This is a genomic window from Bradyrhizobium sp. USDA 4353 (assembly GCF_054063215.1).
Genome location: NZ_JBSSGB010000001.1, coordinates 5256002 through 5371344 on the forward strand (window position 1 = coordinate 5256002; position 115343 = coordinate 5371344).

At 65.3% G+C, this 115343-nt stretch carries 87 protein-coding genes, 3 tRNA genes and 2 pseudogenes (2 of these 92 running past the window's edge); 48 read left to right on the forward strand and 44 right to left on the reverse strand.

Translation table 11 applies throughout. The features are described from left to right. The 7 genes from ACVILH_RS23730 to ACVILH_RS23760 form a co-directional block, all read right to left on the reverse strand. Positions 1 to 135, reverse strand: partial view of a formyltransferase family protein gene (locus tag ACVILH_RS23730; protein ID WP_456715049.1) — the beginning only. Its footprint begins 459 nt before the window's first position; the window shows 135 of its 594 coding nt (coding positions 1-135); it begins with the start codon at positions 133 to 135; its stop codon lies off the left edge, out of view. 640 nt (positions 136 to 775) lie between these two features. Then, positions 776 to 5005, reverse strand: a complete 4230-nt coding sequence (locus tag ACVILH_RS23735) for a sulfotransferase (RefSeq protein WP_456715050.1) — start codon at positions 5003 to 5005, stop codon at positions 776 to 778. 244 nt (positions 5006 to 5249) lie between these two features. Continuing rightward, positions 5250 to 7091, reverse strand: coding sequence for a hypothetical protein (locus ACVILH_RS23740; protein ID WP_456715051.1), 1842 nt, complete (start codon positions 7089 to 7091; stop codon positions 5250 to 5252). Positions 7092 to 7661: 570 nt separating this feature from the next. After that, on the reverse strand, positions 7662 to 11012 hold the full coding sequence (locus tag ACVILH_RS23745) for a beta strand repeat-containing protein (protein ID WP_456715052.1): 3351 nt from the start codon (positions 11010 to 11012) through the stop codon (positions 7662 to 7664). A gap of 563 nt (positions 11013 to 11575) precedes the next feature. Continuing rightward, the gene (locus ACVILH_RS23750) at positions 11576 to 13666 is read right to left on the reverse strand and encodes an autotransporter strand-loop-strand O-heptosyltransferase (RefSeq protein WP_456715053.1); all 2091 of its coding nucleotides are present in this window, start codon (positions 13664 to 13666) and stop codon (positions 11576 to 11578) included. Between the two features lie 101 nt (positions 13667 to 13767). Then, complete coding sequence (locus ACVILH_RS23755; protein WP_456715054.1) at positions 13768 to 15705, reverse strand: HlyD family type I secretion periplasmic adaptor subunit; 1938 nt, start codon at positions 15703 to 15705, stop codon at positions 13768 to 13770. A 3-nt stretch (positions 15706 to 15708) separates the two neighbouring features. Next, positions 15709 to 17571 carry a type I secretion system permease/ATPase gene (locus ACVILH_RS23760; RefSeq protein ID WP_456715055.1) on the reverse strand — a complete coding sequence of 621 codons (1863 nt, stop codon included), beginning with the start codon at positions 17569 to 17571 and terminating at the stop codon, positions 15709 to 15711. Between the two features lie 466 nt (positions 17572 to 18037). Here ACVILH_RS23760 and ACVILH_RS23765 point away from each other — a divergent pair, with 466 nt between their 5' ends. From ACVILH_RS23765 to ACVILH_RS23780, 4 genes and pseudogenes are all read left to right on the forward strand, one after another. Beyond that, complete coding sequence (locus tag ACVILH_RS23765; RefSeq protein WP_456715056.1) at positions 18038 to 18271, forward strand: hypothetical protein; 234 nt, start codon at positions 18038 to 18040, stop codon at positions 18269 to 18271. Between the two features lie 72 nt (positions 18272 to 18343). Continuing rightward, complete coding sequence (locus ACVILH_RS23770) at positions 18344 to 18535, forward strand: hypothetical protein (protein WP_456715057.1); 192 nt, start codon at positions 18344 to 18346, stop codon at positions 18533 to 18535. Beyond that, positions 18532 to 20458, forward strand: a pseudogene (locus ACVILH_RS23775) (ethylbenzene dehydrogenase-related protein). Before ACVILH_RS23770 ends, ACVILH_RS23775 begins: the two are co-directional and overlap by 4 nt. Continuing rightward, positions 20458 to 21492 (forward strand): 2Fe-2S iron-sulfur cluster-binding protein, encoded by a 1035-nt coding sequence (locus tag ACVILH_RS23780; protein ID WP_006609318.1) that lies wholly within the window; start codon positions 20458 to 20460, stop codon positions 21490 to 21492. Before ACVILH_RS23775 ends, ACVILH_RS23780 begins: the two are co-directional and overlap by 1 nt. A gap of 41 nt (positions 21493 to 21533) precedes the next feature. On the opposite strand, the gene ACVILH_RS23785 is transcribed toward ACVILH_RS23780, so the two are convergent. Continuing rightward, positions 21534 to 22391: a VOC family protein gene (locus ACVILH_RS23785; RefSeq protein ID WP_456715058.1), complete on the reverse strand. Its 858-nt coding sequence runs from the start codon at positions 22389 to 22391 to the stop codon at positions 21534 to 21536. Positions 22392 to 22541: 150 nt separating this feature from the next. On the opposite strand from ACVILH_RS23785, the gene ACVILH_RS23790 reads away from it, so the two are divergent. After that, positions 22542 to 23852: an NAD(P)/FAD-dependent oxidoreductase gene (locus ACVILH_RS23790; protein WP_456715059.1), complete on the forward strand. Its 1311-nt coding sequence runs from the start codon at positions 22542 to 22544 to the stop codon at positions 23850 to 23852. A gap of 3 nt (positions 23853 to 23855) precedes the next feature. Here ACVILH_RS23790 and ACVILH_RS23795 read toward each other — a convergent pair whose 3' ends face one another. From ACVILH_RS23795 to ACVILH_RS23825, 7 genes are all read right to left on the reverse strand, one after another. Further along, positions 23856 to 25478: an ABC transporter ATP-binding protein gene (locus ACVILH_RS23795; RefSeq protein ID WP_456715060.1), complete on the reverse strand. Its 1623-nt coding sequence runs from the start codon at positions 25476 to 25478 to the stop codon at positions 23856 to 23858. After that, a complete protein-coding gene (locus ACVILH_RS23800; protein ID WP_456715061.1) occupies positions 25475 to 26305 on the reverse strand; it encodes an ABC transporter permease in 831 nt (276 codons plus the stop codon). The genes ACVILH_RS23795 and ACVILH_RS23800 overlap by 4 nt, the downstream gene beginning before the upstream one ends. A 3-nt stretch (positions 26306 to 26308) precedes the next feature. After that, on the reverse strand, positions 26309 to 27286 hold the full coding sequence (locus ACVILH_RS23805; protein WP_456715062.1) for an ABC transporter permease: 978 nt from the start codon (positions 27284 to 27286) through the stop codon (positions 26309 to 26311). Between the two features lie 3 nt (positions 27287 to 27289). After that, positions 27290 to 28927 (reverse strand): ABC transporter substrate-binding protein, encoded by a 1638-nt coding sequence (locus ACVILH_RS23810; protein WP_456715063.1) that lies wholly within the window; start codon positions 28925 to 28927, stop codon positions 27290 to 27292. 316 nt (positions 28928 to 29243) lie between these two features. Further along, positions 29244 to 30863: an ATP-binding protein gene (locus ACVILH_RS23815; RefSeq protein ID WP_456715064.1), complete on the reverse strand. Its 1620-nt coding sequence runs from the start codon at positions 30861 to 30863 to the stop codon at positions 29244 to 29246. Next, positions 30860 to 31561 (reverse strand): response regulator, encoded by a 702-nt coding sequence (locus ACVILH_RS23820; RefSeq protein ID WP_456715065.1) that lies wholly within the window; start codon positions 31559 to 31561, stop codon positions 30860 to 30862. Before ACVILH_RS23820 ends, ACVILH_RS23815 begins: the two co-directional genes overlap by 4 nt. A 23-nt stretch (positions 31562 to 31584) precedes the next feature. Next, the gene (locus ACVILH_RS23825) at positions 31585 to 33060 is read right to left on the reverse strand and encodes a DUF4153 domain-containing protein (protein ID WP_456715066.1); all 1476 of its coding nucleotides are present in this window, start codon (positions 33058 to 33060) and stop codon (positions 31585 to 31587) included. A 214-nt stretch (positions 33061 to 33274) separates the two neighbouring features. Between ACVILH_RS23825 and ACVILH_RS23830 the strand changes: the two genes are divergently transcribed. Continuing rightward, on the forward strand, positions 33275 to 34642 hold the full coding sequence (locus ACVILH_RS23830; protein ID WP_456715067.1) for a glycoside hydrolase family 3 N-terminal domain-containing protein: 1368 nt from the start codon (positions 33275 to 33277) through the stop codon (positions 34640 to 34642). A 17-nt stretch (positions 34643 to 34659) separates the two neighbouring features. Here ACVILH_RS23830 and ACVILH_RS23835 read toward each other — a convergent pair whose 3' ends face one another. The 3 genes from ACVILH_RS23835 to ACVILH_RS23845 all read right to left on the reverse strand — a co-directional run bounded on the left by ACVILH_RS23835 (position 34660) and on the right by ACVILH_RS23845 (position 35616). Beyond that, a complete protein-coding gene (locus ACVILH_RS23835) occupies positions 34660 to 34947 on the reverse strand; it encodes a hypothetical protein (RefSeq protein WP_456715068.1) in 288 nt (95 codons plus the stop codon). Between the two features lie 111 nt (positions 34948 to 35058). Continuing rightward, a complete protein-coding gene (locus ACVILH_RS23840) occupies positions 35059 to 35250 on the reverse strand; it encodes a DUF3072 domain-containing protein (protein ID WP_456715069.1) in 192 nt (63 codons plus the stop codon). 114 nt (positions 35251 to 35364) lie between these two features. Then, entirely contained in the window at positions 35365 to 35616 is a 252-nt protein-coding gene (locus ACVILH_RS23845) for a hypothetical protein (RefSeq protein WP_456715070.1), read from the reverse strand. A gap of 246 nt (positions 35617 to 35862) precedes the next feature. Between ACVILH_RS23845 and ACVILH_RS23850 the strand changes: the two genes are divergently transcribed. Further along, positions 35863 to 36429, forward strand: a complete 567-nt coding sequence (locus ACVILH_RS23850) for a type 1 glutamine amidotransferase domain-containing protein (RefSeq protein WP_456715071.1) — start codon at positions 35863 to 35865, stop codon at positions 36427 to 36429. Positions 36430 to 36733: 304 nt separating this feature from the next. Then, positions 36734 to 39019 carry an FdhF/YdeP family oxidoreductase gene (locus ACVILH_RS23855; RefSeq protein ID WP_456715072.1) on the forward strand — a complete coding sequence of 762 codons (2286 nt, stop codon included), beginning with the start codon at positions 36734 to 36736 and terminating at the stop codon, positions 39017 to 39019. Between the two features lie 8 nt (positions 39020 to 39027). Here the strand turns inward: ACVILH_RS23855 and ACVILH_RS23860 are convergent, their stop codons facing one another. The 3 genes and pseudogenes from ACVILH_RS23860 to ACVILH_RS23870 form a co-directional block, all read right to left on the reverse strand. Beyond that, positions 39028 to 40524: an HWE histidine kinase domain-containing protein gene (locus tag ACVILH_RS23860; RefSeq protein ID WP_456715073.1), complete on the reverse strand. Its 1497-nt coding sequence runs from the start codon at positions 40522 to 40524 to the stop codon at positions 39028 to 39030. Positions 40525 to 40537: 13 nt separating this feature from the next. Continuing rightward, on the reverse strand, positions 40538 to 41326 hold the full coding sequence (locus ACVILH_RS23865; RefSeq protein ID WP_456717054.1) for a response regulator: 789 nt from the start codon (positions 41324 to 41326) through the stop codon (positions 40538 to 40540). A gap of 89 nt (positions 41327 to 41415) precedes the next feature. Next, positions 41416 to 46756, reverse strand: a pseudogene (locus ACVILH_RS23870) (HAMP domain-containing protein); the annotation flags it as partial. 263 nt (positions 46757 to 47019) lie between these two features. Between ACVILH_RS23870 and ACVILH_RS23875 the strand changes: the two are divergent. From ACVILH_RS23875 to ACVILH_RS23885, 3 genes are all read left to right on the forward strand, one after another. Further along, complete coding sequence (locus tag ACVILH_RS23875; RefSeq protein WP_456715074.1) at positions 47020 to 47265, forward strand: hypothetical protein; 246 nt, start codon at positions 47020 to 47022, stop codon at positions 47263 to 47265. 227 nt (positions 47266 to 47492) lie between these two features. Next, positions 47493 to 47687, forward strand: a complete 195-nt coding sequence (locus ACVILH_RS23880; RefSeq protein ID WP_456717055.1) for a hypothetical protein — start codon at positions 47493 to 47495, stop codon at positions 47685 to 47687. A 35-nt stretch (positions 47688 to 47722) separates the two neighbouring features. Further along, positions 47723 to 47854, forward strand: a complete 132-nt coding sequence (locus ACVILH_RS23885; protein WP_277996588.1) for a hypothetical protein — start codon at positions 47723 to 47725, stop codon at positions 47852 to 47854. 14 nt (positions 47855 to 47868) lie between these two features. Here ACVILH_RS23885 and ACVILH_RS23890 read toward each other — a convergent pair whose 3' ends face one another. Next, positions 47869 to 48882, reverse strand: coding sequence for an SDR family oxidoreductase (locus ACVILH_RS23890; protein WP_456715075.1), 1014 nt, complete (start codon positions 48880 to 48882; stop codon positions 47869 to 47871). Between the two features lie 213 nt (positions 48883 to 49095). Between ACVILH_RS23890 and ACVILH_RS23895 the strand changes: the two genes are divergently transcribed. The 3 genes from ACVILH_RS23895 to ACVILH_RS23905 all read left to right on the forward strand — a co-directional run bounded on the left by ACVILH_RS23895 (position 49096) and on the right by ACVILH_RS23905 (position 49970). Further along, positions 49096 to 49326: a DUF6894 family protein gene (locus ACVILH_RS23895; protein ID WP_456715076.1), complete on the forward strand. Its 231-nt coding sequence runs from the start codon at positions 49096 to 49098 to the stop codon at positions 49324 to 49326. Between the two features lie 23 nt (positions 49327 to 49349). Then, on the forward strand, positions 49350 to 49517 hold the full coding sequence (locus tag ACVILH_RS23900; protein WP_456715077.1) for a hypothetical protein: 168 nt from the start codon (positions 49350 to 49352) through the stop codon (positions 49515 to 49517). 78 nt (positions 49518 to 49595) lie between these two features. Continuing rightward, positions 49596 to 49970: a PRC-barrel domain-containing protein gene (locus ACVILH_RS23905; RefSeq protein ID WP_456717056.1), complete on the forward strand. Its 375-nt coding sequence runs from the start codon at positions 49596 to 49598 to the stop codon at positions 49968 to 49970. Between the two features lie 14 nt (positions 49971 to 49984). Here ACVILH_RS23905 and ACVILH_RS23910 read toward each other — a convergent pair whose 3' ends face one another. Both ACVILH_RS23910 and ACVILH_RS23915 read right to left on the reverse strand, forming a co-directional pair. Continuing rightward, positions 49985 to 50257 (reverse strand): hypothetical protein, encoded by a 273-nt coding sequence (locus tag ACVILH_RS23910; RefSeq protein WP_456715078.1) that lies wholly within the window; start codon positions 50255 to 50257, stop codon positions 49985 to 49987. Between the two features lie 259 nt (positions 50258 to 50516). Continuing rightward, positions 50517 to 50672, reverse strand: coding sequence for a hypothetical protein (locus ACVILH_RS23915; protein WP_006613581.1), 156 nt, complete (start codon positions 50670 to 50672; stop codon positions 50517 to 50519). 1379 nt (positions 50673 to 52051) lie between these two features. On the opposite strand from ACVILH_RS23915, the gene ACVILH_RS23920 reads away from it, so the two are divergent. Both ACVILH_RS23920 and ACVILH_RS23925 read left to right on the forward strand, forming a co-directional pair. Further along, positions 52052 to 52525 (forward strand): hypothetical protein, encoded by a 474-nt coding sequence (locus ACVILH_RS23920; protein WP_456717057.1) that lies wholly within the window; start codon positions 52052 to 52054, stop codon positions 52523 to 52525. A 131-nt stretch (positions 52526 to 52656) separates the two neighbouring features. Then, a complete protein-coding gene (locus ACVILH_RS23925; protein ID WP_456715079.1) occupies positions 52657 to 52866 on the forward strand; it encodes a hypothetical protein in 210 nt (69 codons plus the stop codon). Between the two features lie 82 nt (positions 52867 to 52948). Here the strand turns inward: ACVILH_RS23925 and ACVILH_RS23930 are convergent, their stop codons facing one another. Together ACVILH_RS23930 and ACVILH_RS23935 are read right to left on the reverse strand one after the other, a co-directional pair. Further along, entirely contained in the window at positions 52949 to 53110 is a 162-nt protein-coding gene (locus ACVILH_RS23930; protein WP_456715080.1) for a hypothetical protein, read from the reverse strand. A gap of 687 nt (positions 53111 to 53797) precedes the next feature. Then, entirely contained in the window at positions 53798 to 54535 is a 738-nt protein-coding gene (locus ACVILH_RS23935) for an FkbM family methyltransferase (RefSeq protein WP_456715081.1), read from the reverse strand. Between the two features lie 714 nt (positions 54536 to 55249). Here ACVILH_RS23935 and ACVILH_RS23940 point away from each other — a divergent pair. The 4 genes from ACVILH_RS23940 to ACVILH_RS23955 all read left to right on the forward strand — a co-directional run bounded on the left by ACVILH_RS23940 (position 55250) and on the right by ACVILH_RS23955 (position 57703). After that, positions 55250 to 55624 carry a hypothetical protein gene (locus ACVILH_RS23940; RefSeq protein WP_456715082.1) on the forward strand — a complete coding sequence of 125 codons (375 nt, stop codon included), beginning with the start codon at positions 55250 to 55252 and terminating at the stop codon, positions 55622 to 55624. Positions 55625 to 55870: 246 nt separating this feature from the next. Beyond that, a complete protein-coding gene (locus tag ACVILH_RS23945; RefSeq protein ID WP_456715083.1) occupies positions 55871 to 56272 on the forward strand; it encodes a transposase in 402 nt (133 codons plus the stop codon). Further along, positions 56269 to 57159, forward strand: a complete 891-nt coding sequence (locus tag ACVILH_RS23950) for an IS3 family transposase (protein WP_456715084.1) — start codon at positions 56269 to 56271, stop codon at positions 57157 to 57159. The genes ACVILH_RS23945 and ACVILH_RS23950 overlap by 4 nt, the downstream gene beginning before the upstream one ends. 55 nt (positions 57160 to 57214) lie before the next feature. Further along, entirely contained in the window at positions 57215 to 57703 is a 489-nt protein-coding gene (locus tag ACVILH_RS23955; RefSeq protein WP_456715085.1) for a hypothetical protein, read from the forward strand. Here ACVILH_RS23955 and ACVILH_RS23960 read toward each other — a convergent pair. The 3 genes from ACVILH_RS23960 to ACVILH_RS23970 all read right to left on the reverse strand — a co-directional run bounded on the left by ACVILH_RS23960 (position 57700) and on the right by ACVILH_RS23970 (position 59061). Then, positions 57700 to 58122 carry a hypothetical protein gene (locus tag ACVILH_RS23960; protein ID WP_456715086.1) on the reverse strand — a complete coding sequence of 141 codons (423 nt, stop codon included), beginning with the start codon at positions 58120 to 58122 and terminating at the stop codon, positions 57700 to 57702. The two genes, ACVILH_RS23955 and ACVILH_RS23960, sit on opposite strands and share 4 nt — an antisense overlap. Before the next feature lie 222 nt (positions 58123 to 58344). Further along, on the reverse strand, positions 58345 to 58794 hold the full coding sequence (locus ACVILH_RS23965) for a hypothetical protein (protein ID WP_456715087.1): 450 nt from the start codon (positions 58792 to 58794) through the stop codon (positions 58345 to 58347). A 190-nt stretch (positions 58795 to 58984) separates the two neighbouring features. Further along, a tRNA-Arg gene (locus tag ACVILH_RS23970) sits at positions 58985 to 59061 on the reverse strand. 483 nt (positions 59062 to 59544) lie between these two features. Between ACVILH_RS23970 and ACVILH_RS23975 the strand changes: the two genes are divergently transcribed. From ACVILH_RS23975 to ACVILH_RS24000, 6 genes are all read left to right on the forward strand, one after another. Beyond that, a complete protein-coding gene (locus tag ACVILH_RS23975; protein WP_456715088.1) occupies positions 59545 to 64782 on the forward strand; it encodes an alpha-2-macroglobulin family protein in 5238 nt (1745 codons plus the stop codon). Between the two features lie 227 nt (positions 64783 to 65009). Then, complete coding sequence (gene pbpC, locus ACVILH_RS23980) at positions 65010 to 67052, forward strand: penicillin-binding protein 1C (protein WP_456715089.1); 2043 nt, start codon at positions 65010 to 65012, stop codon at positions 67050 to 67052. Between the two features lie 51 nt (positions 67053 to 67103). Continuing rightward, positions 67104 to 68846 (forward strand): ArnT family glycosyltransferase, encoded by a 1743-nt coding sequence (locus ACVILH_RS23985; RefSeq protein ID WP_456715090.1) that lies wholly within the window; start codon positions 67104 to 67106, stop codon positions 68844 to 68846. Continuing rightward, positions 68847 to 69635, forward strand: a complete 789-nt coding sequence (locus ACVILH_RS23990) for a phosphatase PAP2 family protein (RefSeq protein ID WP_456715091.1) — start codon at positions 68847 to 68849, stop codon at positions 69633 to 69635. It begins immediately after the preceding gene. 93 nt (positions 69636 to 69728) lie between these two features. After that, complete coding sequence (locus ACVILH_RS23995; protein ID WP_456715092.1) at positions 69729 to 70466, forward strand: glycosyltransferase family 2 protein; 738 nt, start codon at positions 69729 to 69731, stop codon at positions 70464 to 70466. Then, positions 70466 to 70804: a lipid-A-disaccharide synthase N-terminal domain-containing protein gene (locus tag ACVILH_RS24000; protein WP_035645206.1), complete on the forward strand. Its 339-nt coding sequence runs from the start codon at positions 70466 to 70468 to the stop codon at positions 70802 to 70804. Before ACVILH_RS23995 ends, ACVILH_RS24000 begins: the two co-directional genes overlap by 1 nt. Before the next feature lie 201 nt (positions 70805 to 71005). Here the strand turns inward: ACVILH_RS24000 and ACVILH_RS24005 are convergent, their stop codons facing one another. Then, entirely contained in the window at positions 71006 to 72700 is a 1695-nt protein-coding gene (locus tag ACVILH_RS24005; RefSeq protein ID WP_456715093.1) for a Na/Pi cotransporter family protein, read from the reverse strand. 122 nt (positions 72701 to 72822) lie between these two features. Beyond that, positions 72823 to 74016: a cystathionine beta-lyase gene (metC, locus tag ACVILH_RS24010; RefSeq protein ID WP_456715094.1), complete on the reverse strand. Its 1194-nt coding sequence runs from the start codon at positions 74014 to 74016 to the stop codon at positions 72823 to 72825. A 316-nt stretch (positions 74017 to 74332) separates the two neighbouring features. Between metC and ACVILH_RS24015 the strand changes: the two genes are divergently transcribed. The 4 genes from ACVILH_RS24015 to ACVILH_RS24030 all read left to right on the forward strand — a co-directional run bounded on the left by ACVILH_RS24015 (position 74333) and on the right by ACVILH_RS24030 (position 78940). Next, positions 74333 to 75349: an amino acid ABC transporter substrate-binding protein gene (locus ACVILH_RS24015; protein WP_456715095.1), complete on the forward strand. Its 1017-nt coding sequence runs from the start codon at positions 74333 to 74335 to the stop codon at positions 75347 to 75349. 28 nt (positions 75350 to 75377) lie between these two features. Next, positions 75378 to 76583: an amino acid ABC transporter permease gene (locus tag ACVILH_RS24020; RefSeq protein ID WP_456715096.1), complete on the forward strand. Its 1206-nt coding sequence runs from the start codon at positions 75378 to 75380 to the stop codon at positions 76581 to 76583. Positions 76584 to 76650: 67 nt separating this feature from the next. Then, a complete protein-coding gene (locus tag ACVILH_RS24025) occupies positions 76651 to 78171 on the forward strand; it encodes an amino acid ABC transporter permease (protein ID WP_456715097.1) in 1521 nt (506 codons plus the stop codon). A 25-nt stretch (positions 78172 to 78196) separates the two neighbouring features. Further along, positions 78197 to 78940: an amino acid ABC transporter ATP-binding protein gene (locus tag ACVILH_RS24030; protein WP_456715098.1), complete on the forward strand. Its 744-nt coding sequence runs from the start codon at positions 78197 to 78199 to the stop codon at positions 78938 to 78940. A 109-nt stretch (positions 78941 to 79049) separates the two neighbouring features. Here ACVILH_RS24030 and ACVILH_RS24035 read toward each other — a convergent pair whose 3' ends face one another. From ACVILH_RS24035 to ACVILH_RS24050, 4 genes are all read right to left on the reverse strand, one after another. After that, positions 79050 to 80084: a cysteine synthase A gene (locus ACVILH_RS24035; RefSeq protein ID WP_456715099.1), complete on the reverse strand. Its 1035-nt coding sequence runs from the start codon at positions 80082 to 80084 to the stop codon at positions 79050 to 79052. Between the two features lie 83 nt (positions 80085 to 80167). Next, the gene (locus tag ACVILH_RS24040; RefSeq protein ID WP_456715100.1) at positions 80168 to 81400 is read right to left on the reverse strand and encodes a class I SAM-dependent methyltransferase; all 1233 of its coding nucleotides are present in this window, start codon (positions 81398 to 81400) and stop codon (positions 80168 to 80170) included. A gap of 109 nt (positions 81401 to 81509) precedes the next feature. Next, entirely contained in the window at positions 81510 to 82352 is an 843-nt protein-coding gene (locus tag ACVILH_RS24045) for a DUF1365 domain-containing protein (protein WP_456715101.1), read from the reverse strand. A gap of 7 nt (positions 82353 to 82359) precedes the next feature. After that, the gene (locus tag ACVILH_RS24050) at positions 82360 to 83673 is read right to left on the reverse strand and encodes an NAD(P)/FAD-dependent oxidoreductase (protein ID WP_456715102.1); all 1314 of its coding nucleotides are present in this window, start codon (positions 83671 to 83673) and stop codon (positions 82360 to 82362) included. 299 nt (positions 83674 to 83972) lie between these two features. Between ACVILH_RS24050 and ACVILH_RS24055 the strand changes: the two genes are divergently transcribed. From ACVILH_RS24055 to ACVILH_RS24085, 7 genes are all read left to right on the forward strand, one after another. Next, positions 83973 to 85496: an efflux transporter outer membrane subunit gene (locus tag ACVILH_RS24055; protein ID WP_456715103.1), complete on the forward strand. Its 1524-nt coding sequence runs from the start codon at positions 83973 to 83975 to the stop codon at positions 85494 to 85496. Beyond that, positions 85486 to 86889, forward strand: coding sequence for an efflux RND transporter periplasmic adaptor subunit (locus ACVILH_RS24060; RefSeq protein WP_456715104.1), 1404 nt, complete (start codon positions 85486 to 85488; stop codon positions 86887 to 86889). The genes ACVILH_RS24055 and ACVILH_RS24060 overlap by 11 nt, the downstream gene beginning before the upstream one ends. A gap of 31 nt (positions 86890 to 86920) precedes the next feature. Further along, complete coding sequence (locus ACVILH_RS24065; RefSeq protein WP_456715105.1) at positions 86921 to 90049, forward strand: efflux RND transporter permease subunit; 3129 nt, start codon at positions 86921 to 86923, stop codon at positions 90047 to 90049. Beyond that, positions 90049 to 93153 carry an efflux RND transporter permease subunit gene (locus ACVILH_RS24070; protein WP_456715106.1) on the forward strand — a complete coding sequence of 1035 codons (3105 nt, stop codon included), beginning with the start codon at positions 90049 to 90051 and terminating at the stop codon, positions 93151 to 93153. The genes ACVILH_RS24065 and ACVILH_RS24070 overlap by 1 nt, the downstream gene beginning before the upstream one ends. A gap of 39 nt (positions 93154 to 93192) precedes the next feature. Then, a complete protein-coding gene (locus ACVILH_RS24075) occupies positions 93193 to 93936 on the forward strand; it encodes a tRNA-uridine aminocarboxypropyltransferase (RefSeq protein ID WP_456715107.1) in 744 nt (247 codons plus the stop codon). Between the two features lie 53 nt (positions 93937 to 93989). Beyond that, positions 93990 to 94169, forward strand: a complete 180-nt coding sequence (locus tag ACVILH_RS24080; protein WP_456715108.1) for a hypothetical protein — start codon at positions 93990 to 93992, stop codon at positions 94167 to 94169. Between the two features lie 71 nt (positions 94170 to 94240). Further along, positions 94241 to 94314: transfer RNA gene (locus ACVILH_RS24085), tRNA-Cys, on the forward strand. Positions 94315 to 94343: 29 nt separating this feature from the next. Here the strand turns inward: ACVILH_RS24085 and ACVILH_RS24090 are convergent. Beyond that, the gene (locus ACVILH_RS24090) at positions 94344 to 96017 is read right to left on the reverse strand and encodes a substrate-binding domain-containing protein (protein WP_456717058.1); all 1674 of its coding nucleotides are present in this window, start codon (positions 96015 to 96017) and stop codon (positions 94344 to 94346) included. Positions 96018 to 96838: 821 nt separating this feature from the next. Between ACVILH_RS24090 and ACVILH_RS24095 the strand changes: the two genes are divergently transcribed. Next, positions 96839 to 97414 (forward strand): QcrA and Rieske domain-containing protein, encoded by a 576-nt coding sequence (locus ACVILH_RS24095; RefSeq protein ID WP_456717059.1) that lies wholly within the window; start codon positions 96839 to 96841, stop codon positions 97412 to 97414. Between the two features lie 103 nt (positions 97415 to 97517). Beyond that, positions 97518 to 99260 carry a methanol/ethanol family PQQ-dependent dehydrogenase gene (locus ACVILH_RS24100; protein ID WP_456715109.1) on the forward strand — a complete coding sequence of 581 codons (1743 nt, stop codon included), beginning with the start codon at positions 97518 to 97520 and terminating at the stop codon, positions 99258 to 99260. A gap of 123 nt (positions 99261 to 99383) precedes the next feature. Here ACVILH_RS24100 and ACVILH_RS24105 read toward each other — a convergent pair whose 3' ends face one another. The 6 genes from ACVILH_RS24105 to ACVILH_RS24130 form a co-directional block, all read right to left on the reverse strand. Beyond that, positions 99384 to 99563: a hypothetical protein gene (locus ACVILH_RS24105; protein ID WP_456715110.1), complete on the reverse strand. Its 180-nt coding sequence runs from the start codon at positions 99561 to 99563 to the stop codon at positions 99384 to 99386. A gap of 469 nt (positions 99564 to 100032) precedes the next feature. Continuing rightward, positions 100033 to 100449: a response regulator gene (locus tag ACVILH_RS24110; protein ID WP_456715111.1), complete on the reverse strand. Its 417-nt coding sequence runs from the start codon at positions 100447 to 100449 to the stop codon at positions 100033 to 100035. Next, positions 100446 to 100892 carry a response regulator gene (locus ACVILH_RS24115; RefSeq protein WP_456715112.1) on the reverse strand — a complete coding sequence of 149 codons (447 nt, stop codon included), beginning with the start codon at positions 100890 to 100892 and terminating at the stop codon, positions 100446 to 100448. The genes ACVILH_RS24110 and ACVILH_RS24115 overlap by 4 nt, the downstream gene beginning before the upstream one ends. Before the next feature lie 210 nt (positions 100893 to 101102). Further along, entirely contained in the window at positions 101103 to 101948 is an 846-nt protein-coding gene (locus ACVILH_RS24120; RefSeq protein WP_456715113.1) for a GRP family sugar transporter, read from the reverse strand. Between the two features lie 33 nt (positions 101949 to 101981). Then, a complete protein-coding gene (locus ACVILH_RS24125; protein ID WP_456715114.1) occupies positions 101982 to 102485 on the reverse strand; it encodes an NUDIX domain-containing protein in 504 nt (167 codons plus the stop codon). Between the two features lie 198 nt (positions 102486 to 102683). Then, positions 102684 to 102758, reverse strand: a tRNA-Asn gene (locus ACVILH_RS24130). 257 nt (positions 102759 to 103015) lie between these two features. Between ACVILH_RS24130 and ACVILH_RS24135 the strand changes: the two genes are divergently transcribed. The 5 genes from ACVILH_RS24135 to ACVILH_RS24155 all read left to right on the forward strand — a co-directional run bounded on the left by ACVILH_RS24135 (position 103016) and on the right by ACVILH_RS24155 (position 110015). Further along, positions 103016 to 103201 (forward strand): hypothetical protein, encoded by a 186-nt coding sequence (locus tag ACVILH_RS24135; RefSeq protein ID WP_456715115.1) that lies wholly within the window; start codon positions 103016 to 103018, stop codon positions 103199 to 103201. A 157-nt stretch (positions 103202 to 103358) separates the two neighbouring features. After that, entirely contained in the window at positions 103359 to 104024 is a 666-nt protein-coding gene (locus ACVILH_RS24140) for a protein-L-isoaspartate O-methyltransferase family protein (RefSeq protein WP_456717060.1), read from the forward strand. A gap of 288 nt (positions 104025 to 104312) precedes the next feature. Further along, positions 104313 to 105698 (forward strand): TolC family outer membrane protein, encoded by a 1386-nt coding sequence (locus tag ACVILH_RS24145; protein WP_456715116.1) that lies wholly within the window; start codon positions 104313 to 104315, stop codon positions 105696 to 105698. A gap of 378 nt (positions 105699 to 106076) precedes the next feature. After that, entirely contained in the window at positions 106077 to 106826 is a 750-nt protein-coding gene (locus ACVILH_RS24150) for a PopZ family protein (protein ID WP_456715117.1), read from the forward strand. Positions 106827 to 107150: 324 nt separating this feature from the next. Next, positions 107151 to 110015 carry a valine--tRNA ligase gene (locus tag ACVILH_RS24155; protein WP_456715118.1) on the forward strand — a complete coding sequence of 955 codons (2865 nt, stop codon included), beginning with the start codon at positions 107151 to 107153 and terminating at the stop codon, positions 110013 to 110015. Between the two features lie 82 nt (positions 110016 to 110097). On the opposite strand, the gene ACVILH_RS24160 is transcribed toward ACVILH_RS24155, so the two are convergent. Beyond that, a complete protein-coding gene (locus ACVILH_RS24160; protein WP_456715119.1) occupies positions 110098 to 110736 on the reverse strand; it encodes a DNA-3-methyladenine glycosylase in 639 nt (212 codons plus the stop codon). Positions 110737 to 110873: 137 nt separating this feature from the next. Between ACVILH_RS24160 and lipA the strand changes: the two genes are divergently transcribed. Together lipA and ACVILH_RS24170 are read left to right on the forward strand one after the other, a co-directional pair. After that, positions 110874 to 111833 (forward strand): lipoyl synthase, encoded by a 960-nt coding sequence (lipA, locus tag ACVILH_RS24165; RefSeq protein ID WP_456715120.1) that lies wholly within the window; start codon positions 110874 to 110876, stop codon positions 111831 to 111833. Between the two features lie 10 nt (positions 111834 to 111843). Further along, positions 111844 to 112317 carry a type II toxin-antitoxin system RatA family toxin gene (locus tag ACVILH_RS24170; protein ID WP_456715121.1) on the forward strand — a complete coding sequence of 158 codons (474 nt, stop codon included), beginning with the start codon at positions 111844 to 111846 and terminating at the stop codon, positions 112315 to 112317. 356 nt (positions 112318 to 112673) lie between these two features. Here ACVILH_RS24170 and ACVILH_RS24175 read toward each other — a convergent pair whose 3' ends face one another. Continuing rightward, entirely contained in the window at positions 112674 to 113936 is a 1263-nt protein-coding gene (locus ACVILH_RS24175; protein ID WP_456715122.1) for a methyl-accepting chemotaxis protein, read from the reverse strand. Between the two features lie 362 nt (positions 113937 to 114298). On the opposite strand from ACVILH_RS24175, the gene ACVILH_RS24180 reads away from it, so the two are divergent. Together ACVILH_RS24180 and ACVILH_RS24185 are read left to right on the forward strand one after the other, a co-directional pair. Then, the gene (locus tag ACVILH_RS24180) at positions 114299 to 114703 is read left to right on the forward strand and encodes a hypothetical protein (protein ID WP_456715123.1); all 405 of its coding nucleotides are present in this window, start codon (positions 114299 to 114301) and stop codon (positions 114701 to 114703) included. A gap of 9 nt (positions 114704 to 114712) precedes the next feature. Continuing rightward, positions 114713 to 115343 carry the 5' portion of a serine hydrolase domain-containing protein gene (locus tag ACVILH_RS24185; RefSeq protein ID WP_456715124.1) on the forward strand. 377 nt of this gene lie beyond the right edge of the window, so 631 of the gene's 1008 nt are visible here — the first part of the coding sequence; it begins with the start codon at positions 114713 to 114715; its stop codon lies beyond the right edge, outside the window.

Sequence of the window (115343 nt, forward strand, 5' to 3'; positions counted from 1 at the left end):
GGCCGCGCGCGCCGCCGCGGCAAGCCGGTCCTCGCCGTCATGCACGACCACGCGTGCGATCTCGATGCCTCTCTCGCGCAGCATGTTCAGTGTGGCGACACCGAAATGGCGGGAGCCGACGAGGGTGATGCGCATGGTTCGGGATCTTCCATGGTTGGGGCGGGGACGTGCACCGGTACGGCTTTCCGCGCCGGTCCTCTGGGGTCAAACCAAGCCTTCGCGTTCAGGTCAAGCGCCTGCTGCAGCTTCACCACAATCCGGCTCCGCCCGCCCCACCGCCCGTGTCGCTCTTCCAGGGGACTGGACTGGCCGAGACCTCTTGCGTGGCAGCCGCCCCGGAGGCTTCGCTGCGGGCGCGGCTGGGAATCTCCTTTGGGTTCCCTGACCATTGATGGGCAGGCTGCCGGCTTGCTCAAATCAGATGCCGCGGAGCCGCTCCTGCTGGAGGCCGCAGCCGTCTGCCCCTCGAACGCCCGCAACTAACGAGTTGAACTATCAGTAGCTCATGAGCAGCGAGCATCCTAGCGTTCAGCTTCGATGGTCGCTGTACGAACGTCTTTCCCGCAGGAAAATCGTGTGCAACCGCGAATCAACCTTTGATTGTGTAATTAGTTACGCCCGTGCGTCGGAAAATCGACGCGCCGGCATATGACGATGATAATTTCTTAAAGCCCGGCGCGCACACTATGCATGCCGCTCCGCCGCGCGGCCGGATAGCCGGGTGCCGCGCCTGTCACCGATCCCTGGGCAACAGCACCCGGTTATTTGCCGGCGGTCAGTTCGGTTCTGCCGGCGGAGGCGGGTAGGCGATGCCGAGCGCCTCGCACAGCGGTCCGAGATGCGTCTCGTAGCGGCGCCAGCTTCCGATCGCGCGACGGTAGATCGGCTCGCGCACCTGCATCAGGCTCGCGGTGCGCACCATGCGCTCGGTGCGGTGGAAGTCGAGGCAGGCATCCTCCCAGTCCAGTCCGCAATGGTCGAGCACGCCGCGTGCGACGCCTTCGAGGTCGTCGACCATGTCCTCGTATTGCACGTCGATCAGGACGCCCGGCGGCAGCACCTTGTGCCAATGCTCCATCACGCCCTCATAGCCCCGGTAGTAGTGGCCGAGCTCGGTGAGGTCGTAGGCGAAGGGCTGGGCTCCGGTGAACAGCAGCTGATAGCAGGAGATGCAATTGTCCAGCGGGTCACGCCTGGTGTTGATGATCCTGGCGCGCGGAAACGCCGCATGGATCAGGCCGACGAACAGGAAATTGAGCGGCATCTTGTCGACGATGCGCTCGGCCTCCGGAGCCAGCACGCGGACGCGCGCGGTGTACTCCTGGCCGAGCCTGGTCATTTCCTCCGGCGGCAGCAGCATGATGAGATCCGGGTAGTTCGGGACCACCTTCTGCCGGTTGGCGCATTCGCCGACCAGCTCCTTGAAGGTCTCGAGCTCGCCCGCTCCGAACACCTTGGAGTGGCTCGCCAGCACCTGCTCCATCAGGGTCGTCCCGGAGCGCGGCATGCCGACGATGAAGATGGGAGCCCAGGACTCGTCACCATGTCCCGCCACCGAGCGGAAGAACTCGGGCGTGAAGCGGGCGGCGACGTTCTGCATCATGGCGAGCCGCTGCTCGGAATCGTAGTCGAAGGTCTGGCGCTTGAGGGTGTTGGCCTTGTGCAGATGCGAGAAGGCGGTGTCGTAGTCCTTCAGGTCCGACAGCGCCTTGCCATAAGCGAAATGGGCCGCGATCTGCTTCTCCTGGTCGAGCTGATCGACGCGTTCGATCAGATTTCGCAGGCCGGGCAGGCGGCTGTCATCCGGCTTGAACTTCGACATGTTCGCCAGATTGAGATGGATCGGCGCGTCGTCCGGCGCGAGCTCCAGCGCCTTCTGGAACGCGGCGGTCGCCTCGTCGAAGCGCCCGAGCGCCTGATAGGCGACGCCGAGATTATTGTAGGAGCCGAAGCGCTCCGGCTTGAGCTTGATGGCCAGCAGGTTCTGCTCGATCGACTCCTCGAGCCGGTTGAGCTCGAGAAACGCGTTGCCGAGATTGCCGTAGGCGTCGGCATAGTCTGGCCGGCTCGCGATCGCGCGCTTGTAGTGCTCGATCGCACGCTCGCGATGCCCCTGGCGCAGCAGCACGTTGGCGATGTTGTTGTGGGTCTCGGCGTGCTCCGGGCTGAAGTCGAGGACCTTGAGGTAGTGTTTCGCCGCCTCGATATCCTTGCCCGCCGTATACAGCATATTGCCGAGCGCAAAATGCGCATCGAGATGCTGCGGCTTGTTGTCGATGGCGCGGCGCAGCAGCACCATCGCCTCGTCGATCAGGCCCTGGTTCTGCCGGACCATCGCAAAGCCGTAGAGGATGCCGGGATGGCTCGGCGACAGCGACAAGGCGGTCTCGTAGTGCTGCACCGCCGCATCGTAGCGGCCCCAGGAGGCTTCGACTGCGCCGATGCTGCCATGGGCCTCGGCAGACTTGTCGTTCACCGCGACCGCGCGCTGGAAGTAGTCCTTGGCCTCGTCGAGGCGGTTGGCGGTGGTCGAGATCATGCCGAGGCCGACGAGAGCATCGAAATTGGTCGGCTGGCCGGCCAGGATCAGCTTGAAGATCTGCTCGGCATCATCGATCTCGCCACGGCCCTGCAGCTTCTTTGCGACGGCGACGACGCCGTCCGCCAGCGTCTGCAACGAGGCCAGCCGCGTGGCGTCGAACGGCCGCGAGTCGGTCGTCGGCGTGACCACCGGCGGCGCGACATTGACGGGCTGAGGCTGGGCCACGCCGGCGATCGCCTCGGCAATCGTCGGCCGGATGGCCTCGCTGCCGAGTGCGTCGAGCAGGGGCTTCAGCCGGTCGCCATACATCCGCCAGCGGCCGACCGATCCGCTGAACAGCGGCTTGCGCACCTGGACCAGGCTCGCCGTGTTCACCGGGCGCTGGTTCTCGTGGAAGGAGAGGCAGGCATCGTTCCAGTCGAGCCCGCAATGGGCGACGATCCTGCGGGCGTGCGGCTCGAAATCGCGCACCACGTCCTCGTAGGACACTTCCAGCATGACGCCCTGCGGCAGGACTGCGCGCCAGTGGCTCATCAGCCCCTCATAGGCCCTGAAATAGCGACCCAGCTCCGCGAGGTCGTAGGCGAACGGTTGCGGCTCGGCAAATAGCTGCGTGTAGCAGGACAGGCAGGTGTCGATCGGATTGCGCCGGACATGAATGATGCGGGCATTCGGCAGCGCGAGATGGATGAGCCCCGCGAACAGGAAGTTCGATGGCATCTTGTCGACGATGCACTTGGCATCCGGCGGCTGGTCGGCGAAGCGCTCCAGATACGCCTTGGCCAGGGTGGCGAAGTCGGCATCGGCCAGCTTGGCGAGCATCTCCGGAAACTCGCCGCGGGCGCGATCGGTGAACAGCGCGGCGGCGGCAGCGAAATAGTTCACCTCACCGGCGCCATGAACGGCGGGATGGCTGGCCAGGATCTGCTCGACCAGGCTGGTGCCGGATCGCGGCATGCCGATGATGAAAACCGGCGCCTCTGACGGATCGCCGTGCCCGGCGCGCGCCTGCAGCGTCTCCTTCGAGAACACCGCGCGGATGCGCTCGATCTGACGCAGCGTCTGGTTCTCGTCGTAGTTGATGCGGCGCCGCTCGAGACCGTTGCCGGCGTTGAGATGAAGCAGCGAGCGCTCGCCGTCCTTGATGTCGGCATAGGCGCGGCCAAGCGTGAAGTGCAGCGCAATGCGCGCGTCCTCGCTCAGCGTCTCGGAGTTCGCCGCCAGCTCCAGGAGCGGAGCCCAGCGCTGGTCGTCGACCGTGAACGGCTTGACGACGCTGTAATTCAGGTGAACGCCGACATTGCGCGGATTGATCGCAAGCGCCGACTCGTAGGCGCGCGCGGCCTCGTCGAGGCGGCCCAGGATCATCAGCACGCCCGCCAGATGGTTGATCGTGACCGCATCGCGCGGATCATGGGTGAGGGCGGTGCGGTAGCTCGCGATCGCCTCCTCGAAGCGCTTGATGTTGCGCAGCGTGTCGGCGCGGTTGCGATGGGCCGCAGCGTAGTCAGGACGGCGGCGCAGCGCCTCGCTGTAGCATGCGAGCGCCTCGTCCGATCTGCCACGCGATTGCAGAGCGTTGGCGAGATTGTTGTAGGCCTCGGGGAAATCAGGCCGCTCGGCGATGGCGCGCTCATAATGGAAGATGGCGACCGGCCAGCCGTTCATTTCGAGATGAAGATTTCCGAGATTGTAGTGCGCCTCGGCGAGATGCGGGCTCACGGCAAGCGCCTGCTGGTAGGTGCGAATGGCTGCATCGCGCTGGCCGAGCGCCTGCTGGCAGCCGCCGATGTTCAGCAGCACAACCGGCGCATTCGGCTGGATCGCGAGCGCCCGCTGATAATGGGCGATGGCCTCGGCCAGCCGACCGAGCATGCGGCAGGCGTCACCGAGACTGCCGGCCGCTGCTGCGAACTCCGGCCGCGCCGCCAGCGCGGCTTCGTGATGCGAAAGCGCGCGCTCATATTGCCCGAGTCGCTGCAAGGCGAAGCCCAGGGCCTGATGCGCATCGGCATCGTTGGGACGCTCCTCCAGCGCCAGCTCGAGATGACTTACAGCGCCGGTGGGATCGCCGAGACTCGTCAGGACGCTGCCGAGCAGAAGCCGCGCTTCGATCGACCGGGAGTCGAGCGCCACGGCGCGCTGCAGATGCGTGCTCGCCTTGGCGAGATCGCCCAGGCCTGCATAGGTCTTGCCGAGCGAGAGATGAAGATCCGCGGATTCGCCGGCTTGCTCTGCAGCCTGATCCAGCAGCGTCCGCGCCTCATGCGCATCCCCGAGCTGCAGGCGCACCATCGCGAGGCTGCAGAGGGTGCGGAAATGCCGTGGCTGAAGGGCCAGCACTTTGCGATAGGCCTCTTCGGCAACGCGCAGGGCTCGTTCGTCGAGCGCTTGCGTTGGTTGTCGGCCGTTGGCCGGCGCGGAGACGAGGCGAGGGCGGACGGCGACGGCGAGCTCGTTCATGGATCACAACTGACTGACTGTTCAACCGAAACTGTTGTCCGGGCGGAATGAAGCGAAACGGAGGCTAATGCAGGGCCGAACGGAAACCACGGTCTCGAACCGGTCGAGCGGGCGCTCGGTGCTATGTCGAGCCGATGGCTTTCCGGTCCGCGCGTGCTGGAGGAACGCTCTCTCCGGAAACGTAACAAGCCGGCACAGACGGTGTCTGTGCCGGCAAGCATTTGGGATCTCTGCGATGACGAGATCAGGCCCACATGTGGTGCATCGCGTGGTGGTGGGACATGTCCGGCGCGGCGGTGGTCGCCGCCGCAGTACCGGCTGCTGCCGCTGCCGCGGTGTGGTGGCTGTGATGATGGCCGTGGCAGTGATGCGTCGTGTTGGTCTGGTTGTTGCCGGTGTTGTTGCCGCCGCCGGCCGCGCCGCCGTTGTTGCCACCAGCCGCACCGCCGCCATTGCCCGTTCCAGCTCCGCCTCCGGTCGCGCCACCGCCTGCAGCGCCGCCACCCGCGGCGCCGCCGCCCGCAGCTCCTCCACCAGCCGCACCGCCGCCGGCCATCCCACCGCCACCCGGCGTGGTGGTGCTGGCCGGCGTGCCGCCGGTGCCGTTGGCAATATTCGGGGTGGCGCCGGCCGGCGCACCCGTGCCCATGGCGATGCCGTTGACCGCGGTGGCCTTCACGAAGGAGGTTGCCGACGCAACGTAGTCCGAACCGCCGATCGCGATGTTGTTGCCGGCGATGTCGCCGGCGTTGCCGATGTAGTTGGCTGCGGCCGCCTTCAGCATCGCCTGGTCTGTCGCGAGTGCCGCGCCGGTGTCGCCGTTCATGATGCCCATGAGCGCCTTGGTGGCCAGGGCCGAGTCGGACTGCAGCGCGCCTGCGGCGAGCTCGTTGTCGAAGCGGCCCTGGAAGACGGCGCCCTGGGCGTTGTTGAACTGCACGCCGAAGTTCTGATAGTTCGCGATCTGGGTGATGATGTCCTGGGTTGCCGCCGCGGTGCCGTTGGCAACCGCGATCAGCTTGTTGCCGAGCGTGTTGGCTTCAGCGAGGAACGATGCCCAGAAGTTGGTCTGCGCCTGGTTGTCCTGGAAACGCGTCACCGTGCCGGTCAGGCCGCCCGGCATCTCCGACCAGCCTCCTGAGTGGCCGGGCATGCCGGTGCCGCCCGCGGCCTTGTTGAGGGTCGCGTCGTTCTGGAAGACATCGATCATGTCGAGGATGTTGTCGGCGGTGCCGCGCAGGGCGGTCGGATTGGCCTGGGTTTCCGGGCTGTCGTACTTGTTGAGCTGCAGTCCGATCTGACCCGCCAGCGTCATCAGATGCAGCGTCGTGGTCTGCGCATCCACCGCGGTCAGGCCGGCTTCGAGCGCGGCGAGCTTGGCGGGGTCGTTGAGGATCGCATTCAGGCCCTGTTGGGCGGCCGTGAAGTCCGCCGTGGCCTGTCCGAGATTGTTGGCGCTGATGCCACCGAGCACGAGATCGCCCACCGCGTTCATCACCTGGCCGATCGCCGCCAGGTCGCCGCCGGCCGCCGCCGCGAGATTCGCGGCGCTGTCATTGCCGGCCGGCAGCGACTGGAAGGCGACGTCCATCGCGCCGGTGTTGGCGAGGAACTGAACGTTGTTCAGCGCCGACGACAGATGCGCGTCGCCCTGGATCTGCTGCAGGATCATCTGCTGCACGTTGTGGATGGTCTGGTCGGCCTCGGCCAGCGTGTTGGGATTGGTGGTGTTCGGCGCCGCATTGATCAGCGTGGTCAGCTCGTTGGAGACCTGCGTCAGCACCGCAGTGTCTGTCGCGTTGAGCGTGAACGCCTTGCCGCCGAGCGTGACCTGGCCGGGATTGGCCAGCATCGCGTTGATGTCGTTCTGCACGGCATGCAGGTCGGTGGTGTAGCTGCTGAGGAACGGGTTGGAGTTGCCGCTGTTCTGCGGCGTCGAGAACAGGCCGGTGGAAATACGAACCGCATCGTTGAACACGACGCCGGCCTGCACGAGGTCGGTCGACAGGTTGAGCGCCGAGGCGCGAACCAAGAGGTTGGACGTGCCATTCGCCAGCGCCGTCGGGTTGAAGGTATTGGCTGCCATCAGATTATCTCCCCAAGTTTCAACCCGGCGTCAGCTGCTTGGCGGTTCGGCAGCACGCGGGCGTTGATCGGGCTGCGACGTCTCGTTCACCCCTCGCAGAGCGGGCGAAATGTCGCAGCCTCAGAGCACTTGGGAATTATTTGCTCCAATGGGGCCAAAAGAAGCGCCGCCGAGTCCCCAAATATGATGTTGTTCGGGCATGCGCCTGGTGTCGCAGCCGGGGCACGGCAACGTGTAGAAACATTCTAACTCGTTGATTTCTGTCGTGGCATCCTTGCAACATTCGTTAGTGAGCGACGTCTCGACGCACGGTCTCGACAAGAAGTTGCCCTGATGTTGGAGCGCGGACCGATCCTCACCTTAGAAGACTTCCAGCGCTCCGGAGGCGTGTCGTGAGGAACGGAACATGCATCCCGAGAGAATCTCGAAGGTCCTTCTGCTTCACCTCACTCGACCGTCTGTGCTGACGGTCGCTTCGCTTGGCCCGGGAGGGAGGTGACACTCGAACGTCATCTCGGCCCCCGGGATATCTGATGGCAGTGTTTGCTACGGCTGCGTCATGCCGCCGTCTCAAGCCCACATGTGATACATCGCGTGGTGATGCGACATGTCGGGCGCGGCTGCTGCCGCCTGGCTCGTGTGCGTGGCCTGGCTCGTATGCGGGCCTTGGCTGTGGTCATGATGATGGTCGCTGTGGTGCATGTTGTTGCTGCCATTGTTGGCCGTGCTGGTGCCGGTCGACGTGCCGCCATTGGCCTGCCCGGCGGCTCCGCCCGCAGCCGCGCCTCCATTCGCAGCCGTTCCGCCGGCCGCAGCGCCGCCCGCCGCAGCACCGCCTGCCGCTGTCGTTCCCGCGGCCGCAGTACCGCCGGTGCCATTGGCGAGGTTCGGCGTGGCAGTGACCGGAATGGTGCCGTGCGCCGTGCCCTTGATCGAGGTCGCTGCCGACACCGTCGTAGCGGTGCCGACATAGGTGCCGCCATTGACCGGGATGTTGTTGCCGGACACGTCCATCGCGTCGGCCGCGAAGCCCTGGCCGGCCGCGGCGATCATCGCCTTGTCGGCGGCGAGCGCTGCGCCGGTGTCGCCGTTGAGGATGCCCTGCAGGCCCTTCACGGCCGCAGCCGTGTCGGCCTCGAGCGTGCCGCTGAGCAGCTCGTTGTCGAAGCGGCCCTGGAACACGGCACCCTGCGCGGCGTCGAAATTGGCGCCGAACTGCTGGTAGTTCTGGATCTGCGTGATCAGCGCGGCGCTGGCCTGTGCACCCCCGGTCGAGATCTTCTGCAGCGTCGCGTTGATCGTATTCGCCTCGGCGAGGAACGCCGCCCAGAAGTTCGTCTGCGCCTGGTTGTCCTGGAACTTGGTGACCGTGCCGGTCAACCCACCCGGATCCTCGGCGAAGCCGCCGGCATGGCCGGCAGCGCCGTTGCCGCCTGCCGCCTTGTTCAGGTTGGCGTCGTTCTGAATGATGTCGATGCTGTCGAGCAGGTTGTCGGCCGTGCCGCGCAGCGCGGCCTGATTTCCGGTGGTGGAGGCCTGATTATATTTGGTCAACTGCAGGTTGATCTGTCCGAGGACGGTCTGCAGGTGGATCGTGGTCAGCGCGGCTGCGTTCGCGGTCTCGCCAGCCTCGATCTGCGCGAGCTGAGTCTTGTTGTTGAGGATCGCCGTCAGCCCTTGCGACACCGCGGTGAAGTCTGCCTGGACCTCGGCCAGATTGCCGGTGTTGATGCCGCCCGAGGCGACCTCGACCGCCTTGTTGAAGACGAGACCGACATCCTTGAGGCTGGCGCCTGCGGTGGCCGCAGCAAGGCTCGCCGGATCGTCCGCGCCGGCAGGAGACGTCTGGAACGCGACGTCCTGACCGCCGGTGTTGGCGAGGAAGGGAACGTTGTTCAGCGCGTTCGCCAGATGCGCGTCGTTGTGGATCTCGCCGAGGATCTCCTGCTGCAGCGCATGGATCGTCTGGCTGGCCGCTGCCGACGTGCTCGCATTGGCGAACTGGCCTGCGGCCTGCAGCAGCGTGCCGAGCTGTCCCTCGACATTGGTCAGCACGGCTGTGTCGGTGGCGTTCAGCGCGAACGTCTTGCCGCCGAGCGTGACCTGGCCGGGATTGGCCAGCATCGCCGCGATATCGGTCTGCACGGCGGTGATGTCGGCTTGGTAGCTCGTCAGGAAGGCCGGCGAGTTGCCGCTGTTGGCAAGGCTGAACAGGCCGAGCGAGGCGCGCACCGCATCGTTGAACACGACGCCGGCCTGAACCAGATCGGTCGAATGCTGGATGGCGGTCGCGCGGGTCAACAGGTTCGACGTGCCGTTGGCGAGCGCGGTCGGGCTGAAATTCACCGGCGTCGTGTGCATTCCGCCGGTCCCCATGCCGGTGCCCGCGCCCGTTCCGCCGCCGCCGGTGGAGGGCGGTGTGGTGGTCGTGCCGCCGGTGCCGTTCGCGATGTTGGGCGTTGCGGTCACAGGGATGGTGCCTTGCGCGAGGCCGTGCACCGAGGTGGCCGTCGAAACCGTCGTCGCCGTGCCGACATAGGTCGCGCCGCCGATCGCGATGTTGTTGCCGGACACGTCCATGGCATCGGCTGCGAAGCCCTGGCCGGCCGCTGCGACCATCGCCTTGTCGGCGGCGAGCGCCGCGCCGGTGTCGCCGTTGAGAATGCCCTGCAGGCCCTTCACGGCAGCCGCGGTGTCGGCCTCCAGCGTGCCGCTCAGCAACTCATTGTCGAAGCGGCCGCGGAAGACGTTGCCTTGGGCAGCGTCGAAATTGGCGCCGAACTGCTGATAGTTCTGGATCTGCGTGACCAGGGCTGCGCTGGCCTGCGCGCCACCGGTCGAGATCTTCTGCAGCGTCGCGTTGATGGTGTTGCCCTCGGCCAGGAAGGCGGCCCAGAAATTGGTCTGCGCCTGGTTGTCCTGGAACTTGGTGACCGTGCCGGTCAAGCCGCCCGGGTCCTCGGCGAAGCCGCCGGCGTGACCGGGCATGCCGTTGCCGCCGGCTGCCGTGTTGAGGTTGGCGTCGTTCTGGATGATGTCGATGCTGTCGAGCAGATTGTCGGCTGTGCCACGCAGTGCCGCCTGATTGCCGGTCGTTTCCGCCTTGGCATACTGATTCAACTCGAGGTTGATCTGGCCGAGCACGGTTTGCAGATGGATCGTGGTCAGCGCCGCTGCATTCGCCGTCTCGCCGGCTTCGATCTTTGCGAGTTGGGTCTTGTTGTTCAGGATGTTGGTGAGGCCTTGCGAGATGGCCGTGAGGTCGGTCGTGACCTCCTGCAGATTGCCGGTGTGGATGCCGCCGGAGGCGAGGTCGACCACCTTGTTGAAGACCATGCCGACATCTTTGAGGGAATTGCCCGCAGTGGCTGCCGCCAGCGTGGCCGCATCGTCAGCGCCGGCCGGCGTATTCTGGAAGGCGACGTCCTGACCGCCGGTGTTGGCGAGGAAGTTCACCTTGTTGAGCGCGCCGGAGAGATGTGCATCGCCGTTGATCTCCTGCAGGATCTCCTGCTGGACGGCGTGGATCGTCTGGTCCGCGGCCGTGATCGTTGCCGCGTTGGCGGTCTGCGGCGCGGCCGTCAGCAGGGTCGAGATCTGCGCCTGCACGTTGGTGAGGACCGCAGTATCAGTGGCATTCAGCGTGAACGTCTGCCCGCCGAGCGTCACCTGTCCGGGATTGGCGAGCATCGCGGCGATGTCGTTCTGCACGGCGTGGAGGTCGGTCGTGTAGCTGCCCAGGAACGGGTTCGAATTGCCGCTACCAGCCTGCGTGAACAGGCCGAGCGACGCGCGGACCGCGTCGTTGAACACCACGCCTGCCTGGACGAGGTCCGTCGACATGTTGAGCGCAGAGGCGCGCACCAGCAGGTTCGACGTGCCGTTGGCGAGGGCCGTCGGGTTGAAGGTGTTGTTCGCCATGAATCATCTCTCCCCAAGTTCATCCGACGCCCGGCAGGGCCCCGTACCGAAACTGGCCAGACGATGCGGACTGCATCGACCCTGCCGCAGGAGGCGACGCGTTCGAGCTGCGCCTCCGGATGTGCGATGGTTGGTCGCGCGCTAAACCGCCGCGCGCTACTTTGTCGCACCGGGCTATATGGTCGAAGCAATCGGGCCAAAACAGGCGTGGGGGAGTCCGCAAATATGTTGTTGTTCGGGCATCGCGGAGCTGTGATCGATTTGCCGAACACGCCGCCAAGTCCTTGATTTCAGGAGGCCGGTGTCGAAGGCGGTGAGCATCGATGCGATGCGGTGGGCACGTTCTCGTCAAGATCCTGCCCGCATCGTGCCGGTGACGGTATGGCCATGGCGGCTGTCGCAGGGAGGTGTCGCAGCGTCAGCCTGTTCTTAAAAACGCCCGACTGGCGCGAATCCCGGAATGCCGACGCGCGTGACGCGACGACCGTTCACCGCTGCCGGTGTCGCGCGATGCCTTGCGTGGAATTGAATGTCAGGCGCGGCTGAGTTCGTCGAGCGGCCGCTCAGGATTGCGGCACGACCTGGCGCTGCGCCAGCAGTGCGGCGCGAATCTTCTGGAGCAAGGTGGTGTAGATCTGATTCCAGGTCGGATCCTGCCCGTTCGCATCAAGCCCACGCTTGGTCAGGCCAAGGCCTATTCGGTAGACGGTCAGCGCGCCGTCGATATTGCCGAGAGGAACGAAGGCGTCGCCCAGGCTCTGGTAGGATGTCGCCAGCGATTGCTGGAGCGCCGAATCGTTAGGCGCAGCGTTGGCGAGGCGCGTGATCAACGCGGCATTGGAGCGTCGCTGCTCGAACGATTCGGCATGGCGGCCCTGGGCCGCGAGCACGTCGGCCAACAGCGCATGGCACCAGGCGAGGTCGCGCTGAAAGCTGGTATTGGCGAGATTGGCTGCCGCCAGCTTCTGCACGATGGCGAGACTGGCGGAGTAGGCGGCATGTGCCCCCTGAAGATTTCGCTGAACGAACAGCACGGCGCCGATGCGGTTCAACGCGACCGAGAGGTTGCGCTGGAAGCCGGCATTGTCCGGCTCGGCCTGAGTGAGATACCTGATGATGTCGATCGTCTGCTTGTAGCGCTGCAATGCGCTGACCAGATCGCTGGCGTTCGCGGCGGTGTCGCCTTCGGCAAGCTGAGCTGCGGCTTGGTCCAGCAGCCGTCCCGCAGCGACCGTGACGCCGACAGCGAGACCGCCGTGGGGGACGTCGCCATGGGGCCGAGCCAGCAGGGCAGCCAGCGCGATCGGCTCCTCACCGCCCGACGGGGGCAGGGGCGGAGGTGCCGCGACAGCCTGGCCGTCCTGCGCGGGCCGAACGGTGCTTGCCTGTATGCCCGGCTGGGGACGCAATCCCTGTCCGAAGCCGGGAATCCGGCGTAGCGCGCCCTCGACCTGCTCGGCGGTGATCAAGCGGGTGCATTCGAACTGGCGGGGCGTGCCCTTCCAGCGCGGGCACCAGAGCGCATCCTCGTGATCGAAGCGATGATGGACGTCATGCCAACAGCCGTTGCAGGCGTGGTGGTTGATGACGCGATAGGGGGTCGCGAACTCGTTGCTCGGGTGGGTAAAGCCACTGATCAGCACGACAGGCGTCCCGACCGCCCAAGCGAGCCAGGACAGGCCTGAGGACAGCCCGACGAAGAACGCGGCGTGCTTCAGCCAGCGGGCCCGCTCGGTCAGCGGCCGGTCACCGGTCTGATCCTCGGCGTCGTGGGGGATCTGCGTCCGGAATGGACCGTGGCCCCGCTCCGGCTTCTGGTCGATGCAGATGACGCGGTAGCCGGTCGCCTTGAGGAAGCTGACGATCCGATCCCAGCCACCCGGATTGTTCCAATGCTTGCATTGCGTGGTGGCCTGCACGGCGATGCAGACATAGGGCTCGGCGATGGGGCGGCTGCCCTCGCTGAGCGCGACACGCGGCGGCTGTTCGGCGGGATCGACACCGAGAATGTGGGCTGCGGTCTTGTGCAAGCCCACCTGCCGGAAGTCGCAGGGCTGATGGACCAGCCCGGCGTCATCGAAGAACAGCGCGACGGAGTAGGTCGCGTAGTATCGTTCGGCCTCGATCCTCTCGTGAGTAACGAGCTCGATGTCGGGATAGGCGCTGCGAAACAGCGGGATCAACGCCTCTCCCATCGCGCAGGTCAGGCGGCACTGATGCAGCTCCTTGAACTTGATCGCATAGCTCATCCACCCGATGATGTCGCCGAGCGTGCCGACCGGAAACTGGATCAGGACGTCGCGCCCGGCGGCGTCGTAGTCGTGGCGGAGCAGGAGATCGTCTCCTGACCAGACCTCGATCCTGAACGGCACGAAGTAACGCTTGCTGCTGTTGACGTGCCCCGAGCGCAGCTCAATGTCGAACAGGATATTGGCGGTGTCGAGATCGCTCAGCCGCACGCGCCAAGGCTGCCCGTTGTCGGGCAGCATGACACGGCAGCCGTCGTTAAAGTCGAACCGAAGGCCCTGCGGTCCTTCCTGGGTGGGGACGCTCGACGGTGGCGGCAGGCGCCGCATGTTCGGACGATCGCCGACGCCGTCAGATCCCATGTTGGGCTGGGTGTCCGAGGACGGTCCGGCAATTGTCTGCACCATCGTCGAATCCGAGGTGCGGGGAAAGCTTGCAATGTTCATGCGGGGGCGCTGATGCGGTCCGCACTCCCGCGCGAGGCGAAAGCGGACCGCATCCTGTCAGGTCACTCCACGAAGGCGCGGCGCCACTGATCGAGAACCGGCTTCATCAAATAGCTGAGCATGGTGCGGCTGCCAGTCTGGACATAGACCTCGGCCTGCATGCCCGGCTTCAGATTGACGTCGCCGAGCCGCTTCCGCTCCTCGTCGGGCAGCGTGATCCTGACCGTGTAGAACGTGGAGCCCGTGCGCTGGTCGTTGGTGATGTCGGGCGAGACGAACGAGACTTGGCCGCTCAACTTCGGGGTCGTGTGCGAATTGAAGGCATTGAAGTGGACCATTGCGTCCTGTCCGGTATGGACATGGTCGATGTCCTTGGGCTGAACGTGGCCTTCGACCTGCAGCTCGTCCGAATCGGGCACCAGCTCCATGATGGTCTCGCCCGGCTTGATGACGCCGCCGATGGTGTGAACCGCGAGCTGGTGGATGGTGCCCGAATTCGGCGCGCGCATCTCGATGCGGTCCAGCTGGTCGCGAGCGGCCACGCTCTTCTCGACCAGATCGCCTTCCTTGGCCTGTGCCTCGCTGAGATCCTTGACCACCTCACTGCGGAAATCCTGGTCGATCTTGACCGTCTGCAGCTCGGCTTCGCTGATCTTGGACTTGGTCTCCGCCACGCTCGACACCAGCTGACCGCGCTCGCCGTCGATCCGCGCGGCCTCCCGCTGCAGCGTCGTCAGCCGCGTCAGCGGAACGAGGCGCTTGTCATAGAGATCCTGCACGCCGGCAAGCTCGCCCTTGATGAGATCGATCTGCTTGGTCTTGGAGTCGAGCTGGGACTCCATGCCGCTGATCTCGTTATTGAGCTGGACGATGCGGCCCTGCAGCAGCTCCTTCTGGCTCTTGCGGGTGATCGCGCGGGCCTTGAACAACGCATTTTCGGAGGCGATGACAGCGCGAACGTTCGGGTCGTCGGAGCGTGAGGTCAGCGTCGCCGGATAATCCGGCTGCTCCAGACCATCACGCTCCGCCGACAGGCGGGCGATTTTGGCGCGCTGCTCGTTCAACTGCTTGGTGATCGATTGCAGCTGGGCCTGGCTCTGCGTGGCGTCGAGGCGTACGAGCAGGTCGCCGGCGGCAACGCGCTTGCCGTTGTCCACCTTGATCTCGGCGATGATGCCGCCCGTCGGATGCTGAATCGCCTTCACGTTGGACTGCACGACGAGATTGCCGGGCACGACGACCGCGCCGGCCAGCGGCACCAGCGTCAGCCAGCCGCCACCGAACACGGCGGCCACGAGCAGCACACGCAAGCCCAGTCGCAGCTCGTTCTCGAACATGCGGCCGACGCGCGGCACGAGCGATTCGTCGGAGCCGTCGTCGAGATCCGCCGCCGTGCCCTGCGCGGCGATGAACGTCATGCCGGTCGTCAGGGCCGTTCCTGCCGTGCCGACCAGACGGCGGACGCCGGTCTGCGGAACAGCCGGCGCGTGCCCCAGGGTTGCAGGCAGGTTCTGCTGTCCCATCGGCCGCCGTACACCGTCGCCGAAATTGGCGTCGCGTCGGTTGTCCCTGAGATCCAGCACGTGTGCCTGGTTGGCCGGCAAGCGCGACGCCGCCTGGCGTGGCGGAGGAGAGAACTCCGGCTCGTAGCCGCGCATCTGCGCGGGCTGTTGCCAATCCATCTCGCGGATGCCCTCGGCGCGGCGGGCCTTTGGCGCCTGGCTGCCGAGGCCGAACAGCGAAAGCGCACGGCCCATCGTGCTGCCTTTCTTCTTGCGAGGCTTGGGCCGCACTTGCGATGGCGGCGGGCGCCGGCGCTTCTTGCCGTCGCGTTGGCCGCGGCGTGCGCGCGGATCATCCTCATCTGAGCCGTCGTCGAACGCGCCCTGCAATCTCTGCAGCTCCAGAATCAGGGCATCGCCCTGCGGGCCGACGGCGCGGGTCTTCGGGCGCACATAGTCCTGATCGTCGAACGGCCTGAAGTCATTGATGTGTTTCATGGCTCAAGCGCTTTCTGCTGGGGCGGCGCGACGAAGCGATCTCGCGTTCGGATTGGGTGCGGCGGCTGGCGCGGCGACCCGCGGCGCCGCGGCGGCGTGCGTGACCGCCGGCCCCGCCGGCGCCTTGGCGCCGGCGACGCGAGCGAAGATCTCCTGGCAGGGACCGAAGGCGATCGCCTTGCCCTCATAGAGCACCAGCGCCATGTTGAGCGCGTTCAGCGCGCTCGGACGGTGCGAGATGACGATGACGATGCTCTGATTCTGCTGCCGCATGATCTGAATGGCGCGGCTGAGCGCATTCTCACCGTCGGTATCGAGATTGGCATTCGGCTCGTCGAGGACGATCAGGAACGGATCGCCATACAGCGCGCGCGCAAGACCGACGCGTTGCCGCTGACCGGCCGACAGCGACATGCCGCCCTGACCGATCCGTGTCGAATAGCCTTCGGGCAGCCGCAGGATGATGTCGTGCACGCCGGCGATCTGCGCCGCCTTGAGGATCGAATCCGACGTCGCATTCTCGTCGAAGCGGCAGATGTTGTCGGCGATGCTGCCGTCGAACAGCGCGACGTCCTGCGGCAGGTAGCCGATGTGGCGGCCGAGATCCTCGTTGCTCCACTGATCGAGAGCCGCACCGTCGAGTCGGACGGTGCCGGTCAATGTCGGCCAGATGCCGACGAGCGCCTTCGACAGCGAGGTCTTGCCGGACGCGCTTGCACCGAGCAGCGCCAGACCCGTGCCGGCCTTGATCGAGAACGACACGTTCTGAACGATCGGACGATCGGTGCCCGGTGCGGCAACGCTGAGCTCCTGGACGGTAAGCTCGCGGAACGGGCGCGGCAACGCCACCGGAGGCGCTTCCGGCTTTGCGGTGGCCTTGCAGACGTCGCGCAGTCTGGCGATGCCTTGGCGCGCGGCAACCAGCTGCTTCCAGCTGCCGAGCGCGATCTCGATCGGCGCGAGCGCGCGGCCCATCAGGATCGACGACGCCATCATGACGCCGCCCGACGCCTGCTCGGACACGACCAGCGCCGCGCCGATGCCGAGCATGCCCGACTGCAGCACGTAGCGCAGCACTTTGGCGGCGGCACCGAGATTGGCGTAGACGTCGCTCGCGCGAATATTGTCCTTCAGATACTTCTCGTTGACGGCGTTCCAGCGCGCCGAGAACCGATCGAGCATGCCGAGCGCGCGAATCACCTCGGCGTTGCGCTGGGTGGCATCGGCAAGGACCTGGCGTGCGGCGCTGGTGTCGCTGGCGGATCTGCTGGCCTGCTTCGACAGCCGGTCGGTGACCAGCGTCATCGAGACGATGGCCGCCGTGCCGATGATCGCGGTGATCCCGATCAGCGGATGAAACAGGAACATGCCGATCAGGAAGATCGGAATCCAGGGCATGTCGAGAAACGCGGTCGGCCCCATGCTGGACATGAAGGCGCGCAGCTGATCGAGATCGCGCAACGGCTGCTGCATCATCATCGGCTTGGTGCCGCGCAGCGGCAGGGTGGCTAAAGCATGATGGATGGCATCCTGCAGACTCGCATCGAATACCGTGGCCACGCGGCACAGCATGCGCGAGCGCAGCGCGTCGAAATAGCCCTGGATCAGATAGGCCGCCAGGATCATCACCGACAGGCCGATCAGCGTCGCCAGATTCTTGCTCGGCACGACGCGGTCGTTGACCTGCATCATGTAGACGGAGCCGGAGAGCATCAGGATGTTGATCACGCCGCTGAACACGCCGATGCCGGCCATGCGCTTGACGGCCTGACGCAGGCCGCGCGTCACCGGATCATCGCTACCCGAGATCAGGTCGTTGAGGGCAGCCGCGGCTTTTGTTCGCGGGCGGTCTTGAGCCAGACTCATCCAGGCGCGTCTCCCAAATTCCAATGCGTCACTCAGCGCTCTTGCCAGTCGATGCCGACGAATTTCCGGCAACAATTGGACAGTTGGCCAATTCTGTCGCAGGCAGCGCGCCGTAGGACACGCGGAGAGGTAGAGGAGGGCATGGGTCACGGGCCGCTTCGCCAAGCCCCGTCGAGGCCGTCCGTCCGAATCGGATTCAGCCGCGATCTTCGATAGTTGCGTGTCGGTGATGAGGCGCGACGTGGATCTGGCGTCACACATTCGTCCGTCTATCACCTTGCTTCCGCACTCATTGGCCGCGGTCCGGGCCGATTGACGCCATGAACGCGAATAAATCTTCCTGCGGTGCAACGGACTCGCTTTGTCATCTCGATCAAGCGGCATCGGCGGATGTGGGGAACGACAGTGACACCAGCGAATACACGCGCAAACGTGATTCCCCGTGCGACTACGGTGGCGATGACACATGGCCACTTCGGTTGCTGGCTGTGCGTTCTCTCAGCGAACGCGTGAGCGCATCGCTCCAGCATCCGGCCTGGCAATCGGCAACAACAACATCAAGAGCAACATCAAGGAGGACAGTGGGGCGGACCAGTTCAATGGCAATCCGAGCAACCCGTCACCGGCTCTGGGTGCTTCAAACTGGTCTTCGGTGCGTGATCTTCGGGGGCGCGCCGAGCGTAGTGGGGCAACGCAATGAAGGGCGGCGCCGGCGGCGTCGGTGTCGGACAGGTGGTTGCCGAGTCATGAGTATCCTGGGGGACGAGAGTTGTTGAACTACATCACCACCGAAGCGCGTGATGCGGGAGTGCATTTGGGGCGAGGGCGGACCGTGAGTGGCATGGGGGCGATGAGCCATGTCGCAGTCCACGTCACGGTCGACGTGCTCAATCACAAGTCGGTCGCCGGAACGGCGTTGAATCGCGCCGATCGCGTGCGCGCATGTCGGGAGGCGCACGCATGAAGATTCGAAAGACCGATTACGGCACCATCATCCTGCACTGGACCCTTGTCGGGGCCACGGTGATTGCGTTCCTCACCGGCCTTCGCATGGCGACCGAGGCACCGAACCATGCGTGGATCGCCAACAATCTCGACTGGCTGCTTCCCCGACACCGGACCTGGACCTGGCACATGCCGGCGGGAGTCGTGCTCGCAAGCGTTGCGGTTGCCTACATGATCTATGTATCGAAGGCGGGCCTCGGCCGTCGCGTCAGCATCGACAAGATGCGCTTCAAGGGCCTGCTTGGCCGTCGGCCTGCGCGCCTCGGCTCGATCAGCGTGATGCTGCACTGGGTGCTGTTCATCTCGATGTTCACGTTGATCGTCACCGGCGGCCTGCTGTTCTTCGGCGTGGCCTCCGGCTACGTGACCATGATGATCCACTGGTACGCGACCTGGGTCATTCCGGTCTTCGTGGTGCTGCATATCCTGGTTCACTTCAGCATCGGTGGAAAGATGCAGCTCTATCGCGTGTTCCGTCCGGCCCCTCTGCCGCCCCCGCCGCCGAAGCTCGATCCGGTCGAGTTGCTCACGATGCTGGTCGAACAGTCCGAGAAGCTCGAGGAGGCCGAGGCGCCGCCGAAGAAGCCTGCGCCTGCTCAGCGGCCGCCGATGCGCGAGCCGATGCCGGCGCCGCGACGCATGGAGGAGCCGATGCGGGGACGACCCGAGTCGCGCATGCCGTCGGGGCGGATGCGTCCCCCGCCTTCGAAAGGCAACTCGCGCCGCCGTAACCCCACCTTCCAGTCCAACCCCTTCGTGGTTGCGACGGCAGCCGCCATCGTCATCGGCTCGGCGATGTTTGCCGCGGACTACTACGCCGAGGACACTGTGACGGTGTACCGGATCGCAAGCTCCGATGCCCCGACGCTCGACGGCGATTCATCGGACCGCGTCTGGCGCAATATCCAGCCGCACATGGTCACCACCAACCAGGGCGACAATTTCGACGGCACCGGAGAATCGCGGGTCTGGATCAAGGCGGCGCATGACGGCACCTGGGTCTACTTTCTCGTCATCTGGGAAGATCCGACGCGCTCGTTGAAGCAGCTGCCGCTGATCAAGAAGGCCGATGGCTGGCATCTGCTGACCAACGGCTTCGATAAGGGCGACGAGAACGACTACAACGAGGACAAGTTCTCGATGTTGTTCACGACGCTGCCGATCACGCTGGCGGCTGACCGGACCTTTCACATGAGCTCGCAGCCGATGCCGGACAAGCCGGCGACGCTGTCGGGCCCGCGGCATTCACTACACGCCAGCGCCGAACCTCTACGCCGACGCCTGGTTGTGGAAGGCCACGAGCGGCGGTCCGACCGGCTGGATGGACGACGATCATTTCGGCCCGCCGGCCGAGCCGACGCCGGACCAGGTCAAGGGCCTGACTCCCTACAAGGGCGGGTTCGCGCCCGATCCGGGGACGGCGAACTACACCGACAATTTCATCATCGACAGGGAGGCCGCCAGACTGGGCAATCGGGGCGTCAGACCGAAGCGCCTGCCGAAGGACGTCGCTGCGATGACGGCGGCGATGGGCGAGATCAATCTCGATCCGAACATCGGCGAGAGCGAGGGGGCGCGCTGGTTCATGACGGAGGCGGAGTCGGTGCCTTACTCGGCGGAGGCCGATGCGCAGACGCCGATCGGGACGGTGGTGCCGGGGGTTCTCATCAGCGGCGAATTCACCGGCGACCGCGCCGACATTCGTTGCGCCGCACGTTGGGCAGCCGGCCACTGGACGCTCGAAATTGCCCGCAAAATGGACACGAAAAGCAAGTACGACGTTCCGATCAAGAACGGTGTCTTCATGCGAGTCGCTGCGTTCGACCACACCCAGATCCGACATACGAGGCAGATCCGGCCGATGCGACTTGAGGTGCAGTGATGGGTAAGATTTGCAAAATCCAGTACAACAGGGAAACGTTCTACGCGAATGTGGGCGATATCCTGCTCGACGGTGCCATCAATAGTGGCGTGGATCTGCCCCATGACTGCCGCAGCGGAATCTGTGGCTCCTGCAAGGTCACTGTCGTCGACGGCAAGCTGTTCGGCGGCATGGAAGGCGACATGGCGCATGCCTGCCAGGCGCGCGTCGTGTCCGATCTGAAAATCATCACCGAGCCCGTCCCCGACACCGTGACGATGAACTGCGAGGTCGGTGATCTCGTGCGGCTGGCGCCCGATGTGGTCGGTGTCACCATCGAGATGCCCAAGCCGCTGCGGTTCTTCCCCGGACAATATGCCAAGGTCCAGTATCGCGGCTTCCCGACGCGCTGCTACAGCCCGACCTATCCGATGGTCGGCGCGCCCGACAGCCATCTGTTGTATCTGCACATCCGCATCCTGAAGGATGGATTGGTGTCGTCGGCGCTCGGCCGCGACATACAGGTCGGCCATCGCGTCAAGCTGACGGCGCCGCTCGGCACCGCGTTCTTCCGGCAGAAGCATCGTGGACGAATCATCCTCGTCGCCAGCGGCACCGGCTTTGCGCCGATGTGGGCGATCGCGGTTGCGGCGATCACCGAGAATCCGAAGCGCGAGATCGTGTTCATCGTGGTGTCGCGCACGCTGCAGTCGTTCTACATGCACCAGGCGCTGTGCCGTCTGGCGCGCTTCCCGAACGTCAAGATCATCCCGATCGTCTCAGAACCGCAGAACGTGTCGCCGGCGATTCGCAGCGGCCGTCCGACCGAGCACATGCCGGAGCTGACGCCGAACGACGTGGTCTACACCTGCGGCGCGCCGGCAATGACGGAAGCCGTCGCCAAGATGTCGCGCGCGGCTGGCGCCAAGTGCCATTGCGATCCGTTCGTTTCGTCGGCGCAGCCGTCGGAATCGAGTGGTGGATTGATGGATCGCTTGGTCGGCTGGCTGGATAGCCAGCGCGGCCGTCCGGCGATGTTCCAGCCGGCCGAATGATATTGAAGCGGCCACGATGCCGTGGCCGCCTCGCGCGGGATTTAGCCGGCCACGAAGGCGAGCAGGGCGCCAGTCGCGGCTGCAGGCGGCACCACGAGGCTCGCGCCGCTGCGCACCGCCGCCGCACCCAGCGTCTTTTCCGTCGCCGCCAGATCATGCGAGGCCAGCACGAGGCCGGCGCCGCCGCGCTCCGGCAGGCCGGCGAGTGAGACGCCGGGATAACGCGCGGCGAGCTGATCCCGCGTCAGGAACACGAAGTCGGCGCGATCGCCGCCTGAGGTGACGGTCACGGCGCCATCGGCCTCGCTGCGCCCCTCGCGGTCGATCAGTCGCGACAGATGCGCGGCGTCCTTTGCCGGATCCGGCGTGACGATCAGCGCCTGCTTCAGCTGCTTGGCGGCGTTGGCGTGCGTCATCAGTTCCGGAATCCACACCGTCTCGCGCGTCTTGTGCTGACAGGCGAAGATGCGCAGGCCGCCGGGCGCCTCCGCGACGGGCCATTGGAAGACGCGGAATTTGGCCGCCGAGATCGTGCCGTCGGGCAGCGGCACCGGGCGCTCGAAATCGATCGGGCCGATCGGCTCAAAACCATGGCTGCGAATTTCCTCCGCGCCGGCGGCGGAGTCGATGGCCGTGAAGGCGATGCGCTCGATGCCTTCGCCGCGCTGCGCGAGGAAATTGCGCGTCGGCACATTGTGGTCGGTCTCGGCGAGAATGCCGAGCAGCTCGATGTAATCGGGATCGAGCATGATGGTGTAATTGCCGGAGCCCATCTTGGCGCTGTGGGTGCCGCGCGGCGACAGCGTGAAGCCGAGCCGCTTCCAGGTCTCGGCGGCCGCGTCGAGCTCCTTCACCACGACGACAGCGTGATCGATACCGATGACATTCTTGAGGGCCACGCGTTTGTCTCCTTGCAGCGAAATTGGCATATTGGCGGCCGAACTATGCCCAATCGACCCATGCGCCGCAACCGGCGGCGCCGGGCGCCGGGTGCAAGGCAAGATCGATCTCCCCGAGGTCGGTCGATCAGCAGGGGTGAGCTGTCCACGATGAGCATGACGACACAAGACGTTCCATGGCCGCCATCGCTGTGGGCTGCGCAGACTCCGCCCGGTCCCGATCTCCCCGAGCTCGAGGGCAGCGCACAGGCCGATGTCGTCATCATCGGCGGCGGCTTTACCGGCCTGTCGACCGCGCTGCATCTGCGCGAGGCGGGCACGGACGTTGCGATCGTCGAGGCGATGGAGCCGGGCTGGGGCGCGTCGGGCCGCAACAACGGCCAGGTGATTCCGACGCTGTCGCGTCCTGATCCCGAGGATCTCATCAAGCGCCACGGCGCCGCGGGCGAGCGCTTCGTCACCATGCTCCGTGACAGCGCGTCCGCGCTATTCGATACGGTCAGGCGCTATGGCATCGACGCCGAGCACGAGCAGGCCGGCTGGGTGCAGCCGGTGCATTCGCCCGGCCGCATCAAGATCGCCGAGCGCAGGTTCAAGCAATGGTCGAAGTTCGGCGCCGACGTCGAGCTGCTGTCGCGTGATCAAGCGCGCGACATGCTCGGCTCCGATGCGTGGCATGGCGGCTTCTGGAACAAGACCGGCGGCCACATCAATCCGCTGGCGCTGGCGCGTGGCCTGGCGCGGACCGTGCTGAGCCTGGGAGGCCGCATCTATGCGCGCTCGACTGTGATCGACTTCGAGCGGCGCGGCGAGCGCTGGGTGGTGCGGACGGCGCGCGGCGAGCTCTCGGCTCGCGCTCTGGTGCTGGCGAGCAACGCCTATAGCGGCGAGTTCTCCAAGGCGCTCGCCCCCGATATCGCGCATGAGGTGATGCCGGTGCTGTCCTGGCAGATGGCGACGCAGCCGCTGTCGGACAACGTTCGCAAGACAATCATCCCTGCGCGGCAGGCGATGTCCGACACCCATGGCGAGCTGTATTTCGCGCGCTACGATGCGCGCAATCGTCTGGTGACGGGCGGCGCCGTGATCGGCCCCGGCAACAAGGCCGAGCGGTTGAAGGCGCGGGTCTCGGAACGTCTGCAGCGGCTGTGGCCACAGATCGGCGATGTCCGATTCGATTATGTGTGGAACGGCTATGTCGGCATGACCACCGACTACATGCCGCGTATTCATCGCATCGGTCCCGACGCCTATGGTTGGACCGGCTGCAATGGCCGCGCGGTTGCGCTGACCATTCCGCTCGGAGCGGAGCTGGCGAAAGCCGTCAGGGACGTGCCGGCCGGCGAGCTGGCGCTGCCGTTCACGGAGCCGGTCACGATCCCGGCGCACGCACTGCTGCGGCCATTCGCGCCGCTGATGCTGCTGCTGTATCGCTACCGCGACGCGCGCGAGATCGCCTAGCGCTCAGCCTTGTGCCGTCCGGGCGAAGTCGCCGCCCGGAATCGCGGCGAGCAGCGCCTTCGTGTAGGGATGCTGCGGGTGGCCGAATACGGTGCCCGTCAGCCCATGCTCGACGACCTCGCCGTCCTTCATGACGGCAACGAGGTCGCAGATCTGCGCCGCGACGCGCAGGTCGTGGGTGATGAAGATGATCGAGAGGCCCAGTCGCTCGCGCAGGCCGGTGAGCAGCTTCAAGACCTGCGCCTGCACGGAGACGTCGAGCGCCGAAACGGGCTCGTCCGCCACCAGCACGTCGGGCTTCAGCGCGAGTGCGCGGGCGAGGCCGATGCGCTGGCGCTGGCCGCCGGAGAATTCGTGCGGGAAGCGATCGGCTGCGGAAGGATCGAGACCTACCAGCGCGAACAGCTCGCGCGCCTCTGCGAGCGCCTGCGCGCGCGGTGTGCCGTGCACGATCGGTCCCTGCGCCACCAGCTCGGCCGCCTTGCGCCGCGGGTTGAGCGAGGCGAACGGATCCTGGAACACCATCTGCATCTGTTGGGTGCGCTGCCTGATGTCACGACGTGGCAGCCGGGCCCAATCCTCCCCGTTGAGCAGGATCGATCCCGCATCCGGATCGATCAGGCGAATGATGCAGCGGGCGAGGGTGGATTTGCCGGAGCCGGATTCACCGACAATGCCGAGCGTCGCGCCCTTCGGCAACGCGAGCGAGACGTCCTTGACTGCGTGAGTGACGCGCACGCCGCGACCGAGAAAGCCGCCGGTCCGATAGGTCTTGGCGACGCCGGTGAGGGTGAGAATGGTCTCGTCCGACAGCTTGCGTGCCGGCGGCGCCGCGACCGGCGGCACGGCAGCGATGAGCTGTTGCGTGTAGGCGTGCTGCGGCTTGCGGAGCACCTCCGCTGCGGGACCGTGCTCGACCACCACGCCGTGCTGCATCACCACGACGCGATCGGCAATTTCTGCGACGACGCCGAAATCGTGGGTGATGAATAGCACCGCGGTCTTGCGGCGCTGCTGCAGCTCGCGGATCAGCTTGAGGATCTGCGCCTGGGTGGTCACGTCGAGCGCGGTCGTCGGCTCGTCGGCGATCAAGAGCTTCGGGTCGAGCGCTAGCGCCATCGCGATCATCGCACGCTGGCGCTGCCCGCCGGAGAGCTCGTGAGGATAGGCCTTGGCGGCGCGCGGCGGATCGGGGATGTTGACGTCGGCGAGCAGCGCCAGCACGCGCGATCGGACCTCGGCTTTCGACAGATCGGTATGGATCTCCAGCACCTCGCCGATCTGGTCGCCGATCGTGCGCAGCGGATTGAGCGCCGTCATCGGCTCCTGGAACACCATCGCGATCTCGGCGCCGCGGATGCGGCGCATCTCGGGCGCAGAGGTCGTGCAGAGATCGCGCTCGCCGAACAGGATGCGACCGTTATCGGTGGACACGCCCTGCGGCAGCAGCCGCATGATCGCATTGGCCATCATCGACTTGCCGGAGCCGGACTCGCCGACGATGCAGACGATCTCGTTCTCGGCAATGGTGAGCGACACCTCGGAGATCGCGTGCGTCCGATCGGCGCCCTTGGGCAGGCGGACGCTGAGGCGGTCGACGGAGAGAACGGGGGCTGTCGAGCTCATCGCTGCTTCAGCCGCGGGTTCAGTGCATCGTTGAGGCCTTGGCCGACCAGCGAGACGGCGAGCACGGTGATGAGGATGGCGACACCGGGAATGGCCGAGACGTACCACTGCACGCGCAGCACGTCGCGGCCGAGCCCGATCAGATTGCCCCAGGAGGCGACGTTGGCATCCGATAGCCGCAGGAACGCAAGCGCGCTCTCCAGGAGAATGGCGACGGCCATCACGACGCCGGCATAGACGATCACCGGCGGCAGCGCGTTGGGCAGGATCTCGCGCAGGATCAGCTGCGTATCGCGGATGCCGAGCGTGCGGCCGGCCTGGACGAATTCGCGGCTCCGCAGCGACAGGAACTCGGCGCGCGTCAACCGTGCGGGCGCGGGCCACGAGACGATGCCGACGGCGATCGTCACTGTCGTCAAGGTCGAGCCGAACACGGCCACCAGCACCAGCAGCAGCACGAAGTTCGGCAGCGTCTGGAACGCCTCGGTGATGCGCATCAGAATGTTGTCGATCCAGCCGCCATAGTAGCCGGCGAGCGCGCCGACCAGGATGCCGATCGTCACCGCAATCAGCGTGGCGACGCCGCCGATCAGGAGCGAGATCCGCGCGCCATAGAAGATCTGGGCGGCGATGTCGCGGCCGGAATTGTCGGTGCCGAGCAGGAAACGCGGATTTGCGAACGGCCAGATCAAGGGCCGGCCGGCGAGGGCAAGGGGATCGCGCGGATAGAAATAGCCGGCGCTGATCGCCATGCCCAAGACGATGAGCAGCAGGACGAGGCCCAGCACCGCGGGGGGACTGCGAAAGTATCGTTTCACGGCGTCCATGCGCTAGCTCTCCGCCGCAATGCGCGGGTCGAGCCGCGCGTAGAGCAGGTCGGTGATGAAGTTGACCAGGATCACCAGCAGCGCAGACACGAACACGATGCCGAGCAGCGTATTGAGATCGCGCTGGACCACGGACTCATAGGCAAGGCGTCCGAGGCCGGGCAGCGAGAACACCGTCTCCACGACGACGGAGCCGCCGAGCATCGTGCCGGCCTGAAGCCCGATCAGCGTGACCATCGGCAGCAGCGCGTTGCGCAGCACGTGCCGGGTAATGATGCGGGTCTCATCGAGACCCTTGGCGCGCGCGGTGCGGACGAAGTCGAGATTGAGGACCTCCAGCATCGAGGCCCGCATGATGCGCAAGTAGATCGCCAGGAAGATCAGGCCGAGCGTCAGCGACGGCAGCACGAGATGGCTCGCGATGTCGAGCACGCGCCAGAGACCGGTGCTGACCGCGCCGATATCCTCGAAGCCGCCGGCCGGCAGCCATTGCAGATAGATCGAGAACACCACGATGGCCATCAGGCCGAACCAGAACGACGGCGTGGCGTAGAAGATCAGGCCGACGGTCGAGATCAGCGTATCCGGCCAGCGGTTGACGCCGCGCGCCGCGATCACGCCGAACACAAGACCGAAGAAGAACGCAAAGGAGAGCGCCGAGGTCATCAGCAGCAAAGTCGGCGGCAGCCGCTCCAGGATGACGGTCGCAACCGGCTTGCCGTAGATCGCGGAGAAGCCGAGATCGAGCCGGACCAGCCGCCACAGATAGTTGGCGAGCTGCATCGGGACCGAAAGATCGAGCCCATAGAAGCGGCGCAGCTCGCGCGCCGTCGCGGCATCGCCGCCGCCCATCTGCGCCATCATCGCGTCGACCGTGTCGCCCGGCGCGAGCTGCAGCAGAAGAAAGACGCCGATCAGGATCAGCAACAGGGTCGGGATCGAGGCGGCGAGCCGCCGCCCCGCAAGGCTCAGGATGCGCATGGCCTATTCTGACGTATCGGGGCTCAGGGCGGAAAGCCAGAGATCGTGCCAGCTCGTCGATCCCCAGCGCGGGGTGTTCGAGTGGTTGCGCGCCTTCGCCGTGATCACCGTGACGAAGATCTGCTCAATCGGCATCCACACCGGCAGCTCGGTATTGGCCTCGCGCACGAAATCGGCATAGAGCGCCTTGCGCTTGACCGGGTCGACCTCGGTGGCGGCGTCGTCGATGATCTTGTCGATCTTGGCGTCGTCCCAGCCCCACTGGTTGGTCCACGGCGCGCCCTTGGGCTGGCCGGACCGGTACCACACCGTGGTCGAGACTGCGGGGTCGTTGCGGTACTGATGCCAGCCCGTCGCCAGGTCGAAGGCGTGCTCGTCATAGACCTGCTTGAGGAAACCGCCGCCGTCATTGCGGACGATTTCGACCTGAATGCCGACCTCGCCCAGGGATTGCTGAATGAAGGTCGACCAGAGTGAGATGTCCTCGCCCCACGGCGCGGGCAGCAGCCTCAGCGAGAAGCGGTTGCCGCCGGCGGCCGGCTTGTAGCCGGCTTCGTCGAGCAGCGCGGCTGCCTTGGCCTTGTCGTACGGATATTGCGGCGTGTTCGCGCCGGGATAGAAGTCGGTCGAGGTCGAGGGGATCGGTCCGGTGCCGAGCTTGGCGAAGTCGCCGAGGAAGTTCTCGATGAAGAACGGCACGTTGATCGCATGCGCAATCGCGCGGCGGACTTTGATGTCGGACAGCTCCTTGCGGCGGACGTTGAACTCGAGCGTGTTGGTGCGCGCGTTGCCTTCGTTGCCCTTGGTCGACACGATGAAGCGCTTGTCCTTGCCGAGCCGGGCCATGTCCGAGATCGTCAGGCCCGAGAACGGACTGTAGTGCAGCTCGCCCGCTTCGAGCTGCGCAGCCGCGGCGGCGCGGTCGGTGATGACCTTCCAGACGATACGGTCGAGATAGGGCGCGTTCGGACGCCAGTAATCCGCGTTGCGGTCGGCGATGATGTATTGGCCGCGCTCGTATTTGACGAACTTGAAGGGGCCGGTGCCGACAGGCGCGAGATTGGCCGGGTTCTGACGGATGTCGCCGTTCTCATAGATGTGCTTGGCCGAGACATAGCCGAGATCGGGCAGCGCGCGCAGCAGCAAGTTGAGCGGCATCGGGCGCTCGTAGCGGAAGATCGCGGTTTGCGGATCAGGCGTATCGACCGCGGTCAGGAACAGCTGCAAGGTCGATCCGTAGTTGAGGATCTTCTTCCACATGTTCATCGCGGTGAAGGCGACGTCCTCCGACGTGAACGGCTTGCCGTCATGCCAGGTAACGCCCTTACGCAGCTTGAAGGTGACCGTCTTGCCATCGGGCGCGGCCTCCCAGCTTTCGGCGAGCACGCCGACCGGCTGTCCCTGCGCGTCGAGGTCGACGAGGTTCTCCTGGATCTTGCCGCCGATGATGTAGACGCCAGTCGAGGCTTGCAGGCTCGGATTGAGCTGGCGCTGCTCGGCGCCGTAATGCACGTTGAACACGCCGCCCTTGCGTGGGGTCTCCTGGGCAAAGGCCCGGAGTGGATTCACCACGTTGGCTGCAATCGCAGCCGAGGTCAGCAGTGCGGTACGGCGGGTGATGTCGAAACGGCTCGAATTCATCAAGGTCTCCCGAAGGCCATGTCGAGGCTGGCCGATGGTGCAATGCGCCGAAGCTTACGCGGATCGCAAGGCCAAGTCATTCCCAATCACGCGGGCCGACCGTCGCAGCCGAGCCGCCTCCGCGAATCCCTGGTGAAACAGATTGCTCGTATACGAACGATCGACGGAATGGCCGGGCTACTGCGGTAGCGGGTGGCGGAATAGCTTGCCATCGCGCCCGGCTCGGTGGATCGGTCGCTGGGGCCGGCGGCTTGCGACCCTCCACAGGAGATCTCGATCAGATCCGCAACTTCAAAGAAGAGGACATGTTCTCTTGCTATTTGAGGTGTGCCTGAGACGGCTCTTCGCCGGCAGGAAGACGCAGCTCGAAGCGCACCTCATGATCGGACGGCAGCAGATCGACCTGGCCGCCGTGGCTCATTAGGACGGCGCGCACGATAGCCAGGCCCATGCCGGTTCCGCCGCTGTCGCGCCGCGTGGTGAAGAACGCGTCGAAGATTCGCTCGCGGTTGGCGTGCGAGATCGGATTGCCGTCATTGCTCACGCTGAGGACCACTTGATCGGCTCGCTCGTCAAGCTCCAGGCGGATCGCCCGGGCGCCGTGACGGACGGCATTGTCGGCCAGATGGGTGAGGACGATCAGCAGCGTCTCGCCCGACAGCCTGATCGGACTCTGGAGCGCGCCGCCTGTTTCGATTTGCGCGGTGGGAAACCGCTCGCGCAATGGGCCGATCACCTCGGCCAGGCTGCTCGCCTCGCTCTGCTGGAGGGCTTCGGCGCGCGCAAGCTCGCGCAGCCGCTGCGCCATCCGGTCGAGCCGCTCGGCATCGCCAAGGATGTTGGTGAGAAATGTCTCCTGCTGGGTGTGCGTCAGCCGGCCTGAGGTAGCATGCAGGGAGTCCAGCATCAGCTCCGCCGCGCCCTTGATCGAGGTCAGCGGCGATTTGAGCTCGTGCGTGAGGTGCGCGGAGAAGTTTCGGATGTAGCTGGAGCGCCGCGCCAGCTGCTCGGCCATGGCGAAGAAATGCTCCGCGAGTTCAGCAAAGTCGCGCGTGCCGTAATGGGCGAGCGGGCGGAATCCAGCGGGATCATTGCGGCCGATCCGGCCGGCGCGGTCGACCAGCTCGCGCATCGGGCGGGTGATCGTCCGCGCCACGATGAAGCCGACCAGCAGCGTCGTGAGGATGATGGCGGAGCCCGCTGCAATGAACTTGCCACGCTCCACATAGAGGTGCTCGAAGATGTTGCGCGGCGTTCGCGAGGTGTAGATCACTCCGACGACATGATCATTGACGATGACGGGCATGGCCGAGAACACGTGAACGCCTACGCCGCGGCTGAACGAATAGATCGGCGGGGGCGCCTTGTCGGGAATGCGGATGCGGAGTGCCGCGCTGTATTTCCCCGTCAACGCGGCCGCGATCTCGTCGATATGAGCGAGCGATTTGCCCATCTCGTCGCGGCCAGCGATCACGACGCCCTGGGGATCCAGCACGCGAAAGCCGGCCAAGGTGACCTTCTGCGTCTCGCGGATGATCGGCCACAGCCGCGCGCCGATGGCGACATAAGCGGGGTCGGCAGGCTGCGGCGCCTCGCGCGCATCCGGGCGGCGGACGAAGAGATCATTGGCGAGCAGATCGAGCAAAGGCCGGATCGGCGTCACCTCGTCGGTGGCATCGGGCCGTGCCTCGGGCGGGATCTCCGCACCGAGCGGAATGCCGGCGGCGAGGCGCGCCGAGACCTCCTCGGCAAATACGGCCGCGAGCACGCGGCTCTGCGCGATCAGCTCGGCCTGGGTCTGGCGGATCAGTTGATTGTCGTAGATGCGGAAGAAGAACAGCCCGACGAGCGGCAGGGTGGCGACGAGCGCGAGCACGCCGAACACGATTTGTCCAAGCGACGGCCGCCATTTCTTCTTCGGCTTCGGTGCGATCATGGCGCGCCGCAGCGGCCGAGCCGGAAGCCGACGCCGTGCACCGTCTCGATGGCGTCATCGCAACCGGCGGCCGCGAGCTTCGCACGGATGTTGCGGATATGGCTGTCGATCGTCCGGTCGGAGACCTGGATGTTGAGGTGATAGGCCGCGCTCATGATCTGCTCGCGGCTGAACACGACCGCCGGCCGCGTCATCAAGGTGCGCAAGATGCTGAACTCGAGCGCGGTCAGCGTGAGCGGCGTCTCGCCGAAGCGAGCGAGATGCTGCTGCGGGTCGAGGCGAAGCCGGCCATGGACGAGCTCCTCCGGCTCCGCAGCACGATCGCTGCCGCCGGCGGCGGCACGCCGGAGGATGACGTTGACGCGCGCAACCAGCTCGCGCGGGCTGAACGGCTTGGTCACGTAGTCGTCGCCGCCGATCTCCAGCCCGAGGATGCGATCGATCTCCTCGTCGCGCGCCGACAGGAACAGGATCGGCACCTGCGAGGTCCGCCGGATGCGACGGCACACTTCGAGGCCGTCGAACTCGGGCATGCCGACGTCGAGCACGATCAGGTCCGGGCGGTCCTCGCCGAACCTGACCAGCGCCGCACGGCCGTCGGCGGCCTCCGTCACCGTCATGTCGGCCTTTCCCAAGGCGACCCGCAGGACTTCGCGGATGTGCGGATCGTCGTCGACGATCAGGATTCGGGGGGACACAATCGAGGCTCCGCGGCGGGACATCAGCTGGGGTTCTGGATCAGGGGATGTGTATCGAGATAGCGCTGCAAGCGCCAGCCGCGGAACGTCCAGGTGCGCAAGTTCGCCATGTCGTTTGCCTGCTGGTCCAACAGACGCTGGTTCATGGGGGAGAGTGCGGATTCCCCGGGCAGCAGCAGCATGGCTCGCCGGACTGCCGGCAGGGCCTGCGGACCTAGGCTCAGAAGATAGGGCATGTCGATGGCGGTCCCGCTTCGTCCGGCTTCGCGGCTATGAGCGACGTTGTAGTCGGCGATCACTGCGGAGAAATTGACGAGGGCGCAGCCATAGAGAGTCGCCGCAAGCGCGATCAGGTTCATGCGGACGAGCCACGCCGTGGGGCGGTCCAGGACGATCCGGACGACGATCAGGATCAGACCGATGGCAACCAACGCCATCCAGATCAGCGCCGCGATGCGCCAGTGAGTCAGCAGGTAGCTCTGGATGTAGATGTGGACCCGCTGGATCGAGGACAGCACCAGCAGCAGGTTTTGTCCGACCCAGAGGTAGACCAGCGGGCGGATCAGCCGCGGCTCGTCGTCGCGTTTGGAGCGGACGGCGATGATGACGAAGGCTGCGGCCAGCAGTGCCGTGACGATCAGCGGATAGGCGCCCCGATGGGCATAGGTGGCGTAGGTCATGCCGTCGGGAAGTGCCGCATGGCCCCACAGGTATACGCCATCGAGCGCGGTCTGAATCGCAAACAGCAGGTTGAACAGCAGCAACGAGCGAACGACGGTTTGCGGATTGAGCAGGGGGGCTGCGAGCGACGGTGCTTGCTCGGCCTCGGCGTCGATCGGCAGGCGCGGCGTCTTGGTCCGCTGCCGCCAACGCAGATGGATGAACGGCCAGATCAGAGACAGCATCAACAGCCAGAAGATCGGCCGGCCGACGCTCAGATTGGAGACGACGCGCTGAGGCCGGAGCTGATCGAGCCACTGCTCGATCACGGGGTTCGCTGCGGCGAATAGCAGGCTGAAGACGAGGCCGAGGGCGAGCGGGATGCTCCATGTCAGCAGCAGCCGCGTCAAGTCATGGGCGCGAAGCGTTGCGATGGCGTCGGGGATCAGCCTGAACGGTCCAACCAGGAGCAGCTGTCGTGCGGCCGTAACCGGCAAGCGAAGCCCTTCGGCTGCGGGATTGGTCGTCAGGGCGACCGCCGAGACCGTTGCGAGGATCAGAGTGGAGACCGACAGCACGGTCAGGTCCTCGATCGCAGGCAGCAGGCCCAGGATGAGCAGCACGGCCGCAAGCTTCATCCGCGATCGATCGATGCCGGCGTGATTGGCGAGCAGGCTGGCCGCGACCAGCGCGACGGTGAAGATCGGAAGCGAGAGCCCTGGCGCTTGATCGTAGAACAGGACATCGGCGAGCCCGAGAAGCGCGAAGGCGAGGGCGAATTTGTGCCACATGGAGAGCGGGGCGGCTGGAGCAGCCGTCAGCTCGGCGGAGCTGGTCATTTGCGGGAGTCCTCGATTGAGCAACGATACGGCCAGCAGTCGCCGGCCGATGATCGCAGCATGACCCCGCGGCGTGCAGCCGCTCACGAGCGGGCCTGCAGCATTTCAGGATTTGTTTGCAGATTTCGTGCAGACGCGATTCAGCTCCTGGCGCAGGCGGTTGAGCGTTGTTAGGCAGAGTCCGTCTTTCTCAAGGGAATGATCGGCTGCTCACATGCTCGGACGTATCAGGACCATCGTCCTCTGGATCCTTGCGCTGGCTTTCATTGTCATCACGCTCAACAGCAACGAGCCTTATCTGGTCCGGCTGCGCGGGACAGGGCACGCCGCGTTGCTCATCATCGGGCTGGCAGCTCCGCTGCTGCTTCTGCTAGGAGGGCGTTGGCGCGACGGCATGGCCGGACGCCTGCTGGTGGTGGCGTGGTGCATTCCGCTGCTCGCGCTCACCGCCACGCAGTTTACGTTCGCATGGCGCAAATACGAGACGTTTCAGACAGCGCCTGAGGTGGCGCGTCTGCTCGGACGGCATTTCATCGTGGGCTACACGTCTGTCGATGAGGCCGCGGCCTTGGCGGGGCAGGGCCTGATCGCTGGCGTGTATGTCACTCATCACAATGTGCGCGGACGGAGCGAGGCGCAGCTGAGCGCCGACATGGCACGGCTGCAGGCCGAACGCAGGGCAGCCGGGCTGCCGCCGTTGCTCGTGTCGGCCGACCAGGAAGGAGGCCGGGTCGCGCACCTCTCGCCGACGCTGCCGAACATGCCGGGGCTGGCGACCTTGGCCAATCTCCCGGCCTCGCGGCGCGCGCATGAGGCATACGAGATGGGGCGTGCCCAGGGTCAGGCGCTGGCGTCAGCGGGCATCACGTTCAACCTGGCGCCGGTGGTCGATCTGCGGCCGCGCTGGAGGCGCAACCGGCTCGATTTTCACACCTTGATCGGGCAGCGCGCCATCTCCGACGACCCGGCCGCGGTGGGCGACATCGCGCTCGGCTATGTCCGCGGCCTGGAGGCGAGCGGCGTCCGGGCGGCGGTCAAGCACTTCCCTGGTCTCGGGCGCGTGGAGGCTGATACGCATCACTTCTCCGCGCAGCTCGATACGTCAGCCGATGTGCTGGAGCAGTCGGATTGGCGGCCGTTCCGCCAGGTGCTGGACAACTCGCATGCAGCCATGATGGTCGGTCATGTCATGGTCGACGCGATCGATCGGGAGCGGCCGGCGTCGCACTCCAAGGCCGTGCTCGAAGGCCTCATCCGTGGCCGGTGGAACTATCAGGGCGTGATCATCACCGACGATCTCGTGATGGGCGCGATCTACGGCCGCGATCTCTGCAAGGCCGTGGTCGAAGCCCTCAATGGCGGCGCAGATCTGTTGCTCGTCGCTTACGACGGCACGCAGTTCCATCGGGTCTTCGCCTGCGCCAAAAAGGCTCTTGCGGAAGGGCGGCTCGATCTGGCTGCGCTACGCAGGAGCGACGAGCGGCTGACGCGCTGGCTGCAGCGGGACGACCGCCCGCAGGCGGCGAATGTCGTGACGAGTTCCGGACCTTCCGCGCGGATACGCTCGAATGCGGTCGATTAGGAGCGGGGAGGCGCGTGTCAGCGCGGGCCGTTGCCGGTCCAGTTGCGCCAGGACACGTTGGAGAGGCTGCGCAAGTCCGTCGCCAGCGGTCGCCGGGCCTGCTTGTCGTGCTGGCCGACGACCTGTTCGGATTCGCGGATCTTCAATTGAAGCTCCGCGACCTGCCGCTTGGTCCGCTCGATCGCCTTGGGATCGGCACTCTCGCCGACGGTGAAGCGCGCCGTCTCGATCTGCTTCAGCGCTGCGCGGTTCTTCTTGAGCTGTGCGCGATGCCAGGCAACCTTGCTGTCACTATCCGCAACCATGGTCCACTCCTGAGACAGGAAGCGAACACTAAACAACCGGGTGTTGATTCGCGACTGCCTCAGGCGTGGTGTGCAAGCATCGGAGTACCGATCTATCAAAGCCCAGGCGGCTCACTCCAACCCCGCGGCGTGCCGCATCTCGTCGATCAGCTCAGACGCTTCCGCCTTGGTTCGCACATTCTCAGTCGGATCCGGGCGCCCCGCCTGCTCGCTCAGCGTCCTCAAGTAGGACGCTTGAGCATCCGTCATCGGATCTTCGCCCGAAACCCAATCCTTCGGATCTTTTTCGATCTTCTCCGTCATCGCGGATCTCCCAGGGGCCACAATGGCCGAACTGTTGTCCAACCCAGCGGCTCGCAGAATGTTCCTGTTTTGTTCCAGGTGCCTGACCGCCTTATCCTCTCGCACCTGGAGGCCTCACCTCGGCGCTGCCTTCCGCGACGATCGCCGCGATTGCGGCGCTGATTTGGGTTCGGTCGCATCGGCGTCGTGAGGCTTGGGAAGCACGATGTCGTCGCGCGGACTTACGAGCTCATCCGCGGTCGCCTCGCACGGCTTGATCTCGAAATTGTTGTCGAGCACCTTTTCCCCGTGCGTATCCAAGGTCACGAGATCGGCCTGCTCGGCTGCCTCCCAGACCTCGCGCTCGGTCCGAAACGGGCGGGTCAATCTCTCGTCATTCTCAAACAGTGCGTAGGGCACGAGGAGCTCCAGATCGCGGTCCGTGGGAGCGTCCAGCTCGTCCGCGGCGCGCGGTCCGTCCGGGGCTGCTCTCCCACACAAACCTGCCCGAGGCTTGGCTGTTCCACAGCCTCGGCCCATCGATCGACCAGTTGTGACGATCGGTCCCGCATCGCCGCGGAACGATGATCCCTGGCGCAAGGTTGCCGGACATGTCGATCTGAACAGGAGAGAATGATGGACAACATCGATGGAAAGAAGATCGCGATTCTTGCGACCAACGGGTTCGAACAATCCGAGCTCGAAGTGCCGCGTGATCGCCTGAAGCAGGCAGGTGCGACAGTAGAGATCATCTCGCTCGCGCCGGGCGAGATCAAAGGCTGGGACCAGAAGGATTGGGGACGACCCGTCAAGGTCGACAAGACGCTCGACCAGGCATCGGCCTCCGACTACGACGCCATCGTGCTGCCGGGTGGCCAGATCAACCCGGACCTGCTGCGCCTGGAGCCGAAGGCGCTGGCCTTCATCAAGGACATCTTCGAGGCCAAGAAGATCGTCGCCGCGGTGTGCCACGCGCCTTGGCTCTTGATCGAGACGGGCATTGCGAAGGGACGCAAGATGACGTCCTACAAGTCGATCAAGACCGACGTCGCCAATGCCGGGGCGCAGTGGCAGGACGCGGAGGTCGTGGTGGACCAGGGCGTCATCACGTCCCGTAATCCCGGTGATCTCGAAGCCTTCAGCGCCAAGATCATCGAGGAGGTCCGGGAAGGCCGGCATCTCCAGCGCAGCGCCGCCTGAGCTTGGCCGTGAGGGCCGGGTCGATGAGGCCCGGCCTTCGCCGCACGAACAGGCCCAGCGCCCGAGGGGTCGAACGCTGGGCCGCAGTCCACACGGAGTGTCTCCGACGAGATGGGGGAACGCCGCCGGAGACAAATGGAATACGCGTGGCGCGGCGCGTCGTTCCTATTCGTCTTGGCCATCAGTCTTGCTGATCATCGTCTGCTCGGTCGCGGTCGGACCTGGCCCACGCAACCTGCCGTGAGTGCGCGGAACTTACCTCTTGATCACGGGTTGGCCGCTTTTCAGGCCGCGGAGATGTGCCGTGAGTGAGAAGGTGAAGATCCAGGACTATACGGCTCCGGCCGGCGGGTGGGGCTCGGTGCAGGCCGTGGCCAGCATCCTCACCCAGGAGGAGGTCACGCTGCTCGGCAGCGAGATCCTTCTGAAGCAGAACAAGCCTGATGGATTCATGTGCGTCAGCTGCTCCTGGGCCAAGCCGGCGCAGCCGCACCCGTTCGAATTCTGCGAGAACGGCGCCAAGGCGACCGCCTGGGAAATCACCAGCAAGACGGTCGGGCCGGAGTTCTTCGCTCAGCATACGCTGTCCGAATTGCGGACGTGGTCGGATCATCAGCTGGAGGAGCAGGGCCGGCTGACGCATCCGATGCGCTACGATGCGGCGAGCGACCGCTACGTTCCCGTGAGTTGGGACGAGGCGTTTCGCGCCGTGGGAGCCGAGCTGAAACGGCTCGATCCGCGTGAGGTCGTGATGTACACGTCGGGCCGCGCCTCGCTCGAGACCAGCTACATGTATCAGCTGTTCGGGCGCATGTACGGCACCAACAATTTTCCCGACAGCTCGAACATGTGCCACGAATCCACGTCGGTGGCGCTGCCCGAGGTGATCGGCGTACCTGTCGGCACCGTGCTGCTCGATGATTTCGACAAGTCCGATTGCATCCTGTTCTTCGGCCAGAACACCACGACCAACTCGCCGCGCATGCTGCATCCCCTGCAGAAGGCGGCGCAGCGCGGCGTTCCCATCATCACCTTCAATCCGCTGCGCGAGCGCGGGCTGGAGCGCTTCACCAATCCGCAGAACCCGATCCAGATGCTGCTCACCGGCGGCACCCGCATCAGCACCCAATATCATCAGCTCAGGGTCGGCGGCGATGGCGCGGCGCTGCTCGGGATGTGCAAGGCCGTGATCGAGGCCGATGACGCGGCGCTTGCGATGAAGCGGCCGCGCGTGCTCGATGTGGCCTTCATCGAGCAGCACACCTCGGGCTTCGAGGAATTCGCCGACTACTGCCGTCGGGCGTCGTGGAGCGATATCGAGCGGGCGTCCGGCCTACGCCGTGCCGACCTTCTGGATGCCGCGAAGGTCTATGCATCGGCGCATGCCGTGATCGCCAATTACGGGATGGGCATCACGCAGCATCGCCATGGTGTCGAGACCGCCAAGATGATCGTCAATTTGCTGCTGCTGCGCGGGAACATCGGCAAGCCCGGCGCCGGCATTTCCCCGGTCCGGGGTCATTCCAACGTCCAGGGACAACGCACGGTCGGCATCTCCGAGAAGACGAAGCTGGTGCCGCTCGACAAGCTGGCCGAGCTCTACGCGTTCGAGCCGCCGCGCTGGGACGGGCTCAGCACGGTCGATGCCTGCGAGGCCATCATCAAGGGCGAGGTGAAGGGCTTCGTCAGCCTCGGCGGCAACTTCCTGCGCGCAGTGCCGGAGCGGTCGCTGATGGAGCCGGCCTGGGCGAAGCTGCGGCTGTCGGTCCAGATCGCGACCAAGCTCAATCGCAGCCATCTCGTGCCCGGCGAAATCACCTACCTCCTGCCGTGCCTCGGTCGGATCGAGATCGACCGGCAGGCAACCGGCGAGCAGGCGGTCGCGATGGAGGACTCGACGACGTGCATCCACGGCTCGAAAGGCCAGCGTCAGCCGGTCGCCGAAGGTCTGCTGTCGGAGCCCGCGATTGTCGCAGGCCTCGCCAGGGCGACGCTTGGGCCCAATCCGCTGGTCGATTGGGACGCGTGGGTCGGCAATTACGCGCTCGTCCGCGAGGCGATCGAGCGCACCTATCCCGATCAGTTCAAGGACTTCAACAAGCGGCTGTTCGAGCCCGGCGGCTTTCCACGGCCGCTCGGAGCCCGCGAGCGCAAATGGAAGACGGCGACCGGCAAGGCCAATTTCACCGTGCCGAAAGCTGCGCTCAATCCGCCGGAAGAAGGCAACGGCATTTTCCAGCTGATGACCTTGCGGGCCGACGGCCAGTTCAACACCACGATCTACAATGAGGACGATCGGTTCCGCGGCGTGTCCGGCGGACGTCGGGTCGTGTTCATGAATGCGAGCGACATGGCGGAGCTGGGCATCGGGCAGGGCGACATCGTCAAGCTTTCGACCGTCGCCGATGACGGCGTCGAGCGCTCGCTCGGTGGACTCCAAGCGGTGACATTCGACATTCCAAGGTTCAGTGTCGGGGCTTATTACCCCGAGTGCAATGGATTGATCCCGCTGTGGCACTACGCTGAAGGGAGCAAAGTGCCGGCTGCCAAGTCGGTGCCGGTGCGGATCACCAGAGAGGCAGCCGGCTGAGCCGGCCGTTACCCCACCGCGCGCTGACGCACTTCGTTCGGCGGGGGAACGGTGAAGGACGTCGTCGTCTCCGGCGGTGTCGCGCCCGGCCGCAGGGGCACGAGCAGGCGGCAGACGAGACCTTCGGGACGCCAGTCGAACAAGGCGCGGCCGCCGAGCTGGCTCTCGACGCTCGCCATCAGGCTGCGCGTGCCGAAGCCGCGCGAGGTCGGCACATGGACCAGCGGCCCGCCGGTTTCGATCCAGGTGAGATCGAGCCGCTGATCGGGCTCGATCGTCCATTGCACCGAGAGATGGCCGGAGCGAACCGACAGCGCGCCATATTTGGCCGAGTTCGTCACCAGCTCGTGCAGCGCCAGCGCAAGGGTTTGCGCCGTCGCTGGCTCGAGCTGCAGCTCGGGCCCGCCGAAGGTGACCTGGCCGCCGGTCGCATAGGGCGCGAGCTCCTCGGCGACGAGCCGGCTGATCTCCGCGCCCTGCCAGCTCGACAGCGAGAGGATGGTGTGAACGCGGGCGAGCGCGCTGATGCGGCCCTCGACGGCGCTGACATAGGTCCTCACATTCTCGGCCTTGGTCAGGCGCACGATCGACTGCGCCAGCGTCAGTGCATTCTTGGCGCGGTGATCGACCTCGCGCGTCAGCAGGTTTTGTCGCTCCTCGGCGCGCTTGCGCTCGGTGATGTCGATCGTGACGCCGCTGACGCGGACGACGCGGCCGGACCTATCCGTGGTGGCGGCCGCGGTTCCGACGCACCAGCGCTCCTCGCCGTCCGGCCGCTGAATTCGGAATTCGGCCTCGTAGGACGTCACGCCGCGGCCGAACTCGGCCAGCACATGCCGCGCACGCTCGGCATCATCGGGATGCAGCAGGCCCATGATGTTGACGCTGTTGAGCTCGAAACCCTGCGGGGTCACGCCGAAGATGCGGTATTGGCCTTCGTCCCACATCCAGTCGCCGTTGATGCCGTCCCAATCCCACGAGCCCATCCTGCCGGCCGCGATGGCCATGCTGCGGCGTTCCTCGCTCTCGCGCAGGCGCGCGGTGGATTTCTCCAGCTCGGCGGTGCGGGCGCGAACGCGATTTTCCAGCTCGAGGTTCAGATGCTCGAGCTCGCGCGTCTTGCGATAGAGCTCGGTGAAGACCTTGATCTTCGCGCGCAGCACCTCCGGCACCACGGGAACCGGCACGTAGTCGACGGCGCCCATCTCATAGCCGCGCAGCCGGTCGAAATCGCTGACCTGGACGGCGGAGATGAAGATGATCGCGATCTTCTGGAACCGCGGATGCTCGCGGATCATCTGCGCGAGCTCGAAACCGTCGAGCTCGGGCATGCAGACGTCGACCAGGATGACAGAAATCTCGTTCTTCAACAGGATCTCGAGCGCCTCGCGGCCGGAGGTCGCGACCACGAGATTTTCATTGAGGTCCTTCAGGATGACTTCATAGGCCAGCAGCTTCGCGGGCTGGTCGTCAACCAGGAGGATGTTGACCTTCTCATGTTCCATGATGTTCAGCCGTTCAGCGGTGCAGCCACATGCGGATGGCAAGGAGCAGCTGCTCGGTGTTGACGGGTTTGGCGAGATAATCCGAGGCGCCGGCCTCGAGGCATTTTTCGCGGTCTCCCTTCATGGCTTTCGCGGTCAACGCGATGATGGGGAGGCGGGCGAAGGCGGGGGTCTGTCTGATCACCCCGATGGTCTGGTAGCCGTCCATCTGGGGCATCATGATGTCCATCAGCACGATCGCGATCTCCGGGTTGTGCTGCACCAATTCGATGGCTTCACTGCCGGTGGTCGCCGTCAGAACCTTCATGCCGCGCCGTTCCAGCACGCTCGAGAGAGCGAAGATGTTCCGCGCGTCATCGTCCACCAGCAGCACCGTCTTGCCGATCAGGTCCTCGTCGGAACTGTTCAGCTTCTCCAGCATGCGCTGCTTCTCGGTCGGCAGCTGCGTGATCACGCGATGCAGGAACAGCGAGGTCTCGTCGAGCAGCCGCTCCGGAGACTCCACCCCCTTGACGACGATGCTGCGTGCGATGGTGTGAAGCTCGGCATCCTCCTCCGCCGACAGTTCGCGGCCGGTGAAGACGACGACCGGCACCCCGGAGAGGGTCTCGTCGGAACGCAGCTGATCGAGCACGTCGAATCCGCTCATATCAGGCAGACGAAGATCCAGCACGACGCAGTCGAACGGCGCACTGCGCATGATGTCCAGCGCGCCAGCACCCGTTTCAGCCGCAATGATCTCGATATCGTCATGGCCGAGCAGCTCGCGGATGCTCATCTGTTCCGCGGCGTTGTCCTCCACGATCAATAGGCGCTTGCGGCGCGGCTTGGCGTACTCCTTGATCTGCGACAGCGCCGCGCTGACGCCTTCCGTCGTGGTCGGCTTGCTGACGAACGAGAAGGCCCCGCGCGCCAACGCGTGCTGCTTGTCTTCGTCGAGCGTGATGATCTGAACGGGAATATGCCGCGTCAGCGGATTGTGCTTGAGCTGGCTCAGCACGGTCCAGCCGAGCATGTCCGGCAGGAACACGTCGAGCGAGATCGCGGCGGGCTGATATTGCTTGGCGAGATCCAGCGCTTCGGCGCCGCGGCTGGCGACCAGGACCTTGAAGCCCTTGTCGCGGGCGAGATCGATGAGCACGCGCGCGTAATGCGGATCATCCTCGACGATGAGGAGGATCGTGTCACCGGCTGCCAGATTGAGGCGATCGTCCGCAAGCTGCTCGATGACGCGCTCCGGCGCGGCCGCCGACTGCAGCGCAGGGGTTTGGATATAGGGAATAGGCGTCGCCGGGCTGATACGCGGGGCAGTTGCCGGGCCGGAATATTTCAGCGGCAGATAGAGCGTGAAGGTGCTGCCCTTGCCGGGCGCGCTGCGGAGATGAATCTCGCCGCCGAGCAGGTTCGCCAGCTCACGGCTGATCGCGAGCCCAAGGCCCGTGCCGCCATATTTGCGGCTGGTGCCCGCATCGGCCTGCTGGAAGGCCTCGAAGATCAGCTTCTGTTTGTCCTGTGGAATGCCGATGCCGGTATCCGAGACTTCGAAGGCGATCACCGCCGGCGCATTGTTGAGGACGGGGTGCTCGGCGCTCCAGCCGCCGAGGGCGCCCGAGACTTTCAGCCGGACGCCGCCTTCGGCAGTGAACTTGAAGGCGTTCGACAACAGGTTCTTCAAGACCTGCTGCAGGCGCTTGGAGTCCGTGACGATGCTGCGCGCGAGCGTCGGATCGACATCGATGTTGAAGGAGAGCAGGCGGTTTTCCGCCTCGTGCCGGAACGGGCGTCCGACGGTGTCCAGCAGGTTGGCGGTGAGGATTTCCTCCGCATCGACCGTGACGGTGCCGGACTCGATCTTGGAAAGATCGAGGATATCGCTGATCAGGTTCAGAAGGTCGGTGCCTGCGCCGTGGATGGTGCGGGCGAATTCGACCTGCTTGAGCGTGAGATTGCCGTCAGGGTTCTCGGTGAGCTGCTGGCCGAGGATCAGGATGCTGTTGAGCGGCGTACGCAGCTCATGCGACATGTTCGCCAGGAACTCGGACTTGTATTTGGAGGTCAGGGCGAGCTCGGTCGCCTTCTCCTCGAGCGCGCGGCGGGCCTGCTCGATCTCCTGGTTCTTGCGCTCGACTTCGACGTTGCGCTCGGCGAGCTGCTGGGCCTTCTGCTCGAGCTGCTCGTTGGTCTGCTGCAGCTCGCGCTGCTGGGCCTGCAGCTCGGCGGCGAGCTGCTGGGATTGCTTGAGCAGGCCCTCGGTCTGCATCGTCGCCTCGATCGAGTTGAGCACGATGCCGATGGAGTCGGTGAGCTGCTCGAGGAATGTCATCTGCGAGGTCGTGAACGGGCTGAGGGATGCCAGCTCGATCACGGCCTTGACCTGGTTCTCGAACAGCACGGGAAGCACGACGAGGTTCTTCGGGACGGCGCGGAGCAGGGCGGATCCGACCGGGATGACGTCGGAGGGGATTTCGGCGATCAGCCGCTGGCGCTTGTCGATGGCGCATTGCCCGATCAGGCCCTCACCGAACTGGACCAGCTGGCGATGCGGGTAGACGCCGTCATTGGCGTAGGAGGCCAGCAGGCGGAGCTGCGGCGTATACTCGTTCTCGACCTGGTAGATCACGCCGCGATGCGCATTCACGAGAGGGGTCAGCTCAGTCAGCAGCAGACGCCCGACGGTGGTCAGGTCGCGCTGCCCCTGCAGCATGTTGGTGAACTTCGCGAGGTTCGTCTTCAGCCAGTCCTGCTCGGTATTGAGATCGGTCGTGAGCCGGAGGTTGGTGATCATCGTGTTGATGTTGTCTTTGAGCTCGGCGACCTCGCCCCGCGCATCGACCTGAATCGAGCGGGTGAGGTCGCCCTTTGTCACGGCGGTCGCGACCTCCGCGATCGCGCGCACCTGCGAAGTCAGATTGGCCGCGAGCAGGTTGACGTTGCCGGTGAGGTCCTTCCAGGTGCCGGCCGCGCCGGGCACGTTGGCCTGGCCGCCGAGCCGGCCCTCGACGCCGACCTCGCGCGCGACGCTGGTGACCTGGTCGGCGAAGGTCGCGAGCGTCTCGGTCATGTTGTTGATGGTCTCGGCGAGAGCCGCGACCTCGCCCTTCGACTTCACGGTCAGGTTCTGCTTGAGATCGCCGTTGGCGACCGCGGTCACGACCTTGACGATGCCGCGGACCTGCTCGGTCAGATTGGCCGCCATGAAGTTGACGGTGTCGGTGAGGTCCTTCCAGGTGCCGGCGACGCCGGGCACCTGCGCCTGGCCGCCGAGCTTGCCTTCCGTACCCACTTCACGGGCGACGCGCGTGACCTCGCCGGCAAAGGCGTTGAGCTGATCGACCATCGTGTTGATGGTGTTCTTCAGCTCGAGAATCTCGCCCTTCACGTCGACGGTGATCTTGCGCGAGAGATCGCCGCGCGCCACGGCAGTGGTCACCTCGGCGATGTTGCGGACCTGCGTGGTCAGGTTCGCCGCAAGCAGGTTGACGTTGTCTGTCAGATCCTTCCAGGTGCCGCCGACGCCGGGCACGACCGCCTGACCGCCAAGCCGGCCTTCTGTGCCGACCTCGCGCGCGACGCGCGTCACTTCGGCCGCGAACGAGCGGAGCTGCTCGACCATCGTGTTCAAGGTATCCTTGAGCAGCAGGATCTCGCCGCGGACGTCGACGGTGATCTTTTTCGACAGATCGCCGCCCGCGATGGCGGTCGCGACCTCGGCGATGTTGCGGACCTGCGCCGTCAGGTTCGACGCCATGAAGTTCACGCTGTCGGTGAGGTCCTTCCAGGTGCCGGCGACCTCCGGCACCTCGGCCTGGCCGCCGAGCTTGCCCTCGGTGCCGACCTCGCGGGCCACGCGCGTCACTTCGGAGGCAAAGGCATTGAGCTGATCGACCATCGTGTTGATGGTGTTCTTCAGCTCCAGGATCTCGCCCTTCACGTCGACCGTGATCTTGCGCGACAGGTCGCCGCGCGCCACGGCCGTCGTCACCTCGGCGATGTTGCGGACCTGGGCGGTCAGGTTGCCGGCCATCGAGTTGACGCTGTCGGTCAGATCCTTCCAGGTGCCTGCGACGCCGGGCACGTTGGCCTGGCCGCCGAGCCGTCCTTCGGTGCCGACCTCGCGCGCGACACGCGTCACCTCGCCCGCGAAGCGGTTGAGCTGATCGACCATCGTGTTCAGCGTTTCCTTCAGGCTCAGGATCTCGCCGCGCACGTCGACGGTGATCTTGCGCGAGAGATCGCCGCCGGCAATGGCGGTGGCCACCTCCGCGATATTGCGGACCTGCGCCGTCAGGTTGCCGGCCATGGAGTTGACGCTGTCGGTGAGGTCCTTCCAGGTGCCGGCGACGCCGGGAACCTCCGCCTGGCCGCCGAGCTTGCCGTCGGTGCCGACCTCGCGCGCCACGCGGGTGACCTCGCCGGCGAAGGCGTTGAGCTGGTCGACCATCGTGTTCAGCGTTTCCTTCAGCTGAAGGATCTCGCCTGACACGTTCACCGTGATCTTCTTGGACAGATCGCCCTTGGCCACGGCGGTCGCGACCTCCGCGATGTTGCGCACCTGACCGGTCAGGTTGGAGGCCATCGAGTTGACGCTGTCGGTGAGGTCCTTCCAGGTGCCGGCGACGCCGCGTACCATGGCCTGGCCGCCGAGCTTGCCTTCGGTGCCGACCTCGCGCGCCACGCGCGTCACCTCGCCCGCGAAGGCGTTGAGCTGATCGACCATCGTGTTGATGGTGTCCTTCAGCTCGAGGATCTCGCCGCGCACATCGACGGTGATCTTCTTCGACAAGTCACCGTTCGCCACCGCGGTCGTCACCTCGGCGATGTTGCGTACCTGGGCCGTCAGGTTCGACGCCATCGAGTTGACGCTCTCGGTCAGGTCCTTCCAGGTGCCGGCGACGCCGAGCACGTTGGCCTGTCCGCCCAGCCGCCCCTCGGTGCCGACCTCGCGGGCGACGCGCGTCACCTCGCCGGCGAAGGCGTTGAGCTGGTCGACCATCGTGTTCAGCGTTTCCTTCAGCTGAAGAATCTCGCCGGACACGTTGACCGTAATCTTCTTCGACAGGTCGCCGCTCGCGATCGCGGTTGCCACGTCGGCGATGTTGCGGACCTGTGCCGTCAGGTTGGACGCCATGAAGTTGACGTTGTCGGTGAGATCCTTCCAGGTGCCGGCGACGCCGGGCACCTGTGCCTGGCCACCCAGCTTGCCCTCGGTGCCGACCTCGCGCGCCACGCGCGTCACCTCGGAGGCGAAGGCATTGAGCTGATCGACCATCGTATTGATGGTGTCCTTCAGCTCGAGGATCTCGCCGCGGACGTCGACCGTGATCTTGCGCGAGAGGTCGCCGCGCGCCACGGCCGTGGTAACGTTGGCGATGTTGCGGACCTGCGCGGTGAGATTGCCGCACATCGCGTTGACGGAGTCCGTCAGATCCTTCCATGTGCCGGCGACCCCGGGAACGATGGCTTGACCACCGAGCTTGCCGTCGGTGCCGACCTCGCGAGCAACGCGCGTCACTTCAGATGCAAACGAGCGCAGTTGATCGACCATCGTGTTGATGGCCTCCTTCAGCTGCAGGATCTCGCCGCGGACGTCGACGGTGATCTTCTTCGACAGGTCGCCATTGGCCACCGCGATCGTCACCTCGGCGATATTGCGGACCTGGCCCGTCAGGTTGTTGGCCATCGAGTTGACGCTCTCGGTGAGGTCCTTCCAGACGCCGGTGACCTCGGGAACCTGCGCCTGACCGCCGAGCTTACCCTCGGTGCCGACCTCGCGTGCCACGCGGGTAACCTCGGAGGTGAAGACGCTGAGCTGCTTGATCATCGTATTGACGATGGTCGCCGACTGCAGGAACTCGCCGCCGAGCGGCCGGCCGTCCACGTCGAGCTTCACGGTCTGCAGCAGATCGCCTTGGGCCACCGCGGCGACTGCGCGTGTCACCTCGCGGGTCGGCCAGAGCAGATCGTCGATCAGCGTATTGATCGAGCTCTCCATGTCGGCCCACGAGCCGCTGGCAATGCCGAACCTCACACGCTGGCGCGTCTTGCCCTCGCGGCCGACGACCTGACCGACGCGTTCGAGCTGCTGCGCCATCCTTTCATTGGCGGCGATGATCTCGTTGAACGTGTCGGCGATCTTGCCGTCGATACCGAGATAGTCGCCGCTCATGCGGACGGAGAAATCGCCGGAGCGCATGGCCTGCAGGGCGCGGAGCAGATCCTGGCTGGCATCCGCCGGCCCAGCGCCGTTGCCGTGATGGCCGAACCCTTGACGCACGGACATCGGACCAGCAGCAGCTTCAATATCACTCATAAGTTCCCCCGTCGCAGGCGGTCCGGCAGCAATCGTCTGAGTCTCATAGGCAGCAGCATAGAAGCCGCCGCAACTACTCAAATCAAGATCGACGCCGTTTTCATCGGCAAATGGAACCCGCATCTGCTGGCACAAGCGGCTCAACTCCGATCCCGGCGTAACGTTCCAAAGATTCTGGAGGGGGAATGTCGAGCGTCGATCCGTTGGAACAGGGAAGGCCGGGGCCGCTTGTCAGCGGAGGAGGAATTCATGAAGAACATCTCGTGCGCCAGCTTTGCAGCCATGACCGTGCTGCTGACCGCGACGGCAATGTTTGCTCAATCGGGCCAGCCGAGCGGTCCTGGTTCCGTGACAGGCGATCCCGCGGCAAGTTCCGCCAACCCACGGTCCGCACCGGCCACCAGCACCGCGACGGGAAACCCGAGCGGTAGCGGTACCTCGTCATCGGGAGGGCGGGATGACAATGGTGACCAGGGCCGGGACAAAATGCCGGAGAGCAACAGCGGGGTGCGGCCTCGCGACCAGCAGAGGCAGGGTGGTCGCTGAAGAGCATATTAGTTGCCGTATAGTCGCGGCTGAGTGCCCGCCGGAACTCACCGCGACATTAAACTCACGTAAGGCCGTTGCAGCCGCGTGCCGCGATGACCACCTCATCTGGATGAAGCAATCAGATCTTTTCCGCGAGAACGCTGATAATTGTCTCCAGCTCGCCGAGCGCGCGCAGGGAGAGCCAGCTTTTCGTCGTTTCCAGCGCATGGCCCAGGGCTGGCGCGCACTCGCGCTTCAGCAGGACTGGCTCGACGGCGAGATCGCGCCGGTCGAGCGCAGTGGGATTGTGCGCCGCGATCAATGATCCCCGAGCAATGAACCCGAATGGAGGAGCGTCCAATGACCCCCCGTACCGTTCTCATTGCGCTGCTGACCGCCTTTAGCGTCGCCTCCGCGGTCGCGGCGTTCACGACCATCCGCCAGGTGCATACGGAAGCTTATTCGCTTCCGCAGCCTGTCACCCGCATCTGAGCAAGCGGGCAGCCTCAGGGCTGCCCGGACCCTCCCGAGGAGCCATAGACCTGGCCATTGGCGTAGCTCGCGTCGGCGGCAGCGAGCTGCACGTAGATCGAGCCCAGCTCCGCCGGCTGGCCCGGGCGTCCAAGCGGGGTCTGCCCGCCGAACTTCTCCAGCTTCTCCATCGTCGCTCCGCCGGAAACCTGCAGCGGCGTCCAGATCGGGCCGGGAGCCACCGCGTTGACGCGGATGCCCTTCGGCCCGAGCTGCTTGGCCAGCGACTTCACGTAGTTCATCGTGGCGGCTTTGGTCTGCGCGTAGTCATACAGGTCAGCCGATGGATCATAGGCCTGCTCCGACGAGGTGCCGATGATGGCCGAGCCGGGCTTGAGGTGGGGCAGGGCGGCCTTGATGATCCAGAACGGGGCGTAGATGTTCGTCTTCATCGTGGCGTCGAAATCCTCCGAGGAGACGTCGAGGATCGATGGACGCGCCTGTTGTCGTGCGGCGTTGTTGACGACGATGTCGAGACCGCCGAGGGCGTCGACCGCCTGCTGGACCAATTGCTGACAGAAGCGCTCGTCGCGCAGGTCGCCCGGAATCGCCACCGCCTTGCGTCCCTCGGCCTGGATCAGCGCGATGACCTCCTGGGCGTCCGGCTCCTCGGTCGGATAATAGTTGATGGCGACATCGGCGCCCTCGCGGGCATAGGCGATGGCGGCCGCCCGGCCCATGCCCGAGTCGCCGCCGGTGATCAGCGCCTTGCGCCCCGCCAGCCGTCCTGATCCCTTGTAGCTGGTCTCGCCGTGATCGGGACGCGGAGACATCTTGCTCGCAAGACCCGGCCAGGGCTGCGACTGTCGCTCGAACGGCGGCTTCGGGTATTTGTCGGTCGGGTCGACCAGCCGTTCGGCGGTCCTGGAATCTTCGGCCATCGTCTCACGTCCTTTCGCTGCGGCTGTCGTCAATGAAGCGGCCGCGAGGGTCGCAGTGCCGCCGACCATCTGGCGGCGGGATATCGAAGAACTGCGATCGTCTGCCATGCGTTTGCTCCTCTTGGGGTTGTCGACAACGAGCGTCGGCGGTGAACGTTCGTCCCGATTTGCAAAAGGGAGGCGGCTCTCGGCTGGCGGGGTTGTGACGGATTGGCTCAGGCGCTGCGGTCGGGGAACGAAAGCCGTCTGCCCGCGTCGTCTGCGAATGCGCAACGTCGGCGGTTGGCGCTGAAGCTTGCTTTTGGCCGCCGCGGAAGGAGCATGGGCAGGACGATGCCGTTCTATCACTTTGATTTGACGAACAGCGAGCCGATCGCCAACGAGCGCTATGTCGAGCTCCCCGGCGACGTCGAGGCGATGGACTCGGCCGACGTGATCGCGCGGCAGCTGGTCGCCGATCATCCGGAGCTGCGCAATCAGAACTACGCGGTGCTGGTGACCAATGAGGAGGGGGACGAGATCTGCCGCGTTCCGCTCGATGTCCTTCACTAGCTAAAATCGAACAGGAGACTCCGATGGCACAGCACGACCAGGGTATCGTCAGGACCGGACGCGGCGAGGAGCAGCCGGCGGACAAGGACCGGGCTCAACGCGCCCACCAGACCACATCGCCCCAATCGCCGACGCATGAGGCGACGCGTGATCCGGAAGAGCAGGGAAGCTCTTCGTCGGGATCGGAGTGATGCGACAACAACAGCGCGGAACGCCGCTTTGTGGAAACACGTTCTTCGTTTCAACCAAAGGAGGCTGACATGACGTCCATGCTCGACACATCCATGCTCGACCGTCGTGAATATGGCAATCTGATCGGCAGCGACAAGGTCGAGGGGACGGCGGTCTTTGGCGCCGACGACAACAAGATCGGCACGATCGAGCGGGTGATGATCGACAAGCTCAGCGGCCGGGTGTCTTATGCGGTGCTCGCCTTCGGCGGCTTTCTCGGGCTCGGCAACGAGCACTATCCGCTGCCATGGCAGTCGCTGAAATACGACACGCGGCTCGGCGGCTATGTCACCGGGGTCACCGAGGAGCAGCTGCGCGGCGCGCCGAAATATTCCGACGAGCGCGAGTGGGACTGGGGCGACCTCGCGACCGGCCGCAAGATCGACGACTATTACGGCGTGAGGCTGGCCTAGCGGTCCGCGCTGCCTCAGGCCGCCGGCGTCTGCACGGCGCTGTCGGACGCCGATGCCATCATGCTGCGCCGGCTCGACAGCCAGATCGGAATCTCGCGGTAGCAGGTGCCCTTCTCGTTCATCTCGGCAATGGTCCAGCGGCTCGGATGCCGCTCCTTGCCGACGAAGATCCAGTCATCAGCCGCGGGCGGCGGCTCGTTGGGCCGCGTCCGCAGCCACGCCGAGCGGGCGCCCTTCGGCAAGCGATCCTGCTTCATCTGGTAGAGATCATAGACTGGCGAACGCATCACGCTACTCGTCCTCAACCAAGCGAACTCTTTACACTGTCGAGCGTCGCGCGTGGTCGCGGCGAAATTGTGGGAGCGGCGCGGCCAGGCTGTGCAAAAACGCGATCAGGTCGGTGGTGGCGACACTCACTGTGATCTTCGCGCGACACTCGGGGAAGACGACGCGCGGGGCGGATCCATGACCCCGCGAGCCGGAAAGGACGATCATCGCGTCCTGCAATGAAGAGCCAGTGCCGGCAACACCGGCCCGCTGATCTAATCAGAAGAAGGCGTAGCTGAGATCGAGACCGTAGGTCGAGTGAAGGAAGAAGCCGAACGCCGTGGCGGCGCACAGCATCAGGATCGTCCGCAGCTTCTCGGAGTCGATGCGGGTCTCTTCGATGTGGGTCGGGAGAGCCTTTGTCAGGGTTGTCATTGTTGGACCTCTGTACGCGAAACGAAGACGGAGTGAGGGATGAAAGTATATCGGAGGCTATTAGACCCCGTTCTGGGACCGCCATTTTGTAGGGCCCGAGAAGAGTTCTAATTATGAAAGTGGAACCCAGCATCGTGCAAAATTTGGGGCGAAGTTGAGGAAAGTAAAAGATGAGTAAAATAAATCGGAGGTTGATGAAGTTGCGGTCAGTATTGTTGCACGTCATGGCTGTCGAATGAAATGGGCAGGTTGCTGCAACGGCGCGGCGCTCGTTTTATGCTTAATTCCAGGGTGGGACTGTGTTTCTGAGGGCGCGCACCGCGCGCTGATCTCGGGGACGGGGGCGCCAGCGGTCCGGTTGCAAAAGCAACTCGAAGTATTCGGCGCGGTCACCTCGTGCCCGTCCGATATGTGGCGAAAGCTTAACGCCTGTGGCAGATCCGCCGCTCGCGCGCCGGCATCGATGACATGACCGGTATCATATGGTCGACAGCCCCGGAAGCTCGCCGGCGCCATCGCGCTGTGGATGCCCCTGTCAAACAACGGCCGCACAATCATCGACGTCAAAGCCCGGCGCTGCCGCGACCACAGCCGATATCGGGCATCGGATATGACGGATATGTCACAGGCAACCATGATCGCTCCCGCGGCGCTCAAGGCCCGGGTCTTTGAAAGGAGAGACCCTCATCGAAGAGAGAGGGCGCAGGGAATGCCGGGCGCTGGCCGCAACCCATGGCCCGCCTGCAGAAAACAAAGCAGGCGGCAGTCACCACAGGTCGAGCCGGGCAATCCCGGAATTCCCTGCACGATGGTTTTCACGCTTATCTCGCGCTCTCCTCGGTGTCCGGCTGTTTAGCCACCGTCGCCTTGCGGGATCATCATCACCCAAAGGCTTAGCGCCAGCGTCGGGGCGCCAGGACCACGCGTCTTCACGTCCGCCACCTGCCGTTCGTCCGCGCGCATCGAAGCACGCTGCAACAGATGGCGGCCACCGCATCCCGCCCTCCACGTTCGTGACGATCGCGAAGCGCCCCTCTCATGAGGACGGGACGGCTGCATCATTTCCGAAATTCGGAAAAATAGCAAGCGAAATCTCTCAGCGATCCGCGTGAGGGCGGCGAGATGGCTGATCCTGCTGGCAAAACGGCGTTGACGGCGCATCCGTGTGGGGCGCGCCCGAGGCCGTCGACGACCGCGCGTCCGCTTGGACGCCCACCGCGCGGCCGAGTGAGTCGGGTGCGGTCGGCGGGAGGAATGTCGCCGATCATGAACCTCCCGGCGGTGCTGCGCGTTCTCCGCGCGAGACTGGCGGCTTGCCTTCGCAGGGCCGCGAAGACGGGCTAGCCTCGAGTCTTTCCATGCCGTTCGGGACGATGACCATGACCTCGATGATCAGGGCTTTCGCGCTTCTGACCCTTGCCGCCAGTTGGAGCGCCGCCGCGCAGGCCGAGCCGGTGCGCTGGACCACCTATCGCATTCCGGAGACCGGCACCTCGGTCGACATTCCCGCCTCGATCTTTAGCGACACCGCCGGCCGGCCCGACGGCTACGGCCAGCGCTTCCAGACCTCCGACGGCCGCGCCAATCTGACGGTGCAGTCGGCCGCCAACGACGCCGGCGATTCGCCGGCCCGGTTCCTCGCCAGGAAGAACCCGCCGCCGAACATCCAGTACAAGCGGGTGACCTCGCGCTTCTTCGCGGTGTCGAGCTACAAGGGCGACTATGTGTGGTACAATCGCTGCAACTTCGCCGGCGGCTACGTGCACTGCGTGCTGATCAACTATCCCCGCGCCTGGGAGCGCGACTGGGACGGCATCGTGACCCGCATCAGCCTGTCGCTGAATCGGGGCTGAGCCAGGAGCTGCGGCACGAGGTGGTGTCCGGCCGGCGGGGCGCAGGCCGTTTGATCCAGCTCAATGAGACCGTCCGAGCCCGCTGCATAAGCTTCGGCTTCACCCTGCCGATCGAAGCACACGGGCTCTTCATGGCTGCCGCGTCGTTCACCGTCCGTGCCGAGAACATCAACGCGATCGCCACCATCCGGTGCCGCAGCGCGCAGGACGCGCTGCTCACGGCCAACACCTATCTGCGGCTCGGCGCCGCCTGCGTCAGCATCCAGACGCCCGGCGGCCAGAGCATCAGCCCCGACCGGCTCGACGCGCTGATCAATGACGGGCACGGCCGCAGCCTGTGACGGCCGACGCGCGGCGATGCCTTGGCTGAGGCCGCGAGGGATCTCGTGCAGGCGCGGCCCTTCGCGGATGCGTGCCGTGGGATCAAGACGAGGAGGCTTCGATCCCCTCGTCGCGCAGCGCCGGGCTGCTGGCGATGTCCTCGATGTAGGGGCCGTACAGGACGTCCTGGCGACGCTGATAGAAGGTCACGACGGCAACGGCGGCAATGCAACAGGTGGCGGTCAAAACAACCAATTCAAACATGTCAAAGCTCCATCGCCACGACGTGGCGGATGAAGGGGGCCGGCGTCAAATGGAAGCCGACGTTAAGCTGAAGAGGAAAGCTTAATGGGGGGCCGGGGGCCCTTGCCGTTCTCGCGGCCGCGGGCGGCCGAAAGCGTTGATCATTCCGCCTGAGGCAAACGGCCGGCGTCGAGCTCGGGAAACATCGCGCGGCAGCTCAGGCAGTAGGATTCGAAGATGAAGCTCAGCAGCGCGGACATCGGCGATCCCCCAGTGGTCAATGCGATGAGGGAAGGATGCCGGCGCCGTGTTTCAGGACGTTTTCATGCCGAGAGGGAAATGGTTTCGACCGGCTGTTCCGGGCGTTTTGTGATGCAGATGGCTCGGTGATCCTCGCGGGGGCCTCATGGTTCGAGACGCGCCGAAGTCGGCGCCCCTCACCGTGAGGGTCTGACGCCGAGGGGCGACGCTGCACATCGGCCATGAGCATGTTGTTATTGGAGACCGGGACGAAGGTCGGCGCGGCGATGTCGGTGCGCTCCCTCTCCCCGTTCTCACGGGGAGAGGGCTGGGGTGAGGCGCAGCCACGGGCACCAGACCCGATAAGAGCCACCTCACGCGGACTGGCAGTGAGCGTTCGGGTTGGACTATTCGGACAATTGGCCATGACGGCGGCCGCGGCCTTTACTCACAGGCAACAGCCGTCGCTCACGAGGCGTGCGCGTCGACGCTCCTGAACACGAAGTTGTTGCAATAGTCCTTGCGCTTCCAGAACCACTCGCCGTCGGCGCGCTGGTGGATGTCGGGATTGAAGGCCGACAGCGGCAGCAGCCGGCCGCGATCCAGGAACTCGCCGCGATAGCCGAGGCCGAGCAGCAGCGCGAAGGTCTGCCTCACGCGGTCGAGCGTCGCGAGGCGGCGGTCGCATTCGACCACGAGCAGCGGCCGGCAGCGGCGCAAGGTGCGCTCGGCGCCGCGCAGCACGTCGAGCTCGGCGCCTTCGACGTCGATCTTGATCGCGGAGACATGTCCGGTCGCAGGCAAATAATCGTCGAGCGCGACGGTCTGCACGGCGATCGGCTTCGACCGCTCGGCGGGTTGCAGCAGCGATGCCCCGGGCTGATGGCCCTCGGGCACGAACAGCGTCTTGCGGCTGGTGCAGGAATAGGCGGCGCGCGGCTCGATCACGACGTTGTCGAGCGCGAACTGGCTGCACAGCCGCGTCAGGCCTTGCGCGAGATCCGGCTGCGGCTCGAAGGCGATCACCCGCCCAGGCGCCGACCACCGCGCCAGCCAATACAGAAAGCTGCCCTTGTTGGCGCCGACGTCGCAGACGATGTCGCCCGGCCGGATGTGGCGACGCAGTTCGGCCAGCTCGGTCCGATGGTCGCGCAAGCGCGAGCGCAGCAGCCTGACCAGAAACCGAGATGCTTCGTGCTTCGCCAAGGCTGCCCTCCGAGATTGGTTCTCAAGCCACGTTGGTCCAGGACGGCGAGAGGTGTTTGCACGTCCATCCCGCCGGAGCTGGACATAGTCAGACATGAACGCGGGGCGGGGCGGTACCGTGGCGTCACAATGGCAAGGCGTGGCGGGGACGAGGCGACGGCGAGGGCGAGCGGCAACCACCGCGTTCGCAGGGACAGCTCGTAGTGAGAGTGCCCGCTCAACAATCCTGCCCGTTAGTGACTCCGTCATGCCCGGGCTTGTCCCGGGCATCCACATCGTTCTCAGCATGCCGGACGACGTGGATGGCCGGGACGAGCCCGGCCACGACGACGTTGAGAGAGAGGCGCACAAAGCAGCGAACGTCACATGCGATCGCCTTGCGGCCGGTGCCATGGGGGCATGCAGCACCAACTCGTGATTGCGGGCGGCGAGCGACTTCGGACCCCCAGGCCCGAATGAACCGACCAGGGCGTTTCTGAAATCGCGAACTCGCCCTTGCGCCGTCGGGCAAATCAGGTGTCTTATGGCACCCTGCCTTTGATCGTCGCCCGTCCGTGACGGCGCGCATCAGGCTTCTTTCTCACATCCATCATCCGGGTTCGACGACGCTGGTGTCCGCGGTTGCGGCACGGCGTCGTCGGCGTTGCCGCGTCGGCCGGGAGCCGCGCCGTGGCCACGCGTCTGTGCCGGCTCCCATCTCGACTTGAGGACTTCATGGAAAAGATCGTCTATGACAACACCGTCTCGACCTTTGCGGATGACACCCTGATCGTCGCCGTCAACGCGGCGGGCACGTCGGCCGCGACCGCTGCCGGCGCGTACGTTCCCGACAACTTCCGGCGTGTGATCTTCGTGGTCCACCGGACCGATGACGACAACAACGCCGTCGCGTTCGCGGCGGTTGCCAAGCCCGGGCAGGAGATCGAGGTTCATCCGATCGGCGGCAGCATCGAGATCTTTCCGGCGAAGATCCCGACTTACAATCAGTTCTTCCTCGACGGCTCCACATCCTTCGTGACGGCCCAGGCCACCTCGCTGCGCGGGGTGCCGAACCCGACCGGGCTGAACGCCTGGTCGCGATTGGCGTGATGCGACGGCAGAGCGCCAGGGCGGCCCTGTCAATCTGAAAGCACTGGCTCGGCCTGCGGACACGCCCGTGCGCCGGGCTCTATCATGCATCTGACAAGGAGCCGAACCTACGGAGAGGACATCCTCACGCTGCGCGCGAAGAAAGTGCCTACGAATTGCGGTGACTGGAATTGTGGTGACAGTGCTGGACTGCACCCCTCAAGTGAGACACGATAATTTCAGTGACAGGCATTCCGAGGATGACCTGTGGCGATACGAGGAAAGACCCGTCAGTTCCCGACGGCTTACAAACTGAAGGCGATCAAGCGCGTCGAGCGGGGCGAAGGTGTTCTGCCGGTCGCCCGCGATCTGGGCATAGCGCGGAAGCTTCTGCATGACTGGATCAAGGCCTGGAAGGCGCATGGGCCGGAGGGGCTGAACCGCAAGCGCGGTCCCAAGCCCGGCTCGCGCAAGCTGAAGCCTGTGGCGACCTATGACGAGAAGCGCTCGGCGCTAACGCAGGCGAAGGCGCGGATCGCCGAGCTCGAACGGCTGGTCGGCCGGCAGCAGATGGACCTCGATTTTTTTCGGCAAGCCTTGCGCGCTCTGGAGCGGCCGGCCGCGCAAGGCAAACCCGTACCCGCATCATCGAAGTCATCCAAGGCATGACAGCGCAGGCATCCGACTCCCACGCCCACGTGCAGCACCTCTGCGCGCTCGCCGGCCTTCCTCGCGCGACCTACTATCGACATCTCAACAGACGCAGTCGCGAAGAGGCCGAGTGTGAGCTGCGTGACCAGCTCCAGCGCATTTGCCTCAAGCATCCATTCTACGGCTATCGACGGGTGACGGCCATGCTTCGCCGTCAGGGGATGGCCGTCAATGCCAAGAAGGTCCTGCGACTCATGCGTCAGGACAATCTCCTCGCCCAGCGCAAGACGCCGTTCCTGAAGCCGCCGACGGAACGGCCGACGAGCGTGATCGTCGTGCCGAATCTGATCCGCGGCCTGGCGCCGTCCGCACCCGATCAGATCTGGGTCGCGGACATCACCTATGTCCACCTCGCCAAGACATTCGCTTATCTCGCCGTCATTCTCGACGGCTTCTCCCGCAAGGCGGTCGGCTGGGCGTTTGAGAACACGCTCGACGCCTCGCTTGCCGTCGCCGCGCTCGACAACGCGCTCAAAGCCCGCAATCCGAAGCCCGGCAGCCTGATCCACCACTCCGACCGCGGCGTGCAATACGCCTCGATCGCCTACCGCCAACGCCTTGCCGATCGCGAGATCAAGATCAGCATGAGCAGCCCCGGCAATCCCTACGACAACGCCAAAGCCGAGAGCTTCATGAAGACGCTGAAGGCCGAGGAGATCAACGGCAAGACATTTGCCGACCTCAACGACGCGCGACGGCGGATCAAGCGCTTCATCGCCGAGATCTACAACAAGGAGCGGCTGCACTCGGCTATCGATCTCCCCTTGAATTCGAAGCCGCCTTCGCGCAAAACAACACACGATGAACTTCACCCTCTGTCACTGAAATTATCGTGTCTCACTTGAGGGGTGCAGTCCAGCACTGTCACCGTAATACCAGAAGCGGGCGGAGCGATTCGACGTGCGCCACCTGGAACGGCTCAAGCTCGGGATGTCCTATCCGCGGCAAATTCAGCACGTCGCCGATTTGCTCGCGCGACCGCCGCTGAACTTGCTCAATCCGCGACTGGTCATTGATGAGACAGGAGTCGGTCGACCGGTCGGCGACATGTTCGACGCCGCCGGTCTCTATCCCTCGCGGATCACGATCACGGCCGGGCTTGAGGCGACGCAGCACGGCGCCCGCACCTGGCACGTTCCGAAAGGAATGTTGATCTCGAATCTCGAGGCGCACTCACACAGCGGAGAATTGCGCATTGCAGCCGCCGCCAACGACGCCGCGGCGCTCAAAGACGAGCTGAAGGATTTCAAGCGGAAGATCTCGGAAGCCGGCCGCACGACCTATGCCGCACGGGTCGGCGCGCATGACGACTTGGTTTTGTCGGTCGCGATCGCGCTTTGGATGGCTACGAATTGGCCGACGTGGACCCGCGAAGAATTGCGAGTTTAATAGTTGATGTCATCTTCCATGGAAAAAGGATCCGCTAGACCTTGAGACTCGATCGGGCCGCTCCCAGCAACGGTCAGGGCTCGCCAGACCGCGTCGTCAAATCGCCGATCCAGAAAGGCAAGTCGACAAACCGTTATCAGTTCCCAACGGTCCAAGCCCGCGTTGTCTTCTCCCGGGAGGCCCTCAAGATCATAGAAACTAACTAGCTGGCCTGCGCGCCATCCAGCATCAATCCTTCGCCAGACATTTTCGCGTTCCTGCTCACCGATCTTGAAGTCAGCGGCGAATGTTTCCTCTAGCTCTGTGGAACGAGCCGGATGGATTCGATGAGTCCACGCAAAACCTCGGGCAGGATCGATTTCTCCCGCTTTGGCCGCCCGCACCATCGCCAATCGAGCGAGTTCAAATTCTTTCGACACGGCCTGAATCCTATGTTTCGCAGACGTGGGTGAGATTAGCGTTCAGATAATTGGAAATTCCCTGGGCATCTTCAAAGGATGTGCCCTCAGGCAGGTCGAATGCAATTGTCCATTTGAAGATATCTAGGGTATCGCCCGTCAGAGGCTCTAATACCAAAAAGGGTTTTCCGCTTGCGTATTCCTGGACCCTGAATCGCGTTCTGGCACGCTTTGTCATCTCTGCTAGCTCCGAGTTGAGTGCATGGTCTCATTCGATCCACCTTTTTTTGAAAGGACCTGTGCAATTCGATTGGTCGAATACATCACCACCGAGACGATGGCGCTCGTAAAGTAGATGATGCCTGCTAGCACCTGATCAATGACCGTACGGCTATTGATCAGCAGAGCAAAGCAAAGGACCAGTGCGACGACGCTCACCACGATGGTGAATATATCGCCCGATCTTGCTGCAAAGACGAACGGAGCCACGGCCGCCAAAACCGCGCAAACAGCAATTACCAGGACGAGAGCAACGGAAACACCGACCGCGAGTGAGGGTGCGATCTTTCTCCCGATAGCTTCGAGGTCCGGAGCCGGAATGTCTCCGTTCAGCACGAGATATGCGTAGAGGCTCGCGAGCGCGACCAACACGGCAATCGAAGCAAATTTGACCGCGAAACGGATGTATTCCATGCGGTGATGCTACCGCAGGTTTTGATCTTGTTGAAAGCGCTAGGCCGCGTTGGCTGTGGAGAAATGTCGCGCCTCATGTCGCGTCGAGTCGCCGGGAGTGCTTGGGAGTTGTTGGGATTACATGAGAATTTTGCGCAGCATGCGCGACACGAAGTCAATTAGCAGAATGCGCCTAAGTTATTGAAATATCTGGCGATCCCAGCAGGACTCGAACCTGCAACCCGCGGAGTAGAAATCCGCTACTCTATCCAGTTGAGCTATGGGACCGTCGTCGCGACGTGAACGGCCGTATGTGAATGGCCCTGGCGGCCGGTTCACGGGAATCGGCGCCGGCGGGCGAGCCCGTCCGGCGCGGATGTCCATAGCACGGGTCATATGAAAAATCTTTGGTTTCGCCAAGAGTGAGCGAACCGGGAACGGGGCGGCGGCGACCAAGCGGAGGCGGAGGAGGGCCATTAAGTCCCGTTCGCCCGCCGGACGCGTCCTGACCGGGGCGTCGCGGCCCCTTGCCGGTATGCCATGTGCTGTGAATTGCCGTTGATGAACAGAATTTTGAAGCCTGTGCCCCCCGCCGATGACCACGGCGGCGGCCGGCGGCCGTGGCGGCTGCAACCGCCGCCATCAGTCCGTCACCATTTCGCGTCCATTCTCGCCACGAATCGGCCAAACACGGACGGCGTCCCGGCGGGACGATCCGCCCCCAAAAGAGCCGTTCGACAACCTCTCGAGAACCGTCCAAGGAGCTGTCCCATGATCGGTCTGGTTCGCGCCGCCGTCGTCTGCGCCGTCATGGCGTTCGGTCTGGTCTCCGCAGGCTCGGCGGCGCTGGCCGCCGACAAGGCGTTCAAGCGCGATGATCTCGCGGACGCCGCGATCAAGCTGGAGGCGCAGATCAAGAGCGAGGCGGGGGCGGTGAACAAGCCGCTGGCGACCTTGCGCACCGATGCCGACGCGGCGCTGCGGCGCAACGATCTGCGCACCGGATTGCAGATCCTCGGCCAGATCGCGACCGCGGCGCCGGAGGATTCCGGCAACTGGCTGCGGCTGGCGCGCACCGTGCTCAACCAGATCAAGCCGATCAATACGTCCGAGCAGACCTTCCTGCTGGAGCGCGCCTCGACCGCGGCCTACATCGCCTATCAGCGCGCCGGCAATGCCGGCGAGGAGGCGGATGCGCTTGCCGTGCTCGGCAAGACCATGGCCGAGCGCAAGCTGTGGCGGCCGGCGCTGGACACGCTGCGCATGTCGCTCGAGCTGCGCGAGGTTGCGGATGTCCGCGGACAATATGAGCGGATGCGCGACGAGCACGGCTTCAAGCTGCTCGACTACACCGTTGATTCGGACTCGGCGAGTCCGCGCGCCTGCTTCCAGTTCTCCGAGGACCTCGCCAAGCGCACCGACTTCTCGCCGTTCGTGGCGCAGGCCGGCAATGACAAGCCGGCGCTGACTTCGGAGGACAAGCAGCTCTGCGTCGAGGGCCTCAAGCACGGCGAGCGCTACAACATCAATCTGCGCGCCGGCCTGCCGTCGGGCGTCAAGGAGAGCCTGCCGAAATCGGCCGAGTTCAACATCTATGTCCGCGACCGCAAGCCGTTCGTGCGCTTCACGGGGAAGGCCTATGTGCTGCCGCGCACCGGGCAGAAGGGCATTCCGCTGGTCAGCGTCAACACGCCCGCCGTCAACATCCAGGTGTTCCGGATCGGCGACCGCAACCTGATCAACACCGTCATCGACAGCGACTTCCAGCGGCCGCTGTCGAGCTACCAGCTCACCGATCTCGGCAATGAGCGCGGCATGAGGGTGTGGAGCGGCGAGCTTTCGACCGCGATGACCCTGAACCAGGATGTCACCACCGCCTTCCCGGTCGACCAGGCGATCAGCGACATGCAGCCGGGCGTCTATGTGATGACCGCCGCGCCCAAGGGCCCGGCCAGCGGCAACAGCAGCGACGAGGACGGCGGCGGCCAGCTCGCGACGCAATGGTTCATCGTCTCCGATCTCGGCCTCGCGGCGTTCTCCGGCAATGACGGCATCCACGTGTTCGTCAACTCGCTCGCCTCGACCGATCCGGTGGCCCGCGCCGAGGTGCGGCTGGTGGCGCGCAACAACGAGATCCTGGCGACGCGCAAGACCGACGAGGCCGGCCACGTGCTGTTCGAGACGGGGCTCGCGAAGGGCGAGGGCGGGCTGTCGCCGGCGATGCTGACGGTGTCGGGCGAGAAGGCCGACTACGCGTTCCTCAGCCTGAAGACGTCCGCGTTCGATTTGTCGGATCGCGGCGTCGCGGGCCGCGAGGCGCCGGCTGGGCCGGATGCGTTCGTCTATTCCGAGCGCGGCGTCTACCGCTCCAGCGAGACCGTCTATCTCACCGCGCTGCTGCGCGATGCGCGGGGCAACGCCATGACCGGCGTGCCGCTGACGCTCGTCGTCGAGCGTCCGGATGGCGTCGAGTTCCGCCGGGCCGTGCTGCCCGACCAGGGCGCCGGCGGGCGCTCGTTGAGCGTGGCGCTGAACTCGGCGGTGCCGACCGGCACCTATCGCGTGCGCGCCTTCACCGATCCGAAGGGCGCGGCGATCGGCGAGACCACCTTCATGGTCGAGGATTACGTCCCCGAGCGGCTGGAATTCGATCTGTCGTCCAAGGACAAGCAGATCAAGGCTGATGCTCCGGTGGAGGTGAAGGTCGACGGCCATTTCCTCTATGGCGCGCCGGCCTCCGGCCTGCAGCTCGAGGGCGACCTGCTGGTGACGACGGCCGCGGAGCGCGCTGGTTTTCCGGGCTATCAGTTCGGCGTCGCCGACGAGCCAAGCGCCTCCAACGAGCGCACGCCGATCGAGGGGCTGCCCGAGACTGACGACAAGGGCGCGGCGACCTTCCCGGTCAGCCTGCCGAAGCCGCCATCGTCCAGCCGGCCGCAGGAGGCGCAGATCTTCGTGCGCATGGCCGAGACCGGCGGCCGCGCGGTCGAGCGCAAGCTGACCTTGCCGGTGGCGCCGAATGGGGCGCAGATCGGCATCAAGCCGTCCTTCTCGGGCAAGAGCGTGGGCGAGGGCGAGAAGGCGGAGTTCGACATCGTGTTCGTCTCGCCGGAGGGCAAGACGCTGGCGCGCAATGGCCTGCGGTATGAGCTGTTGAAGATCGAGTCGCGCTATCAGTGGTATCGGCAGAACGCGTACTGGGAGTACGAGCCGGTGAAGTCGACGAAGCGCGTCGGCGACGGCGACGTCACGATCGCGGCGAACAGACCGGCGCGGCTGAGCTTCCAGCCGGAGCCCGGACGCTACCGGCTCGACGTCAAGTCGGCGGATGCGGATGGTCCGGTGACCTCGGTGCAGTTCGATGTCGGCTGGTACACCGAGGGCAGCGCCGATACGCCGGATCTCTTGGAGTCCTCGCTCGACAAGCCGCAATACCAGTCGGGCGATACCATGGTCGTCACGGTGAATGCGCGCACCGCCGGCAAGCTCACGGTCAACGTGCTCGGCGACCGGCTGCTGACGACGCAGACCACCGAGGTCAAGGAAGGCACCAATCAGGTCAGGCTTGCGGTCGGCAAGGACTGGGGCACCGGCGCCTATGTCGTGACGACCTTGCGCCGTCCGCTCGATGCGGCCGCGCAACGCATGCCGGGGCGGGCACTCGGCGTCGCCTGGTTCGGCATCGACAAATCGGCGCGCACGTTGAATGTCGCGCTGACGCCGCCGGCGCTGGTGCGGCCAGGCTCGACGCTGAAGATTCCGGTCAAGATCGGCGGGCTCGATCCGGGTGAGGACACCAAGATCGCCATCGCGGCGGTCGATGTCGGCATCCTCAATCTCACCAACTACAAGCCGCCGGCGCCGGACGATTATTATCTCGGCCAGCGCCAGCTCTCGGCCGAGATCCGCGATCTCTATGGCCAGCTGATCGACGGCATGCAGGGCACGCGCGGCCAGATCCGCTCCGGCGGTGACGGCGGTGGCGCCGAGCTGCAGGGCTCGCCGCCGACGCAGAAGCCGCTGGCGCTGTATTCGGGCATCGTGACCGTCGGGCCGGATGGCACGGCCGAGGTGAGCTTCGACATTCCGGAGTTCGCGGGCACCGCGCGCGTCATGGCGGTGGCGTGGAGCGCGACCAAGGTCGGCCGCGCGACTGTGGACGTGACCGTGCGCGATCCCGTGGTGCTGACCGCGACCCTGCCGCGCTTCCTGCTGTCGGGTGACCGCGGTACGCTGTCGTTCGATGTCGACAACGTCGAGGGCGCGCCCGGCGACTATGTCGTGGCCGTCAAGGCGAGCGGGCCGGTGAAAGTCTCGGGCAATGCCAATGTGACGCTTAAGCTCGCGGCCAAGCAGCGGGGGTCCTCGACCTTGCCGCTGGATGCGAGCGGCACCGGCACGGCGCAGCTCGATGTCGACATCAAGGGACCGAACGGGCTGTCGCTGGCGCGGCACTATCAGCTCGACGTCAAGCCGGCGACGCAGGTGCTGGCGCGGCGCTCGATCCGCACCTTGGCCAAGGGCGAGAGCCTGACGCTGACGTCGGACATGTTCAGCGATCTCGTCGCGGGCACCGGCACGGTGTCGCTGTCGGCGGGGCTGTCGACCGCGCTCGACGCGGCGACGATCCTGAAGGCGCTCGACCGCTATCCGCATGGCTGCTCCGAGCAGATCACCAGCCGCGCGATGCCGCTGCTCTATGTCAACGAGCTCGCCGCCGGCGCGCATCTCGCGATGGATACCGAGGTCGACCAGCGCATCCGCGACTCCATCGATCGACTCCTTGCTCGCCAGGGCTCGAACGGCTCGTTCGGGCTGTGGTCGGCCGGCGGCGACGATCCCTGGCTCGATGCCTACGTCACGGACTTCCTGACCCGCGCCCGCGAAAAGGGCTTTGCGGTGCCGGACGTGCTGTTCAAGAGCGCGCTCGACCGCGTCAGGAACTCGGTGGTCAATGCCGAGGAGCCGGAGAAGACCGGCGGCCGCGATCTCGCCTACGGCCTCTACGTGCTGGCGCGCAATGGCGCGGCGCCGATCGGCGACCTGCGCTATCTCGCCGACACCAAGCTCAATAATCTGGCAACTCCAATTGCCAAGGCCCAGCTCGCAGCTGCCTTGGCGCTGGTCGGCGACCGCGCCCGCGCCGAGCGGGTCTATGGCGCCGCCGCCGACAGCTTGGCGCCCAAGCCGGTGCTGGTGTTCGGCCGCACCGACTACGGCTCCGACCTACGCGATGCCGCCGCGCTGGTGTCGCTGGCGGGCGAGGGCAACGCGCCGCGCGCGACGTTGACGCAAGCCGTGGCCCGCGTCGAAGCGGCGCGTGGCCTGACGCCGTACACCTCGACGCAGGAGAATGCGTGGATGGTGCTGGCGGCGCGCGCGCTCGCCAAGGAGACCCTGGTGCTCGACGTCAATGGCCAGGCGGTGAAGCAGGCGCTGTACCGCAGCTACAAGGCGGCGGAGCTGTCCGGCCAGCCGCTGAAGATCACCAACACCGGCGAGGCACCGGTGCAGGCGGTGGTCTCGGTGTCCGGCTCGCCGCTGACGCCGGAGCCTGCGGCCTCGAACGGCTTCAAGATCGAGCGCAGCTACTACACGCTCGACGGCAAGCCGGCGGACATCAAGATCGCCAAGCAGAACGATCGCTTTGCGGTCGTGCTGAAGGTCACCGAGGCCAAGCCGGAATACGGGCACATCATGGTGTCGGACTATCTGCCGGCCGGGCTCGAGATCGACAATCCGCGCCTGGTGTCGTCAGGTGACAGCGGCACCTTGGACTGGATCGAGGACGGCCAGGAACCCGTCAACACCGAGTTCCGCGACGACCGCTTCACCGCCGCGCTCGACCGCGCCGCGGATTCCAAGGCGGTGTTCACGGTGGCCTATGTCGTCCGCGCGGTGTCGCCCGGCAAATACGTGCTGCCGCAAGCCTATGTCGAGGACATGTACAATCCCTCGCGCTATGGTCGCACCGGGACGGGCTCCGTGGAGGTCCGCGCGGCGAAATGAGCGAGGGTGGGACGAGCGATCGTGAGTTGGGTGGCACGGCCGAGCCACACACTCCGTCATGCCCGGGCTTGACCCGCCTGTGCGGCCGAAGCCGCTTCGGCGCGGCGGAGGCCCGGGCATCCACGCTGCCTCCGCACGCGCCGAACGACGTGGATGGCCGGGACAAGCCCGGCCATGACGGGAGGAGAGGGCAGGGCGTCAAACGGCTGCTTGCGGTCGCAGTCGCAATGGTCGTTGCTGTCGCCATCGCGCTCACCGCCTACGCCGTCTTCCTTGGCCCGCTGCCGCTGCAGGAAGCCAAGGCCGTCTCCACCACCGTGGTCGATCGCCACGGCAAGCTGCTGCGGGCCTATGCGATGGCCGACGGGCGGTGGCGGTTGCCGGTGAGCGCGAAGAAGGATGTCGATCCGACCTATCTGAAGCTGCTGTTCGCCTATGAGGACCAGCGCTTCTTCGAGCATCACGGCGTCGATCCGCGCGCACTGGCGCGGGCCGCGATCCAGTTCAGTTCGCACGGCCACATCGTCTCCGGTGGCTCGACGATCACGATGCAGCTGGCGCGGCTGCTTGAGCCCAGGCGGCAGCGCTCGCTGCATGCCAAGCTCAGACAGATCGTGCGCGCGCTCGAGCTCGAGCGGAAGCTGAGCAAGGACGAGGTCCTCGATCTCTATCTCACGCTCGCGCCTTACGGCGGCAATCTCGAGGGCATTCGCGCAGCCTCGATCGCCTATTTCGGCAAGGAGCCGAAGCGGCTGTCGCTGGCGGAAGCCGCGCTGCTGGTGGCGCTGCCGCAATCGCCGGAGACACGCCGGCTCGACCGTCATCCCGAAGCCGCGCGCCGCGGCCGTGACCGCGTGCTCGACCGCATGGTGTCGGAGAACGTGATCTCCGCCGACGAGGCCGCGCAGGCGAAGGCGCAACCGGTGCCGGTGTTCCGCAAGCCGATGCCGATCCTGGCGCCGCATGCGGCCGACCAAGCCACGGCCGTTGTCAAGGACCAGCCGATCATCCGTTTGACGCTCGATTCCTCTTTGCAGAAGGTGCTGGAGCCGCTGGCGCGCGATCGCGCCGTTGCGTTGGGGCCGAACATCTCCGTCGGCATCATCGTGATCGACAATGACAGCGGCGATGTGCTCGCCCATGTCGGCTCGGCCGACTACTTCGACGAGAGGCGGGCAGGTCAGGTCGACATGACCCGGGCGGTGCGCTCGCCGGGATCGACGCTCAAGCCTTTCATCTATGGCCTCGCCTTCGAGGACGGCTTTGTGCACCCGGAGAGCCTGATCGAGGATCGGCCGGTGCGCTTCGGCTCCTACGCGCCGGAGAATTTCGACATGACCTTCCAGGGCACGGTGCCCGTGCGCAAGGCGCTGCAACTGTCCTTGAACGTGCCGGCCATCGTGCTGCTCGACCGCGTCGGCGCCAGCCGGCTGTCGTCGCGGCTGAAGCAGGCCGGCGGCAATCTCGTGCTGCCGAAGGACGAAGCGCCGGGGCTGGCCATGGGCCTCGGCGGCGTCGGCGTGACCTTGCAGGACCTCGCGCAGCTCTATGCGGGCTTCCCGCGGCTCGGCACCACCAGGCCGCTGCGCGAGATCATGACGGCCGATGAGAAGGATGATGCCCGCGAGCCGATGCGGCTGATGGACTCCGCCGCCGCCTGGCAGGTCGGAAACGTGCTGCTCGGCACGCCGCCGCCGGACAACGCCGCGCGCAACCGCATCGCCTTCAAGACCGGCACCAGCTACGGCTATCGCGACGCCTGGTCGGTCGGCTTCGACGGCCGCGTGACCATCGGCGTCTGGGTCGGCCGTCCCGATGGCGCGCCGGTGCCCGGCCTGATCGGCCGTGTCTCTGCGGCGCCGATCCTGTTCGATGCGTTCGCACGCTCCGGCAAGCTGCCGGCCGCGCTGCCCAAGCCGCCGAAAGGTGCGCTGGTAGCCAGCAATTCAAAGTTGCCGCTGCCGTTGCGCCGGTTCCGGCCGATCGGCGAGCTGGTGCGCACCGGCGCGGAGCAGGCGCCGCACATCCAGTTCCCGCTGAATGGCTCGCGCATCGATGTCGACCGCTCGGCCGGTCCCGAGGCCTCGGTGATGCCCGTCAAAGTCTCCGGCGGCGTGCTGCCGCTGACGATGATGGTGAACGGCCTGCCGGTCGGCGAGATCGACAGCCGGCGCCAGCGGCTGATCGATCCGCCCGGACCGGGCTTTGCCCGCCTGACGGTGATCGACGCCACGGGCGCGGCGGACACAGTTGTGGTCAGAATCCAGTGACCGTTCGCTAAGCGGTTGTCGGCATGGTGGTTTCAGCGTATTCGGAACCCCATGGTCGAGACCTATGCCCGCCCCCGTTTTGGAGAGCCGCGCGAGCCGAAGAACCTGGTGAACCCAGGCAATCGGCTGGTGCGGATGATCGATGCCGTCACCGTGAGTCATGCCAGGGCGGTCGCGTTCCTGGCCGTCTGCGGCCTGCTGCTGTTCCTGCCCGGCTTCTTCACCATCCCGCCGATCGATCGCGACGAGGCGCGCTTCGCGCAGGCGACCAAGCAGATGGTCGAGAGCGGCGATTATGTCGACATCCGCTTCCAGGACGACGTGCGCTACAAGAAGCCGGTCGGCATCTACTGGTTGCAATCTGCCGCCGTAGAGACCGCCTCCGCCATCGGCCTGCCGCGCGCGCAGCTCCGCATCTGGGTCTATCGCATTCCCTCGCTGATCGGCGCCATCGGTGCGGTGCTGCTGACCTATTGGACCGCGCTCGCTTTTGTGACCCGACGCGGCGCGGTGTTTGCCGCGTTGTTGATGTGCTGCTCGGTGCTGCTCGGCGTCGAGGCGCGCCTCGCCAAGACCGATGCGATGTTGCTGTTCACAGTGGTCGCCGCGATGGGCGCGCTGGCGCGGATCTATCTGTCCTGGCAGCGCGGCGAGGATCCGGAGCATCCGCCGTGGGGGCCGCCGGCGATCTTCTGGACCGCTTTGGCGGTGGGCATCCTGGTCAAGGGACCGTTGATCCTGATGTTCGCTGGCCTCACCATCATCGCGCTCGCGATCATGGATCGCGGCGCCGGTTGGCTGTGGCGCCTGCGGCCCGTCTGGGGCCTGATGTGGATGCTGGTGCTGGTGCTGCCCTGGTTCGTGCTGATCTTCCTGCGCGCGGGTGACACCTTCTTTGCCGACTCCGTCGGGGGCGACATGCTGAGCAAGATCGGCGCCCAGGAATCCCATGGCGCGCCGCCCGGCCTCTATCTGCTGCTGCTGTTCATCACCTTCTGGCCCGGCGCGCCGCTGGCCGCGATGGCCGCGCCGGCCGTGTGGCGGGCGCGGCGCGAGCCTGGCGCGCAGTTCCTGCTGGCGTGGCTGCTGCCGTCCTGGATCGTGTTCGAGGCGGTGCTGACCAAGCTGCCGCATTACGTGCTGCCGCTGTATCCGGCGATCGCGATCCTCACCGTCGGCGCGCTGGAGCGCCGGGTGCTGTCGCGCTCCTGGCTACGCCGCGGTGCGGCCTGGTGGTTCGCGATTCCCGCAATCACGTCAGTGGTGGCCGTCATCGGCGCGATCATCGTGACCCACCAGCCGGTGTTCCTGGCCTGGCCGTTCGTCGCGGCGTCGCTGATCTTCGGCCTGTTCGCCTGGTGGCTGTATGACGACGGCCGCGCCGAGCGTTCGCTGCTGAATGCCGCCGTGGCTGCGATGTTCCTGGCGTTCGTCGTGTACGGCGCGGTGCTGCCGGCTCTGACACCGCTGTTCCCGAGCGCCGAAATTGCGCGGGCGTTACGCAACGTCGTCTGCGTCGGACCGAAGGCGGCTGCGGCCGGCTTCCACGAGCCGAGCCTCGTCTTCATGACGGGGACGTCGACGCAGCTCACCGATGGCTCGGGCGCGGCCGACTTCCTCAGCCAGGGCACCTGCCGCTTCGCCCTGGTCGAGCAGCGCACCGAGCGTGCCTTCGTGCAGCGGGCCGAAGCGATCGGGCTGCGCTACAATGTGGCCAAGCGGATCGACGGCTACAACATTTCCCAGGGCCGCCCGGTCTCGATCGCGATCTATCGCTCGGAGGGAACCGAATAGATGCTGGCTCCCGACAGTCCAGGATCGTCAGGCTATCTCTCGCAGCTCGCGCTGGTTGCGAAGTTCTCGCTCGGCCGGCTGGTGCGCCGGCCGCAGACGTCGCCTGATGCCGCGAGCCGGCAACGCCTGTGGCGCGCGCTTCTCCTGGTCGGCGCGATCGGCCTCGGCACGATCCTGGTGCTGATGGTCGGCTTCGACGCCTACGAGATCGGGCTGATGCCCGCGCGCGGCACCCCGAGCCTTTGGCCGGTGCGCATCGTCACTGAGTTCGGCCAGGATGAATATGTGCTCGGTGTTCTTGCGGTCGGGGTCGTCGTGACGATCCTGATCGCGCCGCTCTGGCCCGAAGCCACGCGCAGCCGCCTGCTGAACTTCGCGACGCATGTTCAGTATTTCTTCTTCGCGGTGCTGACCTCGGTGCTCGCGGCCCAGGTGCTGAAATACATCATCGGCCGTGGCCGGCCCTTCGTCGGCGGCAAGGCGAACGCCTTCAACTTCGACCCGTTCAACGGCACGCCGGCCTATTTCAGCATGCCCTCGGCCCATGCCGTGACCGCCTTCGCGCTGGCGTTCGCCGTCGCCGCGGTCTGGCCGCGGCTGCGCATCCCCATGTTCATCTACGCCATCATCATCGCGCTGAGCCGGCTGGTGCTGCTCGCCCATCATCCGAGCGATGTGGTCGGTGGCGCCGTGGTCGGCCTCGTGGGCGCCATGCTGGTCCGCTACTGGTTCGCCGCACGGCGGCTCGGTTTCCGCCTGTCGAAGGACGGTCGGATCGTACCGCGCTAGGGGGTTGCGAGCGGGGCCCAAGCCCCATAATAAGCCCCCGCCGCCGCAGTGCCGGTCAGGAACCGGCCGATCACGCCATCACGAGTCCCGATCTTGTCGACCGAAACCTCCGTTGCCGTCTCCATCGTCGTTCCCGTGCGCAACGAGTCCGGCAACATCACGCCGCTGATCACCGAGATCGCGGCCGCGCTCGACGGCTTGTGGCCGTATGAGATCATCTACGTCAATGACGGCTCGACCGACGACACCGCGCAGCGGCTCGCCGAGGAGATGGCGCGGCGGCCGAATCTGCGCGTCCTGCGCCATGAGAGGTCGTCGGGGCAATCCGCGGCCGTTCGAAGCGGAATCCGCGCCGCGCGCGGCGGCATGGTCGCTACCCTCGACGGCGACGGCCAGAACAATCCTGCGTTCCTGCCCGATTTGATCGCCGCGCTGGAGAAGGGCGGCGCCGGCGTCGGTCTCGTTGCGGGCCAGCGCGTCGGCCGCAAGGACACCGGCTTCAAGAAGCTGCAATCGCGCATCGCCAACAAGATCCGCAACGCGGTGCTCAAGGACGGCACGCGCGACACCGGCTGCGGCCTCAAGGCCGTGCGACGCGACGTGTTCCTGATGATGCCGTATTTCGATGGTCTGCACCGCTTCCTGCCGGCGCTGGTGCGGCGCGAGGGCTACGACATCGCCTATCTCGACGTGATCGATCGTCCGCGCCATTCGGGCGTATCAAACTATGGCTTCTTCGACCGGCTGTGGATCGGGATCATGGATCTCGCCGGCGTCTGGTGGCTGATCCGCCGCAAGAAGCCGACGCCGGTCGCGATCGAGGTGACATGATGCTGATTCAATTCGGGCAGGCGTTCAGCAACTATCTCTACGACATCTTCATCGCGAAGTTCGATTTCTGGCTGGTGTTCGGCCTCGCCGCCCAGCTCGCTTTCGCCGCGCGATTCCTGGTGCAGTGGATCGCCAGCGAGCGCGCCGGCAAGAGCGTCGTGCCGCTCGCGTTCTGGTTCTTCTCGATCGGCGGCGGCTTGATGACGCTGATCTATGGTCTCGTGAAGCGCGAGCCGGTGATCATCTTCGGCCAGTTGCTGTCGAACGTCATCTACGTCCGCAACGTCATGCTGATCTTCAAGAACCGCCAGAAGGAATCGCAGACGCTCAGCAATTGAGCGGGGGTCCTGACTTGCCGGATCTGAGCTGGTGCAGTGGGACTCAGCATCCGCCCCTGACATCGATTCGGCGCAACTCGTTCCACGCCGTCATGCCCGGGCTTGTCCTGGGCATCCACGTCCTTCCTCGTTGCTAGACGTGGATGGCCGGGGCAAGCCCGGCCATGACGGAGCAAAACAATGTGTAGCGCGCCAGGGCATTCAGCGCGGCAGCGGCTGGACTGAGGACGAGGGCATGGCGACCGGCGCCACGCTATCAGCTGCCTCTTGCCGTCGAGTCGCCACCTCTCCCGCCGCATCCAGCACCGGATAGGCGACCGAGCAGATGTGCGAGTGGATGCGGCGGAGATCGCGCAGCACGTCGAGATGCAGCGACGTCGTCTCCAGCGTCTCGGAACGCCCCTCGCGCAAGCGCTCCAGATGCCGCTCCGTCGCGGCGAGCTCGGCGTTGCGCAGCTCGGTCTTCTGATCGAGCAAACGATGCGCCTGCTGCGCGTCGCCCGACATGAAGATGCCGAAGGCGATCCGCAGCGATTCCATGATCTGGCGGTGGAAGGACTGCAACTCCTCGGCGCCCTCGACCGAGAACTGGAACCGGCGCTTGATCTTCTTGGTCGCGAGCTCGCTCAGGTTTTTGTCGATGATGTCGCCGATATGCTCGAGGTTGATCGCGAGCGAGATGATCTCCATCGCGCGCTTGCCCTCGCGCTCGTCCAGGCTGCCGCGCGTGAGCTTGGTAATGTAGAGCTTGATCGCCTCGTCGAGGCGGTCGACGACGTTGTCGGTGCGTGAGACCTGATCGACGAGGCCGCGATTATTGGTCATCATCGCCGTCATGACGTTGCGCAGCATGGTCTCGACCAGATCGCCCATGCGCAACGCCTCGCGCGCCGCGTCCGCAAGCGCCAGCGACGGCGTCTCCAGCGCGGTCTCATCAAGATAGCGCGGCTTTGCCGGATCGACCTCGGCCGGGCGATCCGGGAACAAGCTGACGAGCAGCTTCTCCATGCCGCCGAGCAGGCCGATGAAGACCACGGCGGTGCAGAGATTGAAGGCCATGTGGAACTGGGCCGTCAGCTTCGACAGATCGGGCTGCCAGAGCTGCAGTTGCGCTGCGAGCGGATGCAGGAACGGCGCGATCAATGCGACGCCGATGATGCGGTTGAGGAGATTGCCGACGGGCAGGCGATAGCTCGCGGGATTGTCGCGGCGCGCGCCTTCGAACACCGGATTCACGGCGCTGCCGAGATTGGCTCCCAGCACCAGCGCGAGCGCGGCATCGGCCGTGATGAAATGCGCATAAGCGAGCGACATCACCAGCAGCACGCTGGCGACGCTGGAATGCACGACCCAGGTGACGACGGCGCCGAAGATCACGCACAGCGTCACGTCGGCCGTGATCGCCTGCATGAACACGCGCATGGCCGGCGCGTCTTCCGCCGGCGCCAAGGTGTCGATGAGGATGTGCAGCGACAGCAGCATCAGTCCAAGGCCGATGCACACGCGCCCGAGGTCCTTGATTCGCGATCGCGGTCCGCTGCGGAACGCAACGAGCCCAAGCACGAACAGCACCGGCGCGACGGCCGCGACATTGAACGACAGCACCTGGACGATCAGCGTGGTGCCGATATTGGCGCCGAGCATGATCGCGAGCGCCGGGATCAGGCCGACAAGACCTTCCGCCGCAAACGATGTGGTGATCAGCGCCGTCGCCGTGCTGCTTTGGAGCAGGGCGGTGAGGCCCAATCCGGCGAGCAGGGCGCTGAAGCGATTGCGCAGCGCACGCGACAGCAGCAGACGGAGGTCCGGTCCAAACGCGCGCAGGATGCCGCTGTGGACCATGTGAAGGCCCCACAGCAGCAACGCCACGCCGCCCATCAGATCGAGCAGAACCATGATTCGCGTTCGTTCCCGCTTCCGTTCAGGCGAAGGCTACGCCCAATCAATCGGGGATCAACGCCAATTTGTCGCCTCTGGTTGCTCCTTTGAGAGGCGTTCTGCGGCCGCCCTGATGGGGCTCAAGCGGCGTTGAAGGCCGCGAAGCCGCGGTCGAGGTCGGCCTTGAGGTCCTCGGTGTTCTCTAGGCCGATGTGCAGCCGCAGCGTCGGACCGCCCGGCGCCCAATTGGTCGCGGTGCGGTAGCTCGCGCAGTCGAACGGGATCGCCAAACTCTCGAAGCCACCCCAGGAATAGCCCATGCCGAACAGAGTGAGCGTGTCGAGCATCGCATCGACGGCGGCCTGCGGCTTCGGCTTCAGCACGATGCTGAACAGGCCTGAGGCGCCGGTGAAGTCGCGCTTCCAGATCGCGTGGCCCGGATGGCTCTCCAGCGCCGGATGCAGCACCTCGAGCACCTCGGGCCGCGCGGCGAGCCAGCGCGCCATCTCGAGCCCCGAGCGATGATGCTGGGCCAGGCGTACGCCGAGCGTCCGCACGCCGCGCAAGGCCAGGAACACATCGTCCGGGCCGGCGCAGACGCCGAGCAGGCGGATGCCCTCGGAGATCAGCGGCCAAGCCTTCGCATTGGCCGAAATCGTGCCGAACATGATGTCGGAATGGCCGCCGATATATTTGGTGGCCGCCTGCATGCTGATGTCGACGCCCTGGTCGAGCGAGCGGTGATAGAGCGGCGTCGCCCAGGTATTGTCGTCGATGACCAGCGCGCCATGGGCGTGCGCGACCGCTGCGATCGCCGGAATGTCCGGCATTTCGAATGACTGCGAGCCGGGCGCCTCGACAACCACGGCGCGTGTATTCGGTTTGAGCAGTTGCTCAATTCCTGTGCCGATCAATGGATCAAAATAGGTCGTTTCGACCCCATAGCGCGCCAGCATCCCGTTGCAGAAATTTCGGGTTGGACGATAAATGCTGTCGCACACCAGAACGTGGTCGCCGGCCTTGAGGACCGAGAGCAGGGTCGTGGAGATCGCGCCGAGCCCGGACGGCGCGATGCCGACGCCGGCGCATTGCGGCCCTTCGAGCGCCATCAGCACTTGCTGCAGCGCTTTCGTCGTCGGTGTTCCGTGGCGGCCATACTGGAATTCGCCGCGATGCGCATGCAGATCGTCAGCCGTGGGATACAGCACGGTCGAGCCATGAACGACCGGCGGATTCACGAATCCGTGCTGCGCCTTGGTGTCCCGTCCCGCCGTCACCAGCCGCGTCTCGACGTTTTGTCGCACCGCCGCAGCGGGATCGTTCGATGATGCCATCAGTGTGTCTTTTCTCTTGAAACCGTGCTGGGATAGCTCAAATCAGGCAGGACTTAGGTCGTTAATAACAGAATGCAGAACAGGGCCGTCAACCCCTTGACCCGGGCCGCCAGTCGTTCTGTGATGCCGACGCAATTCGATCGCTGCACGTTGAGGGGCCTGCCGCGATTTCCGCTTCATCTCGCATGCACGGGCCACCTGTGCATGCCGTCCGCCATATTGTTGGTATGGCGTTTGCAGAAGTGGATCCAGGTCGGGCCCCGATACGCGCTGAGATTTCAACGCTCCCGTAGGACGACCGCGAAAGGCTGTTTTTATGAAACGCGTCACTCTTGCTCTTTCTCTTGCTCTCGCCCCGGTGCTGGCGAGCGCCGGCGCTCATGCCGATACGCTCAAGACCGTCAAGGATCGCGGCATGGTTGCCTGCGGCGTCAGCCAGGGCCTGCCCGGTTTCTCGAACCCGGACGACAAGGGCAACTGGACCGGGCTCGACGTCGACGTCTGCCGCGCCATTGCCGCCGCGATCTTCAACGATCCGACCAAGGTGAAGTTCGTTCCGCTGTCGGCCAAGGACCGCTTCACCGCGCTGCAATCGGGCGAGGTCGACGTGCTCTCCCGCAACACGACCTGGACCCTGTCGCGCGACACCTCGCTGGGCGCCAACTTCGCCGGCATCACCTATTATGACGGCCAGGGCTTCATGGTGAAGAAGGCCCTCAAGGTCAATTCGGCGCTCGAGCTGAACAGCGCCTCGGTCTGCGTGCAGACCGGCACCACCACCGAGCAGAACCTCGCCGACTACTTCAAGGCCAACAAGATGAAGTACGAGGTCATCGCGTTCGCCGGCGCCGACGAGACCGTGAAGGCCTATGAGTCCGGACGTTGCGACGTGTTCACCACCGACGTCTCGGGCCTCTATGCCGAGCGCCTGAAGCTCTCCAATCCGGCCGACCACGTCGTGCTGCCGGAGGTGATCTCGAAGGAGCCGCTCGGTCCGATGGTGCGTCACGGTGACGACCAGTGGTTCGACATCGTGAAGTGGACGCTGTTCGGGCTGATCACGGCCGAGGAAATGGGCGTCACCCAGGCGAATGTCGACGAGATGGCGAAGTCCGACAAGCCTGACTTCAAGCGCGCCTTCGGCACCGACGGCAATCTCGGCGAGCAGCTCGGCCTGACCAAGGACTGGTTCTCGCGCATCGTGAAGGCCGTCGGAAACTACGGCGAGATGTATGACCGCAACGTCGGCGCCAACTCCAAGCTGCAGATCGCGCGTGGTCTGAACCAGCTCTGGAACAAGGGCGGCCTGCAATACGCGCCGCCGATCCGCTAACAGCTGCACGATATCGGGGCTGCGGCGAATGAGCATCGAAGCGAGGCTACCGCCTCCGCAATATGGGCTTCGTCTGAAGCGCATGCTCGGAGGCAAGGCAGGATGGAACGGCATCATCCTGCAGATCCTGTTCGTCGCAGTCCTGGTGTGGGTTGGCTATGAGATCATAGCCAACGCACGCACCAACCTGGCCGCCCAGCGCATCACGTCGGGCTTCGGGTTCCTCGACAACACGGCCGGGTTCGACGTGAACCAGGCTCTGATCAGCTACTCCGGCTCGGACAGCTACAGCCGGGTGCTGATGGTCGGCATCCTCAACACGCTGCTGGTCTCGGTGATCGGCATCGTGCTGGCGACCATCCTCGGTTTTCTCGTCGCGCTCGGCCGGCTGTCTCCCAATGCGCTGCTGTCGCGGGTCTCCGGCGCCTATGTCGAGCTGATCCGCAATCTGCCTTTGCTGTTCCAGATCCTGTTTTGGTATCTCGCGGTGCTCGCGGCGTTGCCGGGACCGCGCCAGAGCATCTCGCTGTTCTCGACCTTCTTCCTCAACAACCGCGGCTTCATCGTTCCGCGTCCGATCGAGGAACCCGGCCTCATACCGTTCCTGATCGCGCTCGGTGTCGCGATCGTCGCTTCGATCGGCCTGCGCGTCTATGCGCGGCGCGAGTTGTTCCTGCGCGGCCATGCGATGCGGATCTGGCCCTATGTGCTGGGGATGCTGATCGGCCTGCCGGTCCTTGCGATGCTCGTGTACGGCGTCCCCGTCGCCTTCGAGGTGCCCGTGCTGAAGGGCTTCAACTTCGCCGGCGGCTCGCGCATCATCCCCGAGCTGGTCGCGCTGACCTTGGCGCTCACGATGTATACGGCCTCCTTCATTGCCGAGGTGGTGCGCGCCGGCATCCTGTCGGTCCACAAGGGGCAGATGGAGGCGGGACTCTCGCTTGGCCTCAGCCGCGGCACCGTGCTGCGCCTGATCGTCGTGCCGCAGGCGCTGCGCGTGATCCTGCCGCCGCTGACCAATCAATATCTCAATTTGACCAAGAACTCGTCGCTCGCGGTCGCCATCGGCTATCCCGATCTCGTCTCGGTGTTCGCCGGCACCACGATGAGCCAGACCGGACAGGCCATCGAGATCATCGGCATCACCATGGGCGTCTATCTGGCGCTGTCGCTGATCACGAGCGCGCTGATGAGCTTCTACAGCTGGCGGCTTGGCAAGAGACTCGGTGCATGAGGCAGGCTTGGTGCAGGAAGCAGGCTTGGCGCAGGAAGAAGAGTTCGCGCATGACGAGATTGGGCGCATGACCGATATCACCGCTTCGACCTTCATTCGCCAGGACATGGCCGGCGAGCGACCGGCACCGGTCAAGACCACGGGCTTCATAGGCTTCGTCCGCACCCGGCTCTTGAACTCGCCGACCAACATCCTGCTCACCCTGGTGAGCGCGCTGTTGATCTGGTTCACCGTGATCCCGGCGTTGAAGTTCATGCTGGTCGACGCCGTCTGGGTCGGCAAGGATCGCGATGCCTGTCTGGCGGAGAACGCCGGCCGTGTGGTCGGCGCGTGCTGGCCCTACGTCACGGCCAAATTCAGCCAGTTCATGTACGGCTTCTATCCTGAGGCCGAACGCTGGCGCGTAAACCTCACCTACGTGCTGTTCGTTGCATTGCTGGCGCCGCTCATGATCTGGCGGGTTCCAGGCAAGACGCTCAATGCCGCGCTGTTTCTGTTTGCGCTGCCCGTCGTGGCGTTCTTCCTGCTCTATGGCGGCGGGCTGTCGGGCTTCGGCGTGAGCTGGATGACCAGCGCGCTGCAGCTGTTCGTGGAGAGCATCGACACGGCGGGTAACGCGCTGGTTCGCGCCAGCGAAGGGCTGCCTGTGGTCGGAATGCTGTTGTGGCTGCTCGGCAAGCTCATCGTCCTGATCGGAACGCTATTCTCGCTTGTGATCTGGCCGCTGGTCTGGATTCGCCATGAGCTGCAGCAATCGCATCAGCCGGTCTGGAACGACCTCGTGCTGACGGGGATCGCGGTCACCGCGCTCGTGTTCTTCGTCGGAGGCGGGAGCAGGGCACTCAGGTCGGTCATTGCGACAGCAACGACCTTTGTCGGAATCGGCATCGTCATCGCCATCATGGGGCTCGATCGCGGCGGGCTTTCGATCGTCGATACCAGGCTGTGGGGCGGCATGCTTGTGACGCTCGTGGTCACGGTGATCGGCATCGTCGCGTCGATGCCGATCGGGATTGCATTGGCGCTCGGGCGCCGCTCGACGATCCCTCTGATCCGCTTCTCTTCGATCGCGTTCATCGAGCTGGTCCGGGGCGTGCCCCTGATCACCGTGTTGTTCTTTGCGACTTACATGTTGCCGCTGTTCCTGCCCGGCAATCTCAGGATCGACGGCCTGGTCCGGGCGCTGATCGGCGTCGCGCTGTTCTCCGGCGCCTACATGGCCGAGGTGATCCGCGGCGGCCTGCAGGCCATTCCGCGCGGGCAGGCGGAGGCGGCGAGCGCGCTCGGCCTGTCCTGGTGGAAGACGACGAGCTTCATCGTGTTGCCGCAGGCGCTGCGCCACGTCATCCCCGGTATCGTGGGCAGCTTCATCTCGCTGTTCAAGGACACCTCGCTGGTGTCGATCGTGGCGCTGTTCGACCTGCTCGGAAGCTTGAAAGCCTCCTTCGCCGATCCGGTGTGGGCGACGCCGACGACGGCCTTTACCGGCTTTGCCTTCACCGGGCTGATCTACTTCGCCTTCTGCTTCGGCATGTCACGCTACTCCCTGCTGGTCGAGCGCCGTCTCAACGCGCACCGGCGTCACTGAACCGAGATCGTCGAGTAACCGAACCATGTCTGCAAACTCCATCGTCAGCATCTCCGCGCTCAACAAATGGTACGGCGAATTCCACGTGCTGCGCGACGTCAACCTCGCCGTCGGTAAGGGCGAGCGCATCGTGATCTGCGGGCCATCGGGCTCGGGCAAGTCGACCCTGATCCGCTGCATCAACGCGCTGGAGGAATTCCAGGAAGGCGAGATCAATGTCGACGGCATCGATCTCGGTCCGAACCTCAAGCGCGTCGACGAGGTGCGCCGCGAGGTCGGCATGGTGTTCCAGAGCTTCAACCTGTTCCCGCATCTGACCGTGCTGGAGAACTGCACTTTGGCGCCGATCTGGGTGCGCAACATCCCGCAGAAGGAGGCCGAGGCGACCGCGATGAAGTTCCTGGAGCGGGTCAAAATCCCGCATCAGGCGCACAAATATCCGGGCCAGATGTCGGGCGGTCAGCAGCAGCGCGTCGCGATCGCCCGCGCGCTGACGATGAACCCGAAGGTCATGCTGTTCGACGAGCCGACCTCGGCGCTCGATCCGGAGATGGTCAAGGAGGTGCTCGACACCATGGTCGACCTCGCCAAGGAGGGCATGACCATGCTGGTCGTCACCCACGAGATGGGCTTCGCCCGCGAGGTCGCCAACCGCGTCGTGTTCATGGACGCCGGCCAGATCATCGAATCGAATACGCCGCAGGAATTCTTCGCCAACCCGCAGCATGCGCGCAGCAAGCTGTTCCTCAGCCAGATCCTGCGGCATTGATGACGGCGCGAATAGCGAGTTGCGAATAGCGAGTGGACGGTTTTCGGTCGCTACTCGCTACTCGCTACTCGCTACTCGCTACTCGCTACTCGGTACTCGCTACTCGCCCTCACACGAACGGCGGCGTGATGCCGCTGCGGCGCTCGAGCCAGGCCGGCACCGGCAGGTTCTTCGAGCGCATGAACTCCGGATTGTACAGCTTCGACTGATAGCGCGTCCCGGAGTCGCACAGGATGGTCACGATGGTGTGGCCGGGGCCGAGCTTGCGCGCGAGCTCCACGGCGCCGGCGACATTGACGCCGCTCGAGCCGCCCAGGCACAGGCCTTCGTGCTGCACGAGGTCGTAGATGGTGTTGACGGCGACCTCGTCGGAAATCAGGAACGCGTCGTCAACCTGCGCCGTCTCGATCACCGGCGTCACCCGGCCGATGCCGATGCCCTCAGTGATGGAGTCGCCAGGCGTTGACTTGACCTCGTGGTTCTTGAACCAGTTGTACATCGCAAAGCCGTGCGGATCGGCGCAGGCGGTCACGATGTTCGTGTTCTTCTCCTTCAGGAAGCGGCTGGTGCCGGACAGCGTGCCGCCGGTGCCGACAGCGCAGATGAAGCCGTCGACCTTGCCGTCGGTCTGCTCCCAAATCTCCGGGCCCGTCGACTCGTAATGCGCTTTGGCATTGTCGAGGTTGTTCCACTGGTCGGCGAACAGCACGCCGTTGGGCTCGGTCTTGCGCAGCTCGTCGGCGAGCCGGCGGCCGACATGCTGATAGTTGTTGGGATTGTTGAACGGCAGGGCGGGGACCTCGACCAGGTCGGCGCCGCACAGCCGCAGCATGTCCTTCTTTTCCTGGCTCTGCGTCTCCGGGATCACGATCAGGGTGCGATAGCCGCGCGCGGCGGCGACCACCGCGAGCCCGATGCCGGTGTTGCCGGCGGTGGCTTCCACCACGAGCCCGCCGGGCTTCAGATCGCCGCGCTTCTCAGCCTCCAGGATCATCCATTTGCCGGCGCGGTCCTTCACCGACTGGCCCGGATTCATGAACTCGGCCTTGCCGAGAATAGTGCAGCCCGTCGCCTCCGAGGCGCGCTGAAGCTTGATCAGGGGCGTGTTGCCGATCGCCTGGACGACGTCATTTTTAATGGTCATATTGCAAATACCTTGGGCAGCTTCCTGAGACCAGATCTAGGAAGACCCTAGCTTAGTCTCCAGTGCTGCGTAAGCCGCTGGCATCATGCTCCGGATTTGGCAAACACGACTTGGCGGACGTCGATGTTCCCCGACAGGAAACCTGCTTCGCAGTAGGAGAGATAATATTCCCAGAGCCGGCGGAAGCGCTCGTCGAAGCCTGAGGGCGTGAGGTTCGGCCAGGCGCTGCGGAAATTGCTTCGCCAGATCGCAAGCGTCTTGGCATAATCTTGCCCGAAGATGCGCTCGCGAATGACGGGCATGCCAAACCGGTCGCCGAACGATTTCAGGATCTGCGGCGTTGGCAGCATGCCGCCGGGGAAGACGTAGCGCTGGATGAAGTCGACCTCGCGCCTGTAATTCGGAAACAGGCTGTCCTGGATGGTAATCGCCTGGACACCGGCGAGTCCGCCGGGCAGCAGGCGGTCTCGCAACTGCGAGAAATATTTCGGCCAGAACTGCTCGCCGACCGCCTCGATCATCTCGATCGACGCGATGCGGTCATAGCGGTCGCGCTCGTCGCGATAGTCCTGCAGCCGGATCTCGACCTTCTCGGCCAAGCCCGCCTCTTGGATGCGGCGCTGCGCGAACTCGCGCTGCTGCTCGCTGATGGTCAGCCCCACGACCTTGGTGCCGAACGTCTTGGCGGCATATTCCGCGAAGCCGCCCCAGCCGCAGCCGATCTCAAGCAGCGTCTGCCCGGGCTTGAGATCGATCGCCTCGGCGAGCCGCTTGTACTTGTTGGTCTGCGCCGCCGTGAGGTCGGTGGTGTGCTCCTCGAACAGCGCCGAGGAATAGGTCATGCTCGGGTCGAGCCAGGACGAATAGAACGCATTGCCGATGTCGTAATGGGCGTAGATGTTGCGCTTGGCCTGGCGCTTGGTGTTGCGGTTGAACCAGTGCCGCACCAGCTGCGCGAACCGGATCAGCGGCTTGTCCTCCAACATCGATTGCAGCAGATGCTGGTTGACGCAGAACAGATAGAGGAATTGGGTCAGGTCCGGCGTGTCCCAGTCGCCATTGAGATAGGCCTCGGCAATGCCGATGTCGCCGCCATTGATGATGCCGGCGGCGAAGCCGTAATTGGCCAGGATCATCGCCGCCGCAGGACCCGGCTCGACCCCGCCGAGCCGGACGATGCGGCCGTCGGGCAGGGTCACGTCGAGCGTTCCCTTCCTCAGCCGCGAGCCGAAGCCGAGCGCGAGCCGCGGCAGGCGGGGCAGATCGGCAAGCACCTTGTCGATGTTGGCGGGGGTAACTGGGATGACGTCCGGCATGGCAGGTCCATTCACGCAAACGGCTCTGTCTCCGCGCCTCCCATGCGGCTGCCGCTGAGGCGCCGTTCGGGTCCAGGAGGCTGGAGCAGAGCGCGCTGTCCGTTTCCGGTCAGCGCTGCGATATATAAGCGGGGCTGTCGTTTCTCGCCAAGCCGGTATCGGTTCCCGTCCCTGTCGTGCCGTCACGCGGAACGAGCCGGACGCCCTTGATCCAGAGCCGCAGCGCCTCCCAATGGATGGCGCCGAAGATCTTCAGGGTGACCAGGGGCAGGGAGCCGAAGACGGCGAGCAGGGCACGCGACGTGAGGCTGCGGCGGCGGCCGAAGAAGGTCGCGGCGAGCAGCGGTCCGTCGGCTCCAGTCTCCAGGATCCGCAACTTCACGATGTCGCCGGGCGGGGTGACGCGGAAATGGTAGCGCATCGCCATGTCGATGAAGGGCGAGACGTAGAACGTCTTGTCCTGCTCCTGGCGCAGCCCCGCCTCGGTGAGCTCGCCGGTGCCCACCGGCAGCACATAGGGCTTGATCTCGCCAAAGGTGTTGCGGACCTCGTAGATCATCAGCGCCAGGCTGCCATCGCTGCGATAGCAGAAATACACCGAGAGCGGATTGAAGACGTAGCCGAGCAGCCGCGGATAGCACAGCAAGAGAACCTGTCCGCCGCTGAGATCGACGCCGTGCTCGGACGCGCAGCTCTGCGCGTAGGCGAGCAGCGATGAGCCGTCGCGCCGGCCATGGTCTCGCTCGTGAAAGCTGTAGAGCGCGCGCCGGTTGACGCCGAAAAGCGCGGACTGCCGGTCCGCCGCGTCGAGCCGGCCGAGGTCGATCAGCAGGCTCATCACGCGATACTGGAAGCGATGGACGGCCGGCCGCATGCGAGCGTGCATGACCTCGCCGACATAGAGCGCCGCGGCCTGCGCCTGCTCGTGTTGTTCTTGTTGGTCCGGAGTCATGTCGTGTTCATTCCGCAGCTTCGGCGAGCTCGGCGGGAAGCCCACGCCACGGCACGGCCGCGCCGAGTGCCTCCGCCACAGCGAGACCCGAGCGCAGCCCGTCCTCGTGGAAACCATAGCCGGTCCAGGCGCCGCAGAACCAGGTGTGGCGCTGCCCCTGAATCGCTGCCAGACGCTTCTGCGCCGCAAAGGCGGCAGCGGTGTATTGCGGATGCTCACAGACATATTTGCCGAAAGTCAGCTCCGGGGCCGGAGCGAAGGGGGGATTGAGGCTGACGAACAGCGGCTTGTCATGGTCGATGCCCTGCAGATTGTTCATCCAATAGGTCACCGCCACATCGTTCATCGGAACGCCCTCGCGCTGCCAGCGCAGGAAATTCCACGACGCCCAGGCGCGGCGCCGCTTCGGCATCAGCCTGGGATCACGGTGCAGATAGATCGTGTTCGGCGAATATTTGATCGCGCCGAGCACGCTGCGCTCCTGCTCGTCGGCGTCGGAAAGCATCGCGAGCGCCTGGTCGCTATGTGCGGCGATGACGACGTGATCATAGGTCTCGCGATGGCCGCTGCTGTCCTGAACGACCACGCCATGAGCCGTGCGCTCGATATTGGTGACTGCGCTGCCGAGCCTGACATGGTTGCGGAAGCTCGCGGTCAGTTTCTCGACATAGCGTCGGCTGCCGCCCTTCACCGTGCGCCAGACCGGGCGGTCATACTGCAGCAACCGATGGTTGCTGAAGAAAGCGATGAAGTTCTCGGCCGGAAAGTCCAGCATCTCGGAGGCCGGCGCCGACCAGATCGCCGCGCCCATCGGCGCCAGATAATCCGTCAGCAGACGCGGGGCGAAATGGTTTTGGCGGAAATAGTCGCCGAGCGTCAGTCCCTCCAGGCGGCCAGCCTTGAAATCGGCCGTGCTCTGCTCGTTGAAGGTGAGGATGTCCCTGAGCATCCACAGATAGGATGTCGACAGCAGGTTGCTCGGCTGGGCGAACAGCCCCTTGGCGGTGTCGAGCCAGGTGTTGCCGCCGCCCTTCCATTCGAACCGACCGGCATCCGCCGTGACGGCGAAGCTCATGCTGCTGTCGACCGTCTCGACCCCGAGATGGTCGAACAGCGCCGTCAACTCCGGATAATTCAGCTCATTATAGACGATGAAGCCGATGTCGACCGACACCGGCGTTCCGGCATAATCGATCGTCACGGTGTGGCTGTGGCCGCCGGGACGGAGATCTCGCTCATAGACGGTGATCGGATAACGCTTCGCCAAGGACCAGGCCGCGGCATTGCCCGCGATACCCGTTCCAACCACCGCAACTCGCATCGACGTCCCCCCTCGAATTCACGTGCAAGTTACGGGGCCGCCGCCAAAGGGTTTCAGAGCGCGTTCCGAACGTCACACCACACCCCAAAATCGCACGCGACAGATGAAATCTTGGTAAGGCTGTGGGCGCAGACAGGCGGAGCTTTTGCAAGAAAACCCGCTGAATTACGGGGGAATCAGTGATTCCCGCGCAATTGTCAGCGCGCCCACGGCCCGGGGACAGGGCAACTGCAGGGCTGTCCGGCGCTATGGGCTGCGGCTAGAATGATTCCCAAAGACTACAGGGAAGCATCACGCCAGTGTCCATCGTGCCGATTGCCGTCGACGAGCCTTGCCGCGCGTCCGTTCACACGCGGACCGTCGCCGGAAAGCCGGACAACCGTGCTCCGGTTGGCCTGCGGCATTTCGTCCGCCTGATCGCCGCGCTCGGATTGGCGGCGAGCTCCGCCGGCTGTCTGCTGACGCAGGATATCCCTGATCCCGCCCTCGATCTGCCCAAGCGCTACAAGTCCGCATCCGGCGCGGACATCGCAGCGCCGCCGGCGCTGGATTGGTGGCGCGGCTTCGGCTCCCGCGAGCTGACCCAACTGATGGAGGAGGCGCAGAGCGTCAACCTCGACATCGCCGCTGCCGTGGCGCGGTTCAGGCAGGCGGACGCGCTGGCGCGGCAGGCCGGCGCGGCGCTGCTGCCGAGCCTGTCCGCCAACGGGCAGGAGACCTATTCGCGCACCTCGGGCTCGAGCTCGAGCGGGCTCACCAATGGCGGCCGCGAGGTCGTCAACTATCAGGCGTCGCTGTCGGCGAGCTATCAGCTCGACTTCTCCGGCCAGAACCGCGACGCGTTGCAGGCGGCCGAGGAGACGGCGGTCGCCAACCGGTTCGATCGCGACGTCACCCAGCTGACCACGCTGGCCACCGTTGCCAACGCCTATTTCCAGGTGCTCGCGGCGCAGGACCGCATCCGCACCGCCGAGCGCAACATCGCCAGCGCCACGCGTGTGCTCGATGCGATTCGCGAGCGGCAGAAGGCGGGCACCGGCAACGATCTCGACGTCGCCCAGCAGGAGAGCGTGCTCGCCAACCAGAAGGCCGCGGTGCCGCCGTTGCGCCAGACGCTCGACCAGAACGTCAATGCGCTCGCCGTGCTGGTGTCGCGCTCGCCGGAGGGCATCCGCATCTCCGGCGGGTCGCTCGACCAGATCAGGACGCCGCGGGTCACACCCGGGCTACCGTCAGAGCTGTTGACGCAGCGGCCTGACATCCGCCGGCAGGAGGCCCAGCTCGCATCGGCCACGGCGAATGTCGGCAGCGCGCGGGCGCAGTTCTTCCCCAGCATCCAGCTCACCGGCAATGGCGGCTACCAGAGCGCAGCGCTGGTCTCGTTGTTCCAGCCGCATGCGGCGTTCTTCAGCCTGGCCGGCAGCCTGACCCAGCCGATCTTCGACGGCGGCCGGATCCTCGGCAATTTCGAGAATGCCCAAGCGCGCCAGGACGAGCTGCTCCAGACCTATCGCAAGACCGTCATCCAGGCCTTCACCGACGTCAACAACGCGCTGTTCTCGATCAAGCAGACCACGCTGCGGCTGCAATTGCAGCGGCAGGTCGTTGCCGCCTCCCGCCGCGCCTTCGAGCTGTCCGAGCAGCAGCTCCGCGCAGGAACCGCCGACATCGTGACCGTCTTGAACACGCAATTGACGCTGTTTCAGGCCGAAGACGTGCTGTGGCAGGCGCAGCTCGCGCGCCTGCAGGCGTATGTGAGCCTGTACCAGGCGCTCGGCGGCGGCTGGGAGCCGCGCATGGAGAAGTCGGCCGATGCTCTTTAAACCGGACGAGAAGGGAGCCGGGGTTGTGAAGCGCGCGCGTTCGAGCGTGGCGCGGCGGCTGGTCTCGATCACCATCACGCTGCTGATCCTGGGCGGCCTCGGCTATATCGGCTGGATTGCGATGCAGCAGAAGCAGCAGGCCAACAACCGCTTCGCGCGGCCCGATCTTCCGGTGCCGGTCCTTGCGGCATCGCCCGTCATCAAGGACGTGCCGGTCTATCTCGACGGTGTCGGCTCGGTGCGTGCGTTGAACACGGTGACGGTGCGCTCGCAGGTCGACGGCAAGCTGATCGCGGTCAATTTCGTCGAAGGCCAGGACGTCAAGCAGGGCGACGTGCTCGCCGAGATCGACCCAGCGATCTACCAGGCGCAATACGACCAGGCCGTCGCCAAGAAGGCGCAGGACGAGGCGCAGCTCGCCAACCAGAAGCTCGATCTGGCCCGCTACGAGCAGCTCGCCGCCAGCAGCGCCGGCTCCAAGCAGCAGGCCGATACGCAGCGTGCCGTCGTCGCGCAGCAACAGGCGCTGATCAAGGCCGACCAGGCCGCGATCGACAATGCCGCGGCGACCTTGAGCTACACCAAGATCGTGGCCCCGCTGTCGGGGCGGGCGGGCCTGCGCCAAGTCGACAAGGGCAACATCATCCACGCTTCCGATACGACCGGCCTCGTGGTCATCACCCAGTTGCAGCCGATCGCGGTTCAGTTCAGCCTGCCGCAGCAGCAGATCATGCGCGTCAATGCCGCCGCCGCCAAGGGTGCGCTCGCCGTCGACGTGTTCGGGAATGATGGTGTGACGGTCATCGACACCGGCACGTTGCGCGGCATCGACAACCAGGTCGATCAGACCACCGGCACGCTGAAGCTCAAGGCGGAGTTTCCCAACGCCAAGTTCCAGCTCTGGCCCGGCCAGTTCGTCAACGTCCGCCTCAAGGTCGAGACCTTGTCCCAGGCGATCACGGTGCCGACCTCGGCCGTGCAGCGCGGCCCCGCCGGCACCTTCAGCTACGTGATCGGCGAGGGCGACATCGCCGCGGCCCATCCGGTGACGGTGGTGCAGCAGAACGAGAGCGAGGCGGTGATCGCGAGCGGCTTGAGCCCGTCTGACCGCGTGATCACGACCGGTTTCGCCAATCTCGCTGACGGCGCCAAGGTCGTGGTCGGTCGCGCCGATCAGGCGCCGCAGGTCGATCTCGCGCCACGTAAGCGCGGCCGCAATCCGCAAGGAAAGGATCAAGCCAAGGAGCAGGCGAAGGAGGGCGGTGCGCCGCCCGAGGGCGCGCCGAAAGACGGCGAGCGCCGCCGGCGGCCGTCGCCCGATGGCCAGAGCGACGCGGGAGGGCCGCCGCAGGGAGCGGGCGAGCAGGGACGTGGTGCGAGGCCGCAACCATGACGCGACAGGCAGAGTGACGGGGCCAGCCGCGATGAGCGTCTCCGAACCCTTCATCCGCCGGCCGATCGCGACCTCGCTGCTCGGCGTCGCGCTGCTGATCGGCGGCCTGCTCGGCTATCTCGCGCTGCCGGTGTCGGCACTGCCGCAGGTCGATTTCCCGACGGTGCAGGTGACGACGCAACTGCCTGGCGCCAGCCCCGACGTGATCGCCTCGCTGATCACGGCGCCGCTGGAGCGGCAGCTCGGGCAGATCCCGTCGCTGTCGCTGATGAACTCGACCAGCTCGTTCGGCGTCAGCCAGATCTCGCTGCAGTTCGATCTCGGACGCGACATCGATGGCGCCACGCAGGACGTGCAGGCCGCGATCAACGCCGCCGCCGGCGTGCTGCCGAAGTCGCTGCCGTATCCGCCGACCTACGCCAAGGTCAATCCGGCCGACGCGCCGGTGATGACGCTCGCGCTGACCTCCGACACGATCTCACTGCGCGCGATGAGCGACATGGCCGACACCATCTTGGCACAGCGGCTAAGCCAGGTCTCCGGCGTCGGCCGCGTGTCCGTGCTCGGCGGATTGAAGCCGGCGGTGCGCGTGCAGGCGGACCTGGCGCGGCTCGCCGCCTATGGCATCTCGATGGAAGACCTCCGCGCGGCCATTGCCGGCGCCAATGTCTCCGGACCGAAGGGGTCGCTCGACGGCGCGCAGCAGGCCTATCTGATCACGGCCAACGACCAGATCGTCGCCGCCGACGCCTATAAGCCGATCATCATTGCTTATCGCAACGGCTCCCCGGTCACGATCGGCGATGTCGCCACCATCGTGGATGGACTCGAGAACGACCGCACCGGCGGCTGGTACCAGGGCGTCCCCGCGGTCATCCTCGACATTCAGCGCCAGCCCGGCGCCAACGTCATCGAGGTCGTCCGGCAGATCCGCGAGGAAATCCCCAAGCTGCAGCGGACGATCCCGGCCGGCGTGAAGCTCGCCATCGTCAGCGACCGCACCGTCACGATCCGCGCCTCCGTCCACGACGTGCAGTTCACGCTGGTGCTGAGCGTGGTGCTGGTGACGCTGGTCGTGCTGCTGTTCCTGCGCTCGATGCGCGCCACGATCATCGCCGGCGTGGCGCTGCCGCTGTCGCTGATCACGAGCTTCGGCGTGATGTATTTCGCCGGCTTCAGCCTCGACAATCTCTCGCTGATGGCGCTGACGATCGGCACCGGCTTCGTCGTCGACGACGCCATCGTGATGATCGAGAACATCGTGCGCCACATGGAGGATGGCGAGAGCGCGATGAACGCTTCGCTTCGTGGCGCGCGCGAGATCGGCTTCACGGTGATCTCGCTGACGGTGTCGCTGATCGCGGTGTTCATTCCGCTGCTGTTCATGTCGGGCCTCGTCGGCCGCATGTTCCGCGAGTTCGCGTTGACGCTGACGATTGCCGTGGTGACGTCGGCGGTGGTGTCGTTGACCCTGACGCCGATGATGTGCTCGCGGCTGTTGAAGCATGCCAGCGACGAGTGGGTGCTGCCGGGACTGAACGCGATCAGCCGCTTCATCGACCGCACGGTGGCGGTCTATCACCGCAGCCTGCTCTGGGTGCTGGACCGCCAGACCGAGACGCTGGTCGTGACCTTCGCGACCTTGGCAGCGACGCTCGCGCTCTACATCGTCGCGCCCAAGGGCTTCCTGCCGCTGCAGGACACCGGCTCGATCACGGCGGTGACCGAGGCGGGGCCGGACGTCTCGTTCGCGGAGATGAGCCGGCGCCAGGCGCAGATCTCCGCGGCGATCCAGGCCGATCCCGATGTCATGGGCGTCGTCTCGGTGATCGGCGCCGGCTCGGTCAATCCGACCACCAATGTCGGCCGCCTGGTCCTGACCTTGAAGCCGCTCGGCGAGCGCAAGGATGGCGTCGCCACTGTCATCGACCGGCTGAAGCAGAAGATCTCCGGGGTCCCCGGCATGACCGTCTACTTCCAGCCGGTGCAGGACGTGCAGATCTCGACGCAGGCGAGCCGGTCGCAATATCAGTACACGCTGACCGGTGCCGATGCCGCCGAAGTCTCGAAATGGGCGCGGCAGCTCGTCGGCGAGATGCGGCGCGATCCGCTCTTCCGTGATGTCTCGTCCGAGGCGCAGGAGGGCGGCCTGCGCGCCGAGCTGACGATCGATCGCCAGCGCGCCGGCCAGCTCGGCGTCAGCCTGCAGGCCGTGACCGACACGCTGAACGACGCCTTCGCGCAGCGGCAGATCTCGACGATCTACGGCCAGGCCAACCAGTACCGCGTGGTGCTCGAGGCGCTGCCGATGTATCAGCGCGATCCCTCGATCCTCTCTAAGCTGTATCTGCCGGGCGCGGGCGGGCAGGTGCCGCTGTCGGCCGTGGCGACGCTCAAGCGCACGACGACACCGCTGGCGATCTCGCACCAGGCGCAATTCCCCGCGGTCTCGCTCAGCTTCAACCTCGCGCCCGGCGTCGCGCTCAGCGAGGCGGTGGACGCGCTTCACGCCACCGAAAACCGCATCGGCATGCCCGGGAGCATCATCGGCGTCTATTCGGGCGATGCCGCCGAATTCGCGAAGTCGCTCGCCGGCCAGCCCTGGCTGCTGCTCGCGGCCGTCATCACCATCTACATCGTGCTCGGTGTGCTCTATGAGAGCTACATCCACCCGATCACCATCCTGTCGACCTTGCCGTCCGCCGGCGTCGGCGCCATCCTGGCGCTGATGCTGTTTGGCCAGGATCTCTCGGTGATCGGCCTGATCGGCATCATCCTCTTGATGGGCATCGTCAAGAAGAACGCGATCATGATGATCGACTTCGCGCTGGAGGCGGAGCGGCACGAGAGCCGCACGCCGACCGACGCAATCGTGCAGGCGTGCCTGTTGCGATTCCGCCCGATCATGATGACGACCTTGGCCGCGCTGTTCGGCGCGCTGCCGCTGGCGATCGAGAGCGGCACCGGCTCGGAGCTGCGCTTCCCGCTCGGCATCTCCATCATCGGCGGCCTGCTGCTCAGCCAGTTGCTGACGCTCTACACCACGCCAGTGATCTATCTCGCGCTCGACCGCATCAACCGCCGCTTCGAGCGCGCGCTGCCGCCCGCACCTGACCTGCCGTCGCCGCCGATTGCCGGTGCCACCGAAGGCATCCAGTGATGGCCTCGATCTCCGAGCCGTTCATTCGCCGGCCGGTCGGCACCACGCTTCTCTCGATCGGCCTGTTCCTGATCGGGATCGTCGCCTACATCTTCCTGCCGGTGGCGCCGGTGCCGAATGTCGACTTCCCGTCGATCTTCGTCAGCGCCTCACGGCCCGGCGCCGATCCCTCGGTGATGGCGGCGACGGTGGCCGCCCCGTTGGAGCGGCGGCTCGGCGAGATCGCGGGCGTCGACCAGATCACCTCGACGAGCTCGCTCGGCACCACCAACATTCAGATCCAGTTCTCGATCGGTCGCGACATCGACAAGGCGGCGCGTGATGTGCAGGCCGCCATCAATGCCGCGCTCTCGGACCTGCCGAGCGACCTGCCGGCGCTGCCGCGCTACCGCAAGGCCAATACCGCCGCAGCTCCCGTGTTCGTGTTGGCGCTCACCTCGAAAACGATGACGCCGAGCGCGATCTATGACGTCGCCGACACCGTGCTGGCGCAGCGGCTGTTTCAAGTGCCGGGCGTCGGCAACGTCACGGTCAGCGGCGCCGATCAGCCGGCGGTGCGCATCGCGCTCAATCCGGTGTCGCTCGCCAATGCCGGCATTGCGACCGACGACGTGCGCCTCGCGATCGTCAACGCCAATCCGATCGGGCCGGTCGGCATCTTCGAAGGCGGGCGGCAGAGCGAGACCATCGCGGTCAACAGGCAGATGCGGACGGCGGCCGAGTTCCGCGACATCCTGATCAAGAGCAGCAATGGCAGCTTCGTGCGGCTCGCCGATGTCGCCGATGTCGAGGACTCCGTCCGCAACGTGCGCTCGATTGCCTGGTTCAACAAGCAGCCGGCGGTGCTGATCCAGATCGCCAAGCAGGGCGATGCCAATGTCATCGAGACCGTCGATCGCGTCAAGGCGCTGATCCCCGAGCTCAAGCAGTGGATCCCCGCAGGGATCGAGATCTCGACCCTGATCGACCGGACCGGCACGATCCGTGCCTCGGTCGAGGACATGCAGTGGACCCTGCTTGCGACCGCCGTGCTGGTGATGGTGGTCGTGTTCGTGTTCCTGCGGCGCCTGGTGCCGACGGTGGCGGCCGGCGTCTCGGTGCCGCTGGCGCTGGCCGGTACCTGTGCGGCGATGTGGCTCGCCGGCTTCTCGATCGACAATCTGTCGCTGATGGCGCTGGCGATCTCCGTCGGCTTCGTCGTCGACGACGCGATCGTGATGATCGAGAACATGTATCGCAATCTCGAGCATGGCCTGTCGCCGATGCGCGCCGCGCTCGATGGCGCCCGGCAGATCGGCTTCACGGTGCTGTCGATCAGCCTCTCGCTGATCGCGGCCTTCGTACCCCTGATCTTCATGGACGGTGTCGTCGGCCGCCTGCTGCGCGAATTCTCGCTGACGCTGACCTTTGCGATCGTGGTCTCGACCCTGGTGTCGCTGACGGTCACGCCGATGATCTGCGCGCACTACATCAAGGAGACGCTGTCCGATCGCGCCACCTGGTTCGACCGTGTTGTCGAGGGCACGCTGTCCGGCATGGTGCGCTTCTATGCCTGGACCCTGCGCGGCGTGCTGCTCTATCCGTTCCTGACCTTGCTGGTGTTCTTTGCCACCATCGCGCTCACGGTGACGCTCTACATCAAGGTGCCCAAGGGCTATTTCCCGACCGACGATTCCGGCTTCATCATCGGCGCGACCAGAGCCTCGGCCGACATCTCGTTCCAGTCGATGCTGGCCTTGCAGCAGCGGCTTGCCGACATCGTGATGGCCGATCCGGCCGTCGCCGGCCTCGGCTCGACCATCGGAGGCGGCGGCGGGCCGGGCGGCGCGACGTCGAACCGCGGCACGATGTTCATCAATCTCAAGCCGCCGGCGGAGCGCGAGGGCGTCTCGACCGAGCTCGTGATCAATCGGCTCAGGCGCAGCCTCGCGATGGTGCCGGGCATTCGTCTCTTCATGTTCGCCGCCCAGGATGTCCGCGCCGGCGGCCGGCAGAGCGATTCCGACTATCAGTACACGCTGAGCAGCCCGGATCTCGACCTGCTGCAGACATGGGCGCCGATCGTCGCCAAGCGGCTGGAGACCGTGGACGGCATCACCGACATCTCCAGCGACCGCGATCCCGGCGGCTTGCAGCTCGCGCTCCGGATCGACCGGCAGAAGGCGGCGAGCCTCGGCGTGCGCGTGCAGGACATCGACAACGCGCTGAACAACGCGTTCGCGCAGCGCCAGATCTCGATCGTCTACAGCCAACGCAACCAGTACATGGTCGTGCTGGAGATCGATCCGAAATTCCAGACCGACCCATCCAATCTCGACCGCATCTATGTCGCGGGGGCAGGGGACGCGCAGATTCCGCTGTCAGCGCTGGTCAAGGCGGAGCGCGGCCTGTCGCCGCTCGCCGTGTTTCATTCGCAGGCGTTCCCGTCGACCACCGTGTCGTTCAACCTGCTGCCCGACGTGCCGTTGCAGGTGGCGACGGCCAACATCCAGCGCGCGGTCGACGAGCTGCACATGCCCGAGGGCATCCGCGGCGGCTTCGACGGCAATGCCGGCGACTTCAACAAGGGCAGCGGCCGGCAGCCGCTGCTGATCCTGTCGGCGCTGGTCGCGATGTATATCGTGCTCGGCGTGCTCTATGAGAGCCTGGCGCATCCGCTGACGATCATCTCGACCCTGCCGTCGGCCGGCCTCGGCGCGCTGCTGGCGCTGCAGGTGACCAACACGCCGCTCACCGTGATCGCCTTCGTCGGCATCATTCTCCTGATCGGCATCGTCAAGAAGAACGGCATCATGCTGGTCGACTTCGCGCTGGAGGCCGAGCGCCAGCGCGGCATGTCCTCGGCGGATGCGATCTTCGAGGCCTGCCGGGTGCGCTTTCGGCCGATCCTGATGACCACGCTCGCGGCGCTGTTCGCCGGCCTGCCGCTGGTGGTCGCGACCGGGCCCGGGACCGAGCTGCGCCGCCCGCTCGGCATCACGATCATCGGCGGCTTGCTGGTGTCGCAGATCCTCACGCTCTACACGACGCCGGTCATTTATCTCTTGATCGACCGGCTGCGCCGCCGGTCCGCGCCGGAGCCGTTGGCGGCGCCGGCCGAATGAGCCGTTGTGGCAGTCGTCGCGGGCGCGTATAGGCGCGCCATGTCCGAACATCCTCACGATCACCCGCCGCTCGCCGCCGAGCCGCCGCCCGACTGCCCGCGCTGCCAGAAGCCCGAGCCGCTGTGCATCTGCGACAGCGTCACGCCGATCGACAGCCGGCTGGGGCTCTTGATCCTGCAGCATCCGCAGGAGCAGGACCGCGCGCTCGGCACGGCACGGCTCGCCGCGCAGCATTTCAAGAACGCCGTCGTGAAGGTGGGGCTGTCCTGGCCGAGCCTCGCCAAGGCGCTGGGACGCCCGGTCGATGATCCCTCGCGTTGGGCGATCCTCTATCTCGGGTCCGCCAAGGCGGCCGAGCTCGATCCCGAGAGCGAGGTCGTCGCGCTGACCCGCAAGGGCGAGGTCGCCGAGAACCAGCGCGGCATCCTCAAATCGATCGAGGGCGTGATCCTGCTCGACGGCACCTGGAGCCAGGCCAAGGCGCTGTGGTGGCGCAATCCGTGGATGCTGAAATGCCAACGCGTGGTCCTCGGCCCGCGCCGACCCTCGCGCTACGGCCACCTGCGCCGAGAGCCACGCAGCGACGGACTGTCGACGATCGAGGCGGCAGGCCTGCTGATGGCGGCCCTCGAGCGACGCCCGGAGATCGCCGCGACCCTCGATGCCAGCTTCGAGCGCATGCTCGAGCGGTATCGAGAGGTGGAAAAGGCCCATCCGGAGCTGACGCCGCGGCCCAAGCCCCGGGCCAAGCCGGATTGGCGCCGCCGTAAACGGCGGGTTTAGGAACCGGGGGTACGCTTCTTGCATTGCAGCATAGCGGGAGAATGCGAGGAGCTATGCAGGACGCAGAGAAGTCGAACGTGGTGCAGTTCCGGGATTATGCCAGCCGTCGCGTGAGCCGCGGCAGCGGCGAGCCGTCGGCAAGCTGCGCGGTGACCGCGCCACGCGGCGCCATCCTGCCATGGCCGCGCGGGCAGGCGCCATATCCCGGCGGGATCGACGATCTTCCGATCTAGACGGCTTGTGTGCAGCGCCGACGAGAGTGGTTGCCTCGGCGGCGGATTGCCTATAATGCTCCGCCTGTTGGGGCCACGTGGCGGAGTGGTTACGCAGCGGTCTGCAAAACCGTTTACACCAGTTCAATTCTGGTCGTGGCCTCCACTCCAATTCAATCAATGCTTTAGAGCGGACTATTGCGGAGCGGCTTCAACGGCCGCGCGCGCCGGCCGCGGCTTCGATGTGGGCCGGGGCTTGGTGGCGAAAGCCACGGCCGGACCCGTCAGCACGAAGATCTCCACACGGCGGTTCTTCTCGAACTCGTCACCGCCATTGTCGCGCACCGGGACCTCGTCGCAATAGCCGCGGGTCTCGACATTGCTGATCCCGAGGCTGGCCAGTCCCTGCTTGACCGATTCGGCGCGCTGCAGCGACAGCCGGCAATTGGCCTGATAGCTGCCGCGACGGTCGGCGAAGCCGGCCAGCAGCAGCCGCGCCTGCGGGGTCTCCCGCAACGCCTGCATCACGCGGTACAGATTCGGCGCCGCGAGATTGTCGAGCTCGAACGAATCGCTCTGGAAGCGGAAGCTGACGTCGAGCGCGCGCGCCTGCGCCCGCAGCTGGCAGAACTCCTGCGGGTTTCCGGTCCATTTGGCGCTGAGCGCGCAGGGCCGGCTGTCGACCTCCGCGGCCGGCTTCGCGTTCGGCGACAGGCCGACGACCGTCTTCTGCGCGACGTCCTGGCCCTCCTTGCTGAGCGCGAACTTGATGAACCGGCTGACCTCCGGCCGGGGCTGATCGGCGGAATAGAGAAACAGGCGTCGCGACAGCGGATAGTTCTCGGTTCGCACCGTGAATTCGGTCGGCGCCAGCGCGATCGCATTGCCGTCGCTGATGGAGAGCGCCTTGGCCGCGCCGACATAGGCCATGCCGACGAAACCGATGCCGTTCGGGTCTGACGCGACGTCATCGGACAATTGCTCGCTGTCCTCGTAGCCGTTCGGCTGCCGTGGGGTGAGCGGGGCCATGCGCGTATTCGGCCCGAGCACCAGCTCCTCGAAGGTCTTGCGCGTGCCGGATTGACCGTCGCGGGCATAGAGGTTGATCGGACCGGCGGGAAGGCCGAGCGCGCTCCAATCCGTGAGCCGTCCCGTGAAGATGTCCTTGACCTGCGCCTTGGTCAGCGTCCTCAAGCGGGAGGAGGGGCTCACGATCACGGCGATCCCGTCGAGGCCGACGACATGTTCGGAGCGCGCGCTGCGCATGTCGCCGACGGACGCCAGCATCGAGGCCTGCTCGTCGCTGACCGGCACCGAGGCCATCCAGATGTCGGCATCGAGGTTGCGCAGCGCCTTGGCGCCGGTCCCGGTGCCGTGAGCCTTGACCTCGACGCCGACCATCCGTCCGCCGAGATCGCCACTGATGACGAATTCGGGCAGCCTCACGCCTTGCGGATCCGTCCGCTGCAGGCGCCTGACCTCGGATGCCCCCATGCTGCGCAACCAGGCTTCGGCCAGATCGGGCGCCAGCTTGGCGCCGATGGTATTGGATCCGTTCAGCCTCACGAGATAATCGTTCACGGGCTCGCGCTTCGGCGGGACGCGATCCTCCGGCGCCAAGGTGCTCGGCGACGCAGACGGCAACGCAGCCGCCGCAGGCTGAATGATAACGTCCGGAGCCTGTGAGGCCTGGGCGGCGCCCACGTCGCTGCGCGTGGCCAGATCGAAAAGTTGGCGTGCCGGACCGGTTGGCAATTCGGTCGCGTTGTTGGCGACGAACAAATAGACGGCGCCGGCGAGAAGCAAGAGCGCAAAGATCCCAGCTCCGATCATCGCGCGCGACGAGAAACGACCCTTGCCCTTTGTCATGATCAACAATGGACCGCTGCATTCGCTGCAGGTCGAATCGGAGAAGGCCATATATTGCAGAGTGCCAGCCGCTGCGAGCGCACAATGCGCATTCGTGCAGCAACCCCGCCTGATCGCGCCGCTCATGGTTTCAGCATCACCCGTCCAATGCCCGCGATGGGGCAACCAAAGCGACCAGACCGGTCCGTCGAAGCTCGCGACCTCGACTCATCCGCTCGTCGCGGCGCGGCTCTCGTTCATCGTTCGGCCAGGCTCGTGGCATCCAGACGTCCCCATCTGGTCACTCGATCCCGCCTAGTGGGCTGACTTTTTGTCGGAAATTTGAGGCCTTTGCGGCGGCGGCAGATGGCACGCGCTGCAAACGATCTTACAGCTGCGACCTGCAGGTGCAGCACGAGCTCGGCCCACGTTCAGGTCAGCGGCAGTCTCTCCAGGCCAGAAATGCAGCATGCCAGCGACTGCTTAGCTCCACTTCAAAGGCATGTATCGACAGAGTGGCAATTCCATTTGCGCGCCGGAGCAATTCGCTGCAGCACGCGCGGCAAATTTGTCCGCGCCGCATTCCGACACCAACGAACTAACGAAAATATCGCGGCAGGCCTGCGGCGCGCGCCTTGATTTGGTCCGGTTGTGTTGATCTAATAACTCTAACTAAAGGTGCAATGCAACAGTTCCTGGTTGCAGAGCGAAAGTGCAGTCGCATCATCGCAATTCTTGTCGTCGCAAAGTCTTGTCGTCGCAAAGTCTTGTCGTCGCAAAGTCTTGTCACCGCAAGCCTTGTTGCTGCAAGTCGCGCGAAGAGCCGTCGCGAAAGGTCAATCATGATCGATCTTCCGTCTCGCCGCTCCGTCGTGCTGGGCACGCTCGTGTGCTGCGCAACATCCGTCTCAGCGACAGCCGATGACGATGATCCGCGCAAGGAGAAGCGTCCACAGACCGGCGACGTGCTCGTATTCTCCGAGGGAGACCGCGAAGGCAAGACGATTACCCCGGGCGATTTGAAGGTCGGCGAGCCGCCGGTTCATGCTTGGCCCAAGGACGCGGCCAACGCCATCGTGCGCGACGGCTCGCGCCTGAACGAGGTGCTGCTCGTACGCCTCGATCCGAACGAGCTCGATGACGACACGCGCCCACGCGCGGCCGAGGGCATCGTGGCCTATTCGGCGATCTGCTCGCACGCGGGATGCCCGGTGACAGCCTGGATCAAGGCCAGCGAGGGCAATGACGACGTCTTCAAATGCATGTGCCACAATTCCGAATACGACCCGCGGCGCGGCGCGCAGGTGGTGTTCGGTCCCGCGCCGCGCCGGCTCGCCGCGCTGCCTCTGGTCATCAAGGACGGTACGCTCGTGGTCGCAGCACCGTTCATCGGAAAGGTAGGTGGCCAGCAGGGCTGATGAGATCTCGTGTGCCTATCGGAACTCGCATCGTCACAGACAACGTCGTGAGCGTCGCCACGACGAGCAAAGAAGCGAACAACGAAGCAGGGGAGGTTTGTCCATGTCCATCACGTCCACGACGATCAAGCAATGGCTCCTGTCGAGCGCCGTCGCATTCACCTGTCTCGCCGCGCCCGCAGCCGTGGCCGGTCCCATCGACAACTACAGTCCGGTCACACCTGCGCGGCTCGAGAATCCCGAGCCAGGCAACTGGATGCTTTATCGCCGCACCTATGACGGCCAGGGCTACAGCCCGCTCGATCAGATCAACACCACCAATGTAAAGAGCATGGTCCCGGTGTGGACCTTCGCCACCGGCGTGATCGAGGGCCACGAGGCGCCGCCGCTGGTCAACAATGGCGTCATGTTCATCACCACGCCGATGGGGCAGGTGATCGCGCTGAATGCCAAGACCGGCGATCAGTACTGGCGCTACAAGCGCGAGCTGCCCGACGATCTGTTCCAGCTGCATCCGACCAATCGCGGCGTCGGGTTATGGCAGGACAAGCTCTATCTCGCGACGACCGACGACCATCTCGTCGCGCTCGACGCCAAGACCGGCAAGGTGCTGTGGGACAAGAAGGTCCAGGACTACAAGAAGGGCCAGTATCTCACGCTGATGCCGCTCATCGTCGACGGCAAGGTGATGGTCGGCGGCTCCGGCGGCGAGTTCGGCGTGCGCGGCTATGTCGTCGCCTACGATGCCGAGGACGGCAAGGAGCTGTGGCGCACCTTCACCATTCCCGGCGAGGGCGAGCCCGGCCACGAGACGTGGAGCGGCGATGACTGGAAGTCGGGCGGCGGCTCCGCCTGGATGACCGGCACCTACGACAAGGACACCAAGACGGTGTATTGGGGCGTCGGCAACGCGGCGCCGTGGCCGGGCGGCCTGCATCCCGGTGACAATCTCTACACCAGCTCGGTGATCGCGCTCGATCCCGCGACGGGCAAGATCAAGACGCACTTCCAGTATCACCAGAACGATTCATGGGATTGGGACGAGGTCGATGCGCCGATGCTGGTCGACCTGCAGCGAGACGGACGCAGCTTCAAGAGCCTGATCCATCCCGGTCGCGACGCCATCTTCTGGGTGCTCGAGCGCACGCCCGAGCGCATCAACTACGTCCATGGCTGGAACTTCGTTCATACCGACGTGTGGAAGGGCATCGAGCCCGAAACCGGGCGGCCGATCGTCGATCCCGCGCACAAGCCGACGCTCGGCAAGCGGGTCGATTTCTGTCCCTCGCTGTGGGGCGGCAAGGATTGGCCGTCGGCGGCTTACAGTCAGAAGACGCGGTTCGTCTATGTGCCGGCCAATGAGAACTTCTGCGGCGGCTTCACCGGCGAGAAGCTGCCGCTCGTTCCCGGACAGCTCTGGCTCGGCACCAAGGCCGAGGACATCGGTCTGACGGTGCGGCCCGGCGCGGACCATTTCGGCGAGCTGCAAGCCTGGGATCCCGCCTCCGGCAAGAAGGTCTGGTCGCACAACTTCCCGAAGTCGCAGCTGTTCGGCTCGGTCACCGCGACGGCCGGCGATCTCGTTCTGGTCGGCGGCACCAACGACCGGATGTTCCGCGCCTTCCATGCCAAGACCGGCGAGCTCCTGTGGGAGCAGAAGACCAACTCGGGCATCATGGGCATGCCGGTCGCCTATGAGGTCGACGGCACGCAATATATCGCGGTGCAGTCCGGCTGGGGCGTCGATGCGCAACGTATCCAGGATGCGCTCGCCAAGGGGAATACCGGCTTGGAGGACAACGTGCCGCAAGGCGGCGTCGTCTGGGTGTTCGCGGTCAAGAAATAGCTGGCGCGATCTGCATGGCGGCGGCCTGTGCCGTCGCCATGCGGTCAGCTCAAACGCGGGCGACGTGATTTGCGGATGCCATGCGCGGACAAATCGCACGCAGGAGGGAGGAGCGGATGCGCGTCAGGAGGCCGCGAACCAGCCATCCGGAAACGGGATCAGCGGCCAAGCGCCCTGATTGTCGTTGGCTGCTTTGGGGAGGGGGCGAACTGAAAACAAGCGGGCCATGGAATCGGTCTCAATCTCTGGCGCAATAGCCGTTCTTACAACGTCCATCAACAGTTCGTATTCAGCTTCGCTCATCGTGACCTCGCGTGACCGCGAGCAGAATGGCAAAACTCCACTTTGTTCAAATTGAGCGGATCATTCAAAGTTTAACGATCGCGCAAGCCGGGACCTAATTGGTTACCGGTGCCTTTCGTTCCTGTCATAGGTATCGCAGTCTGCGCGGGCGCGGTGTGAACGAGGTCACATCGCCTGGAACTTAATTGATCCCAGATGGCTCAGCGCACCGGGCCTCACGCGGCCGGTGCCACGATACGCGGGAGGTCGCAGATGAAGATGCGAATCGCACGGCGGCATGTCGTCGGTTGCCGCTCCTTACAGCGGGCGACGCTAAAGCGTTTGATCGATCGCTATGTCCGCAACGCCGTCAAGCGGCAGACGAGGCCGGTTGGCGAGCCGCAGCGATAGCAGTCCATCGACGCGGTGGCGAGGAGCAGGCGAATCGCCGCTGGCGGCTCCGTGTCCCACGCGGCGTCGACCATGGGACCTACTGGCGCGTCATGGCCGCGACGGCGAGCGGCTCACTTTCGTGCGTGAGAATGTCGCGCATCAATTGCGAGAGATCCCGCGGCTTGAACGGTTTTGCCAGCCGATGCAGGCCGACCACTCTTGCCGACAGACCAAGGAAGTCGGGAGTCCCGCGTCCGGATTCCAGCACCAGGCCCGACATCATCACGATCGGCATATGCGGCCGTGCCGCGCGCGCGGCCCGGATGACGTCATTGCCGTCCATGTCGGCGAGATTGAGATCGATCAGGGCTGCGGCAAAATCGTCGCGCGCGACGGCGTCCATCGCCAGCCGGCCGTCGGTGACAGCCGTGACCGCGTAGCCTTCGCGGACCAGAAGATGCTGAATGACACAGCATACGCCGACCTCGTCATCGACGACCAGGATGTTCGTCATGACGCCCTCCTGACAGACGTGGACGCGGAGCCAGGTTGCTGGGCTTCGATCAGCAACCGCTGACGGACCTCGATCGCGCGATCGACCGCTTCGAGCAGATCGAGAATGTCGAACGGCTTCTGCAACGCAGCCGTTGCGCCGAGCTTGATCGCCATGCCCAGGAAGTCGGGAGCTCCTTGCCTCTTATCGGTGAAGGCGTAGCCGGAAATTGCGATGAACGGTACGGTGGGATCGATCTTGATCAGCTCGCGGATGGTTGCGATCCCATCCATGCCCGGCATGAACATGTCGATCACGACGGCGTCGAACGACACGCTGCCGATCAATCGGATGCCGGTTGGACCGTCTGGCGCGAGAAAAACGCCGAACCGCTTCTTCTTCAATAATGTTTCCAACGCGGCGCGCGTGGCGGAATCATCGTCAATAATGAGGACAGTAGGCATGGGCTACCTCAGTATGGGATGGACTGAAGGACGCTCACGCTACAAAGACAACTGACTCGTAAAGGACAAAGTAATTAACACTGAATTAGTTGTTTCAATTTTGCAACCAGGAGTTTTACGGAACTTGCTTTCAGCTTTCTCGGCGGTGTGCACTATGCGATGAACATGGAACTATGAGAGCAGCAGCGCGGTCATGAGTGATCCGCAGGCTCAGGCGACCTTGAGCGCGGCGATGATGACGAGGCCGACGGCGATGAGGGCGGCGCAGCACAGCCGCTGCGGTGTGGCGCGCTCCTTCAGGACAAGCACGCCGATGAGGGTTGCAAACAGCACGCTGCATTCGCGGAAGGCCACGACGTTGGCGATCGGATTGCGGCTCAGCGCCCAGAGGAACACGGCGAACGAGGTGAGGCCCAACAGGCCCGCGATCAGCACCGCCATTGCGGACTCGCGGATCTCGCAAAGGATGGCCGGGCCGCGCTGCGCCGCAGCCACCATGAAGAACACGATGCTGTCGAGCACGATCACCCACACGGTGAACGAGGCCCACCCCTCCGGCTGCCGCGTGCCGGCGGCATCCACGACGGAGTAGGCGGCGACCATTGCGGCGGCAACAATCGCGGCCGCGAACGCCCGGCGATCGATCGCACCGTGGATGCGGTCGCGCGCCAGCCCGAGAATGCCGAAGACGATCACGGCAATGCCGGTCAGTTGTCCCGCGTGAGGCCATTGTTGCAGCCCGAGATAGGCGAACAGCGTCGCGAACAAAGGCACGGTGCCGCGGGCGATCGGATAGGCGCGTCCGAAGTCGGCCGAGCGGTAGGCCATCGCGAGGCTGGTCTTGTAGCCGGCGTGCAAGACGAGAGAGGCGAGAAGGATGGGCCAGGTTGATGCAGACGGTGCCGGGACGAAGAAGAGAAAGGGCATCGTCAGCACGCTGCTCACGAGGCCCATGCCGGCGAGGATGGAGACGCCGCTGCCGGTCTTGACGATCGCATGCCAGGTCGCGTGAAGCAGACCTGCGAGCAGCATCAGGATCGTAGCAAGCGGGTCCAAACGGCGCGGGCCTTGATGAGCGACGACCGGCGATCAGCTCTCGGGCCGCCAGCCCGCTGCGGTGAAATAGGGGACGGGATCGCGGTCGAACGCCTGGCGCGAGATGATTCGGCTCGATGGCGACACCGGGAGCTGTTCCCATTCCTGACGATCGACGAATCTCAAGGAGGCGATCTCGTCGCCATCGGGTGTGAGCTCGCCGCCGATGACAACGGCCTCGAAGGCGATCACGGTATAGTAGGTCAGGTCACCATTGGGATAGCGGATCAGGAATTCGGGGCCGCCGAACACGCCGAGCAGGCGCTGCGGCTGGACCATCAGCCCGGTTTCCTCGAAACATTCGCGGCTGGCTGCGTCGGCTGGATGCTCATTCGGGTCGATGGCCCCGCCGGGCAGAGTCCAGAGATTCGTCTCGGCATCGCGCCCCAGCAGGATGCGGCCGGCGTCGTCGAACACGGAGATCGACACTGCCGTGGTGGCCAGGAGGTCATGCCCGATCTTGCTGCGCACGGCCTTGAGATGATCGGAAATCGGCATCGCTGATGGGTCACCTGAGAGGTGTGCCCCGCTTGCCCGAGCGCTCCTGCCCCGTCAAGGCAGGCCTCTCGCGTCGTCCTCGCCTTTGCGACGGCGTCCGTCGACGCCAGACTTCGGCCGAAGACAGCGGGAAGGGGATCGGACGTATGTTGGGGAAGACGTGTCTTGGGGAAGAAGAACCATTCGGCGCTGCCAGAATGGCTCCCCGGGCTGGATTCGAACCAGCGACCATTCGATTAACAGTCGAATGCTCTACCGCTGAGCTACCGAGGAACAAGCGAAGCAGTGTTCGCGAGTGCGGCTGCGTATAACAAAGCCTTTTCGCCTTGCATAGAACGAAATCGCATCCTGGTGACAATTGCGCGTCTTTTAGAAGTCTCCTTTAAGATCAATGATTTGTCTGAATTTTGAGCGCGGAATGGGCAGGCGCCGCCCACGGTTGGATGACAGGAATTTCACTTGGACGGGAGCAAATCGGCATCGATAGTCGGAAGGAACTTGCCTGTGCCGGGGTCACGGAGTGTTGTCAGATGTCGAACACGATCGTCCAGTTCACCCAAACCGTCGCCGCACCGTCGCTGATTCCCGATCCCGTCGCGCGTCTCACCGATGACGAGTGCCTGACGCGGCTGGCCGATGCGGTCACGCGTGGCGATTCGGAGCATCTGGACGAAATCGTGCAGTTGATCGGCCGGCTGGCCGTGGTGATCGAGTAGTCTCTTCCGTCGATCACAGCATCTGCATCTGCCGTGGGACAGTCCCGCGGCAATGCGCGCGTCTCCGTTCGAACCGCGTGTTGCCTTTTCGGGAGCCTTGTACCAAAAGATTGCGCAGATCGTTCGCGGTCCATCCGCTTTGCTTGCAGGTCTGCTCATGTCTTCATTCGCAACGGCGCGCCAGAAAATGGTCGATGGTCAGGTTCGGACCAACGACGTCACCGATCACCGCGTGCTCGATGCGTTACTGACCGTGCCGCGCGAGGCTTATGTGCCCGCCGACCGGCAGGCGCTTGCCTATCTCGACCTCGATCTCGACGTGTCCGAAACAGCCGGCACGAAGCGCTTCCTGCTCAAGCCGATGCTGATCGGAAAGATGCTGCAGGCGGCCGAGATCAAGCCGACCGACAGCGTGCTCGTGGTCGGCTGTGCGACCGGCTACCTCGCGGCCCTTGCCGCGAAGCTGGCTGGTAGCGTGACGGCGACCGAGGTCGATCCTGCTCTGGAAGGGCGCGCCAAGCAGGTGCTGGCGGCTGCGGAAGGATGCCCGGTCACGATTCGCGTCGCACCCGCCGTGCAGGGCGATCCGGCCGACGGCCGCTTCGACGTGATTCTGTTGAATGGCGCCACGGAGGTCCCGGTCGATGGCCTCTGTCGCCAGCTCAAGGAATCCGGCCGTCTGGTCGGCGTGTTTGCCAAGACGACGCCCGCCCGTGCCATGATCTTTACGCGATCGCATGGTGACATCGGCAGCAGGGTCCTGTTCGATGCCGCGGCACCGGTTGTTCCCGGTCTCGAACGCGTCCCCGAGTTCGTGTTCTAAGTCGTTCTCGATCGAATCGTCCTGCCGAGCAGGCTTCGGCGCGCGGTGATCCCGCTGCGCCTTCGGATTTCGGCGAGTCGTCTTCACGGCTGCAGACGGGCAAAATTCTGTTTCAAATCAGAAGTGTGACCCGGATGCTGCACGTGCGGAGATTTCGTCAGCAGTTCCAGGGGAGGGTGGTTCCGTTGCGCTTGCTTGGGGAATAAGGTGCCAAGTGCGCGGGAGTCTCTTCAACAGGTTACGGCCCGGCTCTGGCGTTCGAGCCGGTAACAAAAGAATGGAACAGGGATGTTTGGGGTGAAGCTCGTCACCGCGGCGGCGGCTGCGGTTCTCGTGATGGCTTGTGCGGGCCCGGCGCCTGCGCTTGCCGACACGATCGAGGCTGCGCTGGTGCGGGCCTATCAGAACAACCCGCAATTGAACGCGTCGCGGGCCCAGGCTCGTGCGGTCGACGAAGGCGTTCCGCAGGCGCTCTCCGGCTATCGGCCGAAAGTCAATCTGACTGCGACAGCGGGTGTTCAGTACACGGACTTGCAAGCAGCACCGGCGACGCCGGCGGTGCACAGCCTGCAAAGGCCGCGAAGCGTCGGCCTGACCGTCAACCAGAACCTCTATAACGGCAACCAGACGGCTAACGGCGTCCGCAAGGCCGAGGCGAACGTTTCCGCACAACGTGAGGCCCTTCGTGTCCTCGAGCAGCAGGTGCTGCTGGCGGCGGCCACGATCTACATGGATTACCTGCGCGACGCGGCCATCGTCGAGGTCCAGCGCAGCAATACGCGCGTGCTCGAACAGACCCTCAAGCAGACGCGGGATCGCTTCAACGTCGGCGAAGTCACCCGCACCGACGTCGCGCAATCCGAGGCTCAGCTGGCCGCAGGCCGGACGCAGCAGCTCACGGCAGAGGCCCAACTAACGGCGACCCGCTCGAACTTCCGCCGAATCATCGGCAACGATCCCCAGAACTTGGCCCCGGGCGCTCCTGTCGACCGTTTCTTGCCGCCGACCCTCCAGCAGTCGGTCGAAACGGCCCTGACGGAAAACCCGAGCGTGACCTCGGCGATGTACGGCATCGACGTCCAGTATCTTGATACGAAGATCAAGGAAGGTGCGCTTCTCCCGAGCGTAAACGTCCAGGCTCAGGCTCAGCAGGGTTATGAGTCGAGCCTGCAATCCTATCGTGGGTTCAGCGCGTCGGCTGTCGCCTCGCTGAACGTCCCGATCTACAACGGAGGGGCGGAATATTCGCTGATCCGGCAGTCCAAGGAGTCGCTGGCGCAGCAACGTCTGGTCCTGGAGCAGACGCGTGATCAGACTCGCTCCGACGTGGTATCTGCGTGGGGCAAGCTGCTCGCGGGCAAGGCCCAGGTGCAGTCGGCGCAGGCCCAGGTGGCGGCCTCCGAGATCGCCTTGAACGGCGTGCGCGAGGAAGCCAAGGCGGGTCAGCGGACCACGCTGGATGTCCTCAACGCTCAGCAGGCGCTGGTCAATGCGCGCAACTCGCTGGTGAACGCACAGCACGATCGTGTGGTCGCCTCCTACTCTGTGCTTCAGACCGTCGGGCGGCTGTCGCCGCAGGTGCTGAACCTGCCGACGACCACCTACGATCCCAGCGTTCACTACCAGCAGGTCCGGGACAACTGGGCCGGCGTGCGGACGCCCGATGGCCGTTAGTGAAATCTTAATATCGGTGCAGATCCCCCGGTCCTTGGCCGGGGGATTTTTTTATGGCACATGCTGTAGTTGTGATGAATGTGCGACGCTTGGCCGGCGAAGTCCGTGCTCCACCGGTTCGCGGCGGGCGTTGCTTGCATTCATTTGTTGCCATGACATAGCCTCAAAATGGCCGCCGAACGATTCGGACTACGTCGGATGTTCTTCCAAGAATAGACGCCGACATGGACAGTATCGTTCTGTTGTTTTGCATCGATCTGGCCTCGTCTGGAGACAAGTCGGCATGTCCGTTGAGAAGTTCACGCCACTTGAATCCGGCGCCCGAGACTTTTGCGCTGAGCCGGTTCGTGCTGCGGCGTCGCTGATTTGGAGTCGGAAATGACGCAGCCTGCAAAGGTCCAAGAACCCTCGATGGAGGAGATTCTGGCGTCGATCCGGCGGATCATTGCCGACGATGAAGCCAAGCCGCCGGCTGCGGAGAAGGCCGCTGCGCCGGAGCCCGTCAAGGCCGAGAAGCCGGCTGCGCCCGCGCCGGCCCCGAAGCCGGTCATGAACGACATCCCGCCGTCCAAGATTGCTCCCGCCGCCGCGAAGCCCGCGCCGGCACCGCCGCCGCCTGCGGCAGCGCCGAGCAACAGCCAGGACGACATTGACGCATTGCTGGCGGGTTTGGATGAGACGCCTGCGGTCGCAGAGGCTCGGCCACCGGAACCCGAGCCTGAGCCCGAACCAGAAGTACTCGAGTTGACGGACGACATGGCCGTGGCACCACCACCCGCTCCAGCACCCGCCCCAGCCGCCGCTTCCTTCAAGAAAGTGGAGCCGCAGGACGACATCGAATTCATCGAGGCAGGCCGGTTGAACAAGAAGGCTGCCAGCTTCGAGACTCCCTTCGAGCCCGTGGCGCCGAAGCAGCCGATCCTGGCCCCGCAGACGGTCAACGCCGTCGAGTCGGCCTTCAACGCGCTGGCCAATACGGTGCTGAGCAACAACGCCCGCACGCTCGAGGATCTCGTCAAGGAGATGCTGCGGCCGATGCTCAAATCCTGGCTGGACGACAATCTGCCGGCCCTGGTCGAGCGCATCGTCAAGGCGGAGATCGAGCGCGTCTCGCGCGGCGGCCGCTGAGGCTCCGGCCGTTGCCGAAGGCCCGCTGCCGAGCTCGGATCGAGCAGCTCGCCGCAGACGAGGAGGAGCGGTCCTCCCGCCATCAATGTTGGCGGTCGCTGTTGACTTGGCAGCCCGCGGCGGCTTTCTAGCCTCCTCAAGCTGATGCCGGCCGGCCGATCGGAGATCGCTCTTCGAGGGTCCGTGAGGTTGCCGGACGTCGGTCCGAAAAGAGCACAAGCACCAACAGCTTGCGCGAGCTTTTTCAGGTCGCGACCAAAGACCGGGACAAGTTCCGCGACATCCCGAATTGGACAGCAGGCCGTCAGCCAGCTGGGAAATGTCATGATCGAGAAGAATTATCAGCCCGCCGACCTCGAAGGCCGCATGTCCCTGGTCTGGGAGGACGCCCGCGCGTTCTCCGCCGGCCGCCCCGACCGCCGCGGCGCCGATCCCTTCACCATCGTGATCCCGCCGCCGAACGTGACCGGCTCGCTGCACATGGGGCACGCGCTCAACAACACGCTGCAGGACATCCTGTGCCGGTTCGAGCGCATGCGCGGCCGCGACGTGCTGTGGCAGCCCGGCACCGACCATGCCGGCATCGCCACCCAGATGGTGGTCGAGCGCCAGCTGATGGAGCGCCAGCAGCCGGGCCGCCGCGAGATGGGACGCGAGAAGTTTCTCGAACGCGTCTGGCAGTGGAAGGACGAGAGCGGCGGCACCATCATCAACCAGCTCAAGCGCCTCGGCGCGTCCTGCGACTGGGGCCGCGAGCGCTTCACCATGGACGAGGGCCTGTCCAAGGCCGTCGTGAAGGTGTTCGTCGAGCTGCACCGCGCCGGCCTGATCTACAAGGACAAGCGCCTGGTCAACTGGGACCCGAAGCTCTTGACCGCGATCTCCGACCTCGAGGTCCAGCAGATCGAGGTCAAGGGCAACCTCTGGTACCTGCGCTATCCGATCGAGGGCAAGACGTTCAGCCCGGAGGATCCGACGAGCTTCATCGTCGTCGCCACCACCCGTCCCGAGACCATGCTCGGCGACAGCGCGGTCGCCGTGCATCCCGATGACGAGCGCTACCAGCACCTCGTCGGAAAGCGCGTGATCCTGCCGCTGGTCGGGCGCGAGATCCCGATCGTCGCCGACACGTACTCCGACCCGGAGAAGGGCACCGGCGCGGTCAAGATCACCCCGGCGCACGACTTCAACGATTTCGAGGTCGGCCGCCGCCACGGTCTGCCGCAGATCAGCATTCTCGATCGCGAGGGCTGCATCGCACTGGTCGACAACGAGGACTATCTGCGCGGGCTGCCCGAGGGCTCCGAGGAATTCGCGAGGGAATTCCACGGCGTCGAGCGCTTCGCTGCGCGCAAGAAGATCCTGGAGCGGCTGGAGACATTCGGCTTCCTCGAGCGTGTCGAGCCCAATACGCACATGGTGCCGCATGGCGATCGTTCGGGCGTCGTGATCGAGCCGTATCTGACCGACCAGTGGTATGTCGACGCCAAGACCCTGGCGCAGCCGGCGATCGCCGCCGTGCGCTCGGGCGCGACGACGTTCGTGCCGCGCAACTGGGAGAAGACCTATTTCGAGTGGATGGAGAACATCCAGCCCTGGTGCATCTCGCGCCAGCTGTGGTGGGGCCATCAGATCCCGGCCTGGTACGGCCCCGACGGCAAGGTGTTCGTCGCCGAGACCGAGGAGGAGGCCGTCTCCCACGCGATCGCCTATTACGTCGAGCAGGAGGTCATCACGGCCGAGCAGGGCCGCGAGATGGCGCTCGACCGCAACAAGCGCGCGGGCTTCATCACCCGTGATGAAGATGTCCTCGACACCTGGTTCTCCTCGGCGCTGTGGCCGTTCTCGACGCTCGGCTGGCCCGACGACACGCCCGAGGTGAAGCGCTACTACCCGACCAACGTGCTGGTCACCGGCTTCGACATCATCTTCTTCTGGGTCGCCCGCATGATGATGATGGGCCTCCACTTCATGAAGGAGGTGCCGTTCTCGACCGTCTATATCCATGCGCTCGTCCGCGACGAGAAGGGCGCCAAGATGTCGAAGTCGAAGGGCAACGTCATCGATCCCCTGGCGCTGATCGACGAGCACGGCGCCGACGCGCTGCGCTTCACGCTGGCTGCGATGGCAGCCCAAGGCCGCGACATCAAGCTGTCGACCCAGCGCGTCGAGGGCTACCGCAAGTTTGCCAACAAGCTCTGGAACGCCAGCCGCTTCGCCGAGATGAACGGCTGCACGGTGCCCGAAGGTTTCGATCCGGCTTCGGCCAAGGAGACGCTCAACCGCTGGATCGCTCACGAGGCGGCCGCCGCGACGCGCGAGGTCACCGAGGCGCTGGAGGCCTACCGCTTCAACGATGCGGCCAACGCGATCTACCGCTTCGTCTGGGACGTCTATTGCGACTGGTATGTCGAGCTCTCCAAGCCTACCTTGCTGGGCGAAGAGGGGCCCGCCAAGGACGAGACCAAGGCGATGGTGGCCTGGGCGCGGGACGAGATCCTCAAGCTCTTGCATCCCTTTATGCCCTTCATCACCGAGGCGCTGTGGGAGTCGACGGCCAAGCGCGACAGCCTGTTGACCTTGTCGCCGTGGCCGCATCGTGTGGACACGCCGACCGTCGCCGAGATCGCCGCGCTGTCGGCGGCGAGCTTCGGTGATCCCTTGGTGCCGCCGGTGCTGGTGTCGTTCGACGCCGCCAGCTTCAAGGACGAGGCGGCCGAGGCCGAGATCGGCTGGGTGGTCGATCTCGTCACCGCGATCCGCTCGGTTCGCGCCGAGATGAACATCCCGCCGGCGACCCTGATGCCGCTCGCGCTCGTCGGTGCGTCCGCGGAGACCCGCGACCGCGCGCCGCGCTGGAGCGAGGTGATCAAGCGGCTCGCTCGGCTCTCCGAGATCTCGTTCGCCGACACCGCGCCGGAAGGCTCCGCCCAGCTCGTCGTCCGCGGCGAGGTGGCCGCGCTGCCGCTCAAGGGCGTCGTCGATCTCGCTGCCGAGCGCACTCGTCTTGGCAAAGAGATCGCCAAGGCCGAGGCGGACATCGAGCGCGTCGACAAGAAGCTCGGCAACGAGAAGTTCGTCGCCAACGCGCCCGAGGAGCTCGTCGAGGAGGAGAAGGAGAAGCGCGAGGCGGCGCTGGCCCGCAAGGCCAAGTTCCAGGAGGCGCTGTCGCGGCTGCAGGGCGTCTGACGCGACGCTCTCTCTCCTTCGTCATTGCGAGCGCAGCGAAGCAATCCAGAGTCCCGGTGAAGCCCCTGGATCGCTTCGGAGCTCACGCTCCTCGCGATGACGGCGGGAATGGCTTGCTCAGGAAACGCGAGCCTTTCAGGCCGAAGCGCCAGGGCTTCTCGACCGCCTTGGTGATGCCGATGCGGACGCCCGTGACGACCTCGACATCGTCAGGTCGCGCGAACAGCTCGATCGGCGGAGCATCGAGCGGCAGCGCGTTGTGCGCGATCGTCACGCCCATGGCCTCCGTCAGCTTGCCCGGTCCCGAGCACAGCATCCGCACATCCTCGAGCCCCCGCCGCCGCTGCATCTCGTCGATCCCGAGCGTCGGCTCGACTGCCCGGATCAGCACGGCGCTCGCCGAGCCCTCGGCCTCGCAGACGAAGTTCACGCACCAATGGATGCCGTAGGAGCGGTAGACATAGGCGAAGCCGGGCGGGCCGAACATCACTTGGTTGCGCGGCGTAGGTCCCCGGAACGAATGCGCGGCCGGGTCGGTGTGGTGGTACGCCTCGACCTCCACGATCACGCCGCCGACGCCGTCGACCAGGAACGTCGCCCCGATCAGCTCCGGCGCCAACTGGAGCACGTCGCGGGCGAAGAACGAGCGCGTCAGCCGCTTGCCCGGCGCGACGCGCGAGGGCCGGGAAACTCCGGTGGTTCTTGCCGGTTTTTGCGCCATTCTTGAAGAATTCCGCCGGGATCAGCGCGGTTCCGCGCTGCCCATATCTGCCATGCCCTGGTATCCTCGGCCAGCCGGTTGCGGCGCGCCTTGCGACGGAATAGCTAGGGCGCAACAGAGATTTGCTTTAGGCCCCCATGGTCACCATCGTCGACATCAACGCGAACACGCCGCTGCGCCCCCGTCACCCCGAGAAGGTGAACCGGCCGGACTCGGTCTCGCCGGCCAAGCCCAGCTGGATCCGCGTCAAGGCGCCGACCACCCGCGGCTATGCCGACACCCGCAACATCGTCCGCGAGAACGGCCTCGTCACGGTGTGCGAGGAGGCCGGCTGCCCGAACATCGGCGAGTGCTGGGACAAGAAGCACGCCACCTTCATGATCATGGGCGACACCTGCACGCGCGCCTGCGCCTTCTGCAACGTCAAGACAGGCATGCCCGCCGCGCTCGACGCCGGTGAGCCGGAGCACGTGGCGGAAGCGACGTTCAAGCTCGGCCTGGCCCATGTCGTCGTGACCTCGGTCGACCGCGACGATCTCGCCGACGGCGGCGCCGGCCATATCGCCGCGACCATCCGCGCCATCCGCGCGAAGTGTCCGACCACCACGATCGAGGTGCTGACGCCCGACTTCCTGCGCAAGGACGGCGCACTGGAGCAGGTCGTCGCCGCCAAGCCGGATGTCTTCAACCACAACCTCGAGACCGTGCCGTCGCGCTATCTGTCGGTCCGCCCCGGCGCGCGCTACTTCCACTCGATCCGGCTGTTGCAGCGGGTCAAGGAGATCGATCCGACCATCTTCACCAAGTCCGGCATCATGGTCGGGCTCGGCGAGCAGCGCCATGAGGTGCTGCAGGTGATGGACGATCTGCGCTCCGCCGAGGTCGATTTCCTCACCATCGGCCAGTACCTGCAGCCGACCAAGAAGCACCACGCCGTGATGTCCTTCGTCACGCCGGAGGAGTTCTCCAACTACGAGACCGTCGCCTACACCAAGGGTTTTCTGATGGTGTCGGCGAGCCCGCTCACGCGCTCCTCGCACCACGCCGGCGAGGATTTCGCCAAGCTGAAGGCCGCGCGCGACGCGTTCGCGCGCTGATCGAGACGAGATGCCGAGATTTTCCAACAAGCGCCGCGTCGCCCACACGGCCGACCAGATGTTCGACCTCGTGGCCGATGTCGAGCGCTATCCCGAATTCGTGCCGCTGTGCGAGCGGCTGGTGGTGCGCCAGCGTAATCCGAAGCCTGACGGCACCGAGGTCGTGATCGCCGACATGACGGTGTCGTTCAAGCTGGTGAAGGAGACCTTCACCAGCCGCGTCACGCTCGATCGCGCCAAGCGCAACATCCTGGTCGAATATGTCAGCGGCCCGTTCTCCAGCCTGGAAAACCGCTGGAGCTTCGAGCCAACAGGCGAGGGCGCCTGCGAGGTGACGTTCTTCATCGCCTATGAGTTCAAGAGCCGCATGCTGGCGATGCTGATGGGCTCGATGTTCGACACGATCTTCGCGCGGATGTCGGCGGCGTTCGAGAAGCGGGCCGATGCGATCTACGGCCGTAAGCCGGCGGTGTCGTCGACGTAAGGTCTCGCTGCTGCCTGTCGTCGACCGCAGTCGGCGCCTCAATCTCCGCTGTCGTCCCGGCGAACGCCGGGACCCATAACCACAGGGTGCCGTGTGGCGGCACGGCCATCGCTCCGATCTCGTCTCACAACATCCGCCGCGGCGTATGGGTCCCAGGTCAAGCCCGGGACGACGGCGGAGGGTGGGGCTCGCGGTGTACCAACTCACAGCGAACGCTGTATCAACTCACAGCGAAACGAGCGCCGCTCGAACCGCGTCGCTCTAAGATTCCTATCCACGTCTTCAAACAGCTGCTCCACGAGCGTCACCCGCGGAGCCGTCCTGATCGCCGACGTCAACCGTGGACGATCGAATCCCTACGCCGCCTGCACGGCGGTCAAGAAGTCCCGAACCTTGCCGCGCAGGTCATCCGCATGCTTGGAGAGCTGACCCGCCGCGCCGAGCATCTGCCGGGCGGCGCCGCCGGCGGACTCCACCGTCTGGCTGACCGAGCCGATGTTGGTGGCGACCTCGCGGGTGCCGCTGGCGGCCTGGCTGACGGAGCGGGCGATCTCCTGCGTGGCGTGGCCCTGCTGATCGACGGCGGTGGCGATCGTCTTGGCGATCTCGCTGATCTGGCCGATGGTGCCGCCGATGCCCTGGATGGCGGCCACCGTGTCGCTGGTGGCGCGCTGCATCGCGCTGATGTGGGCGGAGATCTCGTCGGTCGCCTTCGCGGTCTGGCTCGACAGGCTCTTCACCTCGGAGGCGACCACCGCGAAGCCACGGCCGGCATCGCCGGCGCGCGCCGCCTCGATCGTGGCATTCAAAGCGAGCAGATTGGTCTGGCTGGCGATCGCGTTGATCATGTCGGTGACGGCGCCGATCTTGGCGGCGGCATCCGCGAGGCTGTTGACGAGGTCGTTGGTGCGCGACGAGGCCTCGACTGCCTCGGCGGCGATGGTCGAGGAGGTCGCGACCTGACGGTTGATCTCGCTGACCGAGCTCGACAGCTCCTCGGTCGCGCCGGCCACAGATTGGACGTTGGACGAGGCCGAGCTCGAGGCGGAGGCGACCAGCGCCACGCGCTGGGTCGCCTGGTCGGCGGTCGCGGTCAGCGACGCCGCGGTGGTCTCGACCTCGCGCGAGGCGCCGGAGATGGCATTGGCGATGGCGCCGACGCTGGCCTCGAAATCCTTGGCGATCCGGTCGAGCGCGCGCTTCTTCTCGTCCCGTGCGGCGACGAGATCCGAGAGATCGCGGCGGAAGCTCATGACGTAGGTCTGGCCTTCGATCGTGGTCGGCACCAGCGTGATCTGCACCAGAGCAGGACTGCCGTCGGCGCGCTTGGTGGTCCACTCGAAGCTGGCGTGGCCCTCGCGCCTGGCCTTGGCGTCCATCTCCTTGACCATGTCCGCCGAGCGCTTGCCGTTGGGCTGGAACTCCGGCGCCATCGTCGCCGGCGAGCGCGACAGCAGGTCCTGCTTGCTGCGGAAGCCGCCGAAGCGCACCGCGGTCTCGTTGCAGGCGATGATCTTGCCCTCGGACATCACCAGGATGGCGTCGCGATTGCGCTCGAACACCTCCGCCATCAACAGGTTATGCGTGCGATCAGCCGACTTGCCGGAGAAGAAAGCCATGGGGGTCCCGAATCCACTGTCAGAGAAGAATGAGCGAGACGTAGCAGGGCAAAATTAACCAAACCCTTTCCGAGCCGGTCTGACGCCCGTAATCTCTCGATCTGGCGGGCCGGAGAATTACGGAGAGGGCGGCGCAGCCGCCGATGGTCCCGCAGCGCTGACGCGCCCGAGTGATGGACCGACGGACCCTCGGACAAGCACGAGGGCGCAGGGAATGCCGGGTGAAGGCCTCACCCATGGCCCGCCTGCAAACAAAAAGCAGGCGGCAGTCACCACAGGCAAAGCCGTTTCAACCGGCATTCCCTGCGCGATGGGCTTAACGCTTATACGCGATCTCCCCGGTGTCCGGCTTGATAGCCACCGTGACCTCCCGGATCATCATGACCAGGAGACTTGGCGCCAGCGTCGGGGCGCCAGGACCACGCGATTTCACGTCCGCCAATTGCCGTTCGTCCGCGCACATCGAGCACGCTGCGGCACATCGGCGGCCACCGCACCCCATCCTCCACGTTCGTGACGATCGCGAAGCGCCCCTCGCACGAGGACAGGACGCGCCGAGTATTTCCGATTTTCGGAATGAAAGCAAGCGAAAAATTTGGGGCCGTGCCGCCGGCTTCGGTCATCCGATTGACATCGCAGTGGCAGATGAGGTCAACGCTGCCGGCGAGCAAGGCTGCCACCATGCGACGCGGGGCCGTAAGCGGAGCTTCATCTTCGATCTTGCGGGGCTCGGCCAGGTTCGCGACTGGATCGGCCAATCGGAATGAGGGTCTGTGATGCGACGTCCGTATGCCATGATCATGGGTCTGCTGCTGTGGTCATCCTGGTCCCATGCCGAGCCGGGGGCGCACTGGCAGACGGCAAATCCCAGCGACAAGCCTTGGACCGCCGCGATTGCACGGGAGGTGCAGCAGTTCGCCAGCGAGCAGAAGCCGACCTCGATCATGGTGGTCAGAGACGACGAGATCATCGCGTCGTCGGGCGACATCGGCGCCAAGGTGAATATCCGGTCCGAGCGCAAGAGCCTCATCAGCGCGCTGTACGGCATCGCCGTGGAGGAGGGCCGGATCAATCTCGACAGCACCCTTGCCGAACGCGCGATCGACGATCGGCCCGACGCCTTGTCGCCAACCGAGAAGACCGCGACGGTTCGCCAATTGTTGATGGCGCGGTCGGGCGTCTATCATCTCGCGGCCTACGAGACGCCGCAGATGAAAGAGCTCCGGCCGGCGCGCGGCAGCCATACGCCCGGGAGCTTCTGGTACTACAACAATTGGGATTTCAACGCGCTCGGCACGATCTACCGGCAGTCGGTCGGCAACGTGTTCAAGAATTTCGAGACGCGGATTGCGCGGCCGCTGGGCATGGAGGATTACTCGGCGAAGGATGGTCATGACCAGATGGAGG

What these genes read in the sequence shown, in the direction of transcription:
- ACVILH_RS23810 (WP_456715063.1), bottom strand. Translation starts at nt 28,927, where the DNA reads ATGAATTCGAGCCGTTTCGACATCACCCGCCGTACCGCACTGCTGACC.
- pbpC (WP_456715089.1), top strand. Translation starts at nt 65,010, where the DNA reads ATGGTCGTTGCTGTCGCCATCGCGCTCACCGCCTACGCCGTCTTCCTT.
- ACVILH_RS24005 (WP_456715093.1), bottom strand. Translation starts at nt 72,700, where the DNA reads ATGGTTCTGCTCGATCTGATGGGCGGCGTGGCGTTGCTGCTGTGGGGC.
- ACVILH_RS23900 (WP_456715077.1), top strand. Translation starts at nt 49,350, where the DNA reads ATGGCACAGCACGACCAGGGTATCGTCAGGACCGGACGCGGCGAGGAG.
- ACVILH_RS23830 (WP_456715067.1), top strand. Translation starts at nt 33,275, where the DNA reads ATGCTCGGACGTATCAGGACCATCGTCCTCTGGATCCTTGCGCTGGCT.
- ACVILH_RS24175 (WP_456715122.1), bottom strand. Translation starts at nt 113,936, where the DNA reads ATGGCTTTCTTCTCCGGCAAGTCGGCTGATCGCACGCATAACCTGTTG.
- ACVILH_RS24045 (WP_456715101.1), bottom strand. Translation starts at nt 82,352, where the DNA reads ATGACTCCGGACCAACAAGAACAACACGAGCAGGCGCAGGCCGCGGCG.
- ACVILH_RS23915 (WP_006613581.1), bottom strand. Translation starts at nt 50,672, where the DNA reads ATGACAACCCTGACAAAGGCTCTCCCGACCCACATCGAAGAGACCCGC.
- ACVILH_RS23745 (WP_456715052.1), bottom strand. Translation starts at nt 11,012, where the DNA reads ATGGCGAACAACACCTTCAACCCGACGGCCCTCGCCAACGGCACGTCG.
- ACVILH_RS24155 (WP_456715118.1), top strand. Translation starts at nt 107,151, where the DNA reads ATGATCGAGAAGAATTATCAGCCCGCCGACCTCGAAGGCCGCATGTCC.
- ACVILH_RS23950 (WP_456715084.1), top strand. Translation starts at nt 56,269, where the DNA reads ATGACAGCGCAGGCATCCGACTCCCACGCCCACGTGCAGCACCTCTGC.
- ACVILH_RS23885 (WP_277996588.1), top strand. Translation starts at nt 47,723, where the DNA reads ATGACCCCCCGTACCGTTCTCATTGCGCTGCTGACCGCCTTTAGCGTC.
- ACVILH_RS23850 (WP_456715071.1), top strand. Translation starts at nt 35,863, where the DNA reads ATGATGGACAACATCGATGGAAAGAAGATCGCGATTCTTGCGACCAAC.
- ACVILH_RS24060 (WP_456715104.1), top strand. Translation starts at nt 85,486, where the DNA reads ATGCTCTTTAAACCGGACGAGAAGGGAGCCGGGGTTGTGAAGCGCGCG.
- ACVILH_RS24065 (WP_456715105.1), top strand. Translation starts at nt 86,921, where the DNA reads ATGAGCGTCTCCGAACCCTTCATCCGCCGGCCGATCGCGACCTCGCTG.
- ACVILH_RS24135 (WP_456715115.1), top strand. Translation starts at nt 103,016, where the DNA reads ATGTCGAACACGATCGTCCAGTTCACCCAAACCGTCGCCGCACCGTCG.
- ACVILH_RS24095 (WP_456717059.1), top strand. Translation starts at nt 96,839, where the DNA reads ATGATCGATCTTCCGTCTCGCCGCTCCGTCGTGCTGGGCACGCTCGTG.
- ACVILH_RS23895 (WP_456715076.1), top strand. Translation starts at nt 49,096, where the DNA reads ATGGGCAGGACGATGCCGTTCTATCACTTTGATTTGACGAACAGCGAG.
- ACVILH_RS23800 (WP_456715061.1), bottom strand. Translation starts at nt 26,305, where the DNA reads ATGGACGCCGTGAAACGATACTTTCGCAGTCCCCCCGCGGTGCTGGGC.
- ACVILH_RS23795 (WP_456715060.1), bottom strand. Translation starts at nt 25,478, where the DNA reads ATGAGCTCGACAGCCCCCGTTCTCTCCGTCGACCGCCTCAGCGTCCGC.
- ACVILH_RS23975 (WP_456715088.1), top strand. Translation starts at nt 59,545, where the DNA reads ATGATCGGTCTGGTTCGCGCCGCCGTCGTCTGCGCCGTCATGGCGTTC.
- ACVILH_RS23750 (WP_456715053.1), bottom strand. Translation starts at nt 13,666, where the DNA reads ATGGTGCAGACAATTGCCGGACCGTCCTCGGACACCCAGCCCAACATG.
- ACVILH_RS24145 (WP_456715116.1), top strand. Translation starts at nt 104,313, where the DNA reads ATGTTTGGGGTGAAGCTCGTCACCGCGGCGGCGGCTGCGGTTCTCGTG.
- ACVILH_RS24025 (WP_456715097.1), top strand. Translation starts at nt 76,651, where the DNA reads ATGACCGATATCACCGCTTCGACCTTCATTCGCCAGGACATGGCCGGC.
- ACVILH_RS24080 (WP_456715108.1), top strand. Translation starts at nt 93,990, where the DNA reads ATGCAGGACGCAGAGAAGTCGAACGTGGTGCAGTTCCGGGATTATGCC.
- ACVILH_RS23985 (WP_456715090.1), top strand. Translation starts at nt 67,104, where the DNA reads ATGGTCGAGACCTATGCCCGCCCCCGTTTTGGAGAGCCGCGCGAGCCG.
- ACVILH_RS24030 (WP_456715098.1), top strand. Translation starts at nt 78,197, where the DNA reads ATGTCTGCAAACTCCATCGTCAGCATCTCCGCGCTCAACAAATGGTAC.
- ACVILH_RS23760 (WP_456715055.1), bottom strand. Translation starts at nt 17,571, where the DNA reads ATGAGTCTGGCTCAAGACCGCCCGCGAACAAAAGCCGCGGCTGCCCTC.
- ACVILH_RS24000 (WP_035645206.1), top strand. Translation starts at nt 70,466, where the DNA reads ATGCTGATTCAATTCGGGCAGGCGTTCAGCAACTATCTCTACGACATC.
- ACVILH_RS23840 (WP_456715069.1), bottom strand. Translation starts at nt 35,250, where the DNA reads ATGACGGAGAAGATCGAAAAAGATCCGAAGGATTGGGTTTCGGGCGAA.
- ACVILH_RS23880 (WP_456717055.1), top strand. Translation starts at nt 47,493, where the DNA reads ATGAAGCAATCAGATCTTTTCCGCGAGAACGCTGATAATTGTCTCCAG.
- ACVILH_RS23930 (WP_456715080.1), bottom strand. Translation starts at nt 53,110, where the DNA reads ATGTTTGAATTGGTTGTTTTGACCGCCACCTGTTGCATTGCCGCCGTT.
- ACVILH_RS24020 (WP_456715096.1), top strand. Translation starts at nt 75,378, where the DNA reads ATGAGCATCGAAGCGAGGCTACCGCCTCCGCAATATGGGCTTCGTCTG.
- ACVILH_RS23925 (WP_456715079.1), top strand. Translation starts at nt 52,657, where the DNA reads ATGGCTGCCGCGTCGTTCACCGTCCGTGCCGAGAACATCAACGCGATC.
- ACVILH_RS24125 (WP_456715114.1), bottom strand. Translation starts at nt 102,485, where the DNA reads ATGCCGATTTCCGATCATCTCAAGGCCGTGCGCAGCAAGATCGGGCAT.
- ACVILH_RS24110 (WP_456715111.1), bottom strand. Translation starts at nt 100,449, where the DNA reads ATGACGAACATCCTGGTCGTCGATGACGAGGTCGGCGTATGCTGTGTC.
- ACVILH_RS23790 (WP_456715059.1), top strand. Translation starts at nt 22,542, where the DNA reads ATGAGCATGACGACACAAGACGTTCCATGGCCGCCATCGCTGTGGGCT.
- ACVILH_RS23990 (WP_456715091.1), top strand. Translation starts at nt 68,847, where the DNA reads ATGCTGGCTCCCGACAGTCCAGGATCGTCAGGCTATCTCTCGCAGCTC.
- ACVILH_RS23940 (WP_456715082.1), top strand. Translation starts at nt 55,250, where the DNA reads ATGGAAAAGATCGTCTATGACAACACCGTCTCGACCTTTGCGGATGAC.
- ACVILH_RS23910 (WP_456715078.1), bottom strand. Translation starts at nt 50,257, where the DNA reads ATGCGTTCGCCAGTCTATGATCTCTACCAGATGAAGCAGGATCGCTTG.
- ACVILH_RS24075 (WP_456715107.1), top strand. Translation starts at nt 93,193, where the DNA reads ATGTCCGAACATCCTCACGATCACCCGCCGCTCGCCGCCGAGCCGCCG.
- ACVILH_RS24170 (WP_456715121.1), top strand. Translation starts at nt 111,844, where the DNA reads ATGCCGAGATTTTCCAACAAGCGCCGCGTCGCCCACACGGCCGACCAG.
- ACVILH_RS23815 (WP_456715064.1), bottom strand. Translation starts at nt 30,863, where the DNA reads ATGATCGCACCGAAGCCGAAGAAGAAATGGCGGCCGTCGCTTGGACAA.
- ACVILH_RS23755 (WP_456715054.1), bottom strand. Translation starts at nt 15,705, where the DNA reads ATGAAACACATCAATGACTTCAGGCCGTTCGACGATCAGGACTATGTG.
- ACVILH_RS24140 (WP_456717060.1), top strand. Translation starts at nt 103,359, where the DNA reads ATGTCTTCATTCGCAACGGCGCGCCAGAAAATGGTCGATGGTCAGGTT.
- ACVILH_RS24090 (WP_456717058.1), bottom strand. Translation starts at nt 96,017, where the DNA reads ATGACAAAGGGCAAGGGTCGTTTCTCGTCGCGCGCGATGATCGGAGCT.
- ACVILH_RS24150 (WP_456715117.1), top strand. Translation starts at nt 106,077, where the DNA reads ATGACGCAGCCTGCAAAGGTCCAAGAACCCTCGATGGAGGAGATTCTG.
- ACVILH_RS23875 (WP_456715074.1), top strand. Translation starts at nt 47,020, where the DNA reads ATGTCGAGCGTCGATCCGTTGGAACAGGGAAGGCCGGGGCCGCTTGTC.
- ACVILH_RS24100 (WP_456715109.1), top strand. Translation starts at nt 97,518, where the DNA reads ATGTCCATCACGTCCACGACGATCAAGCAATGGCTCCTGTCGAGCGCC.
- ACVILH_RS24115 (WP_456715112.1), bottom strand. Translation starts at nt 100,892, where the DNA reads ATGCCTACTGTCCTCATTATTGACGATGATTCCGCCACGCGCGCCGCG.
- lipA (WP_456715120.1), top strand. Translation starts at nt 110,874, where the DNA reads ATGGTCACCATCGTCGACATCAACGCGAACACGCCGCTGCGCCCCCGT.
- ACVILH_RS23735 (WP_456715050.1), bottom strand. Translation starts at nt 5,005, where the DNA reads ATGAACGAGCTCGCCGTCGCCGTCCGCCCTCGCCTCGTCTCCGCGCCG.
- ACVILH_RS24015 (WP_456715095.1), top strand. Translation starts at nt 74,333, where the DNA reads ATGAAACGCGTCACTCTTGCTCTTTCTCTTGCTCTCGCCCCGGTGCTG.
- ACVILH_RS24040 (WP_456715100.1), bottom strand. Translation starts at nt 81,400, where the DNA reads ATGCCGGACGTCATCCCAGTTACCCCCGCCAACATCGACAAGGTGCTT.
- ACVILH_RS24035 (WP_456715099.1), bottom strand. Translation starts at nt 80,084, where the DNA reads ATGACCATTAAAAATGACGTCGTCCAGGCGATCGGCAACACGCCCCTG.
- ACVILH_RS23890 (WP_456715075.1), bottom strand. Translation starts at nt 48,882, where the DNA reads ATGGCAGACGATCGCAGTTCTTCGATATCCCGCCGCCAGATGGTCGGC.
- ACVILH_RS23740 (WP_456715051.1), bottom strand. Translation starts at nt 7,091, where the DNA reads ATGGCAGCCAATACCTTCAACCCGACGGCGCTGGCGAATGGCACGTCC.
- ACVILH_RS23780 (WP_006609318.1), top strand. Translation starts at nt 20,458, where the DNA reads ATGGGTAAGATTTGCAAAATCCAGTACAACAGGGAAACGTTCTACGCG.
- ACVILH_RS23965 (WP_456715087.1), bottom strand. Translation starts at nt 58,794, where the DNA reads ATGGAATACATCCGTTTCGCGGTCAAATTTGCTTCGATTGCCGTGTTG.
- ACVILH_RS24050 (WP_456715102.1), bottom strand. Translation starts at nt 83,673, where the DNA reads ATGCGAGTTGCGGTGGTTGGAACGGGTATCGCGGGCAATGCCGCGGCC.
- ACVILH_RS24160 (WP_456715119.1), bottom strand. Translation starts at nt 110,736, where the DNA reads ATGGCGCAAAAACCGGCAAGAACCACCGGAGTTTCCCGGCCCTCGCGC.
- ACVILH_RS24070 (WP_456715106.1), top strand. Translation starts at nt 90,049, where the DNA reads ATGGCCTCGATCTCCGAGCCGTTCATTCGCCGGCCGGTCGGCACCACG.
- ACVILH_RS24105 (WP_456715110.1), bottom strand. Translation starts at nt 99,563, where the DNA reads ATGAGCGAAGCTGAATACGAACTGTTGATGGACGTTGTAAGAACGGCT.
- ACVILH_RS23825 (WP_456715066.1), bottom strand. Translation starts at nt 33,060, where the DNA reads ATGACCAGCTCCGCCGAGCTGACGGCTGCTCCAGCCGCCCCGCTCTCC.
- ACVILH_RS23805 (WP_456715062.1), bottom strand. Translation starts at nt 27,286, where the DNA reads ATGCGCATCCTGAGCCTTGCGGGGCGGCGGCTCGCCGCCTCGATCCCG.
- ACVILH_RS23765 (WP_456715056.1), top strand. Translation starts at nt 18,038, where the DNA reads ATGGCCACTTCGGTTGCTGGCTGTGCGTTCTCTCAGCGAACGCGTGAG.
- ACVILH_RS23835 (WP_456715068.1), bottom strand. Translation starts at nt 34,947, where the DNA reads ATGGTTGCGGATAGTGACAGCAAGGTTGCCTGGCATCGCGCACAGCTC.
- ACVILH_RS23905 (WP_456717056.1), top strand. Translation starts at nt 49,596, where the DNA reads ATGCTCGACACATCCATGCTCGACCGTCGTGAATATGGCAATCTGATC.
- ACVILH_RS23920 (WP_456717057.1), top strand. Translation starts at nt 52,052, where the DNA reads ATGACCTCGATGATCAGGGCTTTCGCGCTTCTGACCCTTGCCGCCAGT.
- metC (WP_456715094.1), bottom strand. Translation starts at nt 74,016, where the DNA reads ATGGCATCATCGAACGATCCCGCTGCGGCGGTGCGACAAAACGTCGAG.
- ACVILH_RS23860 (WP_456715073.1), bottom strand. Translation starts at nt 40,524, where the DNA reads ATGGAACATGAGAAGGTCAACATCCTCCTGGTTGACGACCAGCCCGCG.